The organism is Arthrobacter sp. CJL-S3, from assembly GCF_056711635.1.
In genome coordinates, this window is record NZ_CM160046.1 from 907402 (window position 1) to 1020475 (window position 113074).

Genomic DNA, 113074 nt, shown 5'->3' on the forward strand with positions numbered 1-113074 from the left:
CGTGCGTAGCATCACGGCCGCACCGGCACCCGGTTCTGCGACGGTAAGAGCGCCAAGGGACCAAAGGCCCTAGTTTCCTCGCGGAAAGATCCGAGAATTGTCCAACCACTTTATTTTCCCAGGGGGAGGGTGTCATGCGCCCAGCCGCATCGTTGGCCACAGTCATTTTCGCTGTTTGCGCGGCGGCCGTACTCGCGGGTTGCGGGACCCCGGCCACCAGCCCACCGGCCACCAGCGCCACGGCCAGCGCCTCGCAATCCATGGCCACTTCACCTCCCGTCACGGCCCCGGCAGGCTGGAAGACCTTTACGACATCCGATGGCGCGCTCGCGTTCGACTACCCGGAGGCGTGGACCATAGTCGATCCGGCCGGACCGCTGTCAGAAGGTGCTGTGTTCGTCGCCCTGGTGAGTGACTACGGCAAGACCATGGCCACCCTGCGGACCAACATGGTCACGGGCGCCGAGTGCCCGGAGACGTCCCCCTTTATGGTGTACGACACCGAGCCCGTCCCGGCGCTGGCCCAGGACGGAGCGACCCCCAGGTTTGTGTACGAGGGGCGGACTGACCCGGACTCGAGCGATCCGTCGAAGTCCCTTACCCTGGGCTACGGCATCACCTCCGAGCCGGAACCCGTCGGGGACGCGGCGTGCCCCATCTCCCACTTCTTCACCTGGCCGCCCAACCGCGCCATGTTCAGCGGCGTCTATGACCCGTTCGACACCACCCCGGGGGCTCCCAAGAATGTGGACACCCCCGAGGTGTACATGGACACCACCGAGTACAAAGACGTCAAGCAGGCCATCACGTCACTGCGGCCGGCCGGAAAGTAGGGACGTGAGGAGGCGTGGGGGTTCACCCGGCACTGCCACCCGCATCTTTTCCGGGCCTACAGCCGGCGCCACATTGTGCACGTCGCTGGGACTGGTCCTCCTGCTGACGTCCTGCGGCTTGTTCACGGCCGAACCCGGGGGCCCCGCCGTTTCGCGGAGCCAGTCCCAGGGCAGCCCGGCTCCGTCCGCCCCGGCCTCCGGCCCCCCGGCTTCCGGCCCCCCGGCGTCGGACGGGCCGGCGTCGGACGGGCCGGCGTCGGACGGGCCAGCGTCGGAGGATCCAACGTCGGTGTGGCAGACCTTCACCACGACGGACGGGGGACTGTCCTTCGACTACCCCCCGGGCTGGACGGTGAAGGACCCCGGCGGCGCGCTCGAGGGCGATTTCGTGGACGTGCTGAACACCGGGGGGAAGCCGATGGCGGGCCTGCGCACCAACATCGTCACCGGGGCGGAATGCGTCGGCAAGACCCCGTACGAGGTCTACGATTCCGAGCCGATGGTGGCACTCGCCGAGGGCGGGGGCGCCGACGGCGGCGTGCCCCGGTACGTGTTCGAGTCCCGGGGCGAGGACCCTGATCCGGTGGCCACCCAGTCCACCATCGCGGCTTACGGCATCACCATGGTCCCCGAAGAGTCCGGCGACCTGGCGTGCCCGATGTTCCACCTGTTCCTGTGGCCGCCAAGCGGCGCCTTCTTCGGCGGGACGTACAACCCGGAGCACAACGCGACGCCCGGGGACCCGGCGCTGCCGTATCTGGAGAAGGCCAGGCTGTACGCGTCCACCCCGGAGTACCGGGACGTCCGGACGATGATCACGTCCCTGCGGCCGGGGGAAATGCCGGCGGGTTAGCAGCCGGGGCCGGCCTGCCCCGGGGAGCGCTCGCGGGGTTACGCTTGCCCTGCCAGCCCGTTCGACCTGGCACTGCTACTGCCACTGAAAGGCACGCCATGAGGATCAATCCTCGTCGCACGGACGCGTACCCGCCCAAGCCCGCTGCCGCCACGGAGGCCGATACCGCTCCCGGCCGGCGCCGGACGAGGCGCCGAAAACGGCTGCGCACCCTCTCCACGGCGGCCCTGATCGCCGTCGGGCTGGGCCTGGTCTCAACCGTCGCCAACCTGGTGCTGGAGCGGCAGGAACGGGCCAGCATCACCCCCTACGGCGAACGGATTGAGATCGCCGGCGGAACCGTCAACGTGTACCGGAACGGCCAGCCCGGCCAGCCGATCGTGCTCCTCAGCGGGCTGGGGACGGCCGCACCTGGGCTCGACTTCGCGCCGCTGATCCGGGAGCTGGGTGACTACAACGTCACCGTCGTGGAGGGATTCGGCTACGGCTACAGCGACATGAGCGCCGGCGAGCGGAGCAACAAGAACATCAGCACGGAACTCCACGAAGTGCTGGGAAAGCTCGACATCCCGCAGCCGTACGTCCTGGCCGGGCACTCGATCGCAGGCTTCTACATGCTGGACTACACCAACCGCTACCCTGCGGAAGTGGCGGCCGTGATCGGGATCGACGTCACCGTGCCGAAAGCCACGAGCGGGCCGGTGGAGGTGCAGTCGGGAGGCATCGACGTGTTGCGGCTGCTCGCCGTCTCCGGGGTCGTCCGCGCCGCCCTCGCGGTGGCCCCCGCGCTGGGCGAACCGGACGGCGACGCCCACACCCCGGAGGAACGGGAACGCATCCGCCTGATGACGATCTGGAATTTCAGCAGCCCGGCCGTGGCCGATGAGACGGCCCGGATCGGGAACAACGCCTCGGACCTGCGCGGAATCAGCTATCCCGACGGGCTGCCCGTGCTGGCCTTCGTCGCCGACGCCGGATCCCCGGAGGCAGCCGGCAAGGCTGAGTCGCTGGAGAACCTGCTGAAGAATGTCCAACGCCACAAAATCGTCCCGCTGGCCGGGGGCCACTACCTGCACTGGACCCAGTCCAAGCCCATGGCCGAGGAGATCAGGACCTTCCTCGCCACACGGTAGCCCGGAGCCCGGAGCCCGGAGCCCGGAGCCCGGAGCCCGGTAGCCCGGCCGCCGTCAGCCGGCCGCCTTAGCCGCCCGTCGTCGTCGGGGGCCTATCAGCGGTAGGGCGCCGCGATCCGGCACGCAGCGCGGTCCGGACGTTCACCTTCGAGGTGTAGGAGATCGAACCGTACTGGAAGAGCCGCACGGCGAGGCGGAGCATCACGGCCGCGCCGGCGAACAGGATCGCGATCACAATGCCGGCCTCGAGCAGACCCAGGGAGCCGAAGGCGTTGCGCAGCAGCGCGGTCACCGGGGCGGAGAACGGGAAGTAGGTGAAGATCTGCACGATCACGGACTGCGGATCGGAGACCACCAGCGACACAGCGTAGAACGGCACAAAGATCAGCGCCATCATCACGCCCATGAAGTTTCCGGCCTCCTTAGCGGTGGGCATCACGGCGCCGATGGCCACGAGCGTGGTGGTGAACAGGGCGAAACCGCCGACGAGGATCAGCAGGCCAACGGTCATCCGGACCGGGTCCAGGATCAGCGGGGGCACGTCCAGGGCCGTGAGGCTGAGCTCCTCGGGGAAAAACAGCCGGCCGATCAGGACGGGGGAAAGGAATACGATCATCTGCACCAGGCCGATCCCGAACAGCGCGATGACCTTGCCCGCGATGAGCGTTGTCGGTTTGAGCGTGGTCAGGATCATTTCGGTGACGCGGTTTTCCTTCTCCTCCAGCGTGGAGTTGAGCATCTGCCCGGCCAGGAGCACGATCAGCCCGTAGAAGATGACCAGGAAGACCATCGGCGGGATCACCGATCCCAGGCCGCCGGATTCCTCGGTGCCGTCGTACGTGACGGTTTCGATCTGCACCCGTCCGGCCGCGAGCGCGGACAGTTGCGGGGAGCCGATCCGCTGTTCGACGGCGTGCGTCAGCATGGCCTGCGCGACGGCGGCATACTTCCCGTTCTCGAAGAGGCCCCGGTCCGCGCCGTAGACGCGCACCGGAGTCGACTCGGGCTGCGTTGGGTAGTCGAAGAACGCGTCGACGGCGCCGGACTGCACGGCGGTGATCCCGGCGTCGGGGGAGCCCGCAGCGGTGGCACCGAAGAGCGCCGCGTCCTCGGCGGTGATCAGTCCGGAGGCGTCGGTGTAGGAGATGCTGAACTGGGCGCTTTTCTGCGCCGCGGCCGCGGTGTCCGTGCTGGTGTTGCTGAGGAAGATCAGCCCGAACACCACGGCAATGATGAGCGGGACGGACAGGGTGCCGATCCAGAACCGGCCTTTGGTCACGGTGCGGATGAACTCGAAACTCAGAACGGTGCCTAGATTGTGCTGCGCCACGGCACTAGGCCCCGTCCCGGGCGGGGGGCGGTGCAGTGCCGGACGTCCCTGCCGCGGCAGGGACGTTCTGGTCGCCGTAGACCCGGATGAAGATGTCCTCCAGGGAGATTTTGGTGGTGGTGAAGCTCCGGACGGTCACGCCGGCGTCGATCAGGTCCTTGAGGATGACGGCTTCGTCGGTGGCATCGGTGATGGAGAGTTCGGAGTAGTTGGTCTCCTCGAGCACCGCCTCGTAGTGCGGCGAGGACGGGATGGCGCCGGTGTGCCTGATCCGGATGATGCGGCCGCCGTACTTGTTCTGCACCTCGTCGATGGTCCCGTAGGCCTCTGCGGTGCCGTCCTTGAGCAGGATGACCCGGTCGCAGAGCCGCTCCACTTCCTCCATCTGGTGGGTCACCATGACCACGGTGGCGCCGCCCTGCTTCTGCTCGGCGATGATGTCCATCAGCAGGCGCCGGTTGACGGGGTCAAAGCCCTTCGTGGGTTCGTCCAGGATCAGCAGCTCGGGGTTGTTCATGATGGTGACACCGAGCTGGACCTTTTGCTGCTGCCCGCTGGAGAGCTTGTCCAGCACGGCCGTCGCCCGGTCCGCCAGCGCCACCCGGGCCAGGTACTCGAGGGACCATCGCCTGGCGGTGCGCCGTCCCATCCCCTTGAGCCGGCCGAAGTAGGTCATGATGTCGATGACCTTTTCCTTCTTGTAGAGCCCGCGCTCTTCGGGAAGGTAGCCCAGCCGGTCGCCGTGCTCCGGTTTGAACTCCCGGCCGTTGATGTGAAGGATCCCGGCAGTGGGCTCATAGATGCCGAGCAGGGCCCGGATCGTGGTGGTCTTGCCGGAGCCGTTGCTGCCGAGGAAACCGAAGGTCTCGCCGGCATGCACGTCAAAGGACAGGTCGCGGACCACGGTGGTGTCGCCGAAGTCCATTCGGAAGCCGCTGATGTGGACCCGTGCTTCGTCCATTGCGGCTCCCGATGCTGCCGGGCTTACCCACCCGGGGTGTTGCCGATTCGCCGCCTAAACGGCGGGGAAATGCCGGTGACGGCGGTGGGCCGGTGTCGGCAGGCCTGCCCTGGTTTTGCCTGTGCCGCCCCAGGCGTTGGAGCGGGCTTCCTTGATCAGACCCGTGCCGGCGCATTCGCGGACCGCCATGATGCCGTCCGCCGCGGACCGCTTGTCCTCAAAAGCCTTGGAAATCGCCAGAACCGTGCCGTCGGCGCCGAGGAGCCGGAACCGGACGTTGGCCTCAGCGTCCGTGAAGATTTCGAATTGTCCTGCCATGGTGTTTGTCCTTCCGGGCAGCACCGCGGGAGGGTGAGGCACTTCCATGTGCCATGCCGTTTTCTCGACACGTCCCCGCAGCGCATCTGACCATCCTTCCGGCTCGGGTCTGCGGACGGTAAGGGGCAAAGGTCCCTATGTGGAAAGTGCACGATTCCTCTGGCGGCGGCCGCCGGGTGGAGCGCTAGATTGGGTGCATGGCTGAGTTTCCGAGGGGCGATTCCGGCGAGTGGGTCCGGCTGACGGCGCGGGTGGACGGCGTGGTGCAGGCCGTTGGATTCCGCTACTGGACGGTGCGCCAGGCGGACGAGCTGGGGCTCACCGGAACGGTCCGGAACAATGCCGACGGTTCAGTGGGCATCGTGGCGGAGGGGCCGCAGTCGGTGGTACTTGAGTTCCGGCGCTGGCTGCGCTCGCCCGAAGCGCCGGGGCGGGTGGAGAACGTGGAGGAATCGATCTCCCGGGCCACGGGGGCGTTCAGTAATTTCCGGGTCGTGTACTAGGCCCCGGTGAAGCGGGCCAGGAACTCGAGCACGGCGGGGTGGGCCGGGTTGATCAGGTGACCGCCGGGGACCATAACGCTCTCTGCAGCGGGCAGCAGTTCCGCGAGGCGCGCATTGACGCTCCGCAGCACGCCGGGCGAGTCTTGCGCGGAGACGAGCAGTGCCGGCTGCCGGACGGTGGCCAGCTCCTCCGGTCCCAGGGCGGGCGGGTTCTCGCTGAGGTCCAGTCCCTCGCCCCTGATCTCGGCCAGCACCGCCGGACTGGTGTCCTCGAACATGTCCCGGAGCTCCCCGGGAAGCGCCTCCCACACCTGGCCGCCCACGGCCTCCCGAATGACAACGGCCGCCGCGGCGCGCGGGTCCGTTGCCGCCGCCTCCAGCACCTGCTCCCTTAGCCGGTCGGCCCATGCCTGGGCCTCGGGGTTCAGCCAGAACACCGCGGGTTCCAGCAGGACCAGTGCCGTCACCTGCTCCGGGTGCCGGTGTGCGAGGGCGAGGGCGATCTCCCCGCCGGTGCTGCGTCCGATGACGACTGCCGGCGTCGCGAAGAGGGCATCCAGCAGGGCGGACGCATCGTCGAGGTGCTCGGACAGGTCGACGGCGGCAAAGGGTTCGGGGCGCTCGCTGCGGTGGAAGCCGCGGCGGTCGTAGGTGATGCAGCGGCAGATCCTGGAGAGCTCGGCGGCCGGATCCTCCCAGAGCACAGCGGAGCTAGGCGTCCCGTGAATGCCGAGGACGGGCAGACCGGCGCCGCGCTCTTCGTAGTACAGCTCGACGCCGTTGACGCTCACCCGGGGCATGGATTAAGCGTAGGACGGTCGCCGGGCGGGGTCGAGGCCGTGCCGGATTCCCGGGCCGGGTTCACGCGCGGGTGAGCAGGCCGTGGCCCAGGACGGCTTTGCGCGACAGGGTCCGGTAGCCCTCGCGGTCGAACAGCACGGTGAGGAGGTCGCCGTCGTGCCCCATGACCAGGCCGGGCCCCCAGAGGGCATGCTCCACGCGGGAATTCAGCGGGAACGCACTCGCCCCGCCGTCGTCGGCAGCATCACCACCGGATGCAGCATCCCCGGCGGCAGCACCGCCGTCGTACTCGCCGGTGTGCTCCTGGAGCAGCGCGGTGCCGTCGGTGCAGGTGTCGCAGTTCCCGCAGGGCTCGGGCAGGTCCTCGCCGAAGTAGCCGAGCAGGAACTGGCGGCGGCAGCGGTGCGTCTCGGCGTAGCTGCGGATCATCGCGATGCGCGACTTGTCCACGCGCTCGCGGGCGGCGGCGAGGTCCACGGCGCGGTCCACCACGCGGGCGGGATCCGCCGCCGGGTCGAGCGCCACCTCGAGCCGGGCGCCGTCGTGGGTGGCCGTGACGGCGCCGGTGTCCTGCAGCAGGTTCAGCAGGCCGGTGATCCGCCGGGCGGGGAAACCGGTCCCTTCGGCCAGCGACTGGGGCGGGAGCGGCCGGCCCGCGTCGCGCAGCACCGTGAGGACAGTGAGCAGCGCGGCCTCGTCGGGGGTGTGGGTAGCGAAGTAGCGCCGCAGGCCGAGGTCCTCGGAGCGGTAGTGCAGCACGGCGACGGCGGGCCGGCCGTCCCGTCCGGCCCGGCCGATCTGCTGGTAGTAGCTGTCCAGGGATTCGGGGATGTCCGCGTGCACCACGAAGCGGACGTCGGGTTTGTCGATTCCCATGCCGAACGCGGTCGTGGCCACTACGACGTCGAGACCGCCGTCGAGGAACTGCTGGTGGACAAGCTCCCGCTCGGTGGGCGTCCGGCCGGCGTGGTAGGCCGCGGCGCGCAGGCCGTTCCGGGCCAGCCGCGCGGCGTACTTCTCGGTGTCCTTCCGCTTGGCGGTGTACACCAGCCCGGGGCCGCGCCCTCCGGCCACCAGCTCGGTGACCTGCCGGACGACCGCCCGGCGCTTCTCCTTGTCCTCATGGTGGCGGAGCACTTCCAGCCGGATGTTGGGCCGGTCGAAGCCGTGGACCAGGACCAGCGGGTTGGCCATACCAAGCCGGGCCAGGATCTCCTCGCGCACCGGGGGAGAGGCCGTGGCCGTCAGCGCAGCGGTGGTCGGGTTCCCGAGGCCCTCGCGGACCTCGCCCAGACGGAGGTAATCGGGCCGGAAATCGTGACCCCAGGAGGAGACGCAGTGGGCCTCATCCACCACGAACAGCACGATGTTCAGCGCCGCGATCCGTTCCACCGTGCTGGGCTTGGCCAGCTGCTCCGGGGCGAGGAAGAGGAACGCCGCCTCGCCGCTTTCCACGGCCTGCCAGGCGCGCTCCTGCTCCGCGGCGCTGTGCGAGGAATTGACCGCGACGGCGCCGCCCGGCCCCGCCGCTGCCCGCAGCCCGTCCAGCTGGTCCTCCTGCAGGGAGATCAGCGGGGACACGACGACGGCGGGCCGCTGCTGCCGGCGGTGCAGCAGGAGGGCGGGCACCTGGTAAATGGCCGACTTCCCGTAGCCGGTGGGCATAACGGCGAGGACGTCCCGGCCGGCGGCGAGGGCGCGCATCCCGGCGAGCTGGCCTTCGCGGAGGTGCGGCAGGCCAAAGGTGACGTCCGCGAGCCGGCGGAGTCCGGCGTCGTCGAGGGCCTCAGTCATGGGGGCGGCTCCGTTGCGACGTTGCGACAATGCGGGGTGGGGCAGGGCGGGCAGATGCCGGCCGTTGGTTTCAGGGTAGGGCTTCCCGGAAAAGTTACAAAAAGTTCTAGTGTCACCGGAAATGAGGCTCCGGCCGTGACCGGGGCAAAGGTCCCTCGGCAGCGGGCCTGTTTCTGAGTAGGGTGGCCCCATGCAGAAGATATCGCTCGATGCCCTTGCCCGTCAGCAGCTGGCGGCTGCGGTGGCGGCACCCAGCGGGCGTGCTGCGGATACGGCGTTTGGCGGCCATGAAAAAACACTCCGCCAGACGGTGATGGCGTTCCGGGCGGGGACACAGCTGAGCGAGCACCAGAACCCCGGCGAGGCGACCGTGTTTGTGCTCCGCGGCTGCGTGCGGCTCCGCGCGGGCAATGAATCCTGGCAGGGCAAGACCGGGGACCTGCTGATCGTGCCGGACGGGCTGCACAGCCTGGAAGCGGAAGAGGACTCCGCGATCCTGATGACCGTCGCGAAAATCAAGACCTGACGGCTCGGCCGCAGGCCGGGAGCCCAGTCGGGGCGATCGGCCGGGGCCGGATTACCGCAAGGAGCTGGACATGACTGTCGTTCCGTTCGAAGAGGTTCCACAGACCCGGCGGTGGTGGGCGCGGGCCGCATATCTCGCGGTCTTCTGCGCGGCGCTGGTCCCGCTGGTGGCCGCGGGGTTGGCGGGCACTGTTGCCCTGCTCGTGACCGCTGCCGGCGGCCTCGTGGTGATGGTGGCTGGGATCTACTGGTTCCTCATCAGCCGCGGTTTTCTGCGCTGGGGTGCGCTGGTGCTGGCCGTACTCGCCCCGCTGGTGGTGCTCTACCTCTTCATTCAGGCGGGCCTGCTGTTGGAGGTCATGATCACCGTGGGGCTGGTGTTTGTGGCACTGGTCTGTGCCCGCGCTGCCCTCCGTGAGCCCCGGGCCGGGTCGAAGATGACCGAGTACCCTGCCCCCAAACCGAAGCATCCCTTCGTGGTGATGAATCCGCGCTCCGGCGGCGGCAAGGTGGTGAAGTTCGAGCTGCAGCGGAAGGCGGAGGAGCTCGGGGCCGAGGTGGCGCTGCTGGAGGGTCCGGGCAAGGTCGATGTCGCGGCCCTGGCCCGGGACGCCGTGGCCCGGGGAGCCGACCTGCTCGGCGTCGCCGGCGGTGACGGAACCCAGGCGCTGGTGGCCGGCATCGCGGCCGAGCACAACCTCCCGTTCCTGGTGATCAGCGCCGGCACCCGCAACCATTTCGCCCTTGATCTCGGCCTGGACCGGGAGGACCCCACGGGCTGCCTGGATGCCCTCCGCGACGGGGTGGAGCTGCACGTGGACCTGGGCAGGATCAACGGCCGCACCTTCGTCAACAATGCTTCTTTCGGGGTCTACGCCGAGGTGGTGCAGAGCCCGGAGTACCGCGATGACAAGGCCGGTACCGTGCTGCAGATGCTCCCGGACCTGATCAAGGGCCATCAGGGCGCGCGGCTGCACGCCAAGTTTGACGGCACCACCGTGGACGGGCCGCAGGCGGTGCTGGTGAGCAACGGCCCGTACGGCAGCCACGACCTCGCCGGCCTGGGCCGCCGCACCCGGCTGGACCGGGGCGTGCTCGGCGCGGTGGCGCTCTCCGCCTCGACCACCCGTGAGGCTGTCGGCCTGCTGCGGCGGGCGACGAAGCGCGGCCTGATCCAGCGCACCGCGGCTGAGGTGGTGGTCGACGCCGATGTGCCCGAGATCCCGGTCGGTGTGGACGGCGAGGCGCTGCTGATTCCCACCCCGGTGCGGTGCACCGTCGAACCGGCCGCCCTGCGCGTTGTGGTTCCGCGGAAGCGTCCGGGGGTCCCGCCCGCGCAGCCGGCGCTGGACCTGATCCGGCTCCGTGAGCTGGCGTGGGGGCACCGGGCCGTGTACGCCACGGCCCAGGGGGCGGCAAGCGGCGGATAACGCGGGCGTCCTAGTTGCGCCTCGCCCAGAGTTGCAGCCAGACGAGCAGGCGCGTCTCGGGATCGTCCAGGTCAATGCCGAAGAGCGGCTCCACCCGGGACAGGCGGTAGCGGACCGTGTTGACGTGCACGTCCAGGGATTTGGCGGCTTCCACGGCGTTTCCGCTGCAGCTCAGGTAGGCGTAGAGGGTTTCCTCGAACGACTTCTTCTGGTGTTCGTCATACTCTGCGATCCGGAGGGCGTGGGCGCCGGGCAGCTGGCCCGACGCCGTCAACGACGTCACCATCTGGCGCAAATGCAGGCTGGCGCCGAGGGATTCGTCGTCGGCGACGATGTCATCGGAATCGGCAGCTATGCGCCCCTCGGCGACGTTCCGCACCAGCTCGGAGAGGACCAGTTCGGCGTTGACCCGGGACTCCTCGAGCCGGTCGATCGGGGCCGCCACGCCCAGTGCGGCGAGGACCGGCCGGGAGAGCAGCCGCCGGGCATTCTGCACAATCTTCAGAAGCGTGCCGCGCTGGAACTGCCGGGAGGATCCCGCGGTCTGTGGCAGGACGATGTAGACGACGTTGTCCGAGAACCCGCAGACGGCCGACGGCAGCCGGATGGCGCAGGCGGTCCGGATGGCGTCAAAGAGCCGCAGGCGGGATTGCAGGGTTTCGGACGCCATGGCATCAGACGGCCAGATGCCCAGGGCCGCAACGCGGATCGAGGATGCCGAGATCCCGAGCCGGATGGCGGCGAGTTCGGCGCGCTGCGGCTCGAACAGCAGCGGCTGGACCAGGTCGATCTGGCGGGTCAGGTTCGAGACGTAGGTGGTGCGCTTGTGCAGGATGTGGAGTGCCGCAACGTTGGCGGCGTCCCGGAGGATCCGGTGCGTGTCCTCGTTGTGGTGTTCCGCCCGTTCGAGGAGCCAGAGCGAGCCGAGGACGGCGTCGCCGGCCCGGATGGAAACGGCCGTTCGCCGGAGCAGCGGATCCGCCGTCGCCACCTGCAGCACGCCGGTGGCGGCATGGACGCGGCGGTAGTCCTTGTCGGTTTCAGCCGACGGCGGCACCTGCAGCCGCAGAATGGAGCTCCTGCGCGTCTCGTCGATGGGCTGGTCCGGGAGGGTCGAATACGCCAGAACCGTCTGGTCGGGAGCGGCGATCGCGACGGCGCCGCCCGCCTGGGCGGCCACGGTGTTGGCGAGATCGAACAGGTCACCCGGGCGGATGTCCACCAGCGTGCGGCCCGATTGCCGGTGCGGGACGACGGCGGCGTCCATGATCTCCGCGACCTGGTTCCACGGGACCGAGTCGGAGGCCCGGAAGAGGGCGATCCCCGACTCCCGGGCAGCCGCCCGCAGCGCCTTGTCCGGGCTGCCGTTGGACTTGTAGACGATGGCCACGTACCCGGCATCGCCGAGCTCCCGGACCTTGGCGCCGAGACGCTTCCCCGACAGGGACAAGCCGATGGCCAACGCAACGGCACCGGGGAACCTGGCCGGCAGGGCCGTCGAATCGTAAAGCACGGAGCCCGCGACGATCCTCTGGTCATCGGCCGGCATCTCGACCAGGCTGACAATTTCCGACCCTGCCGAGCGGGCGACGTCGGCCAGGGTAGGCAGCGGGTGCCTCGCCGTCGAGGGATTCACCGTCGCCGTTTCGCCAATATGTGCTGTTTGGTAGTTGCTGCTAATGACAAGCCCCCCGATTTGTCGCTATCTCCATAGTTGCGCGGCCTTCCACTTCCTACGCTGAACCATAACGCAGGACAGCAAAGGAAAGGCCCTCATTGAAAATCAGCGATGCCCGGCAGCTCATTCAGGTGAAGGCCCCCGTCCTCTCACGCCGACGCCGGGTCCTGGCCAATGCCTTCAACGTCGAGGAGTACCGGAAGTCGGCACAGCGGGTCCTGCCGGCCGGGATCTTCGATTACCTCGACGGCGGCTCCGAGGACGAAGTGACACTCCGCCGCAACCGGGCCGTCTTCGACTCCTGGGCCCTGATGCCCAGCTGGGGCCCGGTCTCCGGACCCGATACCAGCACCACCCTGCTCGGAAGAAGCAGCGCCCTGCCCCTGACCCTGACGCCCACCGGCGCAACCCGGCTCTTCCATCCCGAGGGCGAGCTCGCGGTCGCGGCCGCCGCCGACCGGGCACACATCCCCTACGGGCTGGCCGGGCTGAGCACCGTGGCCATGGAAACCATCGCGGAGAGCCAGCCGGGACTCGACCGCTGGTTCAACTTCGGGCTGACCTCCGACGCCCGGGCCCTGAAGGACAAACTGGCGCGCTGCGAAGCCGCCGGATTCAACACCCTGATTGTCGGCGTCGACACCCGGGCACTCGGCGCCCGGGAACGGGACCTGCAGAACGGCTTCACCGCACCTCCCGCGCTGACACTGTCAACCATCGCGGACATCGCGCGCCGTCCGTCCTGGTGGATCAACTTCCTGAAGTCGGACGGCATCAGTTTCCCGAACCTGGATCCGCGCAGTGCGGCGGCCACCTCCGTCGTCACACCCTCCATGTGGCAGCACATCCTGGGCCACTCGGACGCGACGAGCGGATGGAACGAACTCGTTGCCCTGCGGCAGGCGTGGCACGGCAAGATCGTGCTCAAGGGCTGCGTCAACCCGGCCGACGTCGCAAAGGCCGCCCGGATCGGCCTTGATGCCGTCCAGCTGAGCAACCACGGCGGCCGCCAGCTCGACCACATGCTGAGCCCGATGGACGTGCTGCAGGAGTCCCGGCAGCGGGTGGGTGACTCGATCGAGATCTACGTGGACTCGGGGATCCGCCGGGGCAGCGACGTCCTCAAGGCGCTGGCGCTGGGCGCCGATGCGTGCTCGATCGGCCGGGCCTACCTGTACGGACTGGTGGCGGCGGGCTCGCCCGGCGTCGGGCGCATCATTGAGATTTTCGGAGACGAGCTGCGGCGTACGATGACGTTGGTGGGCGTTTCCAGCATCCCGGAGTTGAAAGCTCGGGGCGGGGAAATTCTGCGGGACATCCGTCATTCCGGAGAAATCCTCGAAACAACAGCGTCAGGCAACACGCACTAACGAGTTCTGAACTTGCAGGCACCCGGCGCCCTCCTCCCGCAGACTTGCGGGAACAAGGGCCACTCTGAACAGCTAAGGAAACCATGCGCACCCGATACGTACTCCCCGTTCTCACCATAGCCACGGCACTCGCGCTCTCCGGCTGCGTCGACAACAGCGCACCCGCCGCCACCGGAACGGCCTCCGGAAGCGCCGACGCCATCGAGGTGAAAAAGAATGACGCAGTCGCCGCGATGCTTCCGGAGAAGATGAAGACCGCGGGCGTCCTCAACGTCGGCATGGCGAACAACTACCCGCCCAACGAGTTCAAGGACGACAATGGTGCGCCGGCCGGCTGGGCGGTGGACCTCACCAACGCCCTTGGCCAGGTCATGGGCCTGAAGGTCAACTTCGACATCGGTACTTTCGACAACATCCTTCCGGCGGTGAAGGCAGGAAAGGACGACATCGGCGTCTCCTCCTTCACTGACACCCTGGAACGTGAACAGCAGGTCGATTTCGTCAACTACTACTCCGCCGGAATCCAGTGGGCCGCCCCGAAGGGCAAGACCGTGGACCCCGAGAACGCCTGCGGGCTCAAGGTCGCCGTCCAGGCCACCACCTACCAGGACACGCACGAGGTGCCGGCGAAGTCGAAGGCCTGCACCGACGCCGGCAAGCCCGCCATCACCATCTTCAAGTACGACGCCCAGGACCAGGCCACCAATGCCCTGGTGGTCGGGCAGGTGGACGCGATGAGTGCCGATTCCCCGGTGACCCTGTACGCGATCTCCAAGACCAAGGACAAGCTGCAGACCGCCGGCGACGCCTTTGAAGTGGCGCCCTACGGGATGCCGGTCGCCAAGGGCAGCGAATTCACGCCCGTCCTGCAGAAGGCCCTCCAGACGCTGATCGACGACGGCACGTACAACAAGATCCTCGCCAAGTGGGGCGTGGAAGCCGGCGGCGTCAAGACGGCGGATCTCAACGTCGCAGCCAAAGGGTGATAGCAGATGAGCGAGCCCGAATCCGACCGGATGATTGAGTCGGAACCCGGCAGGAGCGGGGCGTCCGGCAGGACGCCGCCGGCCGGACGGGGACGGCACGACGACGACGCTCCGCCGGAAGCGATCGTCGCCATCCCGCTGCGCCACCCCTGGCGGAACGTGGTGGCGGTACTCCTGGTCCTCGGGCTGGCGGTCTTTGTGCTGGATGCCGCCCAGCGCGCGGACTACGGCTGGCCGGACGTGGGCAAGTACATCTTCGACCGGCGGATCAGCCAGGCCGCATGGGTGACGTTGTGGCTGACCGTCTACTCGATGATCGGCGCGATCGTGATCGGCCTGCTGCTGGCCATCATGCGGCTTTCGCCGAATCCGGTGCTGAAGAGCATTGCCTGGCTGTATATCTGGATCTTCCGGGGAACCCCGGTCTACGTGCAGCTGGTCTTCTGGGGCATCGTGTCCCTGATCTATCCGGTGTTCACCCTCGGCGTTCCGTTTATGGAGCCGTGGGTCACCATCCCGAATGAGGTCTTCACGAACCTCTTCATCACCGCCGTGATCGGGCTGGCCCTGAACGAAGCCGCGTACATGTCCGAAATCGTGCGCGCCGGGCTGCTGTCCGTGGACCAGGGCCAGGAGGAAGCGTCGACGGCGCTGGCCATGTCCTGGGGCCAGACGATGCGGTATGTCGTGGTTCCGCAGGCGATGAAGATCATCATTCCGCCCACCGGCAACGAGGTCATCTCGATGCTCAAGACCACCTCCCTGGTGGCCGCGATCCCGTTGAGCATTGACCTCTACGGCGTGTCCCGCGGTATTTCCGCGGTGACGTTCACCCCGGTGCCGCTGCTGATTGTGGCGTCCCTCTGGTACCTGCTTTTCACTTCCATCCTGATGGTGGGACAGCACTTCATTGAGAAGCGGTTCTCCCGGGGCACCGGGCGGGTCAAGACGGGCAAGGAACCGGCGACGCCGGGACCGGCACCGACGGCGGTTCCCGGCGGGCCCACCCCGCCGATCGGCACGGATTTTGGAGGAAAAGGATGACGGACGCGCCGATGGTGCTCGCGGAGCGGGTCTCCAAGAATTTCGGTACCAACAAGGTGCTGCGCGGGATCAGCCTCGAGGTCGACCCCGGCGAGGTCCTCTGCATTGTGGGCCCCAGCGGTTCGGGCAAGTCGACGTTCCTGCGGTGCATCAACCACTTGGAACGGGTTGACGGCGGCCGGCTTTCGGTCGACGGGCAGCTGGTGGGCTACCGCCAAAAGGGGGACAAGCTCTACGAGCTGAAGCTCAAGGAAGCAGCGTTCCAGCGCCAGGAAATCGGGATGGTGTTCCAGCGGTTCAACCTGTTTCCGCACCTGACCGCAGTGGAGAACATCATTCTGGCGCCCATGCGCGTCAAGGGTATTTCCAAGGTCACAGCCACCGCCCGGGCCATGGAGCTGCTGGAGCGTGTGGGGCTCGGCGACAAGGGGGACGCCTATCCGGCGCACCTGTCCGGCGGGCAGCAGCAGCGCGTGGCGATCGCCCGTGCGCTGGCCATGGACCCGAAGCTGATGCTCTTCGACGAGCCGACAAGCGCCCTGGACCCGGAACTGGTGGGCGAGGTGCTCGACGTTATGAAGGAACTGGCCAAGAGCGGAATGACCATGATCGTGGTGACCCATGAGATGGGGTTCGCCCGCGAGGTGGCGGACACACTGGTGTTCATGGACGAAGGCGTGGTGGTGGAGGCCGGACCGCCCCGGGAGATCCTGAGCAATCCGCAGCACGACCGGACCAGGGCGTTCCTCTCCAAGGTCCTCTGACACCGGGAGTTGACGACGCGGTGGCGGGCCCGGCCTGACACTAGGCCCGGTCCTGCCACCGGCCCGGCCCGGCCGGCGGCTGTGGCTTAGCCGCCGCGCGAGTGGAAAGATGAAGTCGTGGAACGCCTCGCGGACAGCAAGGTCTGGGCTGACTACAACGCGGCCCAGGCGGAGCGTCCTGTGCGCTCCCTCTGCCTGGACGCCATGGCCTTCGCCGGTCCGGGCAACGGCCGCCTCGCCATCGACCTGGGCTGCGGCGCCGGGAAGGAAACGCTGGCGATGCTGCGCGCCGGCTGGCACGTGCATGCCGTCGACTCCCTGCCGGACACCCGGGAACGGCTGCTGGGCATCGCTCCGCCGGACGCGGACGGCCGGCTCAGCATCGAGGTGCGGGCCTTCCAGGACCTCCGGGCGCTCCCGCCGGCAGGCCTCATTTTCGCCGGCTATTCGCTGCCCTTCATCCGCCCGGACAGGTTCGCCGGGTTCTGGGCCGTGATGTTGAAGGCGCTCCGGTCCCGGGGCGTGCTGGCGGTGAACCTCTTCGGGGACCGCGACTCCTGGGCGGACATCCCGGAGTGGAACTTCCACACCGAAGAGGCAGCGCGGCAGCTCTTCGACGGGCTGGAGATCCTGAAGTTCGAGGTGTACGACGACGACGGGCAGTCGTTCCGCGGTCCCAAGCACTGGCACATCTACGACGTGATCGCCCGCAGGCCGTGATGCCGCCGTCACGGGCAGCAGTCTTTTCCCTCCCCGCCGCGAGGGATTCCCCGGGATTCCGAGGCTTCCCGGGTGCCGCAGGACCAAAAGCCTGCGCTGCGTGACGCGTCAGCCGGCCGGTCGCGGCGGAATTTGTCGTCCGGTTCGATTTTGGCTGGCGCCGTGGGACAGACTGTTGCCGTGAGCAACTCTCCCCGGACGGGTCTCGCCGTCGCAGGACTCAGCCTGGGCACGGCCCTGAACCCGCTGAATTCCTCGATGATCGCCGTCGCCCTGGTGGTGCTGCGCGCTGACTTCGGGCTCGACGTCGCCACCGTCACCTGGGTGATCACCTCCTTCTACCTCACCTCCGCCGCGGGGCAGCCGCTCATGGGCCGGCTGGCGGACCGCTTCGGCCCGCGGCGGCTGTTCATGATCGGCATGGCCCTGGTGGCCGTGACCTGCGCCTTGGCCCCGTTCTCGCCGAACTTCGCGGTGCTCTGCGTGGCCCGCGCCTTCATGGCCCTCGGCACGGCCGCCGCCTACCCGAGCGCCGTGGTGATGGTCGGCGCCCTGGCGAAGCAGGCGAACGTGAAGTCCACCCGGCCGCTGGGCCGGATCCAGATGGCCAACACCTCCGCGGCCGCCGTCGGTCCGGTGGTGGGCGGGCTGCTGGTGGGGTTCGTCGGCTGGGAAGCCCTGTTCCTTATCAACGTCCCGCTGGCGCTGGCAGCGATTATCCTGGTCCGCCGCTTTGCCCCGGCGGACGAGGGCCGGGAACGTGGCCGGGTCTCGGAGTTGCTGCGGGACTCGGACATCCCCGGCATCCTAGCCTTCGTCGGCTCCATGGTCCTGGTGATGATGGCGCTGCTCAATGTGTTGCCGGTCTACCGCTGGTGGCTGCTGGGCGCAGGTACCCTGCTGGCCGTGCTCTTCGTGTGGCGCGAGCTGCGTTTCGCCCCGCCGTTCCTGGATCTGCGGCTGCTGGGCAGGAACCGGCCGCTGCTGCTGGTGTATCTGGGGTTCGCCCTGTTCAGCGCCGTCTACTATTTCGCGTTCTTCGGCCTGCCGCAGCTGCTGCAGGAAGCTGGCGGCTACGAGCCCGGGGTGGTGGGCCTGCTGATGTTGCCGCTGGCAGCGATGTCGGTGGTGGTGACGCCGTTAGCGGTCCGCGCCATCGACCGGTTCGGGGTCAAGCGGGTGCTGGTCTCCGGCGTCGTTCTACTCATTGTGGCCTCCGCGGCGATGTGGCTGCTGACGGGCTGGTTCGCCGTTCCGCTGGTGCTGGCGCTGACCGCATTCCTGGGCGTGCCCTACGGGGTCGCCAGCATCGCCTACAACCAGGGCATGTACCTCTCCACCCGGCCGGAAGAGCGGGGTGTGGCCGCCGGGATCTTCCAGACCTGCCGGTATCTGGGGGCGATCACGGCAACGGTGCTGATCGGCATCTTCTACGGCACGGGAGTGAACCAGGCCAACTGGGGGCTGATGGTTTTCGTCATGCTGGGACTCGGCGCGGTGGTGTTGGTGGTGTCGCTGCTGTGGCGGGAGCGACGGGGCTAAGGACCGCCGGGCCGGGCTCCGGCGCCGTCTGACCCGATGGGCCCCCGCCGTCCCAGTGATACTGCCGCAGGAGGTTGGACCGGGCAGGGTCCTTGAGCTTCGCCATCGCCCCGACCTCGATCCGGCGGATGCTTTCCCGGGTGGCGCCGAAGACCTTCGCCACCGCGTCCAGGGTATTCGCCCCGCCGCCGGTCAGACCGAAGCGCAGCGCAATGACTTGGGCCTCCCGGTCCTCGAGTGTGCCGAGCACGGCAAGCAGCTGCGCGTTCAGCTGCTGCCGGAAGAGCGCATCCGTCGCATCGGGGACGGAGGAATCCCACAGTTGTTCGGCCAGGGCTTCGGTTCCGCCCCTGCCGTCGGGCACCTGAGCATCCAACGAACAGACTGGCTTGTCCAAGGCCAGCAGACACCCAACCGTCTCGATCGAACTACCCGTCAGCCGGCTAACGTCCTCGACGCTGCAGATGGCCCCTGTGATGGCGGCCGTCCGTTGCGCTGACCGAACTTTCCGCAGCTGGTCGACGACGTGGGTCGGCAGCCGGATGAGTCGCGACTGATCAGCCAGCGCCCGGATGATGGCGCTCCGGATATGCCACGAGGCGTGGGTGGAGAACTTGCAACCCTTGGTGAAGTCGAACCTGCGCACGGCCCTGTGCAGTCCCAGGTTTCCTTCCTGGATCAGGTCCTCAAAATCGAGGCCGTAGCGGGTGTAATGCTTGGCGATCGACACGACAAGCCGGAGATTGGCGTGGAGCAGCGCGTCTGCGGCACGCTTGCCCAGAAGGACGATCGACCGAAGCTCCCCGCTGTCCTGGCTGGCCCGCGAGGTATCGTCCGCCAGAAGCTGCTCCGCGAGAAGCCCGGCCTCGATCTCCTGCGCCAGTTCCACTTCCTGCTCGGCGGTGAGTAGGTCGTATCGGCCCAGCCGGCGCAGGTAGTCCCCGACGGCGTCGTCGGTGACCCCGCCGGTGGGCGCCAGTAATTCCGGCCAGCCAGGGTCATTTGGCTCGAAGGAGTCGGGGACCGATGCGGCTGCTGCAGGCGAGAATGGCGTCGTGCCGGTTGCTTTGTAGACCCGGTCAGCCATGTCATCCCCTGTTGGACGGTTCAAGCTTGTGAAGGCAGACTACGGGGCCGGTGTGACAAATATCGGGGCGACTACAGTGGCCGCCATGCGAAAGGTCATCTGGCTGTGGCGGAGGTCGCTGAAGAGCCGGTTGGGGCCTATTGACAGGCTCGAAGCGCCGGATTATCTTCTGCCTTAACAGGGCATTTAGCCCATTCCACACTACTTTTTCACAGTCGTTCTCGGCGCTCCGCGCGGCGCCCACTGCCCGGATGGCAGTCTGGCGGCGTGGGTGCGTGCGGCATGCCCGGACAATGCGCTGGGGGATCCAATTCGGTCTCTCGCCCACAAGGAGTCGGAAATGTCTGAAGGTATTGGACTAATTGAGCGGTTTTACAAGGAAGTCGTGGAGACCGGAAACCTAACCCTCATTGATGAGTTGGCGGCGGACGGTTACGTGGAGCATGAAGAGGGCCTCCCGGGGCAGCCCGCCGGCAAGGAAGGTGTGAAATTCTACGTCAACACGATGCGGTCGGCTTTCCCGGACATCAAGGTCAAAGAGCTCGCGCCTGCGTTGATCGCCGGAAATATGGAGGCGTGCCACGTCGTCCTGACGGGCACCCATCGTGGGGAACTGGCAGGCGTCCCGGCAACGGGGAAGAAAGTGGAGTTCGACTGCACTGACATCTTCCGTGTCGAGGACGGGAAGGTCGCCGAGCACTGGGGCACAACAGACAACCTGAGCCTCATGCGGCAGATCGGCGCCATGGCTATGGCCTGAGTCAAACCGAAGCACGACGGCGGCCGGAACGACCGCCGCTGGGCACAACGAAGGCTGTCAACGTTCCGAAAGGGAACGCGGACAGCTTTTCGCTGCACTGTGCCCGGTTGCCCGGTTTGCCCCGTCGCCCTGCTGCGTCAGGCGGCCTGTGCGGGAGGGATCTCCACGACCTGGACCGTCACGCCGGACTGCCGGAAGAGCTCGACCTGTTGCGGGTCCGCGCGGTCGTCGGTGACGAGGATCCACGGGGCGGGGAGCTGCACCCACGCATGGAACGGCCGTTTGCCGAGTTTGGTGGAATCCGCCAGGACGTAGACGGTGTTGCCCCGCCGGGCCATCAGTTCCTTGAGACGGGTCTGCGCCTGGTCGGCCTCGCACAGGCCGGCGTCCACCGTGACGGCGTCCGCGCCCAGGAACACCCGGTCGAAACTCATCCGCTCTAGGGCCGCCTCCGCGATGGGACCCACGAAGGTCTGGCTCACTCCGCGCAGGCGTCCGCCCAGGCAGTCGACCTGGATTCCGGGCGAATCGGCGAGCTCCTGGAGCGTGTTGATGCCGGGCGTTGTGATGGACAGGTTCTCCCGGTCGCGCAGGGCGTGCGCCAGGGCGCCGACTGTTGAGCCGCCGTCGAGCAGGATGTTTTCACCCTCTTTGACTTCGGCGGCCGCCCAGGCGGCGATGGCCTGTTTCTGCTCGAACGCCTCGCCGGTGCGCTGCCGCAGCGACGGTTCGGGGTGCGCGCCCAGCGCCACGGCGCCGCCGTAGGTCCTGGCGAGCTTTCCCTGTTCGTTCAGCCGGGCCAAGTCGCGCCGGATCGTGGACGCGGTCACCGCAAAATGCCGCGACAGTTCCTCCACGGATGCCAGACCCGTGGTCACGGCGAGGTGGTAGATCTCTTCGCGCCTGGCTTTGGCGGTCGTCATCGTTGGCTCTCCTTCAGCGGCTGCGGCCGCACCCAAGCGGCACGCCCGGGTGGCTCGCTGTCCCCATGCTATTCGGGCATGTCCAGATCCCGGTCATAGCGACGCTCCGCCGCAGATCACATAGTTCTGACCCGTGATGGACTTCCCGTGGCGGCCCAGCAGGAAACCGGCGAGCGCGGCGACGTCCTCCGGGTCCACGAGCTGACCCAGAGCCGGTAGTTTCGGCGGTGTGGCGGCCCGGCCCGGGTCGGCCAGCATCGGAGTGTCGGTGGGGCCGGGCGAGAGCACGTTCACCGTGATGCCGCGCGGGGCCAGTTCTTGGGCCCAGGTGCGGCCCAGGCCCAGCAGCGCGGCCTTGGTGGCGGCGTACTGGCTCTTTCCGGGGGAGCCGGTGGAGGTCCGGCTGCCGACGAGGAGCACGCGGCCGCCGTCGGGCATCCGCGGAACGAGGGCGTTGGCGAGGCTGCTCGCGGCCGCCACGTGGACGGTGAACATCCCGGCCAGTGCCGCAGGATCCAGCTCGCCCAGAACCGCGGTCCGCTGGAAGCCGGCGGCATGGACCAGGGCATCCACGGGAGCCAGGTCCGCGACGCACGCCGCCAGCGACGCCGGGTCGGAGAGATCCGCGTGCCGCCACTGGAAGCCCGGCCCCAGCGCGGGCTCGCTCCGGCTGAGCCCGGTCACCTGCCAGCCGTCCGCCAGCAGCCGGAGAACAATGGATTTGCCGATTCCTGAGCTGCAGCCGGTCACGACGGCGTGCTGCCGGGCGTCCGTTGTTGGTTCCATCATGCTGTCGCTCCGTCACCGGCCCCGCGGCCGGCCGACTCGACGCCGACCGAGTGGACGACTGCCGAGCCACCGGCGGACCCGACGCCGGCCGAGTCACCCCCGGCCAAGCCGCCGCCAGCCACGCCGGCCTCCGCTTCGCCGGGCGTGCCCGTGCCCTGGTAGGCCCACTCGGGATCCACCCGGACGTACTTGATGGCCTGGCGGAAGTAGGTGTAGGCGATGTTCAGGGCACCGTCCGGACCCTGATGGATGGACGGGTAGGAGTATTCGCGGTTCAGGCCGTCCCGGGAGTTGTTGGACAGGCAGTAGCCGTCGCCGACGTCGAGGTCGCGGCGGACGGGCCAGCTGCGGCCGCCGTCCTCGGAGATCGCGAGCGTCATCGGGGACCGCGGGGTGCCCCAGAAGGCGCGCCGTTCGCCGGCGTCGCCGGCACCCGAACCGTCGGCACCCGAACCGGCGTCAACCACCGGTTCGGTGATCTGCCCCTGTTCCTCGGCGAGGCCGTCGTCGTCGATCTCGTCGTAGAGCGACAGCCGCCGCTCGGTGGAAGCCCCGGCCTGGCTGTGGTTGTAGACCATCGCCAGCCGGCCGTCGGCCAGGGCGGTGAACTGGATCGAGGAGTTGTTGTTCGGCAGCTCGGTGGGAACGGGTTCGCTCCAGCTGCTGCCGTCGTCGGTGGACCGGGACTCGTAGATCCAGTCGGCCCAGCGGCTGCGGAACAGGGCCAGCAGGGACCCGTCGGCCAGCGGCTGGATGTTCATGTGCACGCAGCCCAGGCTGCCCGGGAGGACATGCTCACTCCAGCTGGCGCCGCCGTCGTCGGAGATCATCACGGCGCTGTCGTCGCTGTTGCCGACCCACTTCTCGCCCGGCGTGGTGATGCAGCGGAAGATCGGGATGAGCCAGCGGCCCGAGGGCAGCACCACGGGCAGCTGCCGGACGAAGACGCCGCCGGTGTCGTTGGCGGGGAACAGGGTCTCTACCGGGCCCCACGTCCGGCCGCTGTCGGTGGAAATGCGTCGGCGGACCTCGGCGGTGTCCTGGTTGCCAGCCTTCTGCGCCGTGTACAGCAGCCACAGCTCCTCGCCGGGTGTGGCGAAGAGGATCGGGTTCTGTTCCGAGCGGGCGGAGTCGTCGGAGAGCTGCTCGGCCGGGGACCACTGGCGGCTTCCGGGCTCCAGCGCGGAGAACCAGATCGAGATGTCCGGCACGCCTTCCTGGGTGCCGCCGAACCACACGCAGCCGAGCCGGCCGTCCGGAAGGGTCAGGAGGTTCGCGGCGTGGCTCTGCACGGTGGGGGCCGGCAGGTAGGCGTACTGGCTGCCGCCGGCGTCCTTCACCCCGCCGTCGGGAGTGATGGTGGTGTAGGCGCTGGTGTGGGTGGTGCTTTCGGTGGCGGGCACGGTTCAGTCCTTTGCGGTTGCGGCGGCCAGGTGGGCTTTGGCGGCCAGCTCCAGGTGGGTCAGGTCGGAGGCGATGGTGGTGAAGGTGTAGCCCTGGCGGAGCCGGAGCGCGGCGATCTCGCCTGCGGCCGTGTGGATCCCGGCGGCGACCCCGGCAGCGGCGGCCGCGTCCGCGATGGTTTCCAGTGCGGCGTTGAATTCCGCTTCGATGGCGGGGTCTCCGGGGAAGGCGCCGCCCACGGCGATGGCCAGGTCGGAGGGCCCCACGTAGATGCCGTCCAGTCCGGGCGTGGCGCAGATTTCCTTGACGTTGGCCAGCCCGTCGGGGGTTTCGATCATGGCGAAGACCAGGGTGGCGGCGTTGGCGTCGGCGGGAACCGGGCCGATCCGCAGGGCCGAGCGCATGGGTCCGTAGGACCGGCCGCCCATCGGCGGGTACTTGGCCGCGGCGACGGCGGCCGCGGCGTCGGCGGCGGTGTTGACCAGCGGGACGATCACGCCGACGGCCCCGGCGTCCAGGGCCTTGCCGATGGCGGTGAGGTTGTTGTCCTCCACCCGCACCATGCCGACGGCGGTGTGCCCGGCGTCGATGGCCATCAGCCCGTTGAGCACGCCCGAGTAGCCGAGCAGCCCGTGCTGGGCGTCCAGGGCCACGTAGTCATAGCCGAGCCGGCTGATGCGCTCGGTGGCGACGGGCGCGTCCAGGACCGCCCAGTAGCCGATGGCCTGCTCGCGGGCGCGGATCTTGCGGGCGAATTCAGTTGCCAGTTCCGATGTCATGTTCTTCTGCCTTCAGTTCGGGGGGAGGGGTGGGGGTGGGGTCAGCGGTTGTACGCGGGCATGGGGCCGCGGAGTCCGGCTCCGACGGCGTCGCAGGCCTCGGCGGTCCCGGCGGGCAGCGGGCCCTTGGCAACCGCGGCGATGTTGGCCTGCAGCTGCTCCACCTTCGACCCGCCGAGCAGCATGGAGCCGACGCCGTTGCGGTAGGCGAGCCAGCGCAGGGACAGTTCGGCGAGGCTGATGCCCGCCTCCCCGGCGATGCCGGCCAGGGCGGTCACGGCTTCGAATAGCTGCTTGTCCCAGTAGCGCTGGGTGTACATGGCCGCGAGCTTGGAGTCGCCGAAGCGGCCTCCGGAGGGCTTGGTTTCGAAGCTGTGTTTGCCGGTCAGCAGGCCGCCGCCGAGCGGGTTGTAGACCATGGTGTGGACCTGGTGGGTGGCGGCGAATTCGAGGTATTCCTCCTCCACCCGGCGGGCGACCAGGTTGTAGAGCTGCTGCGCGACCACCGGCCGGGGCGCGCCGACTTCGCGGGCCACGTGGATGACGTCGGCGATCTGCCAGGCCGCGAAGTTGGAGACGCCCAGGGCGCCGATTTTCCCTTCGGCGGCGAGCTCGGCCACGGTGCCCAGGGTTTCCTGGAGGGGAGTGGCCCGGTCCGGCTGGTGCAGGTAGAACAGGTCGATGCTGTCCACACCGAGCCGGCGGAGGCTGCCCTCGACGCTGTTGCGCAGTCCCTGCCGTGAGAGCGGGGCGTGCTGGCCGTGGTCCGGGTGCGGCATGCCCGCCTTGGAGGCGAGGACGACGTCGGCCCGGCGGTCCTTGAGGAGGCGGGACAGCATCTCCTCGGTGGCTCCGCCGACGTAGGCGTTGGCGGTGTCGATGGTGGTGATGCCGGCGGCCAGCGCCTCATCGACCATCCGGCCGGCGGTGGCTTCATCGACGGTGTCGCCGAAGGTCATGGTGCCCAGGACGAGCCTGGAGATCGGGAGTTTCAGGCCGTCCACTGGCGTGCCTTCGGGCTGGGTGCTCATGCGTTGATTCCTCGCGATTGCTGTGTCGGGTGAAAGTTTGATGGCTCAGGCGCTGGTTTTGAGCGCCAGCGATGAGACCAGATGCCGCGGCTTCAGGCCGGTCATCGTGGACGGGTCCAGGGCGGCCCGGCGGAGCTTGCGGGTGTAGTCCTCCTGCGGGGCGGTGAGCACCTGCGAAGTGGTGCCGTGCTCCACGAGCTTGCCGCGCTGCATGACCATGACGGTATCGCTGATCTCCTGCACCACGCCCAGGTTGTGCGAGATGAAGACGTAGGTGATGCCGGTTTCGTCCTGGATGGATTTGAGCAGCCGGAGCACCTGGGCCTGCACGGAGACGTCGAGGGCGCTGGTGGCCTCGTCGCAGACCAGCAGTTCGGGCTTGGACGCCAGCGCGCGGGCAATCCCGATGCGCTGCCGCTGGCCGCCGGAGAATTCTGCCGGATGTTTGTCCAGGGACGCGACCGGCAGGCCCACCTGGTCGATCAGCATGGCCGCCGCCTTGTTCCGCTCGGCCCGGGACCGGACTCCCTGGAGCTTCAGCGGCTCGGCCACGATTTCCTGCGCCGTGAGGTGCGGATCGAGGGACCCGTAGGGGTCCTGGAAGACCATCTGGAACTTCGAGCGCAGGGGCCGCAGCTTGGCCTCGCTGAGCGAGGCCAGGTCGGTGCCGTCCAGGTCGATCCGGCCGCTGGTGGGCGTGACCAGCCTCATCAGCGCCTTGGCGATGGTTGACTTCCCGCAGCCGGATTCCCCGACGACGGCGATCGTCTTGCCCTTCTCGACCGAGAAGGAGACGTCGTCCACGGCCCGGAAGGTGCCGCCCGAGACGTGGTAGTCCACCACGAGGTTTTCGACGGAAAGGAACGGCTTATTCATGGCGGGCTCCGGTCATGGTCAGGGCGGTGCTGGCCGCCGGGGTCTCGTCCCAAGCTCCGAGGACGGGGATGGCGGCGAGCAGCTTGCGGGTGTACTCGGTGGCAGGGTTGTCCACGATCTGCTGGACCTCGCCGGATTCCACGAACGCGCCGTCCTTCATCACGTGGATCCGGTCCGAGATCAGCCGTGCCACGCCGAGGTCGTGCGTGATCATCAGGATGCCGATGCCGCGCTGTTCCTGCAGCTCAAGCAGCAGGTCCAGGATGCCGGCCTGCACGGTGACGTCCAGGGCGGACGTGGGCTCGTCGGCGACCAGCAGTTGCGGCTCGCTAGCGAGCGAGATGGCGATCAGGACACGCTGGAGCATGCCGCCGGAGAGCTGGTGGGGGTATTTCTTCAGCTGCAGCTCCGGAGTGGGGATGTGGACCTGTTCCAGCAGCCGGATGGCGCGGGCACGGACGGCGCCCGGGTCCTTGGTCGAGGCCGCCCCGGCGATCCTGATGGCCTCGGAGAGCTGGTTGCCGATCGAGTGCACGGGGCTCAGGGCCGTCATGGGGTCCTGCGGGATCAGTGCCAGGGTCTTGCCGCGGACCTTGTCGATCGCCTTGGGGTCGGCGATCACGTCCACGCCGTCGATCCGGACCGATCCTGAGATCACGGCGAGGTCGTCCGGCAGGAGGCGGAGAATGCCCATCGCCGTCGTCGATTTCCCGGAACCGGACTCACCGATGATGGTGACCGTCTCGCCCCGGTGGATCGTGAAGCTGACGGAATCTACGGCGCGGATGATGCCGGCGTCGGTGATCAGCTCCACCTGGAAGTCGCGGACCTCCAGGAGCGGCTGTTCGGTAGGTTCGGTCGTGCTGGCGTGCTTGTTCATGTCAGGCACCCTTCTTCTTGCGGCGGGGACGGTCGCGGAGGCCGTCGCCCAGCAGGTTCACGCCGACGACCATGAGCACGATCACCAGGCCGGGCAGGGTCACCAGCCACCAGGCGGTGGTGATGTAGTCCTGGCCGTCGGAGATGATGCGCCCCCAGGTGGCGAACGGGCGCTGAGGGCCGGCGCCGAGGAAGCTGAGCGCGCTCTCCAGCAGCACGGCCTGGGCCAGGAGGAGCAGGACCACCAGCGTGGCCTGCTTGATGACGTTGGGGATGATGTGCTGGATCAGGATCTGCACACGGTGCAGGCCCAGGATCCGGGCGGCGGAAACGTAGGGCTTTTCGCGTTCCACGAGCACCATGGACCGGGTCAGGCGCGCCACTTCGGGCCATTGGGCAATGGCGATCACGAACGTGATGACGGGGATCGACGGGCCGAAGAGGGCAACCACCAGCAGCAGCATCATCAGCAGCGGGAGGGACATCTGCGCCTCGATCAGGCGTGAGACCACGGTGTCGAGCCGGCCGCCGAAGTAGCCGGCGGCCGCGCCGAGGATGATGCCGATCGCGCCGGAGACGACCACTGCGAGGACGCCGATGGTCAGCGAGACCTGCCCGCCGTGCAGGACCCGGGAAAGCAGGTCGCGGCCCAGCTGGTCGGTGCCGAACAGGTGTCCCTCCGTCAGCGGGTGCAGCAGCCGCGCCGAAAGGTCCTGGTGGTTCGGATCGGGCAGCGGCAGGACCTGCGCCAGGAGGATGGGGATGGCCACCAGGAGGGTGCAGATGACGCCGACGCGGATCTTCACCCGTGCGGCGATCCGGCGGCGGGTTGCGCCGGCCTTGGCGATCAGGGCCTTGGTGACGGCACTGGGGGATTGCTGGCGTCCCCGGACGGCTCCGTCCGGAAGATCGGCGGTGGTGGGGGCTGCGGTGTCGCTGAGGCTCATGCTGTGGCCGCCTTTCCAAGACGAACGCGGGGATCAAGCAGGGGGTAGGCGAGGTCGATGACCAGCTGGACGGCGACCGCGAGCAGCGCCGTGAGCAGGACGGTGGCCTGGATCAGCGGGTAGTCGCGGGTTTCCAGCGCCCGGACGATCAGGGAGCCGACGCCGGGCCAGGCGAACACGACCTCCACCACCACGACGCCGTTGAGCATGGCCGCGAAGCGCGTGCCGAGGGCCGTGAAGACCGGGATGGCCGAGTTGCCCATGGCGTAGCGCCAGGTCAGCAGGGAGTTCCGGACGCCGCGGGAGCGGGCCACGGTCAGGTAGGGCGCGGCGAAGTTGGCGGTCATTTCCCGCCGGACCATCCGCGAGATCAGGGCGATCTGCAGGATGGCGATGGTGACGGTCGGCAGGACCAGGCCGCCCCAGGTGGCGAAGCCCGAGGCCGGGAAGATCGGGATGATCACGGCGAAGCCGGTGAGCAGCATGATGCCGGTCCAGAAGTCCGGCATGGACTGCCCGGCGATGGTCAGGACGTTGACGCCGAACTCGCTCTTCGTGTCCGGCCGGCGGGACATCCAGACGCCCAGCGGGATGGCCACCACGGCCGTGAGGAGGATCGCTGCCGTGGCCAGGGTGAGCGTGTACGGCATCCGTTCGGCCACCACCTGCATGGCCGGGGCCTGGAAGGAGTACGAGGTGCCGAGGTTGCCGGTGAACAGCTGCTGCAGGAAGATCCAGTACTGCTGGAACAGGGGCAGGTCCAGGCCGAACTGCTCCCGGACCTTGGCGAGCTGTTCGGTGGTGGCCAGCGGCCCGGCGTAGGACACGGCCGGGTCGCCCGGGGCCATCCGGATCAGGACGAACACGGTGGACACCGTGAGGAACACGGTCAGCAGGCCCTGTCCGAGCCGCTTGAGGATGTAAGTCGTCATGGTCTAGGCCTCCAGCCGGACGTCAACAAGCGGGTAGGAGTTGGTGGGTGCCAGCGCGAGGCCGCCCACCCGCTCCCGGTGGGCCAGCACGGATTTGGGCACGAACGCCCAGGCGCAGGGCCAGGTCTCCCAGATGGCCTGCTGGGCCACCGCGAGCAGTTCCTGCCGGCGCACGGGGTCCACCTCGGACGCCGCGGCCTGGATCTTGGGCTGCACCTCGGGATTCACGTACCCCTGGTAGGTGTCGCGGGTCTTTTCCTTCTCCGCGGTGCCGGCGTACATGCCCTGCATCATGGTGATGGCCAGGCCGGTGGGGCTGCTGAAGCCGTTGCCCAGCAGGTCCCAGTCGCCTTCCTTGCCCTGGCGCCAGGCCAAGATGTTGCCGCCGGGTTCAAACTGCTGGAGCTCGGTCTTCACTCCGATGTTGCCGAACATCTCAACCAGGGCCTCCATGATGGAGGTGTCGCCGGCAAACTCGCCGGTTTCCCAGATGATCTTCAGGGTCAGGTTGGTGACACCCAGTTCCTGGAGACGGGCCTTGGCCTTCTCCGGGTCATAGACGTACGTTCCTGTCTTGTGGTAGCCGGTGAGGCTCGACGGCGTGACGCCCTCGGCCTGGCTGACGGAATCCACCAGCACGTCCTTGACCAGCGCCTCGCCGTTGATGGCCCAGCTGAGGGCCTCCCGGACCCGGACGTCGGCCAGCGGATGCCCGGCCGGCTTGCGGAAGTTGTAGAAGATCTGGTTCAGCCGCAGGCTGGATGATTCCTTGAGGACGACGCCGGGAAGCCCGGCGAGCTGTTCGCGCGACTCGGGGGTGATGGAGTCGATGACGTCCGCCTCGCCGCTGCGCAGCGCGATGACGCGGCTGGATTCCTCGGGGAGGAACCGGACCTCGACGTTCTCCGCCTGCGGGGCAGGGCCCCAGTAGTTCTCGTTGCGCTTCAGGCTGTAGGTGCCGGCGCCGCGGTTGAACTTGGTCACGACGTACGGGCCGGTGCCCACGCCGTCCTGCAGTTCCTCGGGCTTGTTCGCGGCCGCGGGGCTGATCAGGATCATGCTCATGAGGGAGTCCAGGATGGGAATGGGATTCTTCGATTCCATCCGGAATGTAAGGGCGTCCACGGGGACCACGGTGGGGAACTCGGGGAAGAAGCCGGCGACGAACGAGCCCTGGACCTGCTGGTACATCTTGAGGGCGGTGGAAATGTCCTCGATCTGCAACGGGGTCCCGTCGGAGTACTTGACGCCTTCGCGGAGGCGGACGGTCCACTGGGTGGGGCCGGTCATTTCGAAGCTCTCGGCCAGGACCAGGATGGGCTTCGTTTCGGGGCCGATGGCGGTGAGGCCCTGGCGGACGGCGCGCTGCACGGTGACGGCGGCGTCGAACTGGTTGAGTTTGTTATCCAGGCTGACAAGGGACCTGTTGAGCGCCAGGGTTAGGGTGCTGGGACCTGGCAGGCCGGTGGGGCCGGCACATCCGGCGACGGCGCCTGTGCCCAGGAGAAGTCCGCCCAGCGCGCCGAACTGCAGGAGGCGGCGGCGGGAAATCTCACTTCCTTGAGGAAGAACGGTCATCGTTGACCTCTCGGGTTGAACGGGACGGCTGGCGGCCGGATGGCCTGCGCCGTGTTACGTGGATCACTTTGCCACGGTTGCGCGTTTTGCGCAACCTCCATGGCGCGATCCGCGCAGTTGTGTCATGATGAGGACATCGACAACCCGATCAACAGTTCCATTCAGCTCGATCCCGGGAGGAGGAGACATGGCGGCAGTGCTTATCCAGGCCGATGATTTTTCCGGCGCCGCCGAGGTGGGGCAGTGCTTCGCCCGGCTGGGGCTGGGCACGCAGGTCCTCTTGGATCCTGTGCTCCTGGACCATTTTATTTCACCGACCGGCGACGCGGCGCTTTCTGGAGGGCCCGAGGTGCTGGTGGTCGACACCCACTCGCGGGCTTCCTCCGCGGAGGAAGCGGCCGACGCCGTCACCCGGGTTTTCGCCGGTGACGATGCGGCGCGCACGCCGGTGCTTTTCAAGAAGATCGACTCGCTGTGGCGGGGGAATGTGGGCGCCGAAGTGGCCGCCTTGACCGGCCTCGGCTGCCACGTGCTGCTGGCAGGCGCTCTGCCCCAGCTGCGGCGCACCGTCGTGGACGGCCGTCCCTTGATTGATGGTGTGCCGCTGGCCGCCACCGCTCTCTGGGCGGCGGAGGCAACTGCGCCGCCGTCTTCGGTGGCGGAAGTGCTGGGGGAACCGGGCGTTGACGCCCACGGCGCAGTGCCCTCGGCCAAGCACCCGGCAGTCCAGGCCGTGAATCTTGCCGCGGTCCGGTCCCCGGACCTGGCCACCAGGCTCCGCCGGCTGTTCTCAGGCGACGCACCCGTGACCGTGGTGGCCGACGGCGAGACCGAGGTGGACCTGGCCGCCGTGGTCGCAGCCCTGGCGGAATTGAACTACACCGCCGGCGGCCGGCGCATCGTCCTGGTGGGCACCGGCGGCATCGCCACCGTGCTCGCACAGGCAGTCCGCGCCAGGGTGCCTGGGGGAAACACGCAGGTTTCCGCCGCGGACTCCGGTACCCCGGACCCGACCGAAAGCGGAGCCCGGCCGGTGCTCGCCGTCGTCGGCTCCGCCTCGGAGGCCGCGCGCCGGCAACTGCGGGAGCTGCAGACCGGAGGCTTTACCGTCGTCGGGCTGGACCCGGAGGAGCTGCGCGGGCAGGATCTGCCGGTGAAGCTCAGCCTGGTCCGTGAGAACCTGGCCGCCGGCGAGCCGGTGGCCCTGACGGTGGCCGCCGAAACCGTGGATCCCCGCGACGCCGGCGCGATCGTCGGCAACCTGGCCCGCTTCGTGTCCGGGGTCCTGGATGCCCCCGCTGCCGTCCCGCCCGACCTGATCCTCACGGGCGGCGAAACCGCCCGCGAGGTGCTGGAACGCCTCGGCGTCCGGACGCTGGAGCCGCTGGGCGAAGTCCAGCACGGGGCCGTGATCAGCCGCGCCGACGACGGCAGGCTGGTTGGCACCAAGCCCGGCAGCTTCGGCGATGACCACGCCCTGCTGCAGCTCTACCACTCGATTCACAGCCGCCGAGCGGGCCATCCCGCCGGCGCTGCAAGCCAAGAACCACTCGACCCTTCCGAAATCTCTGGAGAAGCAATGAATTCAGCGTTGAATACCACCGAACAGGACACCCGTCCCGTCATCGCGGTCACCATGGGCGACGGCGCCGGCGTCGGGCCCGAAGTCACGGTGGGCGCGCTGCTGGCTGAAAACGCCTACCAGGACTGCCGTCCGGTGGTCATCGGGGACATGTACCGGCTGAACCTGGGAGCGAAAGCCTTGGGCGTCGAGGCTGACATCGTGGAGATCCAGGACGTCGCGGACGCCGTTTTTGAACCGGGACGCATCAACGTGATCGATCCGAAGCTGCTCTCGCCCGAGCTGCCGTGGGGGCAGGAATCCGCCGAGGCCGGCAACGCCGCCTACCACTACATCCGGATCGCCTGCGAGCTCGGCATGAGCGGGCAGGTGCAGGGGATCTGCACGGCGCCGCTGAACAAGGCCGCGCTGCACAAGGCCGGGCACATCTACCCGGGCCACACCGAGCTGCTGGCCCACTTCATGGGGATCGAGGAAGTGTCCATGATGCTGTCCACGCCCAAGGTCAAGGTCATCCACGTCACCACGCACATCGGCCTGATCGACGCCGTCAACAAGATTGAGCCCGGTCTGGTGGAGCGGACGGTCCGCCGCGGCTACAGCGCCATGCAGCGCGCCGGCATCGCCGATCCCAAGATCGGCGTCTGCGCCATCAACCCGCACGCCGGGGAGAACGGCCTCTTCGGCTACGGCGAGGAAGCGGAGAAGATCACCCCGGCGATCGAAAAGCTGCAGGCCGACGGCATCGACGCCCGCGGCCCGCTCCCGGCGGACACCGCGTTCTTCCTGGCCGGCCGCGGCGACTTCGACCTGATCGTGGCGATGTACCACGACCAGGGCCACGGCCCCGTCAAGGTCCTCGGCATCGAAGCCGGCGTGAACATCACCGTGGGGCTGCCGGTGATCCGCACCTCCGTGGACCACGGCACCGCCTTCGACATCGCGGGCAAGGGCATCGTCGACGTGCGCAGCATGATCGAGGCGCTGCGGCAGGCGGCGGAAATGTCGCCGAGCCCGGTGCTGCAGAAGTAAAAGTTTTCACAAGGGAGGCGGCCACATAGTGGCCGCCTCTTTCTGTTTATTCGGGGCCAGCGGACCAGGCTTTTTCACGTGCGGCTACCTGGTCCGCCGGCAATTTTCACCCCTGTTTCCGCCGGCCCGAAGCGGTCCATAATGGCCACATCAGCTTCGGGACACGGAAGGGAATCATCATGCTCAAGGATTCAAACATCATGGCCGTCCTCCCCGCGAAGGACATCAGCAGGGCGAAGGATTTCTACCGGGACAAGCTGGGAATGGAACCGTCCGAGTCCATGGAGGACGACAGCGTGATGTACCGCTGCGGCAACGGAACGGGCTTCCTCATTTACCAGACGGAGAATGCCGGGACAGCCAAGAACACCCAGATGGGCTGGGAGACGGACAATCTCGAACGCGAGATGGAGGAACTCCGGGGCCGCGGGATCGCCTTTGAAGACTACGATTTCCCCGGCCTGAAGACGGAGAACGGCGTTGCCACCAGCGACTGGGGAAAGTCCGCCTGGTTCCTGGACAGCGAGGGCAACATTCTCAACATCTCCCAGCGCGCATAATCAGCCCTTGAGCCCGTAGGCCTTCGGCAGCTTCAGGCCGCGCTCCTCCATGACGGTGCGCAGGCGGGTGGGGTAATCGGTGATGATGCCGTCCACGCCGAGGTCCATCAGGCGTTGCATGTCCGCTGTGGTGTTCACGGTCCAGGGGACCACCGGGAGGCCGAGTTCGTGGGCCTCAGCAATCATGCCGGGGGTGACGGAGCGGAAGGCGGGGGAGATGACGTCGTAGCCCTGGGCTGCCGCTGCCTTGGCCAGGGATCCGCCGTAGGTGTCGATGTCGATGCCGCCGAGGTTGGGGCTGGCGCCGGGCTGGCCGACCGCGAGCCAGGCGTCGCCGCTGGACAACGCAACGAGCGGCAGCTCCGGGGCGATCTCCTTGGTCAGGTTCAGCGATGACCAGTCGAAAGACTGCACCGTGATGCGGTCCGCCATGCCGGAGGCCTGGATCTCCGCCACCACGGCCCTGGTCAGCGCCACCATGCCCTCGCCGCCGATCTGGCTGCTTTCCACCTTGGTCTCGATATTGAAGCGGACCTTCTCGGCGCCGGCGTCGCGCACCAGCTGGAACACGTCCTTGAGCTCGGCGATCCGGTTGCCCTCGATCACGTCCTGCCCCGGGTAGCCCTTGAGTGGGGTGAACCCGCAGTCCAGCGTCTTGATCTGGGCCAGCGAGAGCTCGGCCACCCGTTCACCGACATAGGGGAAGGCAGCGTCGCCTGGCGTGGCCGGCACCGTGTCCTGGCACTTGTCCGCCTGGATGGTGTCGTCGTGCCAGACAATGACCTTGCCGTCCGACGTCAGGTGGGTGTCCAGCTCCAGGGTGGTCACTCCCAGTTTCAGCGAGTTGGCGAACGCGGCCAGGGATTCCTCGGTCCACTCGCCGCGGCCTCCCCGGTGTGACTGCAGGTCAAAGGAGCCGTTGCTCTCGTTGGTCTTGATGCTGGCTTTCGCTGTGACGGCGGCCGTTCCGGCAGCGTTCGACGACGGCGCGGCGCCGGCTTCGGCGGGTGAAACGGCGACGGCGGGTCCCGCCAGGGCGGCGATGAGCGCGGCGGTGGCCGCGGCAGTCAGGGGTGTGCGCATGGTGATGGTTCCTCCCGGGTGACGGTTGCCGGCGCTGCGCCGGCGACCCGACCACCCTAGGGAGGCGAGATGGACTGCCGCGTTCGGGGAACTGGACCTCGGGTGAACACTTCATCGCCGTGCCGCTCTTCTAGTCCTCGTCCTCACAAATGCGTAGAATCCACAGTGTCTACTGGAACCATCCGCGCTGGGTGTTCCCTGCGATGGCCAGGACGACCAAGCGGTCAGCGAAAGCACCGATGGGCCTGATCGCAGAATCAGGAGCACGTGATGAAAACAGTTCGAAACGTCGCAGCGGGTGCAGCATTAACCGCCGCTCTCGCCGGCGGCGGCATGTATCTCGCCATGGCCGCTCCGGACGGCACAGCGTCGTCCACAATGCTGTCTGTTTCCCAGAACAAGGGTGGACACCAAGCCAACGGCATCACCGAGCAGTTGCTGACAGGCGACACCGCCGCCCGGGTGGAAGCGGCAGTGAAGGCTGCCAACCCTGGGGCGACCATAGTCCGCGTCGAAACCGACGCGGAGGGGGCTGCCTACGAGGCGCACATCCGGAAATCCGACGGGACATCAGCGACAGTAAAGCTGGACGCCTCGTTCAACATCACGGGAACCGAAACGCGCAAGCGACGCTAAAGGGGACCCCTCCTCATGAATCTAACCCCGCCTCGATCGGCTCGAGGTCGCGGACGGCGTAGCGGTGGTGTTCCCATTCCTCGTTGAGGATGGTGTGCAGGCACGAGAGGACCGTCACCGGTTGTTCGGGGGCCCACGGGTTGCGGCGGGCCGCGGACAGCTCAGCCGGGGTGACCGTGGCGAGGTAGTCGCGCACCATGGCTGCCCTGCCGGCGCGGACCTCGAGCACTTCGGCATACGGCGGTGCGACCGTCGAGAAGACCGACAGGTCGTAACCGTCGGTCTCGTACTCTGCATTCGGCTGGCCGATGGGGTGGTAGGGCTGGTCGATCTCCAGGATTCCCCGGCCCAGCCACGTGTCGGTGGCCATCACCAGGTGACGCAGGGTCTGCGCGAAGGTCCACTCGCCATCCACCGAGAGATCCACCGTTCCGTCCGGCATCGCCGCGACCCGCTCCAGCGTCACCGACCAGGTCCGCTCCAGCACCGCCCAGGCGGCACGAAGGCTTTCGGGATCACCGGCGCCTCGTTCGGCGCGGCCGGGGAAGCGGCGGTTGAGTTCTGCCTCGACGAAGGGGACCACATCGACGCCGTTGACATTCAAGGAGTTCCCGCCGTCGAACAGCCACGGGGCATCGATGTCCGCCCCGGCCACGTCTACCGCGCGCATCACGGCGCCGGACAGGTCAGACCGGACGAACCGGGCTCCCCGCAGGTTCACGTCGACGAACTCGGCTCCCTGGAGGTCATCGGACTGACTGAAAGCTGCCATGACGACAACTTACCCACGTTCCCACGCTGGCCGCACGTACCGGGGCGCCTGACGCGGCCGGTCCCTAGGTGCGGCTCCCCAATACCGCCTGCAATTTCTCGAAGGACTCGGTCCATCCGCTGCGGTGCAGGGCCAGCCGCTCCTCCGTCAGGAACGGGCCCTGCGAGAGCACCAGGCGTGTGTCCTCGCCGGTGATCCCGAGGGACAGGTCGACGACGGTTTCCCGGTCGTCCGGTGTCGGTTCCTCCCAGCGGAAGGTGTACACCAGGCGCCAGGGAGGATCGATCTCCAGGAACTCGCCCGAGAGGTGGAACGGCTCGCCGTCCGGCGGCGCCATGCGGAATCCGTAGCGGCCGCCTTCCGTGAGGTTCAGTTCGGCCGCCGGGATGGTGAAGCCGTGCGGACCCCACCACTTCACCAGCTCGGTCGAGTCCGTCAGCATCCGGAAGACTTCCTCCGGGGGAGCATCGAGCGTGCATTCGAGGTTCAGGACCAGTCCGTCGGTTTCCTCATTCATTGCTCAACTCTGGCACCCTATGGACGCTGACGGAAGCGCCGCGCGCTTGCGGGTGTCTGGTCGTCCTCAGAGCCCGCCGGAGACTCGGATCGTTGCGCCTGTGGCGTAGCCGGCATCGTCGGAGAGAAGCCAGGCAACAGCTCCCGCAATCTCGTCGGGCTGCCCCGCACGACCCATCGGGATCACTGAGGCGACCTTCGCGGGACGGTCGCGGTCCTGGTGAAAGTCCGTCCACACTGTCCCGGGAGCGACAGCATTCACCCGGATGTTCTTCGCCGCAAGCTCCTTGGAAAGCCCGACCGTGAGCGCTTCGACGGCGGCCTTCGCCGCCGCGTAGTGGACATAGGTGCCGGCGCCGCCCAGCGTCGCTGCGACGGAGGAGATGTTGACGATGGAGCCGCCCCCGGCCCGGCTCATCGGCCCGATGGCGTACTTGCAGCAGGCGATCACGCCCAACAGGTTCACGTCGAGGTCGCGGCGGATCGCGCCCAGGCTATTGCCCTCCAAGGAACCGACGGCGGATGCCGAGCCGGCGTTGTTCACCAATCCCGTCAGAGTGCCGAAGGCCTGGACCCGGTCGAAGAGGCCGACGACGGAGTCCTCTTCGGTCGTGTCGGTCTGCAGGACGAGGGCGCGTTGACCCGTGCGTCTGACATCGGAGGCCACCGCGTCGGCAGCATCACGGTCCCGCAGGTACGTGATCACCACGTCGTGCCCCTCTGCCGCCAGGCGGCGACTGATCGCGGCACCGATTCCCCGGCTCCCGCCGGTGACCACCGTCAGCCTGCCCGTCACTGTGCGCCCCGCGGTCCAGGCTTAGGGGCGGCCGTTTGTCGTCGGACGGCGGGGAGTACGCCGGTCACAAACAGTTCGGCGGATTCGTTGATCATGGTCAATGGTAGGTTCCCGACGACGTCCGGACCTCCGCTGCGGGCTGCGGCGCCCGGGTGGCGGCGAGCCGTTTTGCCAGGTATTTGGCGTCCCGGCCCACGCCGGGGAGGGTTTCGGATGCTTCGGCGAAGATGAGCTCTTGCCCCAGCAGGAACAGGCCCGGCAGGGCATCCACGATCCCGCGGTGCTGCTGCTCCCGCCAGTTGGCCGGCAGCGCCGGGATGTCCAGCCAGGGGTAGGCCTCGGTGAAGCCGGTGCACCAGATGACGTTTGCCACCGGAAGGCGCCGGCCGCCGTCGAGCACTACTTCACCGTCCTCAACTCCGGTGACCCGCGGCACCAGGTGGACGCCGGCGGCGCCGAGATCCGCGAGCCTGGTGCGGATCAGCGGCCGTGCCATGGCCCCGATCTTGGGCAGCGCCCTGCGCCCTACCGGCGTGCTGGTGTTCAGCACGTGCAGCCCGGCGAAGCGGATCACCGGGAACACGAAGCGGGCCGCGGCCCGGCCGTGCCGGAACGGGACCTCGCCGCTCGGCTTGCCGGCCAGCCAGGTTTCGTGCGTGCGGCTGGTCTCCAGGGCGATCTCCGCCCCGGAGTTGCCCACCCCCACCACCAGCACGGGGCCGGGCTTGAGCTGGCCCGGGTTCCTGTACTGGTGGGAGTGGAGCTGCACGACGTCGGACGGCAGTTCCGCCGCGAAGCCCGGCGTCCTGGGCAGCTGGCAGGCTCCGGTGGCGAGGACGACGTTCGCCGCCGACCAGCGCTGCGTCCCGGCCGTGACCTGGAACCGCTGCCCGTCGTGGCTCAGCCGGGTGACGGCCGTGTTGGGCCGGACCGGCAGGTGGAACCGGGAGGCGTAGTCCTCCAGATAGTCCGCCTGCTCGTCCTTGGTGGGGAAGGCGAGGCGGTCGCCCGGGAAGGGCCGGCCGGGCAGGCCGTCGTACTTGGCGGGGGTGAACAGGCGCAGCGAGTCCCAGCGGCTCCGCCACGCGTCGCCAACCCGCGTGCCGGCGTCGAGAATGACAAAGTCCCGATGCTGCTGCGCCAGGTAGTAGCCCAGCGCCAGGCCGGACTGTCCGCCGCCGATGATGACGGTATCGACGGCGGCAGTGCCGACGGCGCCGCCGGTGCCGGTTGCTGGGGTGGTGTTCATGGTGGTGCCTCCTTGGTGTGGCAGGTGCAGTGGGGTGGTTATGAACGCTGTGCCCGCTGCGGCCGCTGTGTAAACGGGGTGCCCGCGGGCCCGGACCGGAAGCGCAGGTACCAGATGAGCAGCAGCGCGGAGGCGACGACGTAGAAGAAGTGCAGCAGCCAGATCGGTCCCGGCGGGAGGCTGAAGACGTAGACGGAGTGCACCGCGTTGGCGACGTTGCTCAGCGCGAGGTAGCCGAGGCTGTAGGAGTCAAGATCCCTTGTGTGGAGGGCCTTGAGCAGCATGGGCAGGTAGCTCACGGCGAAGAGGCCGGTGGAGACCATTCCTGCGAGCACGTAAACGTTCATGCCATTAACGCTATTTTTCGCCGCGCCGCGGCGAATCGGGCGAATCACCCATTTCCCGGGAGGAATCCGGCGGGCGGGAATGGGTACTTTTACGCAGGGAGGCAGGTCAGGCGAGTCCGTGCTGGTAGGTGTAGGCCGTGACCCCGGCCCGGGAGGTCAGGCCCAGCTTGGTGAAGATGTTGCTCAGGTGCCGGGCCACCGTTTTTTCGCTGATGAACAGCTCGGCTGCGATGCTCCGGTTGCTCAGTCCGGCGGACACGAGCCGGACCACCTCGGTTTCGCGGGCGGTGAGCGGCCCGGCGTCGGCGGCGGGATGGGCGTCGTTCCCGGTGGGCGCCGGGGCAGACCGGGCCGGGGCCATCCGGGCGTCCGGCGCTGCGGGCAGCGGTTGGTCCAGCCCCGCCAGTGCCGGCGCGGCGCCCAGTTCGGCAAACACTGCCCGGGCCGCCTCACGTTCCAGCCGGGCGGATTCCTCATCGCCGAGCGCGGCGCACAGCCTGGCCAGGAGGGCGCGGCAGCGGGCCGCTTCGAACGGGGCGTCGAGGCTAAGCCAGCGGGACCACGCGCGGCGGAGCGGAATCAGGGCAGCCGCGGGGTCGCCTTCGTGGAACAGGAGAGCGGCCTCGGACTGTTCGGCGAGGGCGTGCAGCAGGGGCATGTCGACCGCGGCGCACAGCGCGGCCAGCTCCTCCACGGCGGCCCGGGCCGCCGGTGTGTCGCCCGCTGCCAGTTCGATCTCCACCCGGGCGGCGAGCATCCGGCGCCGGTAGGCGGGGTCGATGCCGTCCATGGCCTGCCGGAGCAGGGACTGGGCCTGCTCCGGCCTGCCCTGGGCCAGGCGCAGGAGCGCCAGCCCGGGTTGCGGCGGGAACCCGGTCTCCTGGGCGTGCAGGTAGCAGGCCTCGGCCGCGTCGAAGTCGCCCCGGAGCCGGTGGATTTCGCCCTGTTCGTAGAAGCCGCCGTAGGTGGCCATGCGGTCGCCGCGGTAGGCGAAGTCCTGCGCCGTTTTGGCCGCGTCGATCGCCTCGGTCCAGGCGCCGTGCAGCCGGTACAGTTCGGCCCGGTGCATCTGGCACTGGCCGCTGAAGGCCACCAGCTTCTGCTGCGCGTCGCACCACCGGTCCAGCGCCCGTGTCCACTCGTGGGCGCGGTGCAGGTCGAAGGCCAGATGGCAGGTCTCGATCACCGCGCAGTAGATGATCCCGGCGGGGACGGGGGAGATTTCCCCGACGGTGACGGCGACCATGGCTTCGTCGAGCAGGGCCAGGCCGGCGTCGAACTCGCCCAGCAGGACCTTGGCCTGCCCCAGGCCCAGCGTGCCGAGGGCGGCCGAGTCGGCGTCGCCGCGCGCCCGGCCGAGGTCGGCGGCCCGGGTGAAGGCTGCCGCGGCGGTGGCGCCGTCGCCCTGGTAGAGGGCAGCCAGCCCGACAGGGACGGACAGCAGGCCCTCGAAGGGGCAGGGCTCGGGCAGGTCCTCGACGATCCGGTGGGCGCGGGCGAGCCAGCCGGCGCCGCGGGCCGGTTCGCCCAGCAGGATGAGGTTCAGCCCGGACCAGACGGCGCAGCGGGCGGCGGCGGGGTAGTCGCCATCGGCGAGGTACTTCAGGTGCGCCCGGGCGAGGATGTCCACGCCCTCGGAGCCCCTGCCGGTGAGGATGACGGAGGTGGCCAGCTGTTCCAGGTCGCCGGCCGGAAGTTCGGCGTCGTGGTCGGCGGCGGTGTACTGCCCGACGGCGTCCGGCCAGCGCCGTTCGGCGTAGGCGTCCCGGCCGTCTGCGAGTGTCGACATCGCGCCTCCCCGTTCCCGGTGGCGGGTCTGAGCCTGTGGGCGCTGCGCGGCACTCCCGGAACAAGGGGTGGGCGGCGCGGCCCGTCATCTAGTTTTCAGGCTACCGCCGCCGGTTATGGGGCGGCAAGGTGCGGGCCCAAGCGCCAACCCTTGCGTCGTTTCCCAATGAAATCGAGGGGCCGGTCCGGTCCGTGACCTTCGGCCCTTCAACCACGCCACTGCGGCCTGCAAGGGTGGGAACCGACCCCAGAAGTCCCCCCGGGCATTGAAGGTGGCAGGCATGGACAGCGTCGTCAACACCACACTTGGCCCGCTGCGCGGCAGCGCGGACGAAGGCGTGCACCGTTTCCTGGGCGTCCCGTACGGTGCGCCGACGTCCGGCGCGAACCGGCTGCGCCCCCCGCAGCCGGTCCAGCCCTGGTCAGGAGTCCGCGACGCCACGCAGTACGGCTCAGCCCCTTTCCAACTGGCTCCCCCGGAAAGCGCGGGCACGGAGTGGGATACCGCGCTGGCCGGCGAGGACTGTCTGAACCTCAATGTGTGGACACCGGATCCCGGAAGCACAGGCCTGCCGGTCATGGTCTGGATTCAGGGCGGCGCGTTCGAATTCGGCTCGACGGCGGCCTATAACGGCCGGAACTTTGCCCGGGACGGCGTCGTTTGTGTGGTGATCAACTGGCGGGTGGGCGCCGACGGGTTCCTGGACCTCGGCGACGGGCAGGCCAACGTGGGTCTCCTCGACCAGATCGCGGCCCTGGAATGGGTCCGCGGGAACATCGCAGCGTTCGGCGGTGATCCCGGCAACGTCACCGTTTTTGGCGAGTCGTCGGGTGCGATGAGCATCGGCGTGCTCCTGTCGATGCCCCGGGCCGAGGGGTTGTTCCGCCGGGCCGTCCTGCAGAGCGGGGCAGCCCACCACGCGCTGTCCTCCGAGACGGCCCAAAGAATCGGCGGGTTCCTGGCAGAGAAGCTGGGCGTCCCTCCCACCCGGGAGGCCATGGCGGCGGTACCGCCCCAGCGGTTCCTCGCGGCGCAGGCGGAGTTGAAGGCGGAACTCTTTGCCCATCCGGACCCGGAGCGCTGGGGACATGAGGTGTTGGCCAGCAGTATGCTTTGGCAGCCGACGATCGACGGCGTCACGGTTCCGCTGCGCCCCATCGAAGCGATCGCTGCCGGAGCGGGCTCCATGGTGGACGTTATCGTCGGGACCAACACCGAGGACTGGAGGTTGTTCCTTGCCATTACCGGCGTGATCGGCAAGGTCACGGAGCACGACCTGGCGGAATCCAGGAGCGTGGACGGCTTCGCGCCCCTCGGCGCCTATGGGCTTCCCGTGGAGACCGCACTCCGCGAGTACCGCTCCCACTATCCGGACAGTTCGCCAGGAGATGTGCTCGCCGCCGTGGAAACCGATTGGTGGGTGCGAATTCCGGCGATCCGTTTAGCCGATGCCCATGCAACGGCGGCCTCGGCGACATCAGCCGGGACGTACATGTACGAGTTCGCCTGGCCTGCCCCCGGCCTCGGCGCCGTCCATAGCATCGAGATCCCGTTCGTTTTCGACGCCCTGGACAGGAACTCCAGATTGTTCGGGCCGCTGCTCGGGACAGACCCGCCACAGGAACTGGCTGATGCCATGCACGCCGCCTGGGTTTCCTTCGCCGCCACCGGCGATCCCGGATGGCCCGGCTACGAACCCGAACACAGGACCACCATGGTGTTCAACACCGAGAGTCGCGTGGTCCACGACCCCCGGACCTGGGAGCGCGAGCTATGGACGGGTGTCCGTTAGGACCCGCCGCGGCAGGCCGGTGAGTGGGATGGTCAACCGCCGGAGACTGCTGGTTTTCGGAGGAGCGCTGGTCGTCAAGATAGCGGCCTATTTGGTGTGGCGTCCGGCGATGCTGCGGTGGGGGACGCAGGGTGAGGAAGCCGTTGAGCCATTGCCGGGTGATGATCGGGTGCCTCATCCGGCGTTTCAAAGCACGCGGGCCATCACCATCGACGTGCCGCCGGAGCGCGTATGGCCCTGGATAGTGCAAATGGGGATCAACCGCGCCGGGTTCTACACCCACGACAGGGTGGAGCGGGCCATGTTTCACGCCCGCTACATAGAAGGAAAGCGCTCGGCGACGCGCATCCACCCGGAGCTGCAGGATCTCAAGGTCGGCGACCTGGTGCCCTACGGCGGTGGCGTCTTTGCCCCCGTGTCAGAGATCGAGCCAAACCGGCACCTGGTCGCAGGAGAGGCGTTCGTGCTGCGTCCTCTCCCGGGCAACCGCACCCGCCTCATCATTCGATGGCGGGGGATGGGATATATCAGTGCCGCGGCCCAGGGCGCCGCGGCTGACGCCCCGGCGCTGACCAAGGCCATCGTGTTCGCCCTGCAACATGTGCCCGGGGCAATGCTGCTGACTCGCGGCATCGACTTTCTCATCGCGGACCCATTCCACCACTACATGGAAGTCGGCCTCCTTCGCGGCGTTAAGCAGCGCGCGGAAGGAACGTAGGACGGCGCCCGTGACGCCGGCGTCGCGGCGTTGACGGCCACGATGTAGGGGTGCTGCCGGCCCTCTGCGGACCACGACGGCGGCGCCCGGGTGCGCTTGCCGGCCCGGCTCAGGTGTACATGAGGGAGCCGGGCGTGGTGAGGAGCTGGCCGGTTTCCAGCCAGGTCTTCAGGCCGGAGAGGATCATCGGCCAGCCGCCGTAGAGCTGTTCGTTGGCGCCTTCGCGGAGCTGGTCGTGGGTGACGGTCAGGCGGCAGGAGTCGCCCACCGGTTCGATCTCCCAGGTGATCCGGGACGTGCCTTCGGCCTTGACGTCCTCGCCCCAGAGCGCGCGCATGCTCTGGACGAGCCGGCGGGGCGGGTCCACCTCCAGGTTCTCGCCCTCGCCTAGGGGTTCCCCGCCCCTGGGTGCCATCTCGAACCGGGATCCCGGCGTCCAGTCGGAGGTGATGACGGACCCGAACTGGTACTTGCTGCGGATCTCGCCGTCCGTGATGGCCTCCCAGAGCCGCTCCGGGGTGGTCTTGATGTAGATTTCGAAGATCTTTTCCATGGGACTTTCCAATCTGGTTTTGAGGTCGCTGAGGCCAGCGGCCCATGGTTCGGCATATTTGCTCACCCAGCGGTCGTGGACCAGCCGGATGGGCACCGGATTCAGGAAGTGGAGTTTCTCGCGCCCCCGACGGCGGGTCACCACCAGGCCGGCGTCCTCCAGGACTTTGAGGTGCTTCATCACGCCGTAGCGGGTCATCTCGAAGCGGGCCTCAAGGGCGTGGAGGGTCTGCCCGTCGTTCCGGAAGAGCTCATCCAGGAGGTCGCGGCGGGTGGCGTCGGCCAGGGCCTTGAATACGGCGTCCACACGTCCAGATTAGGTGACTGATTAGTCACATGTCTAGGGCTGGTCCGTATCCGCTTTGCCGCGCCGCAGGTGCCGGTGGTGCACTTCGTAATGGTCGAACACATCGGACGACGTTGCTCCTGCATGGCCGAATTTGCCGCGAAGGACATCCGCGAGGGCGTCCAGGGATGCGTGGAGCATCCGTCCGGCGAACTGGAGCTCAGGGCTGTCGCTGCGCTGGGCCTGGGATGCCAGCTCCTCGGCGTAGGCCACCGTGGCCGGCAGGGAGCCGCGCTGCTCGATTTCACGGAAGTAATAGGTTTCATGGAACGCCAGCAGGTCTATGCTCACGGACGCCACGTTTCCGGCCATTGACTCCAACAGTCCGGCAGCATGCCCGGGATCCAGCGACAATACGCCGTCCGGGCCTGCAGACTCCCTGAAGAGGTTCAGCTGGTGGGCGAGGGCCCGGCGGCGGTTCAGTGCCGGGAACGTCTGCAGGATCCAGGTGACCGTTGCCGTCAGCAGCCCGAAGCCCGTGACGGCCTCGAGGGCAACAACCAGCCTGAGCAGCGGATCCGCCGGCACGATGTCGCCGAACCCCACAGTGGAAAGAGTGACAAGGGAGATGTAGAGGGCTTCGCCAAAGTCGCCCCGCTGTGGCACCCCGTCTCCGTGGACAAAACCCTCCGGCAGGTGGGGCAGGTAGAGCAGGGCCCAGCCGATGGCCGCCAGGCTTGCCCAAGCGCCGATGACAGCGGCCATGGCCAAAGGCGCTGCGATGAAGGAGCCCCGGCCCCGCAGTTTTGTCGACACCAGCCAGAACCCGCGCATGATCGCCCGGCCCAAAGGACCAGAACCATGCGGGTAAAGGAGCGTGCGAAAGACATCAACAAGCATTAGCAGGACCAGCCCGGCCCCCAAAACCGTCCAGAGCGTGCCTTCGAAGTCCATTGCCTCATCCTATGGGCGGCACTGCTCCGACACCGCGCTGGGTCCCCGCGTCTCAAGGAGCAGCCAGGCTGTTCGCGGGACCGGCCACAGAGGTTAGCTGGCAGCCGCCGGAACTGACTCGCTGTCGCGTGAGGCAGGAGTGTTGCTGCTGCTGCGGCGCCAGTAGGCTGCGAGAACCGCACCGGAAACGTTATGCCAGACTGAGAAAATAGCGCCAGGCAGAGCCGCTTCGGGAGTCAGATACTGCCGTGCGAGCCCTGCTGCAAGGCCTGAATTCTGCATGCCGACCTCAATCGCAGTGGTACGCCTGGAGGGAATCGGAAGCCGGAACAAACGGGCTGCAGCGTAGCCGAGGGCATATCCCAAGCCGTTATGCAGAATAACGGCCGCGAGAACCAGAAGTCCGGCTGCGAAAATTGCCTTTGCGCTTCCGGCAACCACCGCAATCACAACGGCGGTGATAGCGAGTACCGAAATCCAGGGAAGGGCAGGCAGCGCACGGTTGACGAGTCGCGGCAGGAAGAATCGGAGTAAGAGTCCCAGCAGCACTGGGAACAGCACGATCTGGACGATGGACCACGCCATCGAACCGGCGTCCACCGGCATGTACTGACCGGCCAGCCACAATGCCAGCACCGGGGTCAGCAGCGGAGCAAGCAGAGTTGAAACGGTCGTCATGGCGACGGACAAAGCGACGTCACCCTTAGCCAGGTAGGAAACGACGTTGGAAGCCGTTCCGCCGGGGCAGCAGCCCACCAGGATGACGCCCGCGGCCAGGGCAGGGGGCAGCCCCAGCGCCGCTGCGATCAACCAGCCCAGGAACGGCATGATGGCATATTGCGCAACAACTCCGATCACCACCGGGATAGGGCGTTTGGCAATGACGGCGAAGTCAGGGGGCGTGAGTGTTAGCCCCATGCCGAACATGATGAGTCCTAGGAGAGGGTTGATCCAGGGGGCGAGCCCCGTGAAGGCTGTTGGGGCGGCAAGCGCTACGGCTCCTCCGGCCAGGATAAGCACGGGAAAAAGAGTGACTGCGACACGGGCGCTGCGTTCTTCAGCGGCTGATGACGTCTTTGAAGATTCGGATAAGGAAGACATACCTACCGGATTAGCACAGTGAGGGTTGGGTTTCAGAATCAGCGTGTACTGATGACGTAGGCGGGTGATGATCGTCGTCAATATTACGTATGGGAAGCAGCAATTCTTTCGGAATTCGATATTCGTTGTAGTGAATACCTAAAGGTCGACAAATAGCGGCGAGAGCGGGTGGGGCAGCACTCCCGCAATGTTCGCCGGAAATAGAGCCCCTTTGGATGAAGGAGGTTCCAGGGCGGCGGCCGCCGCGTCCGAGGCTCGCCCCACCTCATGGGCGTCGCCCCTTGGTGCAGTGACAAACAGCGGAACCCCGCAGTGCCGGGCACTGCGGGGTTCGTCGCTGACTGGATCCAGGTTACTCGGAACCGGGTTTCTGTTCCCGGTCCCGGAGGTTCTTCTTGATCTCGTCGAACTTCTCCTTGATGACCCGTTCCGCCTCCGAGAGGGTTTTGCTGGCGGTGCTCAGGGGATCCATTTGGAGATAGACGTTCTGGCCGACGGGCAGGTCGTACTCGTCCTTCAGATGGGTGCCGCCGCCCACCCCCTGAAGCGTCAGGTACACCATGGCGTCGGTCCGGGCAACGCCGGAGATTGTTCCGAAGACAACTGTGAAGTCGTTCGCTTGAAAGCTGACGGTCTGACCGATATGGCTGCGGTCCAGATCGCCGGCTGCTACCGGCTTCTCGGACGGGCTTCCGCTGTAGCTCATGAACTTCTCCTAATAGTCGAGGGACATGTACCCCAGCAGTCTAGCTAAGGGGCCCGTGAAGGTGCGGCGATTGTCGCGAGCAGCCACACCGTCCGCGGGACCGGCGCAGCCGAGGTGCAAAGTGTGCGAATGGCAGGAGCAAATTCGAGCCGGAGTCTCGCGGGTCTTGGGACCTGACCTGCCCAGGGGCCTTTGCACCCCGGCGGCGACCCTTCAGACTGTCCTGATGAAGTGGACGCGCGTGAAGGACTGGCTGATCGGTGCTGCGGGGATGGTCCTCCTCCTGGCGATGATGGCAGTGATCCTCTGGTGGGCTGCGAGCGACCCGGCAGGCGGGGGCGAAGCGGGGCCAGTGCCGTCGCCGCCGGTGGGCGCCGATCGCCCGCCGGCCGCACAGCCTCCCGCCGACCTCCGCGACGACGAAGTGTGGCTCGCCGACGTTGCGCTGGACGCCGGGACAGTGGTGGCCGCGGGCTCGATCCTCCGCGACGTCCGGACCGTCGGGCAGGACGTGGTCGCGGGCCCGGACGGGCTGGTCGCTGCACAGCTCGCCGTTGATGCGACCGTGCCGTTCGAGGTGGTCGCCAACAAGCTTGGCGACGGGACGGTCGTCCGCCCCGCCGCCGGCGGCCAGGTCATGGTGGTTCGCACCGTCAATGTCCTGGGCCGCGAATTGCCGGTTACCGCCACCGGCACGGTCGAGGTTGAGGCCGGCAGGCTCATTGTCGAACCACGCTCGATCGACTTAGGCGGGCCGGACTTCCTCTCCGACGCCATCGCCACGGTCGTGCGCGGGCTCGTGACCATTGAGCACAGCATCGAGGGCTTGCCCGAGGGCCTCGTGCTTCAGGACGTCGCCGTTCAGGACGACGGCTTCCGAGCCAACCTCCAGGGCGAGGACATCAAACTCGTCCCCTAACTTCGTGAGTAGCCAGAAAAGAAGTACGACGGCGGCACTCAGGTCAGGTGACACCGGTGCCTGTGCCGCGGCCCGGGGATTTTGGTCCCCTCAGAGTGCTGACTGCCGGCCCCGCATTGTCAGCAGCAGCCACACTGTCCGCGGGACCGGCCACAGGATAGCCAGTGCAAGGACCGGCACCAGGAACACTCCGACGTCGGGGAACTGACGGATGATGACGAAGAGGTGGGTGTCGAACCGGGCGGGGGCGTAGCTGAGGCACAGCCACAGCGCAAAGACGTCGAGGGCGAGGGCCGCCGCGGCCCACGCCAGGGGAACCCACGGCTTCCGGGCAGGGGCATGGTTCCTCGGAACCAGGAACCGGAGCATCAGCCAGAGGCTCAGCAGCTCTGCCAGCAGAAGTCCGAGCGCGACCGCCCAGCTGTAGCGCTGCAGCCAGTCCTCGTGCACCACCGCCGGCACCGGCGCGTGACCGTGGAGGATCCGCAGGAGGTTGGTGTCGATCGCCTTCAGCCGCGACGGGGCGGCCGTGTCATTGCCGTTGATGACCAGGGCAACGCCCAGACGGGCGGACGGAACCATGGCCAGATAGGTGTGGCTGTTGCCCCATTCGCCCTGATGCTCCAGGAGCAGAGGCAACGTCTCCTCCGGGACGGGCGGTGCTGCGGGATCGGTGGACTCCACCAGCGGCCGGGTGAACCAGCCCATGGCGTAGCGCTGGGATTCGCTCACGTGCACCCGTGGTTCGAACATCGCCTCGATGCTATCGGGCTGGAGGATCCGTGCGTCGCCGTACCGGCCGCCGTCGAGCAAGGCCGTCAGTTCGCGGCTCAAATCCTCGGCCGAGGAGTACAGCGTGGAGGACGGCATCCCGGTGATGGGGGCGGGGACGTCGGTCTGGCGCCACCGGGCGCCGAACCACCGCGAGTAGCCGGCCGCCGCGTTGTCGGCGCGGGCATCAGCCCGGGTCGGATGGCTGTGGACCATCTCCAGGGGTCCGAAGACGCGCTGCTTCAGGTAGTCGCCGAACGGCTGGCCGGAGACCGTCTGCACCAGAAGGCCCAGGATGTTGAAGTTGGCGCTGGCATACCGGAAGGCCGCGCCCGGTTCGCCGGCCAGCGGGGATTCTGCCAGGGACCGCACGCCGTCTTCGAGGGCTTCCGGGCCCTGCGCGTCGGAGGCTTCGAAGGCTGTGTCCTTCGAGGCCATACCGCTGGCCTGATGGAGCAGGTGGCGGACGGTGATGGCTGAGGAGCGGCTGTCGTCCAGCGTGAACCAGGGCAGGTAGGTCTGCACCGGCTCATCCAGCCGCAGCCGGCCGGCCTCAACCTGCTGCATTACGGCGATGGCGGTCAGGGTCTTGCTGGTGGAGGCCAGCAGCACGGGCGTCTGCGCGGTCAGCGGCCGTCCGGAGTCATCGGCGCGGCCAAAGGCTGCGGCGTGCACCCTGACCCCGTCCTTCACGACGGCGACAGCGGCGCCCGGAATTCCGAGGGCCGCGATCTGCTCCTGAAGGAAGGAGTCCAACTCCGCGTAGGCCTGCTCGGGATTCGCCGGCCCAGTGGCCGGCGCAGCGGATGGAGCAGGTGCCGGCGGTGTGGCGCCGCCGAGGATGCCTGCGGCCAGGAGGCACACCAGGAGACATTGCGCTGACCTTGATGAAATCCGCATGCCCGCACCTGCATTTCGGCTGCCGTCTCTTCACGGTAGGGCCGGTCCCAGGGGAAAACAATGGCGCACGAAGGCGTCCGATTCCGACCGGTGGTTTTGCCGATCAGCCGAGCATCCAGATCAACCAGGCCGACGGCGTGACGGCCTCGGTCAGCTACGGGAGGGATGATGCCCGGGCTCTGGCCCGCGCCATCCTGGAGGCGGCAGGAGTCGACCCACGGGAAGCCTTCACGCGCGACCTGCCTACGCCGGCTGCTAAGGTCGTCGACCGCCGGTCGGGCGCACCTTGGTCATGGAACTAACCCGTTGCACCAGGACGCCGAGCCGTAGGTTTCGACCCGGAGCTAGCGGTGCAGACGTGTTCTCGGAGACACGCCGCGCTGTCTCCGCAAAGCTGTCGGTGCCCAGGAGGACCATGGATTCATGACGGCTCCAACAGTAGAGGCGGCGATCCATGAACTGATGGATCTCGCCTGGAATGTTGTCTATCACCTGCTCGAGGAGCAGGGCCTGCTCGGCGACGGATTGTTCGTCGAGGAGTACACCGGGATCCACTCCTGGCTGGACGGACCGACCCGGTACACCGTGGTCCACTCCCGGATGGTGGCGGTTCTGTTTGTCGACACCCGGCCCGTGGACGCCATCGCCTTCCATGACGACCTCCTGGGCGCCGTCGACCCGGCAGGCTTCTTCAGACTTCCGGGCAGCCGCTGACGGTCCGGCCGGTCCTTCTCGTTACTCCTGAGAGAGCCAAGCCGAGACCCTGGCGTTGAACCATTCCGGGCGTTGAAGGGGGATTCCGTGGCCACACCCGTCCACAACCTCCAAGTCGCTTCCGGGAAGCGCGGCATGGATCGCAGCGGCAGAGTCACGCATCAGCCTCCGTTCACGCTGACCCACCATCACGAGGGCCTGCCCAGGGAAGCGGGACCAATTCTCAGGCAATGCGAACCGCAGGTTCTCCCCGACGGCGGCCGTCAAGGTCGCCTTCGTTATGCCTGCACTGGTATCGATGTACTGCTCCATCAGCTCTGGGGGTATGAACAGCTGCCGGGCCTGCAGGCGGGCAAACCAGCTTCTCCGTGCAAGTGGTGCGCTCAAACCGAGAATGCCCAGGGTGAGGCCACCGTGCGCCATCGGCTTCGCTTGGGCACTGACGACCATAACTCGGCTCACCAGGGGCGTATGTTGAGCCGCCAGGCCGATGGATAGCTGGGCCCCGAGCGAGAAGCCGATCACTGCTACTGGCGAACCAACCCGTTGCAACACCAGGTCGGCCAGGGCATTTACGGTCGCGGAATGCGAGATGTACTCCTCGCTGGAGCTCTCTCCGTGCCCGGGAAGGTCGGGCACGATCACACGGTGCCGAGATTCCAGGCTGCGACGCAGGGATTGCCACATCCAACCGGCGACGCCACCACCGTGTAGGAGCAAGACAGGAGGTGCGCTCTCTGGTCCGTACTGGTTCGTGTGCACCGGCTTATGCTTTCACGTTCCCAACGCCCTCAGGACGGCCAGGTCGCGGCGCCCGGTCCGTCGAACAATGCGCTGGTGCTGCTCTGGGGCACCACGACGTGGACGGCGTTGCGCTGGACGGTGAAGTCGGTGGGCGTGGTGGTCGCGATCTCGCCGTCGAGGTTCACCGGCAGCGGCTGGTCGGTGACCAGCCGGACACGTCCGGTGGTCAGGTGGTACACCCGGTCGTGTTCGATGAAGCTTCCGTCCTTGAGCAACCGTGCGATACTCACATGCTCCCGGAGCGGGCCGGCCAGAATGGCGTAGATGTCAAGGATGTGGTCATCGATCCCTGCGGTGGGGGAGACCGTGTTGCCGCCGCCGTAATGTCGGCCGTTGCCGACCGCCACCTGAAGCACATCCTCGAGCTCCAGCGGCTCGTGGTCGCCCTCCGGGAACTCGAGGCGGGCCCGAAAAGGCTTGTGTCGGGCATAAGCCCGAAGCGTGGCGATGCTGTAGGCCAATGGCCCGATGTACCGCTTCAAGCGGGGGCTGAGCGCTTCGGTAACCGCCACCGAGAGTCCCACGGATGCGACGTTGAGGAACGGCTCACCGTTTGCCCGGCCGAGGTCGATGTCCACCACCTTGCCTTCGGCGACGGTGGCGCACGCCTCGGCCAGATTGTTCGGTATCTCCAGCGTGCGGGCGAAGTCGTTGGCCGTGCCCAGCGGAAGAACACCGAGCACAACGTTGGTGCCGGCAACCCGACCGGCAGCATAGGACACCGTCCCGTCGCCGCCGCCCACAACCACCAGGTCGTGCCCGTCCGCAAGCACCCGATCAAGAGTCCCGGCCAGGTCCGCCCCGGACAGCACGGGGTGCACGGAGGAGATCGGCACGCCTGCCTTTCGCAGGGTGTCCACCGCAAGTTCGTGTGCCGCCCCTCGGCGTGATCCGACGTTGATCACAACGGCGGCAGGGTGGGCGTCCCGGGCAGCCTTCATTTGGGCCATGTTAGGGCGTGGACCTGTGAATTCTCCTAGCCCGCCGGCACGGTTCTTGGAGGTCCCGTTAAGGCGCTACTCGCGAACCTCTTTTGCGCTGATCTTTCCCCTACCTCGTTCAGGTCAGCCGCATTGGGTAAACGTGAGCCTTCCCACCTTATTCTGAGTAACTCACAATAAGCCTGTAAAGTCAGATCCAGGCCACCGTAGCCCTTGAGTACCGCACCGGTGAACATTCCCGGGCCAGCGGGGCAAGCGACACAACGCGCAACCGCCCTCCTGCTTGAGCGGCACAAGAAACCCGTATGCCCCTCAGCCCGAAACCCCACGGAGAACCCATGACTTTGCTGACCGCACGCCCCGAAACGTCCTCATCCAGCACCGAAACCACGCTCAAGGCCGCTACCGCTAGCACTGTCGCTGACACTTCAGTGCGCGGCGGCAGCTACGTGACTCTCCCCGCCGGCAGCATCCGCGCCGGCGTCGAGGGCAGCTATGTCACCGTCGCTGGGGCCCGGAACCTGCCCCCCGTCACCCGTGGCAGCTATGTCACAGTGGACGGCACACCCGTTGTTGCCGCCGGCGCCATCGAGGGCAGCTACGTAACGCTTCCAGCGGCGGCCTAGCGTCCAGCGGCCTGCGGGGATAGCACCACCGCCGGACATAAAAGGAGGCCGACGGCGACACTGGGTGTCGTCGTCGGCCTCCTTTTTCGTGCCAGCTGGGCAGCTATCCCGCCACCGCCGCCTTCGCGGCCTGCGAGGCCTCCATCCACTCGCTCAGCCACGGGGCCCGGACGCTGGCGGTGATCCGGCAGTCGGCCACGAAGGTTCCCTTGGCGCCGGCATCTATCCAGTCCTGCAACGCGGAAAGGTCGGACAAGGAGCGGATGATCGCGGACTCGGCACCCAGCGCGCGGGCGACGCCGCTGAAGTCCACCTCGGGGATCAGCATGGGCTTTTCGGTCAGGCCCTGGGAGCCGTACTGGTGGATTTCGGCGCCGTAGGCGGCATCGTTGTAGATCACCACGACGGCGCTGGTTGCCGCGCCGATCAGCGATTCGAGGTCGGACAGGCCCATCAGGAAACCGCCGTCGCCGGAGGCCAGCACCAGGGTGCGGCCGTCCTCCAGGGCGCGGGCTGCCCCGACGGCGCTGGCGAGCCCCAGCCCGATGGTCTGGTAGGCGGTCCCCACCATGACCAGGTCCTGGGGCCGCGGGATGTTCCAGTACATCGGTGCCCAGCCGAGGAAGTGCCCGCCGTCCTGGACCACGGTGCGCCGCTCCGGCAGCACGATGTCCAACGCGGCGGCCAGGGAACGCGGGTCCAGCCGGCCGTCCGCGGTCTCCTCCGAGCCCGGGTGGTGGGCCGCTCCGTCGGCCAGCCGCTTGCGGGCTTCCGCGCGCCACGCTCCGCCGCGGCCGGCGTCCGGCGAGGCCGAGCCCTCCAGCATCCGCAGGAGGTGTCCGGCCGCTGACTTCGCGTCCGCGCTGACGAACGTATCCACCCGCGGGTGCGTCGGCTGCAGGGCGGTGTCGATCTGGATGACGGTGCTGTCGGGGCCGAGCAGGTGCCCGAACCGCATGGTGAAGGCGCTCAGGCTTGCCCCGGCCACGAGGACCACATCGGCCTCACCCATGAGCCCGGCTGCGGTGTCCGTGCCGAAGCCGCCCGCCACGCCGAGGTATCCCTCGCCTTCGAGGAGGTTGAGCGCCAGGGCGGTTCCGGCGGTCACGGCGCCGAGGCGCTCGGCGAGCTCCCGCAGCTCCGGGCCGGCTCCGGCGAGGTGCGCGCCGCGCCCGGCGAGGATCAGCGGCCGCTTCGCCCCGGCGAGCAGGCGGGCCACCTGCCCAAGGCCGCCGTCGACGTCGTCCGTCACCATTCGTGCCGGTGCCGCCGGAAGTTCCTCGTCCGCAGCCTCGAGGGCCGCGAGGTCGTAGGGGATGGCAATCACGACGGCGGTGCGCTTGGTGAGTGCGTACTCCACCGCCTGCCGGGTGATGGAACCCGCGGCGTCGCGGGTGACGGTGAACGTGGCCGCGCCGAGGCCTGCCGCGATGGCCGCCTGGTCCACGTCCCAGGGCCGGGCGCCGGTGGTGGGGGCGTCCCCGGTGACCAGCACCACGGGGATCTGCGCCTGGACCGCCTCGGCGAGGGCGGTGAGTGCATTGGTGTAGCCGGGGCCGTAGGTGGTGGTGCCCGCGGCGAGACGTCCCGACGTCCGGTAGTAGGCGTCGGCCGCGGCGATGGCGGCGCCTTCATGGCGGACGGCGGAGAAGCGGAGACCCAGCTTTTCCGCGGCGTCCAGGAAGTAGACGTTTCCGTTGCCCATGACGCCGAAGACATCGCTGAGATAGCTGCTGAGAATCTGCGCCACGCGGCCGGAGACGGTGAGAGTAGTCATGCAGGAATCATGTGGGCTGGTTCACATATAGGCAAGAGAGGCGGATTTGATTGGGATTCTTGGCAGGAAGTGGGAGTGCTAACTGAAAATATGCCCACTTGTGTGCCTGTATCACCCGACTTAGGCGGAAGGGCGGGGTTCCTGCTCGGAGAGCCGGCTCAGGAGGCCGTCGTAGCGGGGCGGCATGAGTTCCAGCACGGAGATGGCCGTGCTGGTCCGTTGGATCCCCTCGATTTCCAGGATCTGGTTGGTGATGCGGTAGAGATCCGCCGTACTGCGGGCCACCACCTTGGCCATGAGGTCCGCGTCGCCGGTGGTGGCATGCACCTCGATGACCTCCGGGATTGCGGCGAGCCCGTCCTCCACCGCACCTGTCCGGGTCTGGCTGATGGACAGTGAGAGGAAGGCCATCAGGTCATAGCCCAGTGCGGCGGGATCCAGCCGCCTGCTGAAGGAGCGGAGGGCGCCGCTGCGCTCGAGCCGTGCCAGCCGGGCATGGACCGTGTTCCGTGCGACGCCGAGTGTCCGGGAGAGTGCCAGGGCGCTGGCCTCCGGATCCTTGTCCAGGGCCAGGATGATCCTGCCGTCGAGTGGATCCAGGGTGCGGGGGTGCAGGGTGGTCATATTTTCACCAGAGACAGTAGAAGTTGAGCAGAAGTCCCAATGAGTTGAGCGTACCTTGCATTGTGGGCGGAGTCACACCCATGATCAGTCCTCATGACCCGTGATCAGCTCCTCACCGCACCGGACACTGCACTCCCCGCCCTTCGTGGCGCTGTGTCCGGCCTCCCGCCGTACGTCCCGGGCCGGCGCAGCGCCGGCATGGACGTTGCCGCCCTTGCCAGCAACGAAAGCCACTTCGAGCCGCTGCCCGCTGCCGCCGCCGCGGTGGCCGCCGCGGCCGGCACCATGAACCGCTACCCCGACAGTGCCGCCGTCGAACTCCGTGAACGGATCGCCAGCCACTTTGGCGTCACCGCCGGAGAGGTCGCGGTGGGACCCGGCAGCGTGGGCGTCCTCCAGCAGATCATCACCGGGCTGTGCGATGCCGGGGATGAAGTGATCTTCGCGTGGCGCTCCTTCGAGGCGTACCCGATCTTGGTGGAGCTGGCCGGCGCCCGGCCGGTCCGCGTTCCGTTGGACATCTTTGAAGGCCACGATCTTGATGCCATGGCCGCGGCCGTGACCGCCCGCACGAAGGTGATCCTGCTCTGCACCCCCAACAATCCGACCGGCGTGCCGATCAGCCACGAGCGCATCGAGGCCTTCCTGCGCTCTGTCCGTTCCGACATTCTCGTGGTGATCGACGAGGCCTACGTGGAGTACGCCGAAGCGGGCAGCGGCCCCGATTCCCTGGCCCTCTACCGCCAGTACCCCAACGTCTGCATCCTGCGCACCTTCTCAAAGGCCTACGGCCTCGCCGGCCTGCGCGTGGGCTACGCCGTGGCGGCGCCGGCCATCGCTGAGGGACTGCGCCGGACCGCCCTTCCCTTCGCCGTGAGCGCGCTGGCCCAGAAGGCCGCCGTCGCGTCGCTGGACGCCGGAGCGGAGATGGAAACCCGGGTGGCCGCGGTCAAGCAGGAGCGCGCTCGGATGGCCGCGCAGCTCGAAGCCCAGGGCTGGAAGCTGCAGCCGAGCCAGGGCAACTTCCTGTGGATCCATGCGGATGAGAGCCTCCAGACAAGGCTCGTGGATGCGTTTGACCGCGCGGGCATCATGGTCCGGGCCTACCAGGGTGACGGGGTGCGGATCACCATTGCCGGCCCAGCCGCCAACAACCGCGTGCTCCGGGTTTTGGAAGCCCACGCAGCCTAGGAACTTTCTGACCCTTATCAATCCGTTCCCCAACCAGAGGACTCTCCATGGAACAACAGACAAAGACGTCTGGCCGCCCGCTCGGCGCCACACTCAAACCCCGCCAGCTCACCATGATGGGCCTGGGCAGCGCCATCGGTGCGGGGCTCTTCATCGGCTCCGGGGCCGGCATCCAGGCCGCCGGTCCGGCTGTGCTGATCTCTTACCTCGTGGCCGGCACCCTCATCATCCTGGTGATGTGGGCCCTCGGCGAGATGGCCGCCGCCAACCCGGACAGCGGAGCCTTCTCCGTCTATACCGCCAAGGCCTACGGGCCGGTGGCCGGTGCCACGGTGGGCTGGCTCTGGTGGCTGCAGCTCGTGGTTGTCATCGCCGCCGAAGCGCTCGGCGCGGCAGGCCTGCTGGCCACCATCTTCCCGGCCCTGCCGGTGTGGCTGATGGCCTTCGTGTTCATCGTGTTGCTCACCGCCGTGAACCTCACCAGTGTGAAGAACTTCGGCGAGTTCGAGTTCTGGTTCGCCCTGCTCAAGGTGGCAGCAATCATCGGGTTCCTCCTGGTGGGTGCAGCCCTGCTCTTCGGCTGGCTGCCGGGAGTGCAGTCGCCGGGCCTGTCCAACTTCGCCGGTGCCGGATTCGCACCCAGCGGTTTCGCCGGGATTGCCACAGCACTGTTCGTGGTGGCCTTCGCGTTCGGCGGCACCGAGATTGTGTCCGTGGCGGCAGCTGAGACCGCCGAGCCGGCCCGCAGCGTGAAGAAAGCGGTCCGCACGGTGCTGTGGCGCATCCTGGTTTTCTACATCGGTTCCATCTTCATTATTGCGGCCGTGGTTCCCGTGGGTTCGGCGGGGCTGAAGAGCCCGTTCGCGGCGGTACTGGAAGCCGCCGGCATGCCCGGCGCAGCCACCGCCATCACCCTGGTGGCCGTGGCGGCACTGCTCTCCGCGCTCAACGCCAACCTCTACGGCGCCTCCCGGATGGCGTTCTCGCTCGCCGAGCGGGGCGACGCGCCGCGCCTGCTCGCCTCGGTGTCCAAGGCACGGGTTCCGGTTATCGCAGTCCTGGCCAGCGTCGCATTCGGCGTTGTCACGGTCGGGCTGGAGCTGGCTTTCCCCGAGATGGTCCTTCCCGTCCTGCTCAACATTGTGGGCTCGACCTGCCTGCTGGTGTGGACGTCCGCGCTCCTGGCCCAGCTCGCGCTGCGGCTCCGCGCCGACCGTGAGGGGACGGAGCTTCCCCTGCGGATGCCCGGCTTCCCGTGGCTGACGGGCTTTGGCCTGCTCATCCTCGCGGCGATCTTCACGGTGGGCTTCATCGGCGAGGACTCACGCCCCCAGCTGCTGAGCACTTTCTCGCTTGTGGCGCTGCTGGCGGTGGCGAACTGGCTGCACCAGCGGAGGAAGGTTCCGGTTTTTGTTGACGCTGCAGAGGGTGACAAGCAGCCGGCGCTCGTCGACTAGTTCACTCGCCTGAATCGACTCGCGGCTTCGGGGCACTGAAGGGCGCGTCCGGTCTTGCCGGGCGCGCCCTTTGCTGTGTCTGGCCCGCTGGCCCTAATGGCGACCAGCTCGGCCGCTGCACGAGTCGGTCCGACCTGCTCCTGAAGGCCAATCCCGCCCGTCGTGCTTCTGCGCCCGGGCCGCTGCAGAAGCGGTTCGTGACGGTGGACACAATTTCGCGCCGCTGCTTACAAATCGATTGACTTTCAATAGTTAATAACCGAAGCTCGATACATGCAATTTACTCGGTTGGCAGTCATCGCACTTCGGATCGTCCTTGTTGTGGCTTTCCTCCTGTTGGTTCTGTTCCAAGTCATGTCCTTTCCCGGGCAGTTCGCCCACATGGCGCAGGAGAATCCGGACCGCGCCTATCTGCAGTGGCCGCTCACCATCTTCTCGATCCTGGAGGTCGCCTGCGTCCAGGTGGTGATCGTGAGCACCTGGAAGTTGCTGACCATGGTCGAGCGCGACAGCATCTTCAGCACTGACGCACTGCGGTGGGTGGACGCGATCGTCTGGTCCATCGCCGCCGGATGGACCATGCTGGCGGTACTGTCCGCGTCCGTGGTGCTCAGCGCGGATGACCCCGGGCTCCCGCTGCTGCTGTTCCTGCTGCTGGTGGCCGGCGCCGCCCTGGGCCTTGTGGTCGTTGTGCTGCGCGCGCTACTGCGGCAGGCCACGGACCTGCGCACCGACATGGAAGCTGTCATCTGATGCCCATCGTGGTGCGCATCGACGTCGAACTGGCCAAACAAAAAATGAGTGTGGGGGAGTTCGCCGACCGCGTGGGACTCACCCCGGCCAACGTGGCGGTGCTGAAGAACGGCCGCGCCAAGGCTGTCCGCTTCAGCACGCTGGAAGCAATGTGCCGGGTTCTCAAGTGCCAGCCGGGTGACCTGCTGGAGTTCGTCGAGGAATGACCGGATCCCCTGCGGCGGTGGGCCGTCCACGCTCCCGTTGCACTATCACCTATGGGTGTTCTCAGCGCTGAGAGCCGCTACGAGTGATAGAGCAACGGTGTATCTCTCGCACGACGGCGGCCGGCAAGTCCGCCACCTTTGACCGTCTCGCCCGATTGCGTGGAGTGCTCAGACGGCGCGGGCCGAAAGTTGGTTGATTCTGTGGTCATTATTGTGAACTGCAGCGGTCGACCGCTCAGTGAAAGCTGAGCCCGACTCGCTGTCAGATCCGGATGGGGCTACCAATCGAAGTCGATGGTTGTCATTGCGACTTGTCGAGGATGCGGTAGCCATGTTCAGTGGCCTCAATATGCACTGGCATGCCAGGTACCACCAGCTCAGCCATTAGCGCAGTGCTTAGCCCCAGTCGGCCCGACCTGCCGTTGCCGGGGTGCCAGGATGCGGCCCGCTTTTCGCCCCTGACGAAGATTGTCAACGTGGTCGGGATAGCCGGGAACGCGTATTTCGACCTTGCCGGAATTCGAAGGTAGGAACGGTTTCGGTCTTTTGCGGTCAGATTTTGCGATGGGATGATCACCTTGCCCGCCGACAACTCAAAGGAGGTCGCGCCCGGCTCGAGTGGATTGATTGCCGCGATTGCAGACGCTCGAACTGGAGCAGCAGGATTTGGATCTCCTTTGCTCGGCCGCGGCTCTTTGTAATGGTCCAGCCCGTGGGCCTTGTTGCCTAAACCCGGAATACGGACGTTGGCGAATGGGCCGACGCGGTTCCTGTCCAATAGGTTGGACCGTGAGACATGTGACAGTTGTCGTGCGAATTGATTGATGAGTGCATCCTCGGCTGCGCCGGGGTCGGAATGCCGTGCGTAGTGCACGGTCAGCTCGGGAAGAATAGTCAGCATCTTGAGCCACCAGCCGCCGGCATGTGGCCCCGTCGCGCCAATCTTGGTCGAATAGTAGGCTCTAGTCCTAGCTGACAGGGAGGTTCCGGCCTTGCCGATATAGAGAATCGGTTCGTCGGGCAGCCAGAACTGTTGTAACCGGCTCCCGAAAGAATCGAGCGTTGCGGACATGCCATCAACCTCGAGGAATGGACAGACGTCTAGCAACTCTTCAAACGCCCGACTGCTCAGGGGCAATTCGACGGCCCCGCCATGTGAAGCATACGGATCGGACGTCATTGAAATTGCGTATACCCCAGGCTCGTCAAAGGGAAGCCGCTGCTGCCACTTGACAGCTCCAGCCCACTCCAAGGCGCATTTGTCGAACAGGGCACCCACGGAACTCGTCATAAACTAAAGGGTAAGCGCACATGAGAACCTCATATCCGTCATAGTTGAACTTGCGTCGTGTCGTGAAACATGACAAACCCCGCGTATCTGCGATAGTTGGGCCATGACAACACCAGAGCTCCCTGGGGTGGGCTCACAGCAGACCGCGCCCCACCAGCAACAACAATCATCTCTCGCGCAGCACGATCATGGGGCGCCAATGCAGACACCCTTGCCTGAGCCGACGAAGGCGAAGAAGCCGCGAAACGTCCTCGGGCTCATCGCTCTCATCACCGCGGTGCTCGGGTTCATTTTCGCCTGCATCCCCGGCGCCCTCATTGTCGGTTGGATTCTGCTGCCGATCGCATTTATCCTGGCTCTCGTATCGCTGTTCATCAAGGACAAGGCCAAGTGGATGGGCATCGCGGCCCTGATCGTATCCATCGTGGGAACGATCGTGGGGTTCATCGTCTTTTTCGCCGTCCTTGCCACGTCGGTCGACGACGCTATCGGCAGTGGGGATACCAAAGTGGTACAGCCGTCCAGCGCCGCAAGCGATGCAGGTGCACCGACAGCGGAGAAGCCGGCCGCTAATGTCGGAACCCGCGAGAACCCACACCCGATCGGTTCGGTCATCGAGTCTGACGAATGGCGCGTCGTGATCAATTCTGTCACCCTGGCGGCCACGGATGCCGTTGTCGCTGGAAACCAATTCAATGATCCGCCGGCTGCGGGGTCGGAGTACATTATGGTGAACTACTCCACTACCTACATCGGCGATGACGCGGACGGTCAGATGCCTGCCTTCACTTCGATCGAGTACGTCACCGTGGAAGGCACGACTGTGAATACGTTCGACAAGTCTGTCGTCACCCCGGATTCCATCGACACCACGAGCACGCTCTACACGAACGCCACTGCGACAGGCAATATTGCCTTCGAAGTCCCGACTGCCACTGCTGGACAAGGAGTCCTAGCCGTAAGGCCGGGAATGTTCGGCGACAAGGTATTCGTCGCAGTCAAGTAACTTCGTAGGACACGTTCAGCAGTATTAACAGGAAAGCGCAAAGCCCCCGGCACACCACCGGGGGCTTTGCCGCGCCGCGCCGAGAGACACGGCCACGCTCTCTAGTTGCGATCGAAAACTGCCGGGGAGCCCATGGACGCTAACCTAGGACCCTAGGCAAAGCTGGGCTTAGTCCCGCAGCACCCAAGCGGCGTTGTTCGGCTGCAGCCGGCCGTCCTCGGTCAGCGGCGCGGCGCTGAGCAGCACCGTTCCGGCGGGGAGCTGCACCGCTTCGATGCCCATGGCGACGGCGACGAAGAAGTCGGCGCTGCGTTCGCAGATCAGCAGGTTCCCGGCCTCGACCCGCCAGGTGCCGCCGTCGTTCGGGCCGAAGACCTCGTTCTTCCACAGCAGTCGGCGCAATTCCAGTGCCTTGGTGACCAGCGCCAGGGAGGACTCCGGGTCCTGCTGCTGGAGTTCGACCGCGTGGGTTCCCCAGCCAGCGGGCTGCGGGAGCCAGGGTTCTGAGGCCGGAACCGCGGCGGCGGGTTCAGCCAGCGAGAAGCCGTGGTTCAGCGCCGGGTCCGCGGTCCAGGGCAGCGGGACGCGGGCGCCGTCGCGGCAGACGCCGCCGCGGGCCCACATCGGATCCACCCGGGAATCGAGGGGTACGTCGACCTCGGGCAGGCCGAGTTCCTGGCCCTGGTACAGGTACGCCGGGCCGGGCAGACCCAGCAGGGCCACCACCGCGGCGCGGGCACGCTGCGCGCCGGCCTCCCCGCCGCCGAAGCGGGTGACGGAGCGGACGATGTCGTGGTTCTCCAGCGCCCACGTGGGGGTGGCGCCGTGCAGCCGGCGTGCGGCTTCGAGCTCGTTCCCGGCGGCGGCCCAGGCCGCCGGATCCCAGCCGAGTTTCACGAACGCGAACGCGAAGGCCTGCTGCATTTCATCGGGCCGGGTGTAGCGGGCGGCGCGGGCCGGTTCCAGGTTGACCTCGCCCACCAGCAGGCGGTGCGGCTCGTACTTCTCGGCCAGCGTGCGCCAGCGGCGGTAGACCTCGTGGACTTCCTCCTGGTCCGAGACCTGCGGGTTGGACCGCAGCCCGTCCACCACCCCGCCCGTGGAGGGCGAGTCCGGCAGGCCCTCGGCCTTGAACAGGGCATGCGCGACGTCGATCCGGAGACCGTCCACGCCCTTGTCGAACCAGAAGCGCAGCACGCCGTCGAAGTAGTCGCCGACGGCGGGGTTGCGCCAGTTCCAGTCCGGCTGCCCGGCCGAGAACAGGTGCAGATACCAGTCGCGGTCGGTCTGCGACCCGGGGTTGGCGCGGCTCCAGGCGCGGCCGCCGAAGACGCTCTGCCAGTTGTTCGGCGGGACATCGCCGTCAGCGGTCCCCGGCACAAAGTGGAACATGTCCCGCTCCGGCGAACCCGGGCCGGCCGCGAGGGCCTGCTGGAACAGCGGGTGCTCCGAGGAGCAGTGGTTGGGCACGACGTCGAGCAGCACCCGCAGGCCGAGCGAGTGGGCCAGTTCCAGCAGCGCATCGAACTGCTCCATGGTGCCGAACAGCGGGTCCACGCCGCAGTAGTCGGACACGTCGTAGCCCTGGTCCAGCTGCGGGGAGGGCTGGAACGGGGTCATCCAGATCCCGTCGACGCCGAGCGAGGCGATGAACGGCAGCCGGGCGGTCAGCCCGGCGAGGTCGCCCACGCCGTCGCCGTCGCCGTCGGCGAAGGAGCGCGGATAGACCTGGTAGATCACGGCGGACTGCCACCACTCCGCGGCAGGCGCCAGCGCGGTCTCCTCGACCAAAGCAGGACTCATTTGCTGGCGCCCGCGGTGAGGCCCTCGACGATCCGGCGCTGGAAGATCAGCACCATGATGACCAACGGTACGGTGACGATCACGCCGGCGGCCATCTGCTCGCCGAAGGGCGCCTGGAATTCGGTGGCGCCGGTGAACTTGGAGATCGCGACCGTGGCGGTCTGAATCTTCGGGTCGTTGATCATCGACAGCGCGATGATGAACTCGTTCCAGCTGTGGATGAACGTCAGGATGGCGGTGGTGAAGACGCCCGGCGCGGCGAGCGGCAGCAGCACCCGGCGGAACGCCTGCCACTTGGTGCAGCCGTCGATCATGGCGGCTTCCTCGAGGTCGAACGGCAAAGCCTTCATGAACGTGGTGAGGTTCCAGACGGCCAGCGGAATTGCGAAGGACAGGTTCGGCACGATCATCGCCTGGTAGGTGTTGATCCAGCCGATGTCCGTGAAGAGCCGCAGCAGCGGCACGACGACGGAGATGCCGGGGAACATCGAGGTCGCGATGATGACGCCCAGGATCAGGGACTTGAAGCGGAAGTTGAGCCGGGAGATCGCGTAGGCGGCGAACACGCCGAGGACCAGCGCAAAAGTGGTGGTGGTCCCTGCGACGATCAGCGAGTTCAGCAGCGCCTGGCCGAACATCGTGGAGCCGTCGAAGACCTTGGCGTAGTTCTCCAGCGAGAACGGCGCCGGCAGCAGGGTGTTGTCGAAGATGTCCGCGGTGCGGCGGAGGCTGGAGACCAGCATCCAGTAGAACGGGGCCAGGCAGTAGGCGAAGATCAGGGCCAGGCCGGCGTAGACGCTGTAGGAGCGCCAGGTGCGCTTGGCTTTGGGCCGGTTCGACGGCGGCGCGCCGGCTGTGCCGTTCGAGGAGCCGGCGCCGGAGTCGGCCGCGGCGTTGCGGAGGTCGGAGATGGTCATCGGGTGGCCTCGGGCTTCTTCTGGTCGGCGGTGGCCTGGTCAGCGTTCGCCTGGGTGTGGTTTGCCGCGAGGCGGTTCTTCCGGGCGGTCTTCTTCGACAGCAGCTTCAGTTCCTTCGCGCCGGTGACGTCGGCGCCGAGCACCTTTACGAAGACGATCGCGACGACGGCGACGTACAGGAACAGCATGACGGCGAACGCCGAGGCGGAGCCGTAGCGCAGCTGATTGGATTCGTCCCAGGCCAGCATGGACAGGGTCTCCACGGATTCCTTGCCGGGACCGATCAGCACGAAGGGCAGGTCGAACATGCGCAGGGCATCGAGCATGCGGAACAGCACGGCCACCAGCAGGGTGGGCTTGACCAGCGGGAGGGTGATGGAGCCGAGCTGGCGCCACCAGCCGGCGCCGTCGATCCGGGCGGCTTCGTAGACTTCGCCGGGGATGACCTGCATGCCGGCGAGGACCAGCAGGCCGATGAACGGGGCGGTCTTCCAGACCTCGGCGATGATGACGGCCACCCTGGAGGCGTTGCCCTCGGCGGTCCAGAGGATTTCGCTGCCGAGCAGGTTGTTGGCGATGCCGTCGGACTGGAAGATCCAGCGCCACAGCAGGCCGGACACTGCGGTGGGGACGGCCCACGGGACCAGGATGCTGGCACGCAGGAAGGACCGGCCGCGGAAGGCCCGGTTCATGGCCAGGGCCAGGCAGAGGCCCAGGACGGTCTCGAGGAACACCGTGGTGACGGTGAAGAAGGTGGTGTTGGCGAAGGCGTTCAGGAAGCGCCGGCCTGATTCGCCGACGAAGAGGTCGGCGTAGTTGGCCAGGCCCACGAAGGATTCCACGTCGGAGACGAAGCCGTCCGCGTCCAGGCCGGATTCGGCGCGGAACAGGGACTGGTGCACCGCGGAGAGCAGCGGGTACACGATCACCAGGGCCAGCACCAGGAGGGTGGGGGAGAGCAGCATCGCGGCCATGCGGCCTTCACCGGGGGAGCGGTGGCCGCGTTTGCGCGGGCTGCCTGGCTGGGGCGTGCCGGTCTGCGCGCCGGCGGGCGGGGCGGTCGTCGTCGTCATGCTTTGGTACCTAACTGGAGTTGCAGCGTGCCTGGCCGGCCGGGGTGGACCGGCCGGCCAGGCGTGGGGTGTGGACTGCGGGGGCTACTGCTGGATTACTTGGTCAGCTCGGTGAGCTTGGCCTGCATGTCGTTCAGGGCCGTGTCTGTGTCCTTGGCGCCGGTGATGGCCGCGTAGGCCTCTTCCTGGATCGCTTTGGTGGTGGCGCCGTACTGGACCACCTTGGGGCGCGGCTGGGCGTTGTTAAGCGAGGTCAGCAGGGTGGGGAAGAACGGGCGCTTGGCGACGACGGTGGGATCCTCGAACAGGGAGGCGTAGACCGGGGCGCGGGAGGACAGCGCGAGGCGCTTCTGCGCCTGCTCCTCGCTGGTGAAGAACTTCACGAACTCCAGCGCCGTGGCCTTGTTCGGGGTGAACGGGGAGATGGCCAGGCTGCGGCCGCCGAGGGTGGAGACGCCGGGGCCGTCGGTGCCGGGGATGGAGGTGATGTCGAACTTGCCGGCCACCTGGCTGGAGCCGTCGGTGGCGCTCAGGGAGGCGTGCAGGAAGGGCCAGTTGCGCATAAAGACGAGCTTGCCTTCCTGGAAGGCGCGGCGGCCCTGCTCCTCGAGGTAGGTGATGGCGTCGGACGGGAACATTCCGTCCTTGAAGCCATTCACCAGCAGGTTCAGGCCTTCCTTGGCTTCGGGGGTGTTGACGGTGGGCTTGCCGTCGGCGTCGACAATCGAGCCGCCGGCGGAGACCACGGCCTCGGAGAAGTTGACCGTGAGGGCCTCGTTCTTGTCGAACTGGCCGGTGTAGCAGGACATGCCGGCGGCTTCCGGGAGCGCCAGGATCGCCTTGCAGGCGGTCTTCATCTCATCCCAGGTCTTCGGCGGGGCGGCGATGCCGGCGGCCTTGAGCAGGTCCGAGCGGAAGTAGAACAGGGCGCCGTCGGTGTAGTACGGGGCGCCGACCAGGGAATCCCGGTACGTCGCAGCGTTGACCGTGGCGGGGATCATCTTCTCGGTGGGGACGGCGTCCGCGGGCAGCGGCAGGATCCACTTGTTGGCGGCGAACTCGGAGGTCCAGACGACGTCCAGGTTCAGCACGCTAAAGGTGTCGGACTTGATCTGCGCGTTCTGGATGAGCTGCTGGCGCTGCTGGTCCGCGGAGTCCGGCAGTTCGATGAACGTGACCTTCTCCTCCGGGTGTGCGGCGTTCCACTCCTCGATGCTCTTGTTCGCGGCTCCGGAGGCGTCGCGGTTGGAGACGTAGTTGATGGGGCCCTTGCCCTCGAAGGACGCGGCGGCGGCCTTCGGGGTGCTCTTCGCTTCCGTGGCGGTCCCGCCGCAGCCGGTGAGGGCGACGGCGGCGACGGTCAGAGTTGCGGTGGTGGCGAGAAGAGTCTGCCAGGTGCGGCGGCGCTGCCTCATGTGTTGCTCCTTTTTCATTTGGGGTGGTGCGGGGGTTTGGTGCATGCGGAACTGCGGCGGCTGCCTGGTTTGTGGCACCGGGGAGTGCCGGCTGCCGCCGGTGTTGGTGGTCTGGTTGGTTTAGCTGGCGGGTTGCTGGGGGCCGGACGGGGCTGGCGCCGTTTGATGCGGCGGGGCGGTGGAGCCGCGCTCGATCAGCCGGTGCGGCATGATCTTCGGCCCCAGGTCCCGGGAGCGGGGCAGCTTTTTCACGGCCATCCGCCCCATCTCCTCGAGCGGCTGCGCCATGGTGCTCAGCGGCGGGTTCACGTGCAGGGAGGTCGAGGTGTTGTCGAAGCCCAGGACGGACACGTCCTCCGGTACCCGGAGGCCGCGACGCTGCAGTTCATTGACCACGGCGGCGCCCATCTCGTCGCTCATCGCGAAGACCGCGGTCAGCCCGGGGTCCTGCCGCAGCAGTTCGTCGACGCCGGGGGCGCCGCTTTCGTAGAAGAAGCTGCCGGTCGCAGTGACCGGGGTGCAGTTCGCTTCGGTCATGGGGCGGAGGTAACCGCGTTTCCGGGGATGGGCGACGTGGACCGACGCCGGATCCCCGGTCAGGAGCCCGACGCGTCGGTGGCCGAGGCGCAGCAGGTGACGGGTCGCGTCGTAGGCTGCCTGCTCGTCGTCGATGGCCACGCTGGGAGAGCCGGACTTGTCACTGATGGCGACGGAGATGATTGGGACGTTGGGCCCAAGCAGCTGCCTCGTCTCCGGCGTGATCACCGCGGAGATGAGGATAACGCCGGCGGCCCGGTACGTGCGCAGGGTCCGGAGGTAGCCGGCGATGTAGGCAGACTTCGCGCCGGTGCGGCCGAGCATCACGGCGTAGCCGCGTTCCTGGGCTTCTTCCTCCACGCCCTGCATGACCTGGGAGGCCAGGGCATCGGAGACCATCGGGGCGAGGAGCCCGATCACGGACGTCTGCCGGGTCTTGAGGCCCCGGGCGAGGTAGTCCGTTTCGTAGCTGAGGCTCTTGACCGCAGTCTCGACGCGTTCCCGGGTCTCGTCGGAGTAGCCGACGAGGCCGTTGACAACCCGGGAGACGGTGGCAGGGGAGACGCCGGCGTGCTTGGCGACATCGCGGATGGTGACCACTGTTCCTCCTCCCTGAGCGTGTCTGCTGGGCTGCATGGCCCGGATGCGTAACGAGTTACGCAAACGGTTTACGTAAACGGTTTCGTTCAATGCAGGATCAACAGTAAGGGGTGGGTTGCGGATCGCGTTGCGTTTCGTAAACGGGGGTGCTCTCACGACCAACGGCATCCGGCCGCGTTGCTATCCGTGCTTCGGCCTTTTGAGCGGTATTAACTGCTCGTCGTGTTGGGCGGCCGCTGGCAGTGATCTCGGTTGGTTGCCGGTCCGGAGCTTGTCCCGTTCACGGAGATTCGCAGAAATGGAAGAATACGCGGTCAAACTCCGAGGATGTACCGTGTCCGGCGTTTCTACCGGGCGGTACTTGCTCCGACCAATTTAGTTGGATCAACTGTGTTGCTTTCGCCTAATCATTTCTCTAGCAGAGATCGCGGACATGAATTGTTTAAGAACGTCAAGCCGCATCTAGCCTGAGGTCGCACCAATGTCGACTATCCGTTCGCATGCCAAATCGCACTATGCTCGTTGCATGACGGAAACCATTACCGTGAAGTCCAGTCGGATCAATTGGACCCGCGATGAGATCATCCTTGCCTGCGAACTCGTGGAGAAGAGTGGTTGGAAGAGCCTTGAGAGCACCGATCTCAGGGTCATCGAACTTTCAAAGTTATTGCAAGCGAACCCGCTCCATTCCAGTAACGTCCGCACACCGACCTTTCGTAACCCCAACGGGGTGGCCATGAAAACTGCGAACATCGCCACTAGCCACCCTGACTATGCAGGGAAGGGCACCAACGGCAACAGGCTGGACCAAGAGGTACTCCTCATGTTTCTGGCGGAACCAGAAATAATGAGGGCTGCGGCGAGGGAAATCCGCGCGGAGATACTACTCGGTACGTTTGTTCCATCGGCAGAAGATTACCCCGACGATGAGGAGTACGGGGTTATGGAGGGGAAACTACTCCTAACTCGCCATCGCCGTCGAGAGCGTAACCCCAAATTGCGTAGACTGAAGATCGAGCGAGCCAAAAAGGCTGGCCATTCAGTGTCTTGTGAAATTTGCTCATTCGATTTTGGGGTGACCTACGGAAACCGTGGTGAGGACTTCATTGAAGTTCATCACGTTTTGCCGCTGCACGCTTCAGGAGAGGTCCGGACAAAGCTTGCTGACCTAATAATGCTATGTTCCAACTGCCACCGGATGATTCATCGAGGTAATCCTTGGCTGAACCCAGCTGAGCTCCAGGATCTCCTCCATGAGCGTAGAATGCTCCATCGTGCGACATAGATGTTCGCGCCGAGCATCTTTTGGGAGATCGCCGAATGTATGGATGCGGCCCAAACCTCGCCCCTCCCTTTCACAGGCGAAACTGCATCGCACTGGTGAGACTTTATTCTTGAATTCCCTTGTCGGCCAGGTACGGGGCGGGAGCCTGAATTTTCTCATCGGGCAGCGCGCGGCGCCATCTACCTCCGTCAATGAACGCGCCTCGATCGGTCACCGAGGGTACGACCCTGACAGACACGTACTCGAGCGGGCCGGGCACTGGGACGTTGAGCTGATCTGCTAGATGAGCGTAATACTTACCGCTCAGGATGATGTAGCCCTCTGTCCTCAAGGATGAACGGGATCCTCCGTTGTACCGCACCCGCTTCTGGGCATCGAGCTGTCTGCTCACCGTGGCCACCGTATTGCGATGCACGAGCATTCCTTCGGTGGCGCGGAAAAGACGGTCAGTTCGCTGTGTCCCATGGGGGTGCTGGAATACGTGTTCGACGACCCCGGGGGCCAAGTGCAATAGAACATTTTGTGGCATTGGCGCATCGCACCACAGCCACCTGACGGATTTTTTCCCGACCTTATTCAATTGGCTCTTCTTGTCCCGATTTTCGCCTTCGATGCGAAATTCGGGTCGAATCCGAATTAGTCCCAGGGACCACTGAGACTTTTCGTCATCGCCTGTAGCTACCAGCGCAAGCTCGTCCATGATCTCTGGCGGAAGCATCCAGCCGCCCCTTCGTTGGCTCCATTTGGCATCGACAAGATGGCCGGCGATTCGATAGTCGGTTTTGTCATCATCGTGTCCGTCAAACCCAAACTCGCGCTGAGCATTTATTTCGAACAATGTGCCAAAATGAGTTTTCTCGGTTTTCATGAGCTGGTCCCAACGGTATCGGCCGGTATGTTGCCCGTTGTAGATCATGTCGTACGTTTCGCGAATAACGGATGCCCAACGTGAGCCGTCAAGGTCCATGGCCACAATGGTTCTTGCCACTTCTTCTAGGGCTGAGTCTGAAGGCGCCACGAAATCCTGAATATATGTCATGTCAGAATAGTAGCGCTGCCAATCCTCCAGGGTATGACATATTGCATTTACCGAATCTTTGCGTCCACGCTTGCCTGGAAGTTGCGTCTGGTCTCCGACGGCATCTGTCGATAGGAAGTCCATATCCTATCGAGTGGTGTGGGGCCCCGACGGCCGCGAAGAATCCAACGGCGCAGGCGAGCCAGGTCACTCACGTCGAGCTGTTCCACGTCGGTCAGCAGTCGGCGCAGATCCGCAATTTCCTGCGTTGTATCGCCAGCTCGACAGCGGTTGCACTCTGTGACTAATTGGACTTGCGGTGAACCATCGGGGAGATTCACGGTGCGACGGGTCAACGAAAGAACTGCGGACTCCAACATGGAGTCGCCGTATGTTTCGCCGCCAGCGATCCCGCAGAGTGTGCACTGATAGCCGTCGGCTGCCATGACCTCGCGGCGGTGCTTCGCGCTGACGGCAACGGTGTCGGCCTTCTGTCGAGCGTTGGGAAGCCAGACTTCGATTCCACGGCTGACGAATCGCTGCTCATCAGGCGACAGGCTCGCATCCTCCGTGCTGGCGCGGATGACCCACCCGTACTTGCGGAGGTCCCTGATTCGGCGATCGATCTGTGAAATTCCCGGAAAGGCGTCGCGTAGGTTCCCCTTTGTGAACGTGTTGCCTTCACCTACTTCGGCCAAGAGCCAGAGCGCACCCCGGACCATTGTTCCGGCCTTAAGCTGCGGGTCATTCCACGCAAGTACGCTCACTTCATCTCCGAGTCTTTCGTGTCCTTGCCCCCAACTTCAGATTTTCGTCGGTGGGTAATGGAATGATACTGACTGACTCGAATACTAGGTTAGGGGAAGCCAATATGACTACGCGATTCGTCGTTCCACCGCAGGCGGAAGACATCCGATCCATGGTCGAGGAGCGCCTGGCCGAGGCCGTGGCGACGAACGGTGAGAAGATCACGATTGAATGGCGGGGCCAGCAGAGGCACCTTTACGTCATTTCCATGCCTACGGATTTGTTGTTCTACAACCCCGATACTCATCGAATCAGGGCTCAGCGCACGCTGAACCCTGTATTGGACGATGAGCTTGAGAGAAGCCCGTGGGCTAGGGCTGCGCAAGAATACCTGGACACGCTCTTGAAGTGCCAGCCTTCGAATCCTGATAAGACAGATCCCGACTTCGAAGCGCTGCGAGACGACTTGGAGCAGTCTGGTCAAAAAGACCCCGGCATTATCACTACCAACGGAATCCTCGTGAACGGGAATACTCGGTGTGCTGCTCTCCGAGAGTTGGGAGAGGGGCACATCAGGGTTGGGGTGCTTCCCGAGTCATCGACTTGGGACGATATCAATTCAGTCGAACTCTCGCTGCAGCTTCGAAAGGAGCATAAGCGCGACTACTCCTATATCAACAGACTTATCGCCATTGATGAGTTGATTAAAGCCAACCGGCGACCGGAGGACATCGCCAGGGCCTTTCGTATCAAACTGACGACGCTGGAACAGGACCGCTGGGTCTATGCCGTGATTTTGGATGCAATCGTTCGGAGTGCCACTACTTCGGGCGATGCGCTCCGGCTAGTGGATTTTGAAGATCATCAGGAGAAGTTGCGTGAACTTCACCGGGCCTACTCCAAGGTTGCAGTCAGCGACCGAGATGCAGCCGAAGTTCTGAAGGAGACAAGGTTGGCCATGATCGTCTTGGGCTATGCCAAAACAGATGTTCGACTCGCTCAATCCGATTTTCACGAGAAGTACCTTGATCCAAAACTCCCCGACGCGATTCGGCCCCCGGCCCAAGTAGCGACGCAAGTGAGTGTCCCTGGTCTACCAGGGCTTGCACTTCCCGGGGCAGCTCCGCTCGCGAAAACCACGAAGCTATTCACTGACAATCTTTTGCAGGCCAAAGCAATGGCTCAGGCTAGCGCCGGGAGAAGTACTGCGGCCGAAGCGACCGCCGCTGTGGATACGCTAAATGCTGCAAAGGCTGCCTTCAATAGGGCCCTGGAGCCGGCAGGCAAGGATGTTCGTCTCCAGCAGCGCAAACTCGCCGCACCGGAGCGACTGACCGATGCATGCGACGACATCGATCTCTGTACGGGTGAACTGGCACAGGCGATGGCGAACCGAGCTCTAGATGAAGCAGCGTTTGATGACGCAGTGATTCGATTGAAGACGACCCTCGGCCGCCTTGCGAAGCAAGCCTCTCGATCGATCTCTGATCCTGGCGAGGGTATTAGCTGGCTTCTTGAAGTAGTGAAGGCAGATTCATGACGGATGCGCCAAGCCTTCACATTGGCTTCGCCGTCAACGCCGACAAGGCGCGATTCACCGTGAACGGCACGCATTCTGACGAACTGAGCAGGCTTGTTGGAAGGTTCCGTTCGGCCCGGCTTCGGTCCCGGACCGAGGCTGACCTGGAAGTCGAAGAACTTCTGCAGGGCCTTGCGGAACTAGCCACATGGCCATACCCGGAAAGCGTTCAATGGGACGCAGACATTGCGAATCTCGCCACCGCGTCAACGCTCGATGCTCAGACTGTGCAAGAGCGACTAGACCCCACGGCGGCACCGGCATACACGGTGTCGGATGAAGACTTCCCATCCCGGCTGGGAACGGACTGGAAGGCGGACCTAACGCAATTTCAGCGCCGCGACATCTCCAAACTTCTCTCGCTCCGCCACGGTGCAAATTTTTCTGTGCCTGGGGCAGGCAAAACCCGAGTTGGCCTCGCTGTATTCGCGGCACTCAGAGAGGCGGGAGAGGTCCAGAGACTCTTAGTCGTCGGGCCGAAGTCGTGCTTCGGGTCGTGGGAGACCGAAAACGACGAGTGTTTTACAGATCCACTACGGATTCAAATTGCTGACGGGCCCCTCCAAACGACCGTTGACTGCATCGTAATTAACTATGAGCGCCTACAGAGCAATTTAAACTCACTCAGCAGGTGGCTCAGCGCCCGTCCTTCATTGTTGATCCTCGATGAAGCGCATCGAATGAAGCTCGGTGCTGAAGGAACTTACGGGGCGGCTTGCCTGGCGCTAGGGCCTCGGGCGAAACGCAGACTGATCCTCACGGGTACGCCAGCTCCGAACGGCGCCAAGGACTTGGAAAACCTTCTCGGCTTCGTTTGGCCTGGACATGGCCGTCAGACAGTCGCCAGGGCTGTGGCTGGTGGGAATCTTACGGTGGCTAGCAACATCTTGCGCCCGCTTTTCACCCGAACGACTAAGGCGGAACTAGAACTCCCTCCCGTAAATCTCAGCCTCCGAAACGTTGAATTGCCGACGATCCATCGCGAAATATATGATGCCTTGGTCGGACAATATTCGGCCCGTGCAACGATCTCCCAAAATGACTTCGACTCTCTTGGCAAGGTCATTGTGTACCTCCTGATGGCTGCGATCAGTCCAGCTCTGCTGACTGCGGGAACAACGAAGTATGAGCCCCTGTCTTACCAGGTCCCGCCGCTTTCACCACTTGATGGCTCGCCGCTGTGGGACATGATGCGTGACCTGCCCAGTTACGAGTTTTCGCCGAAGTATTTAGAAACTCTCGCGATTGTCGCTGGCAATGCCGCCGCCGGCAGAAAAACTCTAGTGTGGTCGACATTCATACGGAGTGCATCGTCGCTCAAGGAGATCCTTAAGGAATATGCGCCAGCCCTGGTGCATGGTGGGACTGAAGACCGGGCAGACCAGATCGAAAAATTCCGCTCGGACCCTGACTGCATGGTCCTGATCTCCAACCCCGCCACACTCGGGGAAGGCATCAGTCTTCATCATGATTGCCACGACGCTGTCTTCGTAGATCGAGATTTTGCGGCCGGCCGATTTTTGCAGAGTCTCGACAGGATCCACAGGTTGGGACTTTCGCCAGACACTGAAACCAGAATCACCGTGTTGAATAGCGCTCGAACCATCGACGAAGTCGTGTCCCAACGTCTGGAAACTAAGCTGCGTTTCATGGGCGAGATCTTGGACGACGCATCGGTCCAGAAGCTGGGGGACCTAGACGCGGAACCCGTCGTGGGAGGCGGCCTCGACCAAGCTGACCTTCAGTCACTTATGGGACATCTGAATGTCCGTACCTCCTAGCCCGATTCTTCGAGCGGCGTTGCGTTGGATGGACCACTTGCGCCATTCGGACGTTCGAAAGGCTCGGGCTCTCTTTATTTCTCACAGCGCTTTCAGCGATCTGACTCCCTCACAGTATGCCGCTGGACTGACGTGGCTGGAGATGGTGGGGCTCGTGAGAGATTCGCGCGCGAGGCTTCTTGATCGGCCCCTGGAAATCTCACTGTTCTCCGCGGCCATTGCCGACGCGTTCTGGCTCGAAGATGCGGCCCTTCTCGTGTCGAACGCATCAGAGCTGCCAAACGATGCAGAAAGAGCTGCAGATGCATTAGGGCTCTCGGCCGATCATGCATTTATGGTGCTTCATGAAGTTTCGGGAAAGATCGACCTGGCTGAGAGAAGCCGCATTGGTCTGGGGGGTGAGCTGGCTCTCATGGGTTTGCTACGGCGTGAAACCAGCGCTGAGGTCCGCCACGTTGCTGTCGTCTCGGACGGATATGGATTCGATATTTCCGTTGGTGCGGGCTCTTTCACCGGACATCTTGAGGTTAAGTCCACCACCCGTCGTGGACGGCTTAGGATATACCTGTCACGGCATGAGTTCGAGACCATGAAGAAAGACGCCGATTGGCACCTTGTCGCAGTACGGTTGGATGAAAACTTGCAATTGCGCTCGATTGCCACAGTGCCCCGCGAGTGGATTGATGGTGCGGTCCCTCTTGATAGGCGCTCCCATGGCCGCTGGGAGTCGACGAGACTCGACGTCCCACCTGAATCGCTGGTTTCAGGTCTGCCAATGATCCCGGCTTGGGCAAGGACCTCTCAAGATGGAGTGTTTGGTGGGCTGCTGGGGTGGCCGGGATGATGGCTCCAGCTGAACTTATCCGCCGTAGAATGGGGGCGGCAATCTGCCGAAACAACGAAAGGTACGCCAGTGGCTGACGAGCTTCGCGTCATTGAAATATGCGCAGGTGCGGGCGGACAGGCCCTTGGACTGGAGCGCGCGGGATTTGAGCATGAGCTCGCGGTCGAGCTCGACGCAAATGCGCTCAATACGCTCCGTCACAACAGACCCAAATGGGACGTGGCTCTAGGCGATGTGGCGGACCCCGCCGTTTGGAAACCGTCGGACTATTCTCCGACAGCGCGGGGGACAGCGGTCGACCTCGTCGCCGGAGGTGTTCCGTGCCCTCCCTTTAGCATTGCAGGGAAGCAACTGGGTGCCGGCGACGAGCGTGATCTCTTCGCCTGGGCAGTGGAGCAGACGGCTGTGATTCAACCTCGGGCGGTTTTGTTGGAGAACGTGAGGGGGTTGAGCATGCCTAGGTTTGCCGGATACCGCCAGCACGTTCTCGAGAGGTTCCGTGAATTTGGCTATGTGGCGGAGTGGCGACTGCTTCATGCTTCCGACTTCGGCGTGCCGCAGCTGCGCCCGCGGTTCGTCCTGGTCGCTATGAAGCCCGACGATTTTGCTCATTTCTACTGGCCCGAGCCTCAGACCGGTATGACAACGGTGGGGGAGGCTCTGCTGCCCTTGATGTCGGCAAATGGTTGGCGCGGAGCCCAAGACTGGGCAGCAAAAGCGAGCCACATTGGTCCAACCATTGTCGGTGGTTCGAAGAAGCACGGTGGGGCCGATCTTGGGCCGACTCGGGCCAAACGTGCCTGGGCCGCGCTTGGCGTTGATGGCCGAGGTGTGGCCAATGACGCTCCCCAAGAGCACGATGAGTTCGAAATCGGTCCCAAGCTAACGGTCTCGATGGTTGCGAGACTTCAAGGATGGGACGGCGAGGAATTCGAGTGGGATTTCACGGGGAAGAAGACCTCAATGTACCGGCAAATCGGCAATGCTTTTCCCCCCCCCGTCGCCAAAGCATTGGGCGTCTCTCTGGCGGCTGCCCTGCAGCACAGGGCTTTACGCAGGGAGCTCGACGAGGTCCCCGATGTCGATCCAATCTACCGAGCCTTGAAAGCTTCCGGGACGTTCCTATCCGCCGCTCAGATCATGAGAAAGAGCGGGATGTCGCTCGACGGGCCAGAACTGGATCGGCGAATCGATATCCTTAACCGGGACTTTGAGATACTCAAGGAGACACGCAAGACGGAACTGGTCTACAAACTTGGGCCCTTCAAAGCTTTTACGGGGCAGATAGATCACCTTAGACATGCGTTCCTTCGTGAAAGCTTCTCCAAGGTCAGCTAGTGAAGGTGCAAACTGATTCTTTAGCCACGCCTATCCAATGAGCGTAACCTCGCCGTCGGGAGTGTCTGAATAACGGTTGATCCGGGGTTGGCCTCACACGCCGGGCAGCATAAGTTAGCGCGGCAGCTGTTGGCCCAGGCCGGGGAGCAGTGAATCGATCTCGTCGGTCCGGACGCGTTGGGTGACGTGGTCCTGGCCGTCCGCTTAGCTGGGCCATGGCGGCTCTTCGTCGTTGGTGGGGAATTGATTCCGTTTCGTAGATAAAGAGGGGCCCCTGGCCCTGCTGGGATGAGTATGTCTAAGCATTCAACCAGGAACAGGACCACGAGGCTTGATGGAGCCTTTTCCGGTTCTCCAGGGCAGTCAACGCGTAGACGGTTGCTGACCTGGCGGGGGCTCCAGCGATGTTTCAGGTGTTGGCGCACGAAATCACTTAGCTCAGGGTTGCCGGCAATCTTCCCGGGCCGCTGACGGCTCCGTCTGCGCTGAGCCGACCGCGGTCGGTAGTTACCGGGCTTATGAGTGTTCCCGCGAAACTCCCAGCTCACAGTTAAACGGACTACGCCCGAGCTCCATGGCAATGGCACGGATGCTGCGCCGGGCGTGAAGGCGATCGTGATCTGCTCCGGTTCGGAGAGAAATCGGGCGGAGTCCACTGTTGGCTGCTGATGGGATATGGGAGCGTACTTGTTGATGTCTCCGGAATTCATAGCGACCGTGTGGCCATGCCGCCATCGGCTGCCGGAACTACGGCTGATTCCTACGATCCTGCACGCCTCGGAATTGCCCACTCCCTGTTTCATCCGCTGATCATGGTGAGCCCGCGCGCAGCGTTCTTTTGGAGGGGTACCCCCGGGACTTTCTTGGTCTTTTCAACTCTCCAATTTGCAACTCCTAAGACTCAGGTGTTGCAAGGATCACTGGACGCCAAGCCGACATAATGCTCAGTTTTCGACCGTAACCTACAGCTGTGCTGCCCAGCTCTTTGTAGGCGGTTTCGCGGTCCTTCGCGACTTTTAGAGACAGCGAAATTGAGCGGAATACTCCCTCGGACTGGTCGGTGGGAGAAGCTATCCACGCTGATTGAGCGGCGGATTCGATCGCCGCGCGTATGAGTGAGAACGGTGCGAGGGGCGCGGTCGCCCCCACCGCAGTCCAGCCGGGAACTGCGGTAGGGGCTGCGCTTATCTTGTGAACAGCTTCGGGGGGCGAGGTGGTCGCGGGGGTGTTCGTCGCGCGGCATAATGCCGAAGTGGGATCATCAGACGCAAAGCGATCTGCTTCTCAAGCAAGTCGACTATGCGGTCGGGTGTGTCCGGCTGAAGCGGAATCACCCAGTAGCTGGACCAGTTCTCTCGCTTGGATGGCTTCCTCATATGCTGCCCCAGTCGAAGAGCAGTGACATTCTCGGCTCTGGTTGTGGGGCGGGTTTGTCCCACGTAGCAACCTTTTCCTTGCTTGTTGACGACGATATAGACCGCGCGAGCTTCATCTCCGCGGGGGTTACTCCAAGAGGACGATGTTCCCAATCTTTCCGGGCTGGTACGCGTCTCCAGCAGCCAGGATCCAGCGAGGCTCGCTAGGTGGAGGTAGACAGCTTCAGTCATGATGGTGGCTCCGGTCCACTTCACAGCGTTATTTACCATGACGGGCTTCAGAGCTCAGCAGGAGCAGTGATGGAAGCGAGGTGGTCGCGTACGCTCACGAGCGTATGCAGGCTCGATTGTGCATCCTCGTAGGGGAGCCGGTCAGTGATACCTTCTTCATCCCTTACCTGAAGTAGGTGCTTCATCCAGTCTCGGACAGATCGAACGGCTCCGTAGAGATTATCGGTCGCTGCGGCCTGACGACCTTCGGGCGTGTCCTGGGGGTCCGGCTCGGCGCCTTCGTAGACTCGTTGCCGGAGGCGGGCATTGAACATTGACTTTGTCTCGTTGAATTCAACTAGTGCATCGGTGTCGTCATCCCACATGCGAAGAGGCCGGTTTTTCCGAGCGCGCTTGATGGCATCGCCAAGTGTCTCGACGCCCCATCTTGTTCCAAGCAGCTTCTCGACGATCGATCCGATTGCCGAGCGGTCGACTTTCGTCCCGATTTGCGTCTCAGCCGATCCACCTGGTGCGAGGAGGTGACCCGAGGTCGTGAGAGCAAACAGCCCGAGGACTCCGAGGAGTCTCAACTCGGGGCCAGACTGATCCAGTGAATCGAGTGCGATCGCAACGAGGTCATCGACTTTGTCGTCTGAGTTGACATTGCGCACTTCCCACGGCGATGTGGTCAGGTCCTGCCACAAAGGTGATGACGCCAGCGCCTGACGGACGCGGGCGAGCGGCTCACCTGGGCGCGTTGAGGACGGGGTGCGCAGAGCGTTCGTGTAGCCCCGTAACGCGAGTTCAACCACGGGGCCGTTACGATGCTTCAGGTGAATTGCCTTGACGTTCATTTTGGCGCGAAGCACCGAGTTGCGAGTCCTCTCGTTTCTCGTTAACTCCCGGACTACTACGGCAGCGCGCAAATCCGCCAACGAGGGATCGAGGCCAAGAGCTTTCATGCTGGCTGCTACGCCAGATCGACCAACAAGAACACACAATTGGTCGTCCGTGAGCTCGTCGACTTCGCTCAGGCCTACAGCGATTTCCTCGGCGATGACAGCGTTCTTGGAACCCTCCTCGAAAGGCTTGACCGAGACGTTCATGCGCAGGAGAAGCCCTCGCACCGCGGAGGAGAAGCGTCCCTGGTCGGTGTCCCGATCATCGGTGTAGCCGACGATTATTTCGGCGGGAACGGTGAGTGCGTTGAGGGCCATGGCTGCGTTGTTGCGCTGTTCAATGTTGCTATGGTCGGCGAGCTGTGATGAGTACGACTTGATGAGTTCTCGAGTGAACTTTCTGCGTTCTGAGAACGCCATGTTCATCAGCGTCGACGGAAGGATCTCGCGAGTCTTACGATCGTCCTGCAGTCGTCGCGGAAGCAGATTGCTGGGAAAGCTGAGCCGGGCGAACGCGGACGAGAGCCGGCAGTTCCCGTCAACTGCGGTGAGTTCAAAGCCGTTTTCCAGGCCAGGATCTCCTTGGCGACGAGTCGCAACAAGAGTTATGGGGCGTTCGACGAGGCGTACGCCGACATCCTGGGGGTTATCCGCCAAAACCGCCTTGAAGTTTCGATCTGCTGCAGAGAATAAGACCGCGTCGTTTTCTTGGTAACACAGCGCGGACTCAGCCTTAGCTGACACGGGCATGCTGATCTGAGGCGTCGAGCTCTGGCGGGGAGTCGGATCGGCGTCGTAGGTTGCGTCGCCAAGCATTCGGTCATTTGCGTACGCGACGTTTGTGAGTGTGGTGAAAATGCGAGTTTCGATCGTCCAAAGCCAGCCATTCTCCGTTCGGTGCTTGAGCAGTGGCGCGACGGCGACTTCTTCTGGATTCACAGCAGACCGGCAGATCTGCTCGATAGCAGCGTCGTCAAGATTGACTCGGCCGCGGTCGCGCTGATCCTTCAGATATTTAATGGCCTTGTCGGCCGCATTCTGAGGCGGAAGTCGAAGCTCCCAAGTACCATCTGCACCTCGACTCCCGTCAAGTGGGATGACGAAAATGGTCTCCTGGTCCACGCTGACCTTGCTATTCGTTGTAACAGTGCTCATCGGTGGTTGTCCTTTGACTTGGGTCGTCTTTGGACGACCGTTTGGCACGCATGGGGGTGCCATCTGGACAACCACGCATCTTCCGATCCGAGCTGACCGCAGTCAAGCATCTTGGCGGGAGCACTGTCGAATAGCCGATCCGCAGCAGGGTTTGAAACTCTGGCTCATTTCCCGAACGGTCGCAACCGTCAAGAAAGGCGTCACGGCACTCCGGAAAGTGACGTACGGCCATAGTTACTGAGGATGCGAGCTGTTGTCAAATAGGCGCGGAGGTAGGTCAGGCGCGGCATGCGGGAATGACCGCGGAACGTGAGTCGGTTTGGTGCTCCGCGTGGAGACTCGTGAAAAACCTCCGCTTAGCCACATTCGTTGAATGGTGGAAAAGCTCCACGAGGGTCGGCCTCAGACATCCTGGGGATGGCGATGATGGGTGAACGCAAGGCTGTCACGAAGCAATTGGCCGGATCCTGCCGGGCCCGGACGACTTAAGACGCTGCTAGTGCTTTTCCAAGCCGATCTGCTGGGCGAGCTTTGTCATGGTTTCCAGGCATTGGGCGGCCGTCAGGCGGGCCCATTCGTAAAAGGCACGTCCAGTGGCGTCGATGCTGCGGCGGCCAACTGCCATCCAACTGAAGACACGCTCCTCTTCCTCCAGGTTTTCGACGGCGCGGGTGAGGGAGATCAGCTCATCAGTGGGCAAGTTCTCATCGTCGAGTGCAGCGGCAGCGCAGTGCATTCCGTGCGCAGGTTGTCCTCCTCGCCGGTGCCACCGTGGTTGGCCGGGACGATGTGTCCGACGGTCATCACGGCCCGCCTGCCCGGTTCGTCGACGTACTCCAGGGAAGGGGTGATGCCGCAGATTTGGCAGTTGTGCCCGTCGCGATCGAGGACGTGCCGCCGCTTTGGACCGGTGACAGATTTCCGGGCGGCGGAAGGGCGGCGTTCACCAAGGTCTATCCGGGTGCCGATCCGTCGCACCAGGGTCTCAGCTGGGCGTTTGTCTTGTAGTTCTCAATGGTCCAACCCATGTCTCGGAGGTCGCGCATTCGGCGGTCGGCTTGAGCGACTCCGGGGACGGCTAAGTTTTCTTAGTAGGGGCCCGAAGGGCTGGGGAAAGGCAGGGGTTCACTGTTCGCCGTGGGGTCCGGAACTATTAGGGGGAAGCGCTGGCCGGAAGGGCGCGACTGGTGCCGCAGTTGGAGAACCCCAGTCATTGACAGTGCGGCTGCCTGAGCCGAAGCTCGATAGGCCAAACCTCGACCATGACCGGTCCCATGTGTTCATTCAGGACCGCGGCGTCCTCGACCGGGTCGCTGACGCAAATCGAGTCTCCTCAGCAGGGGGTAGTTTTCCGTGGCCCAGACTGTTTCCGGCGTCGCGGTGTGTGGCCGGTAGCGGCGGACGAGCCGCCTTGCGGGCAGGGCAGGAACGGCGCGGAAGGTGCCGGCCTCCGGACCGCCGAGCAGGGAGCCGAAGACTGGGCCGCCGTCGAAGGTGGGCGCGCAGAGCCAGTCGATGCCGCGTGTCGCCCAGCAGCCCGAGCAGCAAGCCGTGGACCAGGTGGGCTGCCACGGCCACCGCCGACGTCTGGATTCGCTAGTTCAGACCGAGCAGGCCGGGCGGTTCCAGCGCGGCGCGGCTGGCCGGACCGGCCCTGGTGCTGGCCATTCGGAGATGGATGCCGGGCAGCAGCGGCAAGATGATGGTCATGGCCCACCGTGACGTGGGGGAGGCCCAGCAGGCGCCGATCCACCAGCTGTCCCTGCCCAGCAGTGCATCTCAAACGGGGATTTGCTGCTTGAGGGTGCGGCCGGCTTGCTTCGGTTTCATGACGCACCTTCTAAAACGGATTGGTGCAATTTTGGAGGTGCGGTTGGAGCGGGCAAGGCTCGAGGCACCGTTCTCAGGCGGCTGGGGCGTTCGCCTGGCTGCCGCCGGGTCCTATGTCCCTGCTTCGCAGAGCCATCCGTGGACGAGCTAACCCTGGGTGCCCGCGATCGGCGGGACCACTTGCGTACAGACCAACTTGTGCATAGAGCGTTCAATGTTCTTCTTAACTGACGGTGAACACACTGACTCAACAGGAATGCTTCGAGACGCGGGTGAGGGAATCGCTGGAGGTGCACCAACCCTGACGGTTTCGCGACAGCTAGTGCCCTGACCCGCCCTGAGCGCCTTCCATTAGTGGCCCTTGCTGATTTATCCCGACTTCAGCCGTGTGCGTCACTCGGTGTAGTTTCTGCAGCGAGACCTTCAACTCTTTTCCGGCGTTCTGTAACTCCGATATAGCTTGGTTATACGCAGTGGGACTGTTTCTTTCCAGAACGGGCGGGACTTCGAGGGAACTGGGGCGTCGCTCCTTCGTCTGCATGTGATCGGAAATGGCGATGTAATATGTCTGGGCCGCGTCGCGGCAGAACTTCCAATCCTCTGACAGCCGAGCGTCCTTTATTTCCCGTGTATCCCGTTCCCACGCTTTTACGGTATTTTCAAGCTCTGATGAAAACCACAAGGCCAGGTGCTCATAAGATGGATCATCTGCGAGATATATGTAGAACTTGCTGTCCTGACCTAAACCACTCATGCGGGATTTTAAGAGATCTATGTCCTTCTGGAGAGATTGCAAATCGAGATCATCGAACTTCTTCTGCATCTTTTCGGTTGCAAGAGATTCTCTTCGGTGGGCAACTTGCTCGCCTGCAACAGAAGACACTATTAGTGTGCAAATAAAAAGACCCCACCCCCAAAGGGGATGCGCGATCATAAACTCCTTGGTGAATGGAACAAAATAGGCTCCGAGGCTGATGACACCGCCGATGGTCGCGGCGCTGTTCAAAACTGAGCTGACTGGCTTTTCTTTTGACATTAAGCGGCTGACCTATTGAGTGAACGGAATCGACCAGGCATGGGCAAGTGCCGTGTGCAGGATGAGCGTGCCCTTCAAATAAATACTGGTGTCATCGCGGCGGTGATAGAACTGCATGTAGCTCCCACCTCTTATCTCAACTGTGTTTCCGACCGCGCCAGCAAAGAAGAGAAGCGTGATGAGCCGAGTTGCCAGCTCCGTGTTGCATTCCCCAGACTCTTCTAGGGCTGAAGTGAACTCCGCGAACGTAAACTTCTGCCTTTCTAAAGTTTGCAGGGCGGAAATTGCTCGAGAAGCCTCACCGCTTCCCTGGTCTGCACCCGCAAGCTCGTTCCGGATAGCACCGGTGAAGTACTTCGTTGCGTACTGAAGGACTCCTTCACGGATGACGTCGAGTGACAGAAGGCCGTTAGTAGTCGACTGAAAGTTCCCGGATTTTTCGACTTTCCTTATTTCCTCAAAAAGTCGGAGTAAGTCGCGTGGCGTATGTCTCGTCATGTTCAAAAAGTACTGCAACCGGTCCACTTGCCTGTCGGACGACTTGGTACCAAGGCTTATTCGCGCGGGAAAGTAGCTTAAAACATCGACCGACTCTACAGATAACGCTTTAGCCGCCTTCTGATTCACTAGCCGTATGAGGGGTGCTCGTACACCTTGCGCTCCCGATAGGATTCGCCAGTCTAATTCGATGGCAAAGTCATCACGCATCTTCTGAGAATCAGGCAAGTCATTCGAAATTCGACTGAAAACATCATTGCGGATTAGCAATACGATACTGCCGGTTGCCTTATGCTTATTAAGCATTTGATTCAATGTGTAAGACGCTTGAACCAGGGCAGCCAAGCTTTCATTGTACTTCTTATCGTTCAAGAAGATGGAATCCAGTCCGTCTAATAGTAGCTGATGACGGTTCGGGGACTGCGCCTTGCTTACCCAGTTCTCGAGAATTGGAAGTAGGCTGAAAATATTTAGCGGCTTATCTTGCCTATAACTAGCATTGCGCGGCGCTGGTATTTCCACTGAGGTGGTGGATAGATCGAGAATGGCGCGACCCGAAGTCCGCCCCATCAGGCCGTATCCTCTGAGGAGACGCGTAACTCTAACGACCTCTGTCTTGTTGGGTATCCTGCAATCTGGATCACCAAGCAGCAAGTCCAGGTAGTTGCATAGGAGGATGAAGCTCCACGCAGTGACGGTACGCTCAGTACCCGCTGCCTGACCAGTCGAGATTCGTGGAATCTCAGCTAGCGGCAGCACCGAGGCGTCGACCACAAGGGCGCGACGACCGTTATTCCTGCCAGTTTTGCTTAGGTACCACGCGAGTGCCGACTTGCCTGTTCCCTTTGGTCCAAGTACGAGTGTTTTCTCGGCGTTGACTATTTCCTCAGTGATGCTGTTCAAGTCGACGAAGCTCTTTATGAACTCGTCTTCATCCGACGTGATTTCGTTAAGTGAGTCGCTCTTCCCAAAATAGAGATCTTTATACTCCGGTTTCACTGGGCCCCCCTGGCTTCTAGTCGCTGGTGAATTATCCCACACAGGTTCGACACAGGTTGTCTACGCCGCGTACGACCGAAAGTCGGGTGAAAGTGGACTCCAGCCGTCCCCCTCAATGTCCCGTAACAGTCGAAGGCGAACCCGAGGCGCCAAACCGGGATGTGCGCCAGTCCGGCCCGAACCGCCCCGGACTGGCTTGTTACTATGCGCAAGTTGAACCAGCTGCCAGTCGGCGTCCTTGATCACGGGCCGCTCATCCCGCCCACGCACCGCTGTTCACGGCACGAGGTAGGCGAGCATCACTCACCCGAGTACGCATCGCGAGCCCGGCCTGACCGCCGCCGATAACAACAATGTCCTGCTGTTCCCGCATGCTCAGCTCCTGAGAACCGGTGACACACCCAGCGTAGTAACCGCATACACTCGCCCGGCTGAGCTGGAACCGACCGTTCCAGCTCAGCTGTCAGCCCGGCTTCGCCGCCCACGGGCTGGTCGGGTCGGGCCCCGGACCTCTGGGCTATGCGGCCCGGGAGCATGCACTCGCCAGGTTGTTCGAAGTGTCAGCCTGCCGGCTTGATGTTTTGGTTGATGTGGAAGAGGTTGCCGGGATCGTACTTGGCCTTGACCTCGGCGAGGCGGGCGTAGTTCCCCGCGTAGGTGTCCTCGATGTGTGACTGGTCATCGGCGTCGAGGAAGTTCACGTAGCCCGCACCGGATCCGAGGGGGGTGGAGCTCGGCATAGTAGTCGCGCACCCACTTCCTATTGGCCTCATTGTCGGCCGGGTCCTCCCAATGGCAGGCGATGTCGACTGCGAAGTCGGCGTCGCGGTACGGGAACGCGCTCTCCTCCCGCCCGACCCGCTGGACGGCTCCCCTGGAAAGAGCTGTTGTCCACCGTATACTCCGATTCACCCGGGCGGGGCATGCCCAGGCATCTGGGCACGGCCACTGGGGCAGTGCCGGGTAATGGGCTTACAGCCGATGGGGCCCTGTGTCTTGGAGGGCAAAAGCCTATGCCGCAGGCTTCCACAGCGGCGGAGACCGGATGGCACCTCGGCAACCCAGCTGCGTCGCGCGGTTTGCCTTCGCGTGATTCAGAAACGAGGTTCGCCCTCATCTCAACGGGTTACAGCACGGCTACTGGGTAAATTACTCCGGCCCCAAACGGCGGTCACTAACCCGCGTACAAAAGCGGGCAGGGCAGCAAGCTGGAGAACAAAAATAAGTAGGACTTACTCGGGCATGCGGAGGGGCCTGACTCCGCCGCTCCGGAGAGCGGCTGCCGCGCGCCGACGCTGACGGAACCGGCCGGCGCAACGTACTCCCGCCGTCGTCGTTCCATCCTTGCCTGCTGGCCGGGCGAGGGAACCCTCGCGCCCCTGGTCCGGTTGCACCTGGCGCAGGCCGCCACAAAGTTCTGCAGGCTGGTGGATCCGCCCTTGGACCACGGGTAGAAATGGTCACCGTGCTCGGCGGGCAGCGGGCACCGCTGCCGGAGTCCGGACTCCATCTCGCATTGGCCGCCGGCGCGGGCCATGCCCTCCTGGCGCTGCTGGCGGCTGAATCGCCGGACCGGGTCCCGTCGTTTGACGTCTCTGACGCGGATGACGGTCGCAACAATCATCAGAACCACCAGCAAAAGCCCGGGGACCGTGACCGCAGCCAGAACGCCGTCGACCATGCCGCGAAGAACTTCAGCGATGGTGGCAGTGCTGCGGCTGCCCACCGGGTTCGCCTCCGGCGTGAGCGCCAGGACAACGGAGGCGCCCAACCACAGAACCACCGCCGAATAAGCCGCACGCAGAGCCTGGCGGCTCCAGTAGATGCGTTTCAGTTCCACCATTCAGTCGTCCCCCGTCGATCTTCCGTTCGGTCGAAACCCGGCTGCGCTGCAGCTAGGGAGATCGTACCGTCGGGTTCGCGCCCTTGCGTCCATCCAGCGCTGACCGGTCCCGGCATCCGTGGGTACTCGCGGGCGCCGTGAAGGCTTTTGGTAGGCCCAACGGCGGGGGAGAGCGACGACGGCGGCCGCGTGCCCGCCGTCGTCCAGACTTTTGAACGAATCCTTCCCCCGCTACTGCAACCGCGCGGAAACCGTCCGAATAACTGATGCCTAATGTCACAGAAACGTGGAACGCATGCGCCGGGCTGCTTCGTGCCGGACAGAGCAACGGGTCGGCCCCTGGGGACTCACGTAACAAGTCGGATGGGAATGCCGCGCGCAGCCGAGTCAATGATGCAAACTCTGTTAGGACATCGCCTCCACAGATCAGGACCTAACATGGCAGCTCCCAGTGGCAACATCCCTCGCTCGCGACTACTTCTGCAGCTCCTGGCCGAGCATCCCGAGGGCCTATTCAACTTGCCAGGCGACGAGGGAATCATGGCACTCGCCGCGGAGCGAGCCCCATGGACCGACCACGAACTTGAGCTGCTCCCGAGTGGCGGCATCCGCGGAACGGCCAACCTCTCATGGGCCTCCGAGGATCTGTCGAAGGCCGGGTGGCTCTGGAAAAACCCTGAAAGCGACGGGCTTTGGAAAATCACTGATCCCGGTCGTTCCGCGCTGGAAGAATTCCCTGATGACGAGTCCCTCGCTCTTGAGGCACGCTCCCGGTACAACGAATGGAGCAAACAGAACCGGCAAAAGAAGGCTCAGCTGCTGAAGACGACGCTAGTTGCCCGTCATGTCAGTGAGGAAAGGGTCCGAACCGCGGCTCAACTCTTTCGGGAGAGAGGGCTCGCTCAAGCCAGTTCAGTTTTCTCCCCAGGGCGATCTGTCTGGACCAAGCCTAATGTCGATGCCCTGCTCACGCACTTCGTCAGTGCGGTGAACGTGGAGGGAACCGACTTCCTCTCTAAGCTTGAGGTCCAGGTGACCGGACTCGATGACGACGCAAAGCTGTTGCTGGCCGAACTGACAACTTGGCAGCTACTTCCGTTCCACAAGAGTGCGATGGGGGAGCGTGCGAAGCTGGCTCGTATCGGAAAGATTCTCGGTTCCATGAATCACCCGGTGGAAGTGCCAAGAGAGATCCGGGAAGCACTCAAGGACGGGGTGTACCACCCTGGTATGTGGATGGTGGGCCAGGCTCATCCTGCCATCAGCATCCACATCCGGCTTGTTCAGTCTTGGCTCGAATTGGACGCTGAGGAACAAGAGAAGATCTTAGAAGATCCACGCTCTTGGAAAAAATTCACGGCGGCCGTCCCAGGAAATACATATCCGACTCAGCGGAATTCTTTGCTGTATATGGGGCATCCTGACTACTTCACGTCAATGGTTCCGGATGCCGACAAGCAGGCAGTACGTGACAGATTCCTAGGCGAAATTGCTGAGGCTACAGACGATCTCGACGAGGACCTTTTCCGAATCGTTCTGAACCTGCAGCAGTCAGAAACCGGACCCGTGGACTTTTATAGCGATGTGTTTCTTCCCAAATGGCGCAGCCCTGCCGATGTCCAGGATCCTGCACCAAGTGCCGCTGCCGCGGTGGGAAATGATGCAGATGTCGAACTTTTCCGAGGAACGACTGCGGAACTTTCCCAGCGCCTCCACATCGACGGGGACTGGCTGCAAAAGCAACTCAATTTGATCTCGCGTCGTCGCCAGGTCATCCTTTACGGACCTCCCGGAACCGGGAAAACCTACGTCGCCCTGGCCTTAGCCGAGCATATAGCGGGCGATGCGAAGTACACGGAACTCGTTCAGTTCCATCCGAGCTACTCATACGAGGATTTTTTCCAGGGCTACCGTCCGGTCACGACGGATACCGGCAACTTGAGCTACGAGCTCAAGGATGGACCCTTGCGGCGGATAGTGGACCAGGCGGTCGGGAATCCAGAATTCAATTACGTGCTCGTGATCGACGAGATCAATAGGGGCAATCTGGCCAAGATTTTCGGGGAGCTGTACTTCCTCCTTGAGTATCGAAATCGGCCCATAAAACTGCAGTACAGCCGTGACAACGATGACTTCTTTGAGCTGCCATCCAACCTTTTCATAATCGGCACGATGAACACGTCAGACCGCTCTATTGCGCTCCTCGATGCGGCGATGCGCCGGCGATTCTCATTCGTTGAACTGCATCCGGATAAGTACCCAGTTCAACAGGTTCTTGAAAAGTGGCTGGAGCACCACGACCTGGACGCTGAACCTGCACGACTCCTGTCACTCCTCAACAAGCGCATCGGTGACGCTGATTTCAAAGTGGGACCGAGTTATCTGATGCCCCAGCATCGAGCATTTGAACCGGGCCAACTCGAGGAGATCTGGGAGTACGACATCCTGCCGTTGTTGGCCGAACACCACTTCGGTGAGGGTCTGGACATCGCGAAAACGTACGGCATTGAAGCCCTGCGCCACCGCGAAGGGGAAGCATCATTGCCCTCCGAGGCGCCGGTCGAGTAGGCCATGAAACACCTAATGCTCAAGGAGGGCCGGTACGAGGCATCAGTCGCGCTGCCTGCCCGTGTCGCGGCCGCCATCTCCGGTCTGGGCGTGGCCAATGTCGTTCCGCTTGGTAACGGAGACTGGACGATCTCGGGTGTCAGTAAGGTCGGCGTCGTCCACGTTGATGGCTGGCAGGTGGAAATCGTCCCGAAGGTTCCGATTGCTCGACTCTTCTACATGATGGGTTTCTCAAGAGACCAGAAATTCTGGCAGGAACAACACATTGTCCTAGGAAGCGCCGCAACGCTTCTGGACACGATTGCGCATTCATTCATCCGTCAGGTTGGAATTGCCCTTGCCAAGGGGATGCATCAAGGTTACGAAACCTTCGACGACGCGGTGCCTATGGTTCGAGGACGACTGGACATCCCGGCACAGATCGGCCGTCGCGGCGGACTGGCGCTGCCGGCACAGGTCATTTTCGACGAATACACGGTTGACACGGCCGAAAACCAATTGCTGCTCTCTGCATCGCTGAGGCTTCTAGCCCTGCCATCCTTGAATGCCGACAATAGAGCAGCCATCATGAAGCTGACTCAGCGGTTTGAAGGCGTGACACCCTTACGACGGGGCAACTCGTTGCCGCACGTGCATTTCCAGAGACTAAATGGACGATACAAGGGTGCCGTGGGACTGTCGAGGCTAATCCTGCGCAACTCATCCCTAGAGCACCGCCAAGGGGACAGCACGGCTTCGGGCTTCCTGTTCGACACATGGCGAATATTCGAAGATTTCGTCTCGGCAGCTCTGCACGTCAGCTTGTCACGACACGGTGTGAAAGTTGATCTGCAGGCTTCCTCGTACCTTGACCAGGGATGCAGGCTCACAGTCAAGCCGGACATCCTGGTGCGGTCGAAGGGCTTCGTCACGGCCGCAATCGACGCGAAGTATAAGGCAGAGAAGAATGGACGTTTCCCGAACGCTGACGTCTACCAGATGCTGGCCTACTGCCTACAATTTGGCCTAACCGAAGGTCATCTCGTCTATGCCAGGGGTGAAGAAGACGTGAAGACGTATGTCATTGACCCGCCTGGTCTGACGATTCACTGCCACGCGCTGAACTTGGATCAAACCCCAGATCACCTACTGGCCGAGGTGGACTTGCTCGCCGCCCGGATCGCCGGACCCCTCATTCCTAAAGCAGGGGCAGGCACTGTGACTAACTAGGACAAGCCCATTGCACGTTGGTTGAGACCGCAGTGGCGGTCCGGGCGGTGCGCCGCGTCCAGGTCCAGTGCGCGTCGGCCTTCTCGGGCAGCCAGGGATCGTGCTGGGCGGTTCGGCGGCAGGCGCGTCGATGCCCGCCACCTCGATGCCTGCCTCCGCAAGGGCAGCGGATTGCATATTAAGCGGGCGTCAGGAGAGGGGAGCTGTCCCACCTAGAGTCGGTTGATCCCATACGCGGGGCACTGCAGGTTGAGGTGCTGGATCCAGCAAAGGAGCTCCGGGCCGCGGCACGTGCGGGTGCCTCCGGGCATGCGGAAACGGATTAATGCTCCAGACGGCCGGCGCCCAGCAGGTCCTCGGTGATATTGCTATTCTCACGCCTTTTCCTTGTAAATACCGCTGATGCGCCGTGTCGACGCGGGCGCCATGGAGGGTGGCGGCAGGCCCGACGGTAAAAGCCGATGACGGTGGGCGGGTGGCCGCCGACTTCTTTGCTGATTTCGAGCGGATCCCTACCCCGCTTCTGCAGTCCCGGCACCGTCCTGGAACGCGGAGGACGCTTTCGCGCCGGCCCGGGCAGAAAAAATGCTGCCTGCAGCTCAGGCCCCCAGCTCGTGAGCCAGTTCGGTGATGCTCGACGCCGAGAGGTCCCAATCGCTCTCCGGCGTCAGATCCGCAACCTGGCCCGGGCCGTACTCGGTGGGGCGGGCGATGAACGCCGTCGCGAGTCCGGCCTCCCGGGCGGCACGCAGGTCGTTGTTGTGGGCGGCGGCGAGCATCACAGCGCCGGGCCTGAGGTCAAGGAACTCCGCAGTCCGAAGGTAGGCCGTCGGCAGTGGCTTGTACGTGCGCGTGATGTCCGAGCCGATGATCACGTCCCACGGAAGGCCCGCGTTTCTGGCCATGTCCAACAGCAGCGAGGTGTTGCCATTGGAGAGGGGACCCACGATGTAGCCACGGCGGATGGCGGCCAGACCTTCCACGCTGTCCTGCCATGGGGGCAGACGGTGCCAGGATCTGTTCAACTCCTCCAGGGTTCGTGCGTCCAGCCGGTTCGGGTTGAAGCCGTGGTGGCGGAGCACCTGGTCCAGATTTTCGCGGTGGAGTGTGTCCAGGGTGGCGAATTCACGGGATCCGGAGCGGATGGCCTCCATCGCCGGCTGGTAAAGGGCACGCCAGTCATCGGCGAACGCCTCGGCGTCGAGATTCTGCCCATGTGCCGCGGCGAAGGCGGCCGCCTGCCGGGCGACGCCGGTGCGCCAGTCCACGACCGTGCCGAAGGTGTCGAAGAGGACGGCGCGTACCTCGCACCCGGTTGACGGTGAACGGTATGGCTGGAACGTCATTTCCTGTCTCCTTCCCGAGATCTCCCTGACCGTCAGTCTGGCAGTAAGGCCCGCTCAGGACAGCGGCTGCCGCGCGCCGACGCTGACGGAACCGGCCGGCGCAACGTACTCCCGCCGTCGTCGGTCCATCCTTGCCTGCTGACCGGGCGAGGGAACCCTCGCCCCCTTGGTCCGGTTGCATCTGGCGCAGGCCGCGACAAAGTTCTGCAGGCTGGTGGATCCGCCCTTGGACCACGGGTAGAAATGGTCGCCGTGCTCCGCGGGCAGCGGGCACCGCCGCCGCAGTCCGGCCTCCATCTCGCACTGGCCGCCGGCGCGGGCCATGCCCTCCCGGCGCTGCTGGCGACTGAAACGCCGGACCGGGTCCCGGCGTTTCACGTCTCTGGCGCGAATGACGGCCGCAACTATCGTCAGAACCACCACGAACAGTCCGGGGAGTGCGACCGCAGCCAGAACGCCGTCGAACATGCCGCGAAGAACTTCAGCGGCGGTTGCTGCGCTGCGGCGGCGCGCCGGGTTCGCCTTCGGCATGAGCGCCAGGACAACGGAGGCGCCCAACGACAAAACCACCGCCGAATTCGCCGCACGCAGGGCCTGGCGGCTCCAATAGATGCGTTTCAGTTCCACCATTCAGTCGTCCCCCTCGATCGTCAGTTCGGTCGAAACCCTGCTGCACCGCAGCTAGGGAGAGCGTACCGTCGCGCCCACAATTCTGCCTCGTGAGTATGGCTGTTGCGTCCATTCAAAGCTGACCAGTCCAGGCATCCGTAGGTACTCGCGGGCGCCGTGAAGGCTTTTTGGCAGGCCCAACGGCGGGGGAGAGCCGACGACGGCGGACGCGTGCCCGCCGTCGTCCAGGCTGGTTCGAACGGATTCTTCCCCCGCTAGTGCAGCCCCGGAACACTGTCCCGGCGTCGTGACGTAGTCCAGCGTCCGGAAGCCCGCTGTCATCGCGTCTTTTGGTGATCTTCGTATTCACGTAGCCGCGGGTGACGTTGTAGAACTTCAGATGCGGGTTCCAGGCGATTGTCGCGTCCGTGGTGGAGTCAGAGCTATTGCCCGTGGAGGTGATGGACGTGCACACCAGTTCCGACCCCACTACGGCGGCGCCGGATCCTTGTAGTCCACCTTGACGTCAGCGGCCAAGTTGCGGTGCACGACGCCGGTGAGGACCACGGTGTTGCGCACGTTAGCGTCCTCCTAGCCCTGCGTGATGCGGCGGCGCGACGCGGCGTAGCCGTCCCACCCGTCCATGGAGACGTCGTCGATCTCCGGCGCCAGGTGCCGGCTCAGTAAGTGCCGGAGGTCCGGTTCCCCCAAAAGTGCGCGACACTGGAAGTCCCGAACCACGAAAGCTGCCACCTTGATTAGTCTCCAGCACGATGCCGACGGCTTCACCCGGCTGACTCCATGGGACTGAACAGCGGCGGCGGGGACGCCCCTCTCGATCCGCTGCGGTATCCGTGGGACCCGCCCGTGGCCTCGGGCGTCATGGACGGCACGGAATTCCGGCCCCTTGGGCCTTCAGCCGGACTGGATGAAGCCCTCGCGCAAGCCGGCGCGGCGCCGCTGGACGCCCGTTCCCTGGTGGTCTCCATCGGCTCGAACTCCAGCGCCGACGTGATGCGGCGGAAATTCGCCAACTACCGCCAGCCTGTCAGCGCGGTCCTGCCGCTGGTCCGGGGGCAGCTCCACAACATCGCCGTTGGCCACTCCGCGCACGTGAGCAAGGCCGGCTACATCGCCGCCGCCCCGTATCCGCTGCTGGGGGAGTGCACGGAGGTCTGGCTTTCCTGGCTGGACGATGCCCAGCTGATGGCCCTTGACGAAACGGAGCCCAACTACCGGCGGATCCAGCTCGACGGCGAAGCCTGCCCGCTCGTGGCGGACCACGGGGAACGTCCGGAGGAGTTTTCGCTGTTCACCTCGCGCTGGGGCGTGCTGACCGACGGCGACGGCGGGAAGCTTCCCTTCCTCGACCAGCCTGCCCTCTTCGGGCTCCTCGCCTGCAGCGGCACCGGGGACCTCCGGGAGGAGGGGGAGCCGGTGTTCGGCGGGCCGCCGGAGCTTGTGGCCGAGCAACTTGCGGTGCCCGCGGTCCAGGCATGGGCCAGGGAATGGTTCAGCTCGGCAGGCCTCGCCGCGCGCGTGGACTTCGACGGGCCTTGCGCGGGGTAGCCACCCCTCTGGTACGCCGCCTTCACCGGGCGGCGATGTCCTGTGCAGTGTTCCCGGCGATGTGCTGGGCAATGTATTCGGCATCGCGGCCCACGCCCGCCACGATGGCCGAGCCGTGGCCGGTCAGCCACGGCAACCCGACGGCATATAAGCCCGGGTGTTCGGTGACGCCGCGGCGGTGCCGGGGGTAGTTCCATTCGTCCAGCACCGGGATGTCCAGGATGCTGAAGTCCAACCGGTAGCCCGTGGCCCAGAGGACCGACGTGACGTTGGCGGCTTCGACGTTCAGCCGCGCCGGCTCCGAGGGAAGCCAGTCGTCCTGGCGCGGCGGCTCCGGCTCCGGGGCCGACATGCCGGCGGCGTCAATATAGCTGTCGAACATCGGCTTCATCCGCTGGTGGAACGCGGCCTCCACCAGGGCCAGGCGTTCCGGAAGGTCATCACTGAAGACGAGGTCGCCGTCGTCGGCTGCTTCCAGATGGCCATGCAGCCGGACGCCGCGCCGGCCGAGGTCCCGCAGGTGGATGTCGTGGCCGCCGTCGGCGCCGGACACCAGCGGGTTGCAGGCGAACCTCGCCGCGGGGGAGGGCAGCTGCCCCACGGTGAGGCCGTTCAGTTCGTAGTCGGGGCCGAATTGTGCCAGCTGCATCATCCAATAGAGGAGGTCCCGGCCGCGGTACCGGCGAGGCGCTTCCGGGCACGTGGACACCGCCAGGTGGATGTCGCGGCCGACGGCGAGCAGTTCCTCGGCGATCTGTCCGCCGGACTGGCCGGTGCCGACGATGAGCACGGCACCGTCGGGCAGTTGGCCCGGGTTTCGGTAGCTGTCGGTGTGCAGTTGCAGGATGCGGCCAGGCAGTTGCGCCGACAGTGCGGGGATCTTCGGCATCTGGTAGCCGCCGGTCGCGAGCACCAGGTTCCGGGCCCGCCAGCTGCCCCGGGTGGTGGCCACGTCGAAGCCGCCGCCCTCCGCGGGCGCGACCCGCGTGACATCCGCACCCGTCCGGACCGGAGCGCCGATGCTCTCCGCATAGCGCCGGAGATAGCCGATCATGTCATCCCGGGGCATGAATGCTTCCGGGGCCGGGCCGTCATACGGCATGCCGGGCAGCGCGAGCGAGAAGTTCGGCGTGTTCAGGGAAAACGCGTCCCACCGGTCCTGCCACGCCCCGCCCAGCGTTTCGCGCCGTTCCAGCAACTGATGCTCGACGCCGGCCCGGCTCAGCCAGTAGCTCGTGGCCAGGCCCGCCTGCCCGGCCCCGATGATCAGGGTGTCGACCAGGCTGTCTGGCTCTTCGACGGGGGCGGGCATGGCTACTTCTTCGAGGCCTTCGCCTTCGGAGCATTGGGGGATTTCGGAGCCTTCGGCGGCAGTCCGGCCACGTGCTCGAACGCCTTTTCCACCCAGGCCTTGGCCCGCGCCCGATCGCCGTCGCCCTCGGCATTCCAGATCTCCGGCAAACCGGTATAGCCGCCCATGGGGCGCTCGGCCGGCCCGAACGGAACAGTCCGCTCGGTACTTTCGAGCGTTTCCTTGTCCGTCTCGCCCAGCTTCACTCCGATGGTGGGGCCGAACAGGCCGGCGAACATGTTGCCGTTCACGAACGCCCCGAGGTTTCCGAACATCGGCTTGACCACCACCTCGGGATGGTCGGGCAGCACCGCGCGGAAGTGTTCCTTGTCGGCGTCGGACGCCTTCGGCATTTCCATGGGTCTTCCTCCGATAACTGTGGCTCACGGACAGGTCTTCCTGCAGGATATGCCCGCGGCTGTGCACGGTCCAGGTGGCTGCCTGCAGGCGCTGCCGCTACGACCACCGGTTCCGACGCGTGTCTGCGGCCGCTCAGGGGAGCGGCTGTCGCGCGCTGACGCTGACTGAACCGGCCGGCGCGACGTACTCCCGCCGTCGTCGTTCCATCCTTGCCTGCTGACCGGGCGAGGGGACCCTGGCGCCCTTGGCCCGGTTGCACCTGGCACAGGCCGCGACAAAGTTCTCCAGACTGGTGGAGCGGCCCTTGGACCACGGGTAGAAATGGTCGCCGTGCACAGCCGGCACCGGGCACCGCCCCCGGAACCCGGACTCCATCTCGCACTGGCCACCGGCGCGTGCCATGCCCTCCCGGCGCTGCTGGCGACTGAAGCGCCGGACCGGGTCCCGGCGTTTCACGTCTCTGGCGTGAAGGACGGCCGCAACAATCGCCAGAACCACCAGAAAAAGCGCGGGGACGGTGACCGCAGCCAGAACGCCGTCGACCATGCCACGAAAAACTTCGGCGACGGTGGCAGCGCTGCGGCTGTCCGCCGGGTTCGCCTTCGGCATGAGCGCCACCACAACCGAGGCGCCCAGCCACAAAACCACCGCCGAATAGGCAATACGCAGAGCCTTTCGGCTCCAGTAAATGCGTTTTAGTTCCACCATTCAGTCGTCCCCCCATCGATCTTCAGTTCGGTCGAATCCCTGGCAGTAACCAGCACTGCAAGGTGACGCTCTCCCTCCCGATGCCCGATGATCACCGCCGAGGGGCTGCTGCCTCCTGATCACAGGTCGCGAGACGCTCCCGTTGTTTCGTAGATCGGGAACGCCCGCGGGCCACTTGAACTGCTACGGTCAGCGTGAACCAGCACAGCCAAACCAAAGGCAGGGTGGCCGTGAGAGCCGCCCTGCCTTTGGCGCGTAAGAGCGTCCCGCCTACATCACCCCGGTCGGCACCAGCAGCACCCAGGCCAGTGCGGGGGCGACGAGGACCACGCCCCCGGCGTACATCATGAGCTGGCGGTAGACACGCTGGCGGTCGTTGTCGCGGGCGTTGGCCACCACCAGGGCGCCGTCGGTGGAGAAGGGCGAGACGTCCACCACGGTGGCCGCGATCGCCAGGGCCGCGACCGTGCCGGAGGCGCTGAGCGAGCTGGTGGCCAGCAGCGGGCCGGCCATCGGGATGAACGCGGTGAGCAGCGCCGTCGAGGATGCGAAGGCGGAGCCGACGCCGATGACGTAGCAGAGCACCAGGGCGATCAGCAGCGGCGCCCCCAGGGCCAGGGCCATCTCGGCGAGGGTGTCGATGACGCCCACGTGCTGCAGCAGCGAGACGTAGGTGATCATGCCGGCCACCAGCAGCACGGTGGACCAGGACACGCCCCCGATGAACGTCTTGTGTTCCTTGATGTTAACGAACGCCAGCAGCAGGCCGGCGGAGAGGGCCACGAAGCCGATCGGCAGGTGGAAGCCCAGGGTGCACACCAGGATCGCGGCGATCAAAAACAGGGTGAAGATCTGCTGGCCGCCGGGGCGGCCGGTGCGGGCGGTGTCCAGGTCCGTGTACTCGTTGCCGTGCTTGTCGCGCAGCTTGCCCAGCAGGGCGAACAGCACGATGGTCAGGGCGGAGAGGATGAAGTTCAGCGCGAAGCTGGCCAGGAAAAGACTGCCCTGCGAGATGGGGAAGCCGTTCTTCAGCGCGATGTCGTGCACCAGGACGCCGGCCACGGACAGCGGGGAGAAACCGCCGGCGTGGGCCCCGTTGATCACGAAGGCGCCCATCAGGACCGGGTGGATGCGCGACTCGTACGCCAGTCCCAGGGCCGCCGGTGCCAGCAGCGCCACCGCCGCGGGGGAGAAGGTGCCCAGCGCTGTCAGCGCCGCCGCCAGGAGGAAGAACACCCAGGGGAGCAGCATGGTCTTGCCCCGGACCAGCCGCACGCAGGTCTGGACGATGATGTCGATGGACCCGTTCCGCTGGGCCATGCTGAAGAAGTATGTGACGCCGATGATCGTCAGGACGATGCTGGCCGGGAAGTCCGCCAGGATTTCCTTGTCGCTCATGCCGAGCATGAAGTAGCCGACGCCGAACGACGCCACCAGCCCCATGACGCCGATGTTCAGCGGCCATTTCGTGGCGACGACGAACATCACCACAAGGATGACGAGCGGAATGATCTGGGTGGCGGTCATGGTCGGCTCCGATTCAGAGGCGGCCGCGGGGTTAAAGAGGACACCTCCAAACAGGAGGGCCGCCAGACCCAGCATAGTAAGGGCGGCTACCGTCACCAGCAGGATACGGCGGCGGCGGTCGGGTCGCCGGGATGGCTCGACGCGCGTGCCGCCGGGGGCGGCCTGTTCCGCGGTCTGTTCGGCGGGCTTTTCTGCAGTCTTTTCTGAGATGTTAGTCATGATGCTTTCTCCTCATCGAGTAGCGCTGGCAAGGGAGGCGTCGACGGCGGTGCCGAGGGCCTCGGGAAGGTGGATAGTGGCGGTGGCGATGGTGCGGGCGGTGCGGTCGACGCCGACCAGCAGCGACCCGTCCCGTTCCTCGCTCCAGGTCTCGATCACCCCCGCCGGGGTCCGCAGCCGCAGGGTGGGGCCGGTGGTGCCGCCGGTGATGTCGCCCAGCAGCGTGCCCGGGGTGCGGGCCGCGAGGGTGAGGGCGATGCTGCCGGTGATGGCCAGGGCCGGGTGCGGCTTGCCCATCGACAGCATGACGACGGCGACGTCGCTCTCGGCGTCCGACGGCGCCGGCGCGGCGACGATGGCGACCTTGGGGACGGCACGGGCTGCTTCGCCCGGAGTCGCTGCCAGCCCCATCCGCACCGCGGCCTGGCGCCGGATGTGCTCCAGGGTGTCCAGCTGCAGTTCCAGCCCGGCGGGCCAGCTGCCGTAGCGCTCCGGGCCCAGGCCCAGGTCCTCGGCGCGCAGCATCACGACGGGAGCTCCGGCGTCGACCATTGAGACGGTCCAGCGGGTGCCTCCGGCGACGATGGTATCGGTCGCCGATCCGGTGGGAAGCAGCCGGCCCGTGGTCTTGCCGGCCGGGTCCAGGAATCCGAGCCCCACCCGGTAGCCGGGGAACGGGACGCCGGGCATCTGGGCCTGCGGGACGATTGGCAGGGCGCCGGCCGGCGTCGAGACCCGCTGGATGATGACCTGGCCGGTGTTGGTGTTCCGGGTGACGATCCGGGTGACGTCGCCCGTGGGGACCACCCAGCCCTTTTCGATGGCGTACAGGCCCACCACAGCCGAGCAGTTGCCGCAGTTGCTGCCCCAGTCCACGGCGGCCTCCTCGATGCCCACCTGGGCGAAGGTGAATTCGACGTCGACGCCGGCCTCGGCGGGGCGGTGGAGGATCATCGCCTTGCTGGTGGTGGAGGTGGCGCCGCCGACGCCGTCGATCTGCCGGTGGTCGGGGCTGCCGAACAGCCGGGGCAGCAGTTCGTCCGGGCTCGTCCCGGTTGCGCCCAGTTGGCCGGTTTCGAAGACCCAGCATTTGCTGGTGCCTCCGCGCATCCACTCCGCTTCGATCTTCATGGTCTGTTCCTTGCTTCGGTTCTGCCCAGGTGTTCAAGGGCTTGATTCGAGATTGATCTAGATCACAAATGAAGACAAGGTCGGATTTCTGCACGGGACTGTAGTGATGCTTCATTCATTGTCTTTGAAGCTCGAGCGATCCCGCCTACCGGGGTGCCGCCGTCGGAAATTGCTCGCTTCACCCCGCCGAAGGGAGCGTGAATGTATAGAATTAACGGATTCAACAGAAGGGCAAAGCGTTGCTTAACAATCTGGAGCAGGACTTGTTCGACATCCGGCGCCTCGCCCTGCTGGTGGAAGTGGTGGAGCAGGGATCCATCACCGCCGCGGCCGAGCTGATGATGTACACACCCTCCGCCGTCTCGCAGCAGCTGCGCAAACTCGAGCAGGAGGTGGGGCAGCCGCTCCTCAACCGCCGCTCCCGCGGCGTGGTGCCCACCGAGGCGGGGCAGGTACTGGCCGGCCACGCGCGCAAGATCATCGGGCAGATGCGCGCGGCGCAGTCGGACCTGGACCAGATCGCCGGCCTCAAGCGCGGCTCCCTGACCGTCGGCACGTTCCCGACGCTGGCCGGTTCCTTCCTGCCGGTGGTCATCCGGGCCTTCAAGAAGAGGTACCCGGCGATCAGCCTGTCGTTGCGCAGCGCGCGCTTCGATGACCTGGTGAGCGACCTGCAGTCCGGAGGTACCGGGCTGTGCCTGCTCTGGGACTACCCGTGGAACCGCTTTCACGACGATTCTATCCGGATCACGGAGGTGTTCCAGGAAAGCACCGTCCTGCTGGTGTCCCGCAGCCATCCGCTGGCGGACCGGGACGAGATCCGGATGGAGGAGCTCCGCAAGGAGTCGTGGATTGTGCGGGCCGAGGCGCACCCCGTGGTCGAGGTGCTGCAGCGCTCCGCCCATGAGGCCGGGTTCGAGCCGACCATCGGTTTCCTCGCCAACGACTACCAGGAAGCGCAGGCTATGGTGAGCGTGGGGATGGGCGTGGCCATGGTGCCGAAGACGGCCGTGGCCCTGCAGCATCCGGACGTCCGGGTGATCAGCCTCGGCTCCGCCGCGCCCCTGCGGCGGGTGCTGCTGGCCCAGCGCCAGGACAAGGTCTACGCCCCGGCCGAGGTCGCCTTCCATTCGACGCTGCTCGAAATCGCACGCGAACGGGCCGGGGACTACTTGTAACGACGGCGGTGCCTGGGCCCGGGCGATGGGCACGGCTGCCGTTCGCCGTCCCTCAGCGCACCCGCAGGTTCGAGGGCTTCCCTGGAACGTCCATCGGCTGCAGGCCGGCGGTTTCGGCCTGCAGCACGCACCACTTCCGCAACGGCATGCCGAGAACCTTTGGCAGGGACCCGTGGTTCTGCTTCACCAACGGGGTTCCCACGGCGCCGAACAGGGACACGCTGATTCCCGACACTCCGTGCAGCAGGTGGTCGCCGAGAACCGACCTCCATGCCTTTTCCAGTGCCTTGGTAGCGGCAGCTGCACTGCCGTTGACCCCCTGAAAGCTTCGCGTCAGATGCGCGTGCATCCGCTGGTGCTCGGTCAGGGCGGGAGACTTGGAAGCCGCCGCCGGAGGGTTCTTCACCGCTGCCGGCGGCTTCTGCACGGCCCGCGGTGCCGAGCCGACGGCCGGCGGCTGGGCGGTCCGGGTGTCCGCGCCGGCAGCGGTGACCACAAGGTCGGCGAGTTCCGCGTGCAGCGCCGCGATCTGCCGGTGGATGGTGCTGATCCGGAGGACGACGTCGGCGTCCCCGCCCTTGGGTGAAACGCGAAGCTTGGTTTCAGCCTCGGGAGGGAAAATGGTGCGGAACAGCGCACACAGCGCTGTGGCCAGCGCAAGCCGGGCCCCGGCGTCGGGCAGGAACAGCGGTGACCGGCTGGTCGAATTCGCAATCACCGCAGCCAGTTCCGGCAGGTCGCCGTACACCTTGCCCCAGCGGATCCGCTCAATGGTGGTGCTCCGGTCCACCTGCGGGGAATAGACGCTCTGCATGATCCGCAACTGCAGCGGATCGAGGGCGGGGAAGTGCTGGGGGAGGATGGCGCCGCGCAGGGCTGCCCGGACGGCGTCGAGCTGCCGCGATACCTGCTCAATCGGATTCGGCAGGGCCAGACCGCCGTCGAGCAGCCAGGGGGTGCCCGTATCGGTTGCGAGCGCGACGCGTTGGGGGAAGCCCTTCCACTCGCTGACCATTAGGGTGCCGTGCCGGACGTTATAGAAGAACCAGTCGACTTCGGCGACAGGCCTGCCCGGGGTGTCCACCCGGCAGTTGCTGAACGCCCACACGTCGTCATCCAGCAGCTCCTTCAGCCGGGCAACATCACGGGGAGACGGTCGGTGGGCGGCCGAATTGGCGGAAGGAAAGTGCAGCAACGGAAGCCTTCTGGGGCGCTATGCCAGCCGAGGGAACCCCACGCCCCGAGCCGGTCGCGCGTCGTGCGCTACGCCATCATCACCGGCCAGACGGCCCAACGGCAAGTGGGGCGCGCGGCTTCAGCCTGCTGGTGCCCGTCACCCTGGGCCCTCAGCCGGTGATCGTACCGTCGGGCTCACTGTCCTCACGCCATGTCCTCGTTAATACCGCTGATGCGCCGTGGCGACGCGAGCGCCATGGAGGGTTCCGGCAGACCCGACGCCAAGAGCTGATGTCGGCGGGCGAGTGCCCGCCGACTACTTTGCTGGTTTCGAGCGGATTCCTACCCCGCTACTGCAGTCCCGGCAGCGTCCTGGATCGCGAAGGACGCTTTCGTGCGGCGGGAACGAAACGTCCGGTGGCCAGTTCAGACCCCGAGCTCGTGAGCCAGTTCGGTGATGCTCGACGCCGAGAGGTCCCAATCGCTCTCCGACTTCAGATCCGCAACCTGGCCCGGTCCGTATTCGGTGGGGCGGGCGATGAACGCCGTCGCCAGCCCGGCCTCCCGGGCAGCACGCAGGTCGTTGTTGTGGGCGGCGGCGAGCATCACCTCGCCGGGCCTGAGGTCCAGGAACTCCGCAGTCCGAAGGTAGGCCGTCGGCAGCGGCTTGTACGTGCGCGTCATGTCCGAGCCGATGATCACGTCCCAAGGAAGGCCCGCGCTTCTGGCCATGTCTAACAGCAGCGAGGTGTTGCCATTGGAGAGGGGACCCACGATGTAGCCACGGCGGACGGCGGCCAGGCCCTCCACGCTGTCCGGCCAGGGCGGCAGGCGGTGCCAGGACCAGTTCAGCTCCTCCAGGGTTCCTGCGTCCAGCCGGTCCGGATCGAAGCCGTGGCGGCGGAGCACCTGGTCCAGGTTTTCGCGGTGGAGTGTGTCCAGGGTGGCGAATTCGCGGGATCCGGAGCGGATGGCCTCCATTGCCGGCTGGTAGAGGGCGCGCCAGTCATCGGCGAACGCCTCGGCGTCGAGATCCTGCCCCTGTGTCGCGGCGAAGGCGGCCGCCTGCCGGGCGACGCCGGTACGCCAGTCCACCACCGTGCCGAAGGTGTCGAAGAGGACGGCGCGAACCTCGCACCCGGTTGACGGTGAACGGAATGGCTGGAACGTCATATCCTGTTTCCTCTCCCATATTGGCCTGACCGTTAGTCTGGCATTATGCGCACTGATTTCAATCCCGCCACCACGTCCGCCAGTGACTTCTACCGGCTGCTTACCGCGGTGGTGGTTCCCCGGCCCATCGCCTGGGTATCGAGCGTCTCGCCGGAGGGCGTTGACAACCTGGCCCCGCACTCGTTCTTCACCGTGGCGTCCACGAATCCGCCCATTGTGCAGTTCACCTCAGTGGGGGAGAAGGATTCGCTCCGCAACATCACCGAGACCGGAGAATTCGTGGTGAACCTCGCTCCGGTAGCGCTGATGGAGGAGGTCAACGCTACCGGCACCAATTTTCCGCCCGATGTCAGTGAGTTCGACGCCGCCGGCCTCACCCGGGAGCCGAGCCTCACCGTGGCTGCGCCGCGGGTGAAGAAATCGCTCGCGGTACTCGAATGCCGGCTCCATTCGTTACTTCCGATGGGGGACTCGGTCCTGGTTTTCGGTGAAGTGACGCACGCGGCCGTGAGTAACACGGTTCTGGACGGCAACCACCCTCGGATCGATCTGTTGGAGCCGCTGTCCCGGCTAGGCTTGGACGAGTGGGGCACGATGGGCGCCATCCAGGACCTCAAACGGATCCGGCTCAAGGACTGGCCTGGGTCTTTCCGCCCGAAGGCATGAAACCCGTGGAAGTCTGGCCGCGTCAATAGCCGCGTAAAGAAGGGAAGGGATGCCCTGCCACGCAGGACACCCCCTCCCGTTGGATGTGCGGTGATCAGCCGAGGCCCAACTGGACGAACACGAACCATACGAGGAGCGGCACCACGCCGATCATCGCGATGGCCCAGAGCAGCAGCGCCCGGAAGAACATCCGCTCGTCCTTGGGCTGCGCGCTCGCCATCAGCAGCGCGCCGCTGGTGGACATCGGGCTCACGTCGACTACCGAGGAGCTGATGGCGATGGCCGTCACTACTCCGATGGGAGTGAGAAGCGGATCCATGGCGATGGGTGCGACCACCGGGCTGATGACGCCGAGGGTGCCGGTGGTGGAGGCAAAGGCCGAGACTATCGCCACCACATAGCTGGTGAGCAGGGCGGCAAGGGAGCTGTTGCCCAGTCCGGCGATGCCTTCCTGCAGTTCCTTCAGCGCACCCATCTTTTCGAGCATGCCTACATAGGTGACGATGCCGGTCACCAGAATGATCGCAGACCACGGCATGCTTTCCACTGCCGGCTTCTGCACGCCCGAGTCGAGGACGATCAGCACGGTGGCAATGACCAGCGAAGCGACTCCCACGTCCAGGCCCAGGACAGTGGTGAGCACCAGCAGAGAGGCGATGCCTGCCAGGGTGAGGATCCGCATCGGCGTCGCGGCTACCTTCTCGGGGCCGGTCCTGGTGGTGCTTGCGGCAGCCACAGCAGTATGTGCCGGGGCGGTGAGCAAAGCCGTTCCAGACCCGGACGGAGCCGGTGCGCTGGTTCCAGCGGTAGCGGCAGCGCCGCCGTCGTGTGCTTCACCGGTCTCACCACCCTGGTGACGTGCCTCCGCCTTGGCCATGCGGCGCTTCATGATGGCCTGGACCAGGACGTAGGCGATCGTGGCCAGGATGGCATTGAAGACGAAGCAGTAAGCGTAAAGCTTGAAGGAACCGTCCGCGGCCCCGGCGCCCTCCAGCATTTTGTTGGCCAGCACGCCGAAGGGGTTGACCGGGGAGAAGGCTCCGGCGTTGGCGCCCTGGACGATGACCAGACCCATGGCCAAGGTGCTGATGCCGAACCGCATGCCCAGCGCCAGGCCCACCGGCGCCACGATGGCGATGGCGGCGGGAGTGAATGCTCCGGCCGACGCCAGGCCAGCCGTCAGCAGGAACATCAGGATGGGGACCAGAATCTTCCGGTCGCCGGCGATCCGTTCGGCCCAGTAGGCCAGCAGGTCGATTGTGCCGTTGATCCGCACAATGGCAAAGAGCAGTGTGGCGCCCACCAGGATGAAGAACAGCCCGGCAGGGAACTGGCCGATGACGTCCTTGATGGACAAGCCGGCCAGGAGGGTCCCGACGCCGAACGCGGCGACAGTGGCCAGCAGGCCGGCGTTGATCTTGGTGAAAGAACCGATGGCAAAGGCCGCAACCAGGACCAGGAATGCGATTAGTGACAGGGACATGGTGCCGGCCGCCTATGCCTTCGCTGGGGTGAGGACGCCGGCGCCGGACAGCAGGCTTCCGGCTCCGGTGATTGCGGGCTCGTGGCCGAGTGCCTTTAAGATCTCGTACGTGGTGGCGGTGGCCGCCGTGATGACCGGCAGTCCGAGCTCGTCCTCCACTGCCTGGACCGCAGCCAGCGACGGCATCTGGACGCAGGCGGAAAGCACGACGGCGTCCGCGCCTTCGCGCTGCAGGCTGCGGGCAAGCGCGGGCAGGTTCTGCGGGTCAAGGCAGCCGACGTCCAGGTTGTCAGCCACTTCGAGGCTGATGGCATCCAGAACGGTGATGCCCGAGCCTTCGATGTAGTCCACCACCATCTTGGTGAGCGGCTTCATGTACGGGGTGATCATAGCCACCTTGAGGGCGCCGATTTCCTGCAGGGTACGGACGAGGGCGCCGGCGCTGCTGGTGACCGGAGCGGGGTGCCCGTTGCCGGCGGCGGCGTCAGCGATGACTTTTTCCGAGCCCTCATGGGCTCCGGGCCCCTGGGCCATGACGGCGACCAGGCAGGCGTAGGCGATGACATCCACATCGGCGTCGGAGACTGCCTCGGCGCAGCCAGCTGCCTTACCCACCATGGCCAGCAGCTCTTCCCGGGTGACCTTCTTCATGCCGGCGCGGGCGGAATGGAACGTGTAGCTGTGGCCGGTTGCCTCGGCCTGGCGCCGGAACAGCTCGGGCAGCTCCGTCTCCATGGTGGTGTTGGAGCTGGGGACAATCAGTCCCACCCTGGAGGAGCCCGGGCGCTTCGGCTCCGGCGCGGTTTCGCAGGTGATTTCGGGGGTGCTCATGGTTTCTCCACATCATTGTGCTTGAGGGCTGAAGGGCCAGACCCACTAGGTGGGTTCGGTTCCCATGATGTGGGTCACAAGCGTATGATGTCAAGTGGGTCACGTTCCGCGGCCCGCTTCCGGGTTACTAGGCTGGAGGCTGCGAGTGGAAAATGAAGGGACGTGGAAACTGTGGCGACAGAGCCGGGCGCTGGGGCCTCACCCCTGCTGGTGCTCCACAAGGTGGCGGAGATCCTGGACTGTTTCACGGTCGAGGCTCCGGAACCGACATTGCAGCAGATCATCCGGAAGACGGGCCTGCCGTCCAGCACCTGCCAGCGGCTTGTGCAAAACATGTTGCGGGAGGGATTCCTGGACCGCGACGGCGACCGCTACCGGATCGGCATCGGTTTGGTCCGCTGGGCTACCCCGGGAACGTTCGGGCTGGACGTGGTCCGGCTGGTGAAGCCAGTCTTGCAGCAGCTGCGCGACGAGACCGGTGAAACTGCCTGCCTGTATGTCCGGGACGGTGCCTTCCGGACCATAGTGGCCGTAGCGGAAACACGCCACGTCGTGATGCGGCCGTTCATGGTGGGCATGGTCATGCCCCTTCACGCCGGAGCGCCGGGCAAGATCTTCCTGGCGTTCGACCCTGATTCGTGGTCCGCCCTGAATGAACACAAACTGGACCGCTTTACACCCCAGACGCCGGCCTCCTTGGAGTTGCTCCGCCAGCAGGCGGCGGTGGCACGGGAGCAGGGATTTTATGCGGCTTTCGGAGAACGGAACGAAGACGTAGGTTCGATCAGCGCCCCCGTGTTCGACCACGCGGGGCGGCTCGCCTGCGCCATAGGTCTGGGATTCCCGACCCAGCGGATTGGGCCCGCCGACGTGGAACGGCTGGGGCCGATGGTGGCCCGCGCGGGCCTGGAAGCAAGCCGTGCGCTGGGATATGACGGCAGCCAGGCAGCAGGGTCATCTCGGTGACCGGTCCGCACTGCACGACCGATGCCAGGCATAAGCACCTCTGCGTGCATTTCGGAGAGGGGATGCCGCGTGTCAGAACCACCAGGAAGAGTCCAGGGACGGTGACCGCAGTCGCCACCGCAAGAGTACCGAGGCAGGAATACGACGACCGCCATGGCTGGCGCCGCCGGCATCGCGTCCAAATGAACGTTTGTGCAGTTGCGGTTAGGGGTCTGCCCAGACCGCGTTCCGGCGAAAGAAGCTACTGACCAGTAACTTTGGGTCGCGGGGGGTTGGCATCTCGAGCGGGCCAGGGTTCGCCCGCGGAACGGGGTTAAGTGCACATCCGTGCAAATCCGTAGCCGCAGCGGGTTCCGGGGTGCCTACTGTTGAGTATCCCGGCAACCTTGGCTGAATCGCAGCTCGGGGATTACTGCCGGCCCGCAGCCCGCTGACACACGAACAAAGAGGTTTCTATGTCACTGCTCACCAAGGTCCTGTCCACCGCTGCCGTTGCCGTGCTGGCCGGTTCCCTGGCCGTCGCTCCCGCCCAGGCAGGAGTTGTTGAGCTTTCCCCGCCGGGTGCCAACGACTGGTCCTGCAAACCAAGCGCTGAACATCCGTATCCGGTCATCCTGGTGCCGGGAACCTTTGAAAGCATGGACAAGAACTGGTCCACGCTCTCGCCGTACCTGAAGACCGCCGGATATTGCGTCTTTGCCCTCAACTACGGCGAGACCAACGGCGTGTACGCCACCGCACCGGTCGCGAACTCAGCGAAGGAACTGGCGCCGTTCGTGGACAAAGTGCGTTCCGCCACCGGCGCCAAAAAGGTGGATCTCGTGGGCCACAGCCAGGGCGGCATGATGCCCCGCTACTACATGGGCTTTCTCGGCGGCGCCAAGAACGTTCATCACCTCATCGGGATCGCACCCTCCAATCACGGCACCGAAGGCGTGATCGTCCCGCAGCCGGGCGCTGTCCCGGATCCCGACTACACCGGTCTGGGTTGTGCCGCGTGCGCCGACCAGCAGGCGGGGTCGGCTTTCATGCAGAAGCTCAACTCCATCGGCGACACCGTCGCGGGCCCGTCCTACACCGTCATCTCCACCGTGCACGACGAAGTGGTCATTCCCTACAACAGCCAGTTCCTCAACGGTCCGGCGCGGCAGGTCACCAATATCACGATTCAGGACAAGTGCCCGACCGACGTCTTCGAACATGACCAGGCGCCGAACGACCCCGTCGTGCACCAGCTTGTGGCCCAGGCACTGGGCGTGGTGTCCGGTCCCGCTGATCCGGCGTACCAGCCCAAGTGCATCTGAGAGGGTAGTGGCGGGCCAGGGGAGTGGCTGCGGTTGTCGGTGTAAAACTTCAAGTGCGGGTTCCAGGTCCCGCCCCACAGCCCGCCCCACCGCCTGAGGAGCCCACCATGAGAATCGCCGTCATCGCCTTCGACACCCGCGGGGGAGTGCAACCCTATGTCGCCCTGTCACTCGGCCTTCAGCAAGCCGGCCACGAGGTCACGATGATCACCACCGCCGGCTTCAGCGACCTCGTCACCGGGCACGGAGTCACGTTCGCCGCGACCACCGGCGACACCGAGGCGACTGTCCGGCAGATGGGAGGTGCGGCCGAGCTTAGCGCGCGGGAACGCGGCCGCTTCATGCGCGAGCAGATGCAGGCCACCGCCGGCCGGACCTCGGCCGAAGTGCTCGCCGGAGCCCGGGGCTCCGATCTGGTCATCGCCGGCATCGGCGGTTCCCTGATCGGACGCCCCGTCGCCGAGAAGCTGGGCATCCCCTTCCTGGAAGCACACCTGCAGCCGCTGGGCCCACCCACCGCTGCCTTCCCCGGCCCGCTGCTCCCCCAGGTGCCGGCCTGGCTCGGCGGCGCAGGCCGCAAGGCAAGCCACCGGATCACCGCCCTCGCGCTGCGGAGCATGTTCGGCGCCGCCTCACGGCAGATTCGGGCGGAGCTGGGCCTCTCCGTCCGACCAGCCCCGCTCAGCGGCACCCTGCCAGCGGTTTACGGCTTCAGCCCACAGGTGGTCCCACAGCCTCCCGAATGGGGACCGCAGCGCAAGATCACCGGCTACTGGTCACTGCCCGCCGCCCCCGGCTGGACGCCACCTGACGCCCTGGTTGATTTCCTCGCCGCCGGACCGCCACCGGTCTGCATCGGCTTTGGCAGCATGTCCAGCCGCGATCCGGAGAGGCTCAGCAACCTGGTCCTCCAGTCAATCCGACGCGCCCGCGTCCGCGCGGTGCTCCTCTCAGGCTGGGGCGGGCTCGCCGACCAGGGCGGCGACGACGTCTTCGTCACCACCGAAGTCCCACACGACTGGCTGTTTCCGCAGACGGCCGCCGTCGTACATCACGGCGGTGCGGGTACCACCGGCGCCGCGCTCACCGCCGGGGTGCCGTCCGTCGTCGTTCCCTTCGCCGTCGACCAGCCGTTCTGGGCGTCGCGCGTCATCGCTCTCGACGTCGGGCCCAGGCCCATCCCCCGCAAGCGGCTGACCTCAGAGAACCTCGGCGCCGCGCTGCGCACCGCGACCACCGACGACGCCATGGCCCGCCGCGCCGCCGACCTCGGCACCCGGATCCGCGCCGAGAACGGTGTGGCCACGGCCGTCCGTCACCTCGAGTCCTTCCCGTTGCGCGGTGTATGACTACAGGCAGCAACCCGTCCCATATGGAGAGCCCGTCCCTGCGCTCACGGAGGAAGTCACCATCCGGACCACTCGACTAGTGCGTCGCCGGACGCGCCTTGGGCGCCTTCGGCTCCTTCGGCGGCAGCGTTGCCACATAGGAGCAGGCCCTGGCCACCCAGGCTTGTGCTCGCGCCACGTCGCCGTCGCCTTCGGCGTTCCAGATTTTCGGCAGTCCGACGTAACCGCCCATCGGCCGCTCCTCTGGTCCAAACGGTACGGTCCGCTCAGACGCCTCCAGCTCGGCCCGGTCGGCGTCGGAAAGCCGAACGCCGATGGTCGGGCCGAAAAGACCCGCGAACATGTTCCCGTTGATGAAGGCGCCGAGATTGCCGAACATCGGCTTCACGACGACCTCAGGGTCCGCTGGCATGACGGCGCGGAATCGTTCCTTGTCGGCATCCGACGGCTTAGGCATCTGCATCGTCTGGTCCTTTCGGATCGCGGGTGGCTTTATAAGGGGCTTCGCTGAGCCTATTGCTGTCCGCGCGCCCGGTCCAAGGTCCAGGCAGGTGGTTCTCCGAAGGCCCCTCGATTCCTCCCAGCAGCCGGCCGCAGAGGAGCCCGGAACCCGGGCCCAATGTAACGAACTGGTAACATAGGGTGAATGCGCTCTAAGTCTGGTCAATCAAGAGTCACGCAGCTGGATGGCCTCAGGGGGCTCGCCGCCCTGGTGGTAGTCGCCTGTCACGCCCTGTCAACGCTCCCGGGAATCGGGAACGTTGTCAATGGCGACCGGTCTGCAGGACTCAACACCGCGGAGGCGTGGGCTGTCTTTTCGCCACTGCACGTCCTTTGGAACGGCACTCCGGCTGTCCACGTCTTTTTTGTGCTCTCCGGCTTCGTGCTGGTCCTGCCGTTCACCCGGCCGGGCGCAGCGGGGAAGTGGGCTCAGTACTACGCCAAGCGTTTCTTCCGCCTCTACCTGCCGGCGTGGGCGTCCCTGGCGGTGGCTGTGGTGCTGATGGCCGCCATACCCCGGTCGGCGTCGCCGCTGCAGAGCCCGTGGGCCGACATCTACGTCACCGACCCCAGCGTGGGCCAGGTCCTCAAGGACGGGGTGTTGATGCTGAACGCAAGCACCATCAACACCCCGCTGTGGTCCCTCAAATGGGAGGTCCTGTTCTCCCTCCTGCTCCCGGTCTACGTCCTGGTCGCCCTGCGTTGGCGGCGCTTCTGGCACGTGAAAATCGGCCTTGCCCTTCTGCTGGCCCTGGCGGGGGCGTTGCTGGACGTGGAGGCACTGTCCTATCTCCCGATCTTCGCCGTCGGGGCCGTCCTGGGCACTGAACGCGAGCGGATCCGCGAACTGACCGGGTCGTGGCCCCGCTTCGTCTGGTTCTTCGTGGCCGCCGCGGGCGTTCTCCTGGCCAACGCGGAGTGGATCAGCCCCGAGCAGCCGATCCCCGGCGTCGAGGCCGTTGTGACGGTGGGCGCAACGCTGATCGTCCTGCTGTTCGTGTCCTGCCGCTCGGCCAAGAGCCTAGGCGACACAGCCGCAGCGCAATGGCTGGGACGCGTGTCCTTTAGCCTCTACCTGGTACACCTTCCGGTCATCCTGGCCGGCGTCACCCTGCTGCGGTCCGTCTCGCTGCCGCTCGCTCTCGCCGTCTCCGTGGCCGCCTCGTTCGTGATCGCCGAGCTGTTCTACCGCTACGTGGAACAGCCGTCCCACCGGCTTTCGATGGCTGTGGGGCGGGCGGTGGGGCGCCGGAGCCGCAGCGAGGCACCGGGCATTCCCGAGACCCAGGCCGCCCGGGACAGGCCGGACAGCCCGCCCGTCCGGGCGATGGCTGAGGCGGGGTCGGGGAGCCGCGGGTAGAGAGCTGCGCGGACACCTGACTCTTGTATGGACAAAGACATCTCACGCTAAGACGTGACGTCAAGTCTTCCCATCCGGAGCAGACCGACACGTGGCTGCCTCAACGTGATCGACGCCCATCTGTCCTGTCCCCACTCTGTGCAGCCATTCTTTGGTTCCCTCCGGGCCCAGCACGGTGCTGGTCGTCCGATTGGGCTCCAATCACGTTGACATGATCAGTGCCCGTTGTTGCCAGGGGATCCCTTGAACTACGTGTCTGACCGGCTATATTCCGTCTACGGGGAATGCCTGCGAGCCGAGGACAGAAATGACTGAGTATGTGGACCTTTACTGGAAAAAGAACAGGACCTGGCCTTGGCCAGAAGAGTCCTTCGGTCTGACTCCCTTGTTCGGAGAGGACGGCTGGTGCCATGCCTGCGGGGTCCCGAGGCACGAACAAGTTGGATCCTTGATCCTTCAGGCCAAGAACCAGCGCGCAACCGGGGCTTGGGTTCCTTACTGGCAATACGACATCATCTGTCTCGAGGCGGAACTGGGGACCGATCTGCACGACAGATTCGGCGTCGACGTACGGGAAGTGCAATGGCACGGAAAAGCGTCAGGCCCTGCTGCCCAGCTGGTGATCCCGGTAGGGTCCCAGGCGTGGTTCGACCCCACCGAACTGGCTGCCAAAGCCACTGCACGCCACGGGAAAGCCGGGGCGAAATGTCCCGACTGCGGAGTATGGCGGTGGATGCCAATATCAGGCGATCTCCTGCCGCCGTTAAAGTGGATTCCTGGACCGGACACCCCGCCGGTCGTCTCATCACCGGAGTGGTTCGGGGACGGCCTGCAAGCGTTTCGGCAGCTTCTCTTTCGACGCGACCTGGCGGAGGCCATAGCTAAAGCCAGCCCACGCGACTTCAAAGTCAACGAGTTCCCCTAAGCCGCTCACCCGGTTCGGCCTGATGTACCGAGATCTGTTGCCGACATTTCTGGCCCCGGCTGCTGTCCGATATTGGGTCCTGCAACCGACGTGCAGGGGCGGTCGCGTTCGGAGTACAAGTCCTCCCGGCCGTCCTCTAGCGACCAGCGCTGCTGGTCGATCCCGCTGCCGCTGGCACGAAGGCTCTCTGCTCGTCGAAATGCGTCCGCGCCTGCTAATACAGAATTAGGGAATCTGGCCAAACCTTTTGAGAAGCCCGCACGTAATGTGCCGGCGGCCCTATCTAGCCAGCGCAGATTGAAGCAAGATACTCCGCATGAAAAGAACCGTTACAGCCGGCATCGCCGCGATAGTCCTAGGCTGCGGCACCATCACGCTGGCAGCCCCCAGCAACGCAGTGACCACGAGCAGCGCGGCGACCCAGTCATCGCCCGTCGCGGGGCACATCATTGTCAAATTTCGCGACAATGGCTCGGCAGCCGGCGTACTGCGCCAGCAAGGTCTTACGGAGGGTCCCGGTATCGGCAGCACCGGCGCCCAGCTCGTGAAGGTACCGGCCGGCCGGGAAGCCCAAGTCCTTGAGGGCTTGAGCCGGAACCCGGCAGTTGAGTACGCGGAGCCGGACGAGTCCGTCACCGCGGCCACGGCTGACGAGTATTTTCCCCGCCAGTACGCCCTGCAAAACCTTGGCCAACAATTTACTAACACTGCGGGCACGTTGTCCGTAGCCGGGGGCACAGCGGACGCTGATGTCGACGCCGTCGAGGCGTGGAGCGTCACGACAGGCAGCGGCATCAAAGTCGCCGTTCTCGATTCAGGTGTCGCCAGCGACAACGCCGACATCACACCAAAGGTTGTTGCACGCGCCAACTTCACCAACGGGAAAAACGGTGAAGACAACTACGGGCACGGCACGCACGTCGCCGGCATTGTCGCCGCCACCGCAAACAACTCTGTTGGCGTTTCCGGTGTGTGTCCGGGATGCACCATCCTGGACGGCAAGGTCCTCAACGACAGCGGGGTTGGCTCCAGCTCGAGCCTCGCGAACGGTATCAACTGGGCCGTCAGTAACGGCGCCAAGGTCATCAACATGAGCCTCGGGGTGCGGGCGTCCCGCACCCTCGAAACTGCAGTCAACAACGCCTGGAGCAAGGGCGTGGTGCTGGTTGCGGCAGCAGGCAACGGCAGCAACCAGACCAAGATCTACCCGGGCGCCTACCCCAACGTCATTGCCGTCGCCGCCACCGACAACACCGACGCCAAAGCATCGTTCTCAACCTACGGAGCCAGCTGGGTGGACGTCGCGGCACCCGGAGTCAATATCTACTCGACGTTCCCGAACCACACGTTTGTCCTCGGGACGCAGAACAACCGCTCCTTCGGTTACGACGTCGGCAACGGGACCTCCATGTCCTCGCCCATCGTCGCTGCTACAGCCGCGCTCGCCTGGAGCTCCCACGCCGGCGCCACGAGCACGTCCGTCCGCGCCAACATCGAATCAACCGCCGACAAAATTTCCGGGACTGGCACCAGCTGGGCCCATGGCCGCGTGAACGCCAACAACGCCGTCCGGTAGTTGCGACTCATGGCTTGAGTGCCGGTACGCCGGAGACGCTCCGGCAACGGCGGCCTGATACTCGCAACACCTACGGGAATTAAGCCTCGCTGGCACATGCCGACTTCGGCAGCCTGCGCCAGTACGTGCCGTAGCATGCCCGGGGAGAGACTGGGATAGGCTCGCCTGCGACCGGACAAGCA

At 65.4% G+C, this 113074-nt stretch carries 103 protein-coding genes and 1 pseudogene; 43 read left to right on the forward strand and 61 right to left on the reverse strand.

The genetic code is table 11. The features are described from left to right. Nucleotides 1-260: 260 nt before the first annotated feature. From AC06G6_RS04185 to AC06G6_RS04195, 3 genes are all read left to right on the forward strand, one after another. The gene (locus AC06G6_RS04185) at nt 261-833 is read left to right on the forward strand and encodes a hypothetical protein (protein ID WP_479826637.1); all 573 of its coding nucleotides are present in this window, start codon (nt 261-263) and stop codon (nt 831-833) included. A gap of 289 nt (nt 834-1122) precedes the next feature. Further along, nucleotides 1123-1686 carry a hypothetical protein gene (locus AC06G6_RS04190; RefSeq protein WP_479826640.1) on the forward strand — a complete coding sequence of 188 codons (564 nt, stop codon included), beginning with the start codon at nt 1123-1125 and terminating at the stop codon, nt 1684-1686. 98 nt (nt 1687-1784) lie between these two features. After that, complete coding sequence (locus AC06G6_RS04195; protein WP_479826642.1) at nt 1785-2819, forward strand: alpha/beta fold hydrolase; 1035 nt, start codon at nt 1785-1787, stop codon at nt 2817-2819. Nucleotides 2820-2886: 67 nt separating this feature from the next. On the opposite strand, the gene AC06G6_RS04200 is transcribed toward AC06G6_RS04195, so the two are convergent. From AC06G6_RS04200 to AC06G6_RS04210, 3 genes are read right to left on the reverse strand one after another with little or no spacing between them, the layout of a single operon-like run. Beyond that, nucleotides 2887-4149, reverse strand: a complete 1263-nt coding sequence (locus tag AC06G6_RS04200) for an ABC transporter permease (RefSeq protein ID WP_479826644.1) — start codon at nt 4147-4149, stop codon at nt 2887-2889. A gap of 4 nt (nt 4150-4153) precedes the next feature. Then, the gene (locus AC06G6_RS04205) at nt 4154-5110 is read right to left on the reverse strand and encodes an ABC transporter ATP-binding protein (RefSeq protein WP_479826646.1); all 957 of its coding nucleotides are present in this window, start codon (nt 5108-5110) and stop codon (nt 4154-4156) included. A 54-nt stretch (nt 5111-5164) separates the two neighbouring features. Beyond that, a complete protein-coding gene (locus tag AC06G6_RS04210; RefSeq protein WP_479826648.1) occupies nt 5165-5428 on the reverse strand; it encodes a YegP family protein in 264 nt (87 codons plus the stop codon). Nucleotides 5429-5625: 197 nt separating this feature from the next. Between AC06G6_RS04210 and AC06G6_RS04215 the strand changes: the two genes are divergently transcribed. Continuing rightward, a complete protein-coding gene (locus tag AC06G6_RS04215) occupies nt 5626-5931 on the forward strand; it encodes an acylphosphatase (protein WP_479826650.1) in 306 nt (101 codons plus the stop codon). Here AC06G6_RS04215 and AC06G6_RS04220 read toward each other — a convergent pair. Next, complete coding sequence (locus AC06G6_RS04220; RefSeq protein WP_479826652.1) at nt 5928-6731, reverse strand: alpha/beta fold hydrolase; 804 nt, start codon at nt 6729-6731, stop codon at nt 5928-5930. The genes AC06G6_RS04215 and AC06G6_RS04220 overlap by 4 nt on opposite strands. A gap of 61 nt (nt 6732-6792) precedes the next feature. Further along, the gene (locus AC06G6_RS04225; RefSeq protein WP_479826654.1) at nt 6793-8526 is read right to left on the reverse strand and encodes a RecQ family ATP-dependent DNA helicase; all 1734 of its coding nucleotides are present in this window, start codon (nt 8524-8526) and stop codon (nt 6793-6795) included. A 190-nt stretch (nt 8527-8716) separates the two neighbouring features. On the opposite strand from AC06G6_RS04225, the gene AC06G6_RS04230 reads away from it, so the two are divergent. Both AC06G6_RS04230 and AC06G6_RS04235 read left to right on the forward strand, forming a co-directional pair. Beyond that, nucleotides 8717-9052: a cupin domain-containing protein gene (locus tag AC06G6_RS04230; protein WP_282383819.1), complete on the forward strand. Its 336-nt coding sequence runs from the start codon at nt 8717-8719 to the stop codon at nt 9050-9052. Nucleotides 9053-9122: 70 nt separating this feature from the next. Continuing rightward, nucleotides 9123-10481, forward strand: a complete 1359-nt coding sequence (locus tag AC06G6_RS04235; protein WP_479826657.1) for a diacylglycerol/lipid kinase family protein — start codon at nt 9123-9125, stop codon at nt 10479-10481. A 10-nt stretch (nt 10482-10491) separates the two neighbouring features. Here AC06G6_RS04235 and AC06G6_RS04240 read toward each other — a convergent pair whose 3' ends face one another. After that, nucleotides 10492-12117, reverse strand: coding sequence for a PucR family transcriptional regulator (locus tag AC06G6_RS04240; protein WP_479826659.1), 1626 nt, complete (start codon nt 12115-12117; stop codon nt 10492-10494). Nucleotides 12118-12257: 140 nt separating this feature from the next. Between AC06G6_RS04240 and AC06G6_RS04245 the strand changes: the two genes are divergently transcribed. From AC06G6_RS04245 to AC06G6_RS04270, 6 genes are all read left to right on the forward strand, one after another. Further along, a complete protein-coding gene (locus AC06G6_RS04245) occupies nt 12258-13529 on the forward strand; it encodes an alpha-hydroxy acid oxidase (RefSeq protein ID WP_479826662.1) in 1272 nt (423 codons plus the stop codon). 83 nt (nt 13530-13612) lie between these two features. Then, nucleotides 13613-14515, forward strand: coding sequence for an ABC transporter substrate-binding protein (locus tag AC06G6_RS04250; RefSeq protein ID WP_479826664.1), 903 nt, complete (start codon nt 13613-13615; stop codon nt 14513-14515). A 6-nt stretch (nt 14516-14521) separates the two neighbouring features. Next, nucleotides 14522-15559: an amino acid ABC transporter permease gene (locus AC06G6_RS04255; RefSeq protein WP_479826666.1), complete on the forward strand. Its 1038-nt coding sequence runs from the start codon at nt 14522-14524 to the stop codon at nt 15557-15559. Continuing rightward, a complete protein-coding gene (locus AC06G6_RS04260; protein ID WP_479826668.1) occupies nt 15556-16323 on the forward strand; it encodes an amino acid ABC transporter ATP-binding protein in 768 nt (255 codons plus the stop codon). Before AC06G6_RS04255 ends, AC06G6_RS04260 begins: the two co-directional genes overlap by 4 nt. Nucleotides 16324-16440: 117 nt before the next feature. Beyond that, nucleotides 16441-17043, forward strand: coding sequence for a class I SAM-dependent methyltransferase (locus AC06G6_RS04265; protein WP_479826670.1), 603 nt, complete (start codon nt 16441-16443; stop codon nt 17041-17043). Between the two features lie 180 nt (nt 17044-17223). Then, complete coding sequence (locus AC06G6_RS04270) at nt 17224-18585, forward strand: MFS transporter (RefSeq protein WP_479826672.1); 1362 nt, start codon at nt 17224-17226, stop codon at nt 18583-18585. Here AC06G6_RS04270 and AC06G6_RS04275 read toward each other — a convergent pair. Then, entirely contained in the window at nt 18521-19672 is a 1152-nt protein-coding gene (locus tag AC06G6_RS04275; protein ID WP_479826674.1) for a sigma-70 family RNA polymerase sigma factor, read from the reverse strand. The two genes, AC06G6_RS04270 and AC06G6_RS04275, sit on opposite strands and share 65 nt — an antisense overlap. Before the next feature lie 340 nt (nt 19673-20012). On the opposite strand from AC06G6_RS04275, the gene AC06G6_RS04280 reads away from it, so the two are divergent. Then, entirely contained in the window at nt 20013-20432 is a 420-nt protein-coding gene (locus AC06G6_RS04280; RefSeq protein WP_479826676.1) for an ester cyclase, read from the forward strand. 137 nt (nt 20433-20569) lie between these two features. On the opposite strand, the gene AC06G6_RS04285 is transcribed toward AC06G6_RS04280, so the two are convergent. The 10 genes from AC06G6_RS04285 to AC06G6_RS04330 form a co-directional block, all read right to left on the reverse strand. Further along, nucleotides 20570-21355: a DeoR/GlpR family DNA-binding transcription regulator gene (locus tag AC06G6_RS04285; RefSeq protein ID WP_479826678.1), complete on the reverse strand. Its 786-nt coding sequence runs from the start codon at nt 21353-21355 to the stop codon at nt 20570-20572. Nucleotides 21356-21448: 93 nt separating this feature from the next. Then, a complete protein-coding gene (locus AC06G6_RS04290; protein WP_479826679.1) occupies nt 21449-22144 on the reverse strand; it encodes an SDR family NAD(P)-dependent oxidoreductase in 696 nt (231 codons plus the stop codon). Continuing rightward, nucleotides 22141-23547, reverse strand: a complete 1407-nt coding sequence (locus tag AC06G6_RS04295; RefSeq protein ID WP_479826681.1) for a sialidase family protein — start codon at nt 23545-23547, stop codon at nt 22141-22143. The genes AC06G6_RS04290 and AC06G6_RS04295 overlap by 4 nt, the downstream gene beginning before the upstream one ends. Before the next feature lie 3 nt (nt 23548-23550). After that, a complete protein-coding gene (locus tag AC06G6_RS04300) occupies nt 23551-24327 on the reverse strand; it encodes an HpcH/HpaI aldolase family protein (RefSeq protein WP_479826683.1) in 777 nt (258 codons plus the stop codon). Nucleotides 24328-24368: 41 nt separating this feature from the next. Further along, the gene (locus AC06G6_RS04305) at nt 24369-25358 is read right to left on the reverse strand and encodes an aldo/keto reductase (protein WP_479826685.1); all 990 of its coding nucleotides are present in this window, start codon (nt 25356-25358) and stop codon (nt 24369-24371) included. A 45-nt stretch (nt 25359-25403) separates the two neighbouring features. Further along, nucleotides 25404-26234, reverse strand: coding sequence for an ATP-binding cassette domain-containing protein (locus tag AC06G6_RS04310; protein WP_479826687.1), 831 nt, complete (start codon nt 26232-26234; stop codon nt 25404-25406). After that, on the reverse strand, nt 26227-27114 hold the full coding sequence (locus AC06G6_RS04315) for an ABC transporter ATP-binding protein (RefSeq protein ID WP_479826689.1): 888 nt from the start codon (nt 27112-27114) through the stop codon (nt 26227-26229). The genes AC06G6_RS04310 and AC06G6_RS04315 overlap by 8 nt, the downstream gene beginning before the upstream one ends. Before the next feature lies 1 nt (nt 27115). Then, nucleotides 27116-28060 carry an ABC transporter permease gene (locus AC06G6_RS04320; protein WP_479826691.1) on the reverse strand — a complete coding sequence of 315 codons (945 nt, stop codon included), beginning with the start codon at nt 28058-28060 and terminating at the stop codon, nt 27116-27118. Further along, nucleotides 28057-28992, reverse strand: a complete 936-nt coding sequence (locus AC06G6_RS04325) for an ABC transporter permease (protein WP_479826693.1) — start codon at nt 28990-28992, stop codon at nt 28057-28059. Before AC06G6_RS04325 ends, AC06G6_RS04320 begins: the two co-directional genes overlap by 4 nt. A 3-nt stretch (nt 28993-28995) precedes the next feature. Beyond that, a complete protein-coding gene (locus AC06G6_RS04330) occupies nt 28996-30570 on the reverse strand; it encodes an ABC transporter substrate-binding protein (RefSeq protein WP_479826695.1) in 1575 nt (524 codons plus the stop codon). 187 nt (nt 30571-30757) lie between these two features. Here AC06G6_RS04330 and pdxA point away from each other — a divergent pair, with 187 nt between their 5' ends. Continuing rightward, nucleotides 30758-33184: a 4-hydroxythreonine-4-phosphate dehydrogenase PdxA gene (gene pdxA / locus AC06G6_RS04335; protein ID WP_479826697.1), complete on the forward strand. Its 2427-nt coding sequence runs from the start codon at nt 30758-30760 to the stop codon at nt 33182-33184. Between the two features lie 179 nt (nt 33185-33363). Then, nucleotides 33364-33744 carry a VOC family protein gene (locus AC06G6_RS04340; RefSeq protein ID WP_479826699.1) on the forward strand — a complete coding sequence of 127 codons (381 nt, stop codon included), beginning with the start codon at nt 33364-33366 and terminating at the stop codon, nt 33742-33744. Here the strand turns inward: AC06G6_RS04340 and AC06G6_RS04345 are convergent, their stop codons facing one another. Further along, nucleotides 33745-34827: a glycerophosphodiester phosphodiesterase family protein gene (locus AC06G6_RS04345; RefSeq protein ID WP_479826702.1), complete on the reverse strand. Its 1083-nt coding sequence runs from the start codon at nt 34825-34827 to the stop codon at nt 33745-33747. 270 nt (nt 34828-35097) lie between these two features. Between AC06G6_RS04345 and AC06G6_RS04350 the strand changes: the two genes are divergently transcribed. Next, nucleotides 35098-35463: a hypothetical protein gene (locus AC06G6_RS04350; RefSeq protein WP_479826704.1), complete on the forward strand. Its 366-nt coding sequence runs from the start codon at nt 35098-35100 to the stop codon at nt 35461-35463. A 13-nt stretch (nt 35464-35476) separates the two neighbouring features. On the opposite strand, the gene AC06G6_RS04355 is transcribed toward AC06G6_RS04350, so the two are convergent. From AC06G6_RS04355 to AC06G6_RS04380, 6 genes are all read right to left on the reverse strand, one after another. Then, complete coding sequence (locus tag AC06G6_RS04355) at nt 35477-36235, reverse strand: DinB family protein (RefSeq protein ID WP_479826706.1); 759 nt, start codon at nt 36233-36235, stop codon at nt 35477-35479. Between the two features lie 64 nt (nt 36236-36299). Further along, nucleotides 36300-36752, reverse strand: a complete 453-nt coding sequence (locus AC06G6_RS04360) for an SRPBCC family protein (RefSeq protein WP_479826708.1) — start codon at nt 36750-36752, stop codon at nt 36300-36302. Nucleotides 36753-36818: 66 nt separating this feature from the next. Further along, the gene (locus AC06G6_RS04365) at nt 36819-37547 is read right to left on the reverse strand and encodes an SDR family NAD(P)-dependent oxidoreductase (RefSeq protein ID WP_479826710.1); all 729 of its coding nucleotides are present in this window, start codon (nt 37545-37547) and stop codon (nt 36819-36821) included. A gap of 97 nt (nt 37548-37644) precedes the next feature. After that, nucleotides 37645-38796, reverse strand: a complete 1152-nt coding sequence (locus AC06G6_RS04370) for a flavin-containing monooxygenase (RefSeq protein WP_479826712.1) — start codon at nt 38794-38796, stop codon at nt 37645-37647. Nucleotides 38797-38834: 38 nt separating this feature from the next. After that, on the reverse strand, nt 38835-39143 hold the full coding sequence (locus AC06G6_RS04375; protein WP_479826714.1) for a hypothetical protein: 309 nt from the start codon (nt 39141-39143) through the stop codon (nt 38835-38837). Nucleotides 39144-39249: 106 nt separating this feature from the next. Beyond that, complete coding sequence (locus AC06G6_RS04380) at nt 39250-40932, reverse strand: helix-turn-helix transcriptional regulator (RefSeq protein ID WP_479826716.1); 1683 nt, start codon at nt 40930-40932, stop codon at nt 39250-39252. A gap of 280 nt (nt 40933-41212) precedes the next feature. Here AC06G6_RS04380 and AC06G6_RS04385 point away from each other — a divergent pair, with 280 nt between their 5' ends. Both AC06G6_RS04385 and AC06G6_RS04390 read left to right on the forward strand, forming a co-directional pair. Further along, nucleotides 41213-42724 carry a carboxylesterase/lipase family protein gene (locus AC06G6_RS04385; RefSeq protein WP_479826719.1) on the forward strand — a complete coding sequence of 504 codons (1512 nt, stop codon included), beginning with the start codon at nt 41213-41215 and terminating at the stop codon, nt 42722-42724. 28 nt (nt 42725-42752) lie between these two features. Continuing rightward, nucleotides 42753-43442 carry a hypothetical protein gene (locus tag AC06G6_RS04390; protein WP_479826721.1) on the forward strand — a complete coding sequence of 230 codons (690 nt, stop codon included), beginning with the start codon at nt 42753-42755 and terminating at the stop codon, nt 43440-43442. Nucleotides 43443-43551: 109 nt separating this feature from the next. On the opposite strand, the gene AC06G6_RS04395 is transcribed toward AC06G6_RS04390, so the two are convergent. The 4 genes from AC06G6_RS04395 to AC06G6_RS04410 form a co-directional block, all read right to left on the reverse strand. After that, the gene (locus tag AC06G6_RS04395) at nt 43552-44301 is read right to left on the reverse strand and encodes an ArsR/SmtB family transcription factor (protein ID WP_479826723.1); all 750 of its coding nucleotides are present in this window, start codon (nt 44299-44301) and stop codon (nt 43552-43554) included. A gap of 33 nt (nt 44302-44334) precedes the next feature. After that, nucleotides 44335-45234, reverse strand: coding sequence for a potassium channel family protein (locus AC06G6_RS04400; RefSeq protein WP_479826725.1), 900 nt, complete (start codon nt 45232-45234; stop codon nt 44335-44337). A gap of 93 nt (nt 45235-45327) precedes the next feature. Then, nucleotides 45328-46335: a bile acid:sodium symporter family protein gene (locus AC06G6_RS04405; protein WP_479828534.1), complete on the reverse strand. Its 1008-nt coding sequence runs from the start codon at nt 46333-46335 to the stop codon at nt 45328-45330. Nucleotides 46336-46687: 352 nt separating this feature from the next. Next, nucleotides 46688-47041 carry a hypothetical protein gene (locus AC06G6_RS04410; protein ID WP_479826727.1) on the reverse strand — a complete coding sequence of 118 codons (354 nt, stop codon included), beginning with the start codon at nt 47039-47041 and terminating at the stop codon, nt 46688-46690. A 226-nt stretch (nt 47042-47267) separates the two neighbouring features. Between AC06G6_RS04410 and AC06G6_RS04415 the strand changes: the two genes are divergently transcribed. Next, nucleotides 47268-47960, forward strand: a complete 693-nt coding sequence (locus tag AC06G6_RS04415; protein ID WP_479826729.1) for an LmeA family phospholipid-binding protein — start codon at nt 47268-47270, stop codon at nt 47958-47960. Nucleotides 47961-48050: 90 nt separating this feature from the next. Here AC06G6_RS04415 and AC06G6_RS04420 read toward each other — a convergent pair whose 3' ends face one another. Further along, nucleotides 48051-49595 carry a serine hydrolase domain-containing protein gene (locus AC06G6_RS04420; RefSeq protein WP_479826731.1) on the reverse strand — a complete coding sequence of 515 codons (1545 nt, stop codon included), beginning with the start codon at nt 49593-49595 and terminating at the stop codon, nt 48051-48053. Between the two features lie 459 nt (nt 49596-50054). Here AC06G6_RS04420 and AC06G6_RS04425 point away from each other — a divergent pair, with 459 nt between their 5' ends. Beyond that, nucleotides 50055-50345 (forward strand): hypothetical protein, encoded by a 291-nt coding sequence (locus tag AC06G6_RS04425; RefSeq protein WP_479826733.1) that lies wholly within the window; start codon nt 50055-50057, stop codon nt 50343-50345. 21 nt (nt 50346-50366) lie between these two features. Here the strand turns inward: AC06G6_RS04425 and AC06G6_RS04430 are convergent, their stop codons facing one another. Both AC06G6_RS04430 and AC06G6_RS04435 read right to left on the reverse strand, forming a co-directional pair. After that, nucleotides 50367-51107, reverse strand: a complete 741-nt coding sequence (locus AC06G6_RS04430) for an alpha/beta fold hydrolase (protein ID WP_479826735.1) — start codon at nt 51105-51107, stop codon at nt 50367-50369. Nucleotides 51108-51136: 29 nt separating this feature from the next. Then, the gene (locus AC06G6_RS04435; protein ID WP_479826738.1) at nt 51137-52090 is read right to left on the reverse strand and encodes a lipid kinase; all 954 of its coding nucleotides are present in this window, start codon (nt 52088-52090) and stop codon (nt 51137-51139) included. A 338-nt stretch (nt 52091-52428) separates the two neighbouring features. Between AC06G6_RS04435 and AC06G6_RS04440 the strand changes: the two genes are divergently transcribed. After that, nucleotides 52429-52716: a hypothetical protein gene (locus AC06G6_RS04440; RefSeq protein ID WP_479826740.1), complete on the forward strand. Its 288-nt coding sequence runs from the start codon at nt 52429-52431 to the stop codon at nt 52714-52716. A 103-nt stretch (nt 52717-52819) separates the two neighbouring features. Here the strand turns inward: AC06G6_RS04440 and AC06G6_RS04445 are convergent, their stop codons facing one another. Together AC06G6_RS04445 and AC06G6_RS04450 are read right to left on the reverse strand one after the other, a co-directional pair. Next, on the reverse strand, nt 52820-54493 hold the full coding sequence (locus AC06G6_RS04445) for a thiamine pyrophosphate-binding protein (protein ID WP_479826742.1): 1674 nt from the start codon (nt 54491-54493) through the stop codon (nt 52820-52822). Between the two features lie 120 nt (nt 54494-54613). Further along, complete coding sequence (locus AC06G6_RS04450; RefSeq protein WP_479826744.1) at nt 54614-55117, reverse strand: Lrp/AsnC family transcriptional regulator; 504 nt, start codon at nt 55115-55117, stop codon at nt 54614-54616. Between the two features lie 93 nt (nt 55118-55210). Between AC06G6_RS04450 and hisC the strand changes: the two genes are divergently transcribed. The 4 genes from hisC (at nt 55211) to AC06G6_RS04470 (ending at nt 58724) form a co-directional block, all read left to right on the forward strand. Further along, nucleotides 55211-56308: a histidinol-phosphate transaminase gene (gene hisC / locus AC06G6_RS04455; protein WP_479826746.1), complete on the forward strand. Its 1098-nt coding sequence runs from the start codon at nt 55211-55213 to the stop codon at nt 56306-56308. Between the two features lie 47 nt (nt 56309-56355). After that, nucleotides 56356-57765 carry an amino acid permease gene (locus AC06G6_RS04460; RefSeq protein ID WP_479826748.1) on the forward strand — a complete coding sequence of 470 codons (1410 nt, stop codon included), beginning with the start codon at nt 56356-56358 and terminating at the stop codon, nt 57763-57765. A 288-nt stretch (nt 57766-58053) separates the two neighbouring features. Further along, nucleotides 58054-58518: a DUF2975 domain-containing protein gene (locus AC06G6_RS04465; RefSeq protein ID WP_479826750.1), complete on the forward strand. Its 465-nt coding sequence runs from the start codon at nt 58054-58056 to the stop codon at nt 58516-58518. Next, nucleotides 58518-58724, forward strand: coding sequence for a helix-turn-helix domain-containing protein (locus AC06G6_RS04470; RefSeq protein ID WP_479826752.1), 207 nt, complete (start codon nt 58518-58520; stop codon nt 58722-58724). The genes AC06G6_RS04465 and AC06G6_RS04470 overlap by 1 nt, the downstream gene beginning before the upstream one ends. A gap of 301 nt (nt 58725-59025) precedes the next feature. Here the strand turns inward: AC06G6_RS04470 and AC06G6_RS04475 are convergent, their stop codons facing one another. Beyond that, nucleotides 59026-59904, reverse strand: coding sequence for a hypothetical protein (locus AC06G6_RS04475; protein WP_479826754.1), 879 nt, complete (start codon nt 59902-59904; stop codon nt 59026-59028). A gap of 214 nt (nt 59905-60118) precedes the next feature. Between AC06G6_RS04475 and AC06G6_RS04480 the strand changes: the two genes are divergently transcribed. Beyond that, the gene (locus tag AC06G6_RS04480) at nt 60119-61021 is read left to right on the forward strand and encodes a DUF308 domain-containing protein (protein WP_479826756.1); all 903 of its coding nucleotides are present in this window, start codon (nt 60119-60121) and stop codon (nt 61019-61021) included. Between the two features lie 168 nt (nt 61022-61189). Here AC06G6_RS04480 and AC06G6_RS04485 read toward each other — a convergent pair whose 3' ends face one another. From AC06G6_RS04485 to AC06G6_RS04505, 5 genes are all read right to left on the reverse strand, one after another. Continuing rightward, nucleotides 61190-62824 carry an alpha-amylase family glycosyl hydrolase gene (locus AC06G6_RS04485; protein WP_479826758.1) on the reverse strand — a complete coding sequence of 545 codons (1635 nt, stop codon included), beginning with the start codon at nt 62822-62824 and terminating at the stop codon, nt 61190-61192. Beyond that, a complete protein-coding gene (locus AC06G6_RS04490; RefSeq protein WP_479826759.1) occupies nt 62821-63741 on the reverse strand; it encodes a carbohydrate ABC transporter permease in 921 nt (306 codons plus the stop codon). Before AC06G6_RS04490 ends, AC06G6_RS04485 begins: the two co-directional genes overlap by 4 nt. Continuing rightward, the gene (locus AC06G6_RS04495) at nt 63738-64814 is read right to left on the reverse strand and encodes a carbohydrate ABC transporter permease (protein WP_479826761.1); all 1077 of its coding nucleotides are present in this window, start codon (nt 64812-64814) and stop codon (nt 63738-63740) included. The genes AC06G6_RS04490 and AC06G6_RS04495 overlap by 4 nt, the downstream gene beginning before the upstream one ends. A 95-nt stretch (nt 64815-64909) precedes the next feature. After that, entirely contained in the window at nt 64910-66229 is a 1320-nt protein-coding gene (locus AC06G6_RS04500; protein ID WP_479826763.1) for an ABC transporter substrate-binding protein, read from the reverse strand. A gap of 120 nt (nt 66230-66349) precedes the next feature. Continuing rightward, nucleotides 66350-67366 carry a LacI family DNA-binding transcriptional regulator gene (locus AC06G6_RS04505; RefSeq protein ID WP_479826765.1) on the reverse strand — a complete coding sequence of 339 codons (1017 nt, stop codon included), beginning with the start codon at nt 67364-67366 and terminating at the stop codon, nt 66350-66352. Between the two features lie 526 nt (nt 67367-67892). On the opposite strand from AC06G6_RS04505, the gene AC06G6_RS04510 reads away from it, so the two are divergent. Then, on the forward strand, nt 67893-68651 hold the full coding sequence (locus tag AC06G6_RS04510; protein ID WP_479826767.1) for an HNH endonuclease: 759 nt from the start codon (nt 67893-67895) through the stop codon (nt 68649-68651). Nucleotides 68652-68754: 103 nt separating this feature from the next. Here the strand turns inward: AC06G6_RS04510 and AC06G6_RS04515 are convergent, their stop codons facing one another. Together AC06G6_RS04515 and AC06G6_RS04520 are read right to left on the reverse strand one after the other, a co-directional pair. Further along, nucleotides 68755-69690 (reverse strand): NaeI family type II restriction endonuclease, encoded by a 936-nt coding sequence (locus AC06G6_RS04515; protein WP_479826769.1) that lies wholly within the window; start codon nt 69688-69690, stop codon nt 68755-68757. A 47-nt stretch (nt 69691-69737) separates the two neighbouring features. Next, complete coding sequence (locus AC06G6_RS04520) at nt 69738-70436, reverse strand: hypothetical protein (RefSeq protein ID WP_479826771.1); 699 nt, start codon at nt 70434-70436, stop codon at nt 69738-69740. Nucleotides 70437-70540: 104 nt separating this feature from the next. Here AC06G6_RS04520 and AC06G6_RS04525 point away from each other — a divergent pair, with 104 nt between their 5' ends. The 4 genes from AC06G6_RS04525 (at nt 70541) to AC06G6_RS04540 (ending at nt 75958) form a co-directional block, all read left to right on the forward strand. Further along, the gene (locus tag AC06G6_RS04525) at nt 70541-71956 is read left to right on the forward strand and encodes a hypothetical protein (RefSeq protein WP_479826773.1); all 1416 of its coding nucleotides are present in this window, start codon (nt 70541-70543) and stop codon (nt 71954-71956) included. Further along, nucleotides 71953-73776 (forward strand): DEAD/DEAH box helicase, encoded by a 1824-nt coding sequence (locus AC06G6_RS04530; RefSeq protein WP_479826775.1) that lies wholly within the window; start codon nt 71953-71955, stop codon nt 73774-73776. The genes AC06G6_RS04525 and AC06G6_RS04530 overlap by 4 nt, the downstream gene beginning before the upstream one ends. Before the next feature lie 154 nt (nt 73777-73930). Continuing rightward, nucleotides 73931-74620 carry a protein NO VEIN domain-containing protein gene (locus AC06G6_RS04535; RefSeq protein WP_479826777.1) on the forward strand — a complete coding sequence of 230 codons (690 nt, stop codon included), beginning with the start codon at nt 73931-73933 and terminating at the stop codon, nt 74618-74620. A gap of 69 nt (nt 74621-74689) precedes the next feature. Beyond that, complete coding sequence (locus AC06G6_RS04540) at nt 74690-75958, forward strand: DNA cytosine methyltransferase (RefSeq protein WP_479826779.1); 1269 nt, start codon at nt 74690-74692, stop codon at nt 75956-75958. Between the two features lie 1654 nt (nt 75959-77612). Here the strand turns inward: AC06G6_RS04540 and AC06G6_RS04545 are convergent. Both AC06G6_RS04545 and AC06G6_RS04550 read right to left on the reverse strand, forming a co-directional pair. Then, nucleotides 77613-79601 carry a hypothetical protein gene (locus AC06G6_RS04545; RefSeq protein WP_479826782.1) on the reverse strand — a complete coding sequence of 663 codons (1989 nt, stop codon included), beginning with the start codon at nt 79599-79601 and terminating at the stop codon, nt 77613-77615. Nucleotides 79602-80097: 496 nt separating this feature from the next. Further along, nucleotides 80098-80301 carry a hypothetical protein gene (locus AC06G6_RS04550; RefSeq protein WP_479826784.1) on the reverse strand — a complete coding sequence of 68 codons (204 nt, stop codon included), beginning with the start codon at nt 80299-80301 and terminating at the stop codon, nt 80098-80100. A 14-nt stretch (nt 80302-80315) separates the two neighbouring features. Between AC06G6_RS04550 and AC06G6_RS04555 the strand changes: the two genes are divergently transcribed. Beyond that, on the forward strand, nt 80316-80609 hold the full coding sequence (locus AC06G6_RS04555) for a hypothetical protein (protein ID WP_479826786.1): 294 nt from the start codon (nt 80316-80318) through the stop codon (nt 80607-80609). Between the two features lie 272 nt (nt 80610-80881). Here the strand turns inward: AC06G6_RS04555 and AC06G6_RS04560 are convergent, their stop codons facing one another. The 5 genes from AC06G6_RS04560 to AC06G6_RS04580 form a co-directional block, all read right to left on the reverse strand. Then, nucleotides 80882-81118: a trehalase-like domain-containing protein gene (locus AC06G6_RS04560; RefSeq protein ID WP_479828535.1), complete on the reverse strand. Its 237-nt coding sequence runs from the start codon at nt 81116-81118 to the stop codon at nt 80882-80884. Nucleotides 81119-81750: 632 nt separating this feature from the next. Then, nucleotides 81751-82467: a hypothetical protein gene (locus AC06G6_RS04565; protein WP_479826788.1), complete on the reverse strand. Its 717-nt coding sequence runs from the start codon at nt 82465-82467 to the stop codon at nt 81751-81753. Between the two features lie 12 nt (nt 82468-82479). Further along, on the reverse strand, nt 82480-83964 hold the full coding sequence (locus AC06G6_RS04570) for a P-loop ATPase, Sll1717 family (RefSeq protein ID WP_479826790.1): 1485 nt from the start codon (nt 83962-83964) through the stop codon (nt 82480-82482). A gap of 560 nt (nt 83965-84524) precedes the next feature. After that, nucleotides 84525-84704 carry a BBE domain-containing protein gene (locus tag AC06G6_RS04575; protein WP_479826792.1) on the reverse strand — a complete coding sequence of 60 codons (180 nt, stop codon included), beginning with the start codon at nt 84702-84704 and terminating at the stop codon, nt 84525-84527. Between the two features lie 434 nt (nt 84705-85138). Beyond that, nucleotides 85139-85807 (reverse strand): HNH endonuclease, encoded by a 669-nt coding sequence (locus tag AC06G6_RS04580; RefSeq protein ID WP_479826794.1) that lies wholly within the window; start codon nt 85805-85807, stop codon nt 85139-85141. Nucleotides 85808-86245: 438 nt separating this feature from the next. On the opposite strand from AC06G6_RS04580, the gene AC06G6_RS04585 reads away from it, so the two are divergent. Continuing rightward, nucleotides 86246-88375 (forward strand): AAA family ATPase, encoded by a 2130-nt coding sequence (locus tag AC06G6_RS04585; protein WP_479826797.1) that lies wholly within the window; start codon nt 86246-86248, stop codon nt 88373-88375. A gap of 15 nt (nt 88376-88390) precedes the next feature. Continuing rightward, nucleotides 88391-89584 carry an McrC family protein gene (locus AC06G6_RS04590; protein WP_479826799.1) on the forward strand — a complete coding sequence of 398 codons (1194 nt, stop codon included), beginning with the start codon at nt 88391-88393 and terminating at the stop codon, nt 89582-89584. A 599-nt stretch (nt 89585-90183) separates the two neighbouring features. Here the strand turns inward: AC06G6_RS04590 and AC06G6_RS04595 are convergent. The 3 genes and pseudogenes from AC06G6_RS04595 to AC06G6_RS04605 all read right to left on the reverse strand — a co-directional run. After that, nucleotides 90184-90930, reverse strand: a complete 747-nt coding sequence (locus AC06G6_RS04595) for a haloacid dehalogenase type II (protein ID WP_479826801.1) — start codon at nt 90928-90930, stop codon at nt 90184-90186. A gap of 54 nt (nt 90931-90984) precedes the next feature. Next, nucleotides 90985-91560 carry an HNH endonuclease gene (locus AC06G6_RS04600; protein WP_479826803.1) on the reverse strand — a complete coding sequence of 192 codons (576 nt, stop codon included), beginning with the start codon at nt 91558-91560 and terminating at the stop codon, nt 90985-90987. Between the two features lie 276 nt (nt 91561-91836). After that, nucleotides 91837-92217 (reverse strand): annotated as a pseudogene (locus AC06G6_RS04605) (alkaline phosphatase D family protein); the annotation flags it as partial. Between the two features lie 123 nt (nt 92218-92340). On the opposite strand from AC06G6_RS04605, the gene AC06G6_RS04610 reads away from it, so the two are divergent. Next, a complete protein-coding gene (locus tag AC06G6_RS04610) occupies nt 92341-93108 on the forward strand; it encodes a hypothetical protein (protein ID WP_479826805.1) in 768 nt (255 codons plus the stop codon). 22 nt (nt 93109-93130) lie between these two features. Here AC06G6_RS04610 and AC06G6_RS04615 read toward each other — a convergent pair whose 3' ends face one another. From AC06G6_RS04615 to AC06G6_RS04635, 5 genes are all read right to left on the reverse strand, one after another. Further along, nucleotides 93131-94420 (reverse strand): flavin-containing monooxygenase, encoded by a 1290-nt coding sequence (locus AC06G6_RS04615; protein WP_479826807.1) that lies wholly within the window; start codon nt 94418-94420, stop codon nt 93131-93133. Between the two features lie 2 nt (nt 94421-94422). Further along, nucleotides 94423-94818, reverse strand: a complete 396-nt coding sequence (locus tag AC06G6_RS04620; protein WP_479826809.1) for a TfoX/Sxy family protein — start codon at nt 94816-94818, stop codon at nt 94423-94425. Nucleotides 94819-94951: 133 nt separating this feature from the next. Then, nucleotides 94952-95527, reverse strand: coding sequence for an HNH endonuclease (locus AC06G6_RS04625; RefSeq protein WP_479826811.1), 576 nt, complete (start codon nt 95525-95527; stop codon nt 94952-94954). 270 nt (nt 95528-95797) lie between these two features. Next, nucleotides 95798-97273, reverse strand: a complete 1476-nt coding sequence (locus AC06G6_RS04630; protein ID WP_479826813.1) for an SLC13 family permease — start codon at nt 97271-97273, stop codon at nt 95798-95800. A 12-nt stretch (nt 97274-97285) separates the two neighbouring features. Continuing rightward, a complete protein-coding gene (locus AC06G6_RS04635) occupies nt 97286-98404 on the reverse strand; it encodes a PrpF domain-containing protein (RefSeq protein ID WP_479826815.1) in 1119 nt (372 codons plus the stop codon). Between the two features lie 239 nt (nt 98405-98643). Between AC06G6_RS04635 and AC06G6_RS04640 the strand changes: the two genes are divergently transcribed. Further along, nucleotides 98644-99582, forward strand: coding sequence for a LysR substrate-binding domain-containing protein (locus tag AC06G6_RS04640; RefSeq protein WP_479826818.1), 939 nt, complete (start codon nt 98644-98646; stop codon nt 99580-99582). A 52-nt stretch (nt 99583-99634) separates the two neighbouring features. On the opposite strand, the gene AC06G6_RS04645 is transcribed toward AC06G6_RS04640, so the two are convergent. Together AC06G6_RS04645 and AC06G6_RS04650 are read right to left on the reverse strand one after the other, a co-directional pair. After that, on the reverse strand, nt 99635-100777 hold the full coding sequence (locus AC06G6_RS04645; RefSeq protein WP_479826821.1) for a hypothetical protein: 1143 nt from the start codon (nt 100775-100777) through the stop codon (nt 99635-99637). Between the two features lie 407 nt (nt 100778-101184). Next, on the reverse strand, nt 101185-101931 hold the full coding sequence (locus tag AC06G6_RS04650) for a haloacid dehalogenase type II (protein ID WP_479826823.1): 747 nt from the start codon (nt 101929-101931) through the stop codon (nt 101185-101187). 45 nt (nt 101932-101976) lie between these two features. Here AC06G6_RS04650 and AC06G6_RS04655 point away from each other — a divergent pair, with 45 nt between their 5' ends. Continuing rightward, nucleotides 101977-102597, forward strand: a complete 621-nt coding sequence (locus tag AC06G6_RS04655) for a flavin reductase family protein (protein ID WP_479826825.1) — start codon at nt 101977-101979, stop codon at nt 102595-102597. A 94-nt stretch (nt 102598-102691) separates the two neighbouring features. On the opposite strand, the gene AC06G6_RS04660 is transcribed toward AC06G6_RS04655, so the two are convergent. Both AC06G6_RS04660 and AC06G6_RS04665 read right to left on the reverse strand, forming a co-directional pair. Beyond that, complete coding sequence (locus AC06G6_RS04660; protein WP_479826827.1) at nt 102692-104080, reverse strand: SLC13 family permease; 1389 nt, start codon at nt 104078-104080, stop codon at nt 102692-102694. Between the two features lie 12 nt (nt 104081-104092). Further along, nucleotides 104093-104911 carry a maleate cis-trans isomerase family protein gene (locus AC06G6_RS04665; RefSeq protein WP_479826831.1) on the reverse strand — a complete coding sequence of 273 codons (819 nt, stop codon included), beginning with the start codon at nt 104909-104911 and terminating at the stop codon, nt 104093-104095. A gap of 171 nt (nt 104912-105082) precedes the next feature. Here AC06G6_RS04665 and AC06G6_RS04670 point away from each other — a divergent pair, with 171 nt between their 5' ends. From AC06G6_RS04670 to AC06G6_RS04680, 3 genes are all read left to right on the forward strand, one after another. After that, nucleotides 105083-105877, forward strand: coding sequence for an IclR family transcriptional regulator (locus AC06G6_RS04670; protein ID WP_479826834.1), 795 nt, complete (start codon nt 105083-105085; stop codon nt 105875-105877). Between the two features lie 455 nt (nt 105878-106332). After that, on the forward strand, nt 106333-107181 hold the full coding sequence (locus AC06G6_RS04675; RefSeq protein WP_479826836.1) for an esterase/lipase family protein: 849 nt from the start codon (nt 106333-106335) through the stop codon (nt 107179-107181). A gap of 107 nt (nt 107182-107288) precedes the next feature. Next, nucleotides 107289-108530: a glycosyltransferase gene (locus AC06G6_RS04680; protein ID WP_479826838.1), complete on the forward strand. Its 1242-nt coding sequence runs from the start codon at nt 107289-107291 to the stop codon at nt 108528-108530. Between the two features lie 76 nt (nt 108531-108606). On the opposite strand, the gene AC06G6_RS04685 is transcribed toward AC06G6_RS04680, so the two are convergent. Beyond that, the gene (locus AC06G6_RS04685; RefSeq protein WP_479826840.1) at nt 108607-108993 is read right to left on the reverse strand and encodes a TfoX/Sxy family protein; all 387 of its coding nucleotides are present in this window, start codon (nt 108991-108993) and stop codon (nt 108607-108609) included. A gap of 183 nt (nt 108994-109176) precedes the next feature. Here AC06G6_RS04685 and AC06G6_RS04690 point away from each other — a divergent pair, with 183 nt between their 5' ends. The 3 genes from AC06G6_RS04690 to AC06G6_RS04700 all read left to right on the forward strand — a co-directional run bounded on the left by AC06G6_RS04690 (nt 109177) and on the right by AC06G6_RS04700 (nt 112892). After that, complete coding sequence (locus AC06G6_RS04690; protein ID WP_479826842.1) at nt 109177-110391, forward strand: acyltransferase family protein; 1215 nt, start codon at nt 109177-109179, stop codon at nt 110389-110391. A gap of 307 nt (nt 110392-110698) precedes the next feature. Then, nucleotides 110699-111316, forward strand: a complete 618-nt coding sequence (locus tag AC06G6_RS04695) for a hypothetical protein (RefSeq protein WP_479826844.1) — start codon at nt 110699-110701, stop codon at nt 111314-111316. A 316-nt stretch (nt 111317-111632) separates the two neighbouring features. Further along, nucleotides 111633-112892 carry a S8 family serine peptidase gene (locus tag AC06G6_RS04700; RefSeq protein ID WP_479826846.1) on the forward strand — a complete coding sequence of 420 codons (1260 nt, stop codon included), beginning with the start codon at nt 111633-111635 and terminating at the stop codon, nt 112890-112892. Nucleotides 112893-113074: the final 182 nt, after the last annotated feature.

Coding starts and splice junctions, on each gene's coding strand:
- AC06G6_RS04185 (WP_479826637.1), top strand. CDS start 261: ATGGCCACTTCACCTCCCGTCACGGCCCCGGCAGGCTGGAAGACCTTT.
- AC06G6_RS04195 (WP_479826642.1), top strand. CDS start 1,785: ATGAGGATCAATCCTCGTCGCACGGACGCGTACCCGCCCAAGCCCGCT.
- AC06G6_RS04205 (WP_479826646.1), bottom strand. CDS start 5,110: ATGGACGAAGCACGGGTCCACATCAGCGGCTTCCGAATGGACTTCGGC.
- AC06G6_RS04210 (WP_479826648.1), bottom strand. CDS start 5,428: ATGGCAGGACAATTCGAAATCTTCACGGACGCTGAGGCCAACGTCCGG.
- AC06G6_RS04215 (WP_479826650.1), top strand. CDS start 5,626: ATGGCTGAGTTTCCGAGGGGCGATTCCGGCGAGTGGGTCCGGCTGACG.
- AC06G6_RS04220 (WP_479826652.1), bottom strand. CDS start 6,731: ATGCCCCGGGTGAGCGTCAACGGCGTCGAGCTGTACTACGAAGAGCGC.
- AC06G6_RS04225 (WP_479826654.1), bottom strand. CDS start 8,526: ATGACTGAGGCCCTCGACGACGCCGGACTCCGCCGGCTCGCGGACGTC.
- AC06G6_RS04230 (WP_282383819.1), top strand. CDS start 8,717: ATGCAGAAGATATCGCTCGATGCCCTTGCCCGTCAGCAGCTGGCGGCT.
- AC06G6_RS04235 (WP_479826657.1), top strand. CDS start 9,123: ATGACTGTCGTTCCGTTCGAAGAGGTTCCACAGACCCGGCGGTGGTGG.
- AC06G6_RS04250 (WP_479826664.1), top strand. CDS start 13,613: ATGCGCACCCGATACGTACTCCCCGTTCTCACCATAGCCACGGCACTC.
- AC06G6_RS04255 (WP_479826666.1), top strand. CDS start 14,522: ATGAGCGAGCCCGAATCCGACCGGATGATTGAGTCGGAACCCGGCAGG.
- AC06G6_RS04260 (WP_479826668.1), top strand. CDS start 15,556: ATGACGGACGCGCCGATGGTGCTCGCGGAGCGGGTCTCCAAGAATTTC.
- AC06G6_RS04275 (WP_479826674.1), bottom strand. CDS start 19,672: ATGGCTGACCGGGTCTACAAAGCAACCGGCACGACGCCATTCTCGCCT.
- AC06G6_RS04280 (WP_479826676.1), top strand. CDS start 20,013: ATGTCTGAAGGTATTGGACTAATTGAGCGGTTTTACAAGGAAGTCGTG.
- AC06G6_RS04285 (WP_479826678.1), bottom strand. CDS start 21,355: ATGACGACCGCCAAAGCCAGGCGCGAAGAGATCTACCACCTCGCCGTG.
- AC06G6_RS04290 (WP_479826679.1), bottom strand. CDS start 22,144: ATGATGGAACCAACAACGGACGCCCGGCAGCACGCCGTCGTGACCGGC.
- AC06G6_RS04300 (WP_479826683.1), bottom strand. CDS start 24,327: ATGACATCGGAACTGGCAACTGAATTCGCCCGCAAGATCCGCGCCCGC.
- AC06G6_RS04305 (WP_479826685.1), bottom strand. CDS start 25,358: ATGAGCACCCAGCCCGAAGGCACGCCAGTGGACGGCCTGAAACTCCCG.
- AC06G6_RS04310 (WP_479826687.1), bottom strand. CDS start 26,234: ATGAATAAGCCGTTCCTTTCCGTCGAAAACCTCGTGGTGGACTACCAC.
- AC06G6_RS04315 (WP_479826689.1), bottom strand. CDS start 27,114: ATGAACAAGCACGCCAGCACGACCGAACCTACCGAACAGCCGCTCCTG.
- AC06G6_RS04320 (WP_479826691.1), bottom strand. CDS start 28,060: ATGAGCCTCAGCGACACCGCAGCCCCCACCACCGCCGATCTTCCGGAC.
- AC06G6_RS04325 (WP_479826693.1), bottom strand. CDS start 28,992: ATGACGACTTACATCCTCAAGCGGCTCGGACAGGGCCTGCTGACCGTG.
- AC06G6_RS04330 (WP_479826695.1), bottom strand. CDS start 30,570: ATGACCGTTCTTCCTCAAGGAAGTGAGATTTCCCGCCGCCGCCTCCTG.
- pdxA (WP_479826697.1), top strand. CDS start 30,758: ATGGCGGCAGTGCTTATCCAGGCCGATGATTTTTCCGGCGCCGCCGAG.
- AC06G6_RS04340 (WP_479826699.1), top strand. CDS start 33,364: ATGCTCAAGGATTCAAACATCATGGCCGTCCTCCCCGCGAAGGACATC.
- AC06G6_RS04345 (WP_479826702.1), bottom strand. CDS start 34,827: ATGCGCACACCCCTGACTGCCGCGGCCACCGCCGCGCTCATCGCCGCC.
- AC06G6_RS04350 (WP_479826704.1), top strand. CDS start 35,098: ATGAAAACAGTTCGAAACGTCGCAGCGGGTGCAGCATTAACCGCCGCT.
- AC06G6_RS04355 (WP_479826706.1), bottom strand. CDS start 36,235: ATGGCAGCTTTCAGTCAGTCCGATGACCTCCAGGGAGCCGAGTTCGTC.
- AC06G6_RS04360 (WP_479826708.1), bottom strand. CDS start 36,752: ATGAATGAGGAAACCGACGGACTGGTCCTGAACCTCGAATGCACGCTC.
- AC06G6_RS04370 (WP_479826712.1), bottom strand. CDS start 38,796: ATGAACACCACCCCAGCAACCGGCACCGGCGGCGCCGTCGGCACTGCC.
- AC06G6_RS04375 (WP_479826714.1), bottom strand. CDS start 39,143: ATGAACGTTTACGTGCTCGCAGGAATGGTCTCCACCGGCCTCTTCGCC.
- AC06G6_RS04380 (WP_479826716.1), bottom strand. CDS start 40,932: ATGTCGACACTCGCAGACGGCCGGGACGCCTACGCCGAACGGCGCTGG.
- AC06G6_RS04385 (WP_479826719.1), top strand. CDS start 41,213: ATGGACAGCGTCGTCAACACCACACTTGGCCCGCTGCGCGGCAGCGCG.
- AC06G6_RS04390 (WP_479826721.1), top strand. CDS start 42,753: ATGGTCAACCGCCGGAGACTGCTGGTTTTCGGAGGAGCGCTGGTCGTC.
- AC06G6_RS04400 (WP_479826725.1), bottom strand. CDS start 45,234: ATGGACTTCGAAGGCACGCTCTGGACGGTTTTGGGGGCCGGGCTGGTC.
- AC06G6_RS04405 (WP_479828534.1), bottom strand. CDS start 46,335: ATGTCTTCCTTATCCGAATCTTCAAAGACGTCATCAGCCGCTGAAGAA.
- AC06G6_RS04410 (WP_479826727.1), bottom strand. CDS start 47,041: ATGAGCTACAGCGGAAGCCCGTCCGAGAAGCCGGTAGCAGCCGGCGAT.
- AC06G6_RS04415 (WP_479826729.1), top strand. CDS start 47,268: ATGAAGTGGACGCGCGTGAAGGACTGGCTGATCGGTGCTGCGGGGATG.
- AC06G6_RS04425 (WP_479826733.1), top strand. CDS start 50,055: ATGACGGCTCCAACAGTAGAGGCGGCGATCCATGAACTGATGGATCTC.
- AC06G6_RS04435 (WP_479826738.1), bottom strand. CDS start 52,090: ATGAAGGCTGCCCGGGACGCCCACCCTGCCGCCGTTGTGATCAACGTC.
- AC06G6_RS04440 (WP_479826740.1), top strand. CDS start 52,429: ATGACTTTGCTGACCGCACGCCCCGAAACGTCCTCATCCAGCACCGAA.
- AC06G6_RS04445 (WP_479826742.1), bottom strand. CDS start 54,493: ATGACTACTCTCACCGTCTCCGGCCGCGTGGCGCAGATTCTCAGCAGC.
- AC06G6_RS04450 (WP_479826744.1), bottom strand. CDS start 55,117: ATGACCACCCTGCACCCCCGCACCCTGGATCCACTCGACGGCAGGATC.
- hisC (WP_479826746.1), top strand. CDS start 55,211: ATGACCCGTGATCAGCTCCTCACCGCACCGGACACTGCACTCCCCGCC.
- AC06G6_RS04460 (WP_479826748.1), top strand. CDS start 56,356: ATGGAACAACAGACAAAGACGTCTGGCCGCCCGCTCGGCGCCACACTC.
- AC06G6_RS04470 (WP_479826752.1), top strand. CDS start 58,518: ATGCCCATCGTGGTGCGCATCGACGTCGAACTGGCCAAACAAAAAATG.
- AC06G6_RS04475 (WP_479826754.1), bottom strand. CDS start 59,904: ATGACGTCCGATCCGTATGCTTCACATGGCGGGGCCGTCGAATTGCCC.
- AC06G6_RS04480 (WP_479826756.1), top strand. CDS start 60,119: ATGACAACACCAGAGCTCCCTGGGGTGGGCTCACAGCAGACCGCGCCC.
- AC06G6_RS04485 (WP_479826758.1), bottom strand. CDS start 62,824: ATGAGTCCTGCTTTGGTCGAGGAGACCGCGCTGGCGCCTGCCGCGGAG.
- AC06G6_RS04490 (WP_479826759.1), bottom strand. CDS start 63,741: ATGACCATCTCCGACCTCCGCAACGCCGCGGCCGACTCCGGCGCCGGC.
- AC06G6_RS04495 (WP_479826761.1), bottom strand. CDS start 64,814: ATGACGACGACGACCGCCCCGCCCGCCGGCGCGCAGACCGGCACGCCC.
- AC06G6_RS04500 (WP_479826763.1), bottom strand. CDS start 66,229: ATGAGGCAGCGCCGCCGCACCTGGCAGACTCTTCTCGCCACCACCGCA.
- AC06G6_RS04510 (WP_479826767.1), top strand. CDS start 67,893: ATGACGGAAACCATTACCGTGAAGTCCAGTCGGATCAATTGGACCCGC.
- AC06G6_RS04515 (WP_479826769.1), bottom strand. CDS start 69,690: ATGACATATATTCAGGATTTCGTGGCGCCTTCAGACTCAGCCCTAGAA.
- AC06G6_RS04525 (WP_479826773.1), top strand. CDS start 70,541: ATGACTACGCGATTCGTCGTTCCACCGCAGGCGGAAGACATCCGATCC.
- AC06G6_RS04530 (WP_479826775.1), top strand. CDS start 71,953: ATGACGGATGCGCCAAGCCTTCACATTGGCTTCGCCGTCAACGCCGAC.
- AC06G6_RS04545 (WP_479826782.1), bottom strand. CDS start 79,601: ATGAGCACTGTTACAACGAATAGCAAGGTCAGCGTGGACCAGGAGACC.
- AC06G6_RS04565 (WP_479826788.1), bottom strand. CDS start 82,467: ATGTCAAAAGAAAAGCCAGTCAGCTCAGTTTTGAACAGCGCCGCGACC.
- AC06G6_RS04575 (WP_479826792.1), bottom strand. CDS start 84,704: ATGCCGAGCTCCACCCCCCTCGGATCCGGTGCGGGCTACGTGAACTTC.
- AC06G6_RS04580 (WP_479826794.1), bottom strand. CDS start 85,807: ATGGTGGAACTGAAACGCATCTACTGGAGCCGCCAGGCTCTGCGTGCG.
- AC06G6_RS04585 (WP_479826797.1), top strand. CDS start 86,246: ATGGCAGCTCCCAGTGGCAACATCCCTCGCTCGCGACTACTTCTGCAG.
- AC06G6_RS04590 (WP_479826799.1), top strand. CDS start 88,391: ATGCTCAAGGAGGGCCGGTACGAGGCATCAGTCGCGCTGCCTGCCCGT.
- AC06G6_RS04595 (WP_479826801.1), bottom strand. CDS start 90,930: ATGACGTTCCAGCCATACCGTTCACCGTCAACCGGGTGCGAGGTACGC.
- AC06G6_RS04600 (WP_479826803.1), bottom strand. CDS start 91,560: ATGGTGGAACTGAAACGCATCTATTGGAGCCGCCAGGCCCTGCGTGCG.
- AC06G6_RS04610 (WP_479826805.1), top strand. CDS start 92,341: ATGGGACTGAACAGCGGCGGCGGGGACGCCCCTCTCGATCCGCTGCGG.
- AC06G6_RS04615 (WP_479826807.1), bottom strand. CDS start 94,420: ATGCCCGCCCCCGTCGAAGAGCCAGACAGCCTGGTCGACACCCTGATC.
- AC06G6_RS04620 (WP_479826809.1), bottom strand. CDS start 94,818: ATGGAAATGCCGAAGGCGTCCGACGCCGACAAGGAACACTTCCGCGCG.
- AC06G6_RS04625 (WP_479826811.1), bottom strand. CDS start 95,527: ATGGTGGAACTAAAACGCATTTACTGGAGCCGAAAGGCTCTGCGTATT.
- AC06G6_RS04630 (WP_479826813.1), bottom strand. CDS start 97,273: ATGACTAACATCTCAGAAAAGACTGCAGAAAAGCCCGCCGAACAGACC.
- AC06G6_RS04635 (WP_479826815.1), bottom strand. CDS start 98,404: ATGAAGATCGAAGCGGAGTGGATGCGCGGAGGCACCAGCAAATGCTGG.
- AC06G6_RS04650 (WP_479826823.1), bottom strand. CDS start 101,931: ATGACGTTCCAGCCATTCCGTTCACCGTCAACCGGGTGCGAGGTTCGC.
- AC06G6_RS04655 (WP_479826825.1), top strand. CDS start 101,977: ATGCGCACTGATTTCAATCCCGCCACCACGTCCGCCAGTGACTTCTAC.
- AC06G6_RS04660 (WP_479826827.1), bottom strand. CDS start 104,080: ATGTCCCTGTCACTAATCGCATTCCTGGTCCTGGTTGCGGCCTTTGCC.
- AC06G6_RS04665 (WP_479826831.1), bottom strand. CDS start 104,911: ATGAGCACCCCCGAAATCACCTGCGAAACCGCGCCGGAGCCGAAGCGC.
- AC06G6_RS04675 (WP_479826836.1), top strand. CDS start 106,333: ATGTCACTGCTCACCAAGGTCCTGTCCACCGCTGCCGTTGCCGTGCTG.
- AC06G6_RS04680 (WP_479826838.1), top strand. CDS start 107,289: ATGAGAATCGCCGTCATCGCCTTCGACACCCGCGGGGGAGTGCAACCC.
- AC06G6_RS04685 (WP_479826840.1), bottom strand. CDS start 108,993: ATGCAGATGCCTAAGCCGTCGGATGCCGACAAGGAACGATTCCGCGCC.
- AC06G6_RS04690 (WP_479826842.1), top strand. CDS start 109,177: ATGCGCTCTAAGTCTGGTCAATCAAGAGTCACGCAGCTGGATGGCCTC.
- AC06G6_RS04695 (WP_479826844.1), top strand. CDS start 110,699: ATGACTGAGTATGTGGACCTTTACTGGAAAAAGAACAGGACCTGGCCT.
- AC06G6_RS04700 (WP_479826846.1), top strand. CDS start 111,633: ATGAAAAGAACCGTTACAGCCGGCATCGCCGCGATAGTCCTAGGCTGC.